Raw genomic sequence first — 115,343 nt, forward strand, 5'->3', positions numbered from 1 at the left:
CCCATCCTGACACGCCGTGGGCCCGGCGCTTCGGCCGTATCCGGGTCAACTCGGTTGAGGAGAAGCTCCTTTGCTCATCACGTCCGTGCCGCCTCCCGGATGCCGCTACTCGAACCGTGAGGTGTCGCCCGCGCCGCGCCGTACGATCTCCGCCTCCCCGCCCGAGAAGTTGATCACCGTTGTCGGCTCGGTGCCGCAATCTCCTGAGTCGAGCACCGCGTCCACCACATGGTCGAGCCGGTCCTTGATCTCCCAGCCCTGGGTCATCGGCTCGTCCTCGCCGGGCAACAGCAGGGTGCTGGACAGCAGGGGCTCACCGAGCTCCGCGAGCAGCGCCTGGGTGACGACGTGTTCGGGGATGCGCACGCCGACGGTCTTCTTCTTCGGATGCTGCAGCATGCGCGGCACCTCCTTCGTCGCGGGCAGGATGAACGTGTAGCTGCCCGGCGTGGAGGCCTTGACCGCGCGGAACACGTCGTTGTCGATCCGTACGAATTGGCCGAGCTGCGCGAAATCCCGGCACACCAGAGTGAAGTGGTGGCGGTCGTCCAGCTTGCGGATGGTACGGATCCGGTCGATGCCCTCCCGGCTGCCCAGTCGGCAGCCGAGCGCGTAGCAGGAGTCCGTGGGGTACGCGACCAGGGCGTCGGCGCGGATGCTGCCGGCGACCTGGGCGATGGTACGCGGCTGGGGGTTGTCGGGGTGCACGTCGAAGTACTTCGCCATTCACCGAGCTTATGCCGCCCGGACGGCAGCGCTGCACACCCCCGCCCGGTGCCCGTCCGGGTACCGGGCACCCCGGATGCCGCGCCCAGCCCGTAGTGAGCTCGGCGATCGGTGGGGTAACGTCCGGGGCCGGCGGAAGGCGCCCGGCGGAACGAGGGGAAGACCGAGGTGGCAGCCCGTAAGGACGGAGGCCGACGGCCGGAGCCGGCGGCAGGGGAGCGACCGGAGCAACCCGGGTGGGCACAGGAACTGCTGGGGCACCTGCGGCCGGCGGGCCGTGACGTCCGCAGGATCGTCGACTGGCTCGCCGGCACCGTGCACGCGTCGGTGGCTCTCCGGGACGCCGTCGGCATCCTCGTCGCCGGGACCCGGCTGCCGCTGGACGAGGACCTCGTCGCCGATGTCACCTCGGGCCGGATCGCCTCCGCCGCCTGGGAGGACGGCGAACACCACCTGCGCCTGGTGAAGGTCGGACATCCCTCCGAGGTCTGGGCACTGGCCGTCTCCCGCGACGCCCCGTTCGACCGGCGCAGTGCCGACATCGTCACGCACACCGCCCAGGTCGTCGAGCTGCTGCTGACCGCCCGCGAGACCGCCGCGGCCGGGCAGCAGCTGCGGCGGGCCAGCGCCGATCTGCGGCTGGCGATCCTGCAACTCCTCATGGTCGAGGACACCGTCGCCGCCCGCCGGGTGGCCGCGGGACTCTGGCCGGGCCTGCTCGACGCCGACACGGCATGCGTCTACATCGTCGAGTCCGAGCCCGCCCACCGCGACCGCCTCGCGGAGGAGTGCCTGGACACCACGGAGGAGAAGGCCCTGGTCGTGCGGTGCCCGGCCATGGACGGGCACGTGATCGTCGTCAGCCCCCGCGAGGCCACCGCCGCCGCACTGAAGTCCCTGGTCGCACGGCACCCGGACACCTTCCTCGGGGGCAGCGTCCGGCAGAACCTCGCCCGGACCGCCACCGCGTACGGGCAGGCCGTCAGTGCCCTCGCCGTGGCACGCTTCCGTCCGGACAAGACGGCGGTGTACGCCGAGCGCACCCATCCCGAGCGGCTGATGAACCCGGCGGCGCTGCGCGACTGGACGGCCCGGCTGCTGCGCCCACTGGACGCCGTGCCGCACCACACCCGCGCCGAACTCCTCGCCACCACCCGCCTCGGCCTGGAGTTCACCGCCGTCAACACGGCCAAGATCCTCGGCGTGAGCCGCAACACGGTGCGCGCCCGCATGGAACGCGTCGAGACCATGCTGGGCACCGGCTTCGACGATGTCACCGCCCGTGCCGTCGTGCACCTGGCGCTGCACACCCAGATCAACCTCCAGGACGGACAGGCGCGCGGTGCCTGCGCGACACCCGCCCCGGGGCTCGCACATCTGGTGTCCGGGTCCGCCGTACGCTCCTGGGCCGGAGAGCTGCTCGAACGGCTGGACCAGGACGCCCGCCCCCTGCGGCGCACGCTGCGTACCTGGATCGCCGCAGGCGTCAACGCCGAGCGGGCCGCGCAGGTCCTGGGCGTCCACCCGCAGACCGTGCGCGAGCACGTACGCAGCGCCGAGCCGGTCCTGGAACGCCAGCTGCTGGCCGCCGGGACCGACCTGTACGAGGTCGTGCTGGCCCATCTGGCGCTGGGAGACCTGGAGCACCCGGTGTTCGCGGGGGCCGTACCGGCACCCTCATCCGGGTGAACGACGGACCAAGCCGAATTTTCGACGGTTCCGTGACCGGCTGCGTACGGGGTGAAACGGATTTTACCGGACTCACCTGTGCACGGCTGAGTCCTGCGGCCGTCGCAGCGGGCATCAGTGCGATACACACCCGCGTCGCCGTTCACATAGGTTCGTCCTTGCCGCGGGAGCACGACCGGAACGGGGGACCGGTCGCGCTCCCGTGGGTCTTCCTCACCAGGACCCCCCGCCTGCCCGCAACCGTGGCAGCCGTGGGAGCCGCGGGCGGTCCCGCCGTTCTCGCACCGACCTGCACGCCGTAAGAGTGCGCGCCGCCGCTCCGAGTCGCCGCTCTCCGTGAGGCACGGCAGCATGGCCCTCGTACGCACGCCACCGGCGGGACGCGCGCGATGCGCGCGGCCAGGCCGTCCGGCGGCGGACGTTCCGCGAGCGGGGCCAACGACGCGTGAGCGACCACGCGGCCCCGGAGCCGGGGGAGCCCACGAGCCCGGGACACCGGAGGAACGGAGCACCCGGACCGGCCCGCGACGACCGGCCCACGGCCACACGCCACCGTGTCCCGGCCCGCCACCAGTCATGAGTAGCCGAAGGAGTCCACGAACATGACGGACGTTTCGAGCCGGGGCCCTGCTCCGGGCGACGACCGCAAGGTACTCACCAACCGGCAGGGCCATCCGGTCCACGACAACCAGAACCAGCGCACGGTCGGCGCCCGCGGGCCCGCCACGCTGGAGAACTACCAGTTCCTGGAGAAGATCAGCCACTTCGACCGGGAACGCATCCCCGAGCGCGTCGTACACGCCCGGGGGGTGACCGCGTTCGGTCACTTCGAGGCCTACGGCACCTGGGGCGACGAGCCGATCAGCCGTTACACCCGGGCCCTGCTGTTACAGGAGCGCGGCAAGCGCACGGACGTGGCCGTCCGGTTCTCCACCGTCATCGGCGGACGCGACTCCTCCGAGGCCGCCCGGGACCCGCGCGGCTTCGCCGTGAAGTTCTACACGGAGGACGGCAACTGGGACCTCGTCGGCAACAACCTCGGCGTCTTCTTCATCCGGGACGCGATCAAGTTCCCGGACGTCATCCATGCCCTCAAGCCCGACCCCGTCACCTTCGAGCAGCAGCCGCGGCGCATCTTCGACTTCATGTCGCAGACGCCCGAGTGCATGCACATGCTGGTCAACCTGTTCAGTCCGCGCGGCATCCCCGCCAACTACCGTCACATGCAGGGCTTCGGCGTGAACACCTACAAATGGGTGAACGCCGAGGGCGAGACCAAGCTCGTCAAGTACCACTGGATGCCCAAAGCGGGCGTCCGCTCCATGACCGAGGACGACGCCGCGAACGTCCAGGCGGGCTCCCTCGGCCACGCCACCAAGGACCTCTACGAGGCGGTGGGGCGCGGCGAGTACCCGGAGTGGGAACTGCTCGTCCAGATGATGGACGACCACGACCACCCGGAACTGGACTTCGACCCGCTCGACGACACCAAGACCTGGCCCGAGCAGGACTTCCCTCCGAAGCCGGTCGGCCGGATGGTGCTCGACCGGATGCCGGAGAACTACTTCGCCGAGAACGAGCAGATCTCCTTCGGCACCGGTGTCCTCGTCGACGGCCTGGACTTCTCCGACGACAAGATGCTCGTCGGCCGGACCTTCTCCTACAGCGACACCCAGCGCCACCGTGTCGGCCCGAACTACCTCCAGCTCCCCGTCAACCAGGCCAAGGCCGCCGAGGTGAACACCAACCAACGCGACGGCCAGATGACCTACCTCGTGGACCAGGCGGGGGAGAACCCCCAGGTCAACTACGAGCCGTCGATCATCGGCGGTCTGCGCGAGGCCAAGGAGCCGTCGCATGACGAGCAGGGCCCGGAGATCCGGGGCTACCTCACCCGCAAGCGCATCCCCCGCGCCAACGACTACCTCCAGGCGGGCCAGCGCTACCTGCTCATGGAGGACTGGGAGCGCGACGACCTGGTGAAGAACTTCGTCGCCCTGCTCTCCCAGTGCGACCGGCCGGTGCAGGAGCGCATGGTGTGGCACTTCCTGCTGGTCGAGAACGACCTCGGCCGCAGGGTCGGCGACGGACTCGGCATCGCTCCGGGGGACGTCGCCGGTCTGGAACCCCTGGCGGGCCAGGACCTCACCGACAAGGACCGCAAGCGGCTCGCCAACCTGGGCGACAACCCGCCGCGCGACGTGCGGGGACTGACGATGACCCACTGCGTCCCCGATGAACGGCACGTGGTGACCCGCTGAACAGGTCCCCGGCCCCGGGCCGACCCCGCCACGGGGTCGGCCCGGGGCTGTTTCCGTCGTGTACCGCGGCACGGCGGGCGGGAACGCACGGCACCCGAGCCCGGGCTCCGGTGCGCCCCTCCACGTCCGACAACCGCCCCCGACTCGTCACGCGGGACGGTGAAAACGCGCTGCCCACCGATCGAACGGGCCGGTTCCGGGGGACCAATCGGGTCATGACAAGCGCATCGTTCCAACGCACCCTCACCCTGCCCGCCTCCGTGTGCGACCAGGCCGCCCAGCACCTGGAGCAGGCCGCGAAACGGACCGTCGACGGGGCCGGGATCCCGTTGAAGGCGTTCCGCACCGCCGCCGACAGCGACTACACCCTCCCGGTCTCCGTGGTGGAACAGGCCGCGGCCTGCCTGCTCGTCCTGGCCACCGAGACCGCCCAGACGGTACGGCCGTCGGCGCTGCGCGCCACCATCAGCGTCGCCCTGAGCCTGCGCGACGCCGCCCAGGCGGTCCACCAGCCCGCGCTCACGAACCGGTTCTGGTGAGACGGCATCCGCCCTCCCCGGAGCAGGTGTCGCCGAATGGTCCGTTCCCGCGGGGGAACCCGACGACCCGCACCACGGACCCCCACCGGCACCCCCGAGACCCACCAGGAGAAGGCCATGAGTCTGTTGCGCGCCGTCGGCCGCCCGATGCTGGCATCGATGTTCGTCGCGGGCGGTCTGGAAACAGTTCGCAACCCCAGGAACGTCGTCCCGGTCGCCGAGCCCGTCGTCCGGCCCGTCACCGAACGCGTCGCCGTGCTCCCGGACCGCACCGAGCAGGCCGTACGGCTCAACGGCGCCGTACAGGTCGTGGCCGGGCTGCTGCTGGCCGCCGGACGCGTCCCACGCCCGGCCGCGCTCGCGCTCGCGGCCACGCTCGTGCCCACGACGCTCGCCGGGCACCGTTTCTGGGAGGAGGACGACGCCTCCCAGCGTGTCCAGCAGCGCATCCACTTCCTCAAGAACCTGGCCATGCTCGGCGGTCTGCTGATCACCGTCGACGACACCGGAGCCGCCCCCTCGCTGCTGTGGCGCGGCCGTCACACGGCCCACGAACTGCGTCGCGATGCCCACCTGGTACGGCACGCCGCCCGGGCGGGAGCCCGCCCCGCCGCGGCGGTCGCTCGCGTCCGGGCCAAGCTGCCCGGTTGACCAGGGACCCGTGACAGCGCCGACGGGGGTCCCGAATCGCGTTAGCCCCTCGGAGCCCGGGGGACTCGAGGGTGAGTGGACCCGGCCGGGTGCCACCACGATCCGGAGGTGAAGGACATGGGACACGGAGGCAACGTCATCGACGAGCTGGTGACCGATCACCGGGAAGTCGAGGACATCTTCGGCAAGATCGACGCTTTGCCGCTCGGCCACAAGGACCGCAAGGTGTACGCAGACCAGGCGACGATCGAGCTCGTCCGGCACTCGGTGGCGGAGGAGGCTTATCTCTACCCGGCGGTGCGCGAGCACGTGGAGAACGGGAACACCCTGGCCGACAAGGAACTCGCGGACCACGCCAAGGCCGAGCAGCTCATGAAGGATCTGGAGAGCCGCGACGCGGGCGACGCCGAGTTCGACCGGCTCGTCGGCATGCTGATGAGCGAGATCCGCGAGCATATCGCCGACGAGGAGCAGAACCTGTTCCCCATGCTGCGCGCGTCCTGTTCCCGGAACAGCTCGACCAGCTCGGTGACAAGGTCCGGCAGGCCAAGAAGACGGCCCCGACCCGGCCGCACCCCGCCGCGCCGGACAAGCCCCCGGCCAACAAACTGTTGGCACCGGGCGCCGGCCTGGTCGACCGGCTCCGCGACGCGCTGAGCGGTCGCGGCAAGCTCGACTGACGCCGTCCGACGGTCCGACGCCGTCCGAGGGTCCGACGCGGTCGGGACATGCGGAGAGCACGGACACACAGGGACCCGCGGGAGGGGCCCGTCGACGCGAGACGCGACGGGCCCCTCCCGCGTCACGCCGCGCCCGCTACGTCACCGCGTCACCCCGCTACGGAAGCCACTGGTCGGCGGCGTGCCCCGTGGCCACCGCCGGACTGCGGCCGGAACCACCCGTGAGGGCGGCCGCACCGGCCGTCCGGCGGCAGCGCACCGTCGGCCGCGTCGTCGACGTACCACGGCGCGCACGGGCGGCTCCCGTCACCGGCCACGGTGACCGGCTCGCCCGCCCGAGTCGTCTTCATGCTCCGGCACCGGGTGCGCTCCGTCTCTTGACGGCGGTGACCGGGGTCCTTCGCGTGTGTCACCGCGGTCACCCCCGTCATCGTGCCGTCATCGCGCGCCCGGCCATTGTGATCAACCCCACTCGCTCCCCCAAGTTCCGGACGGTTCAGCGTGTTTGGTGCGTGCACGACCGCTCCGGGAGGCGCGCCGGAACCGACTCGGCCGTCCCTTCTGCCACGATGGTCCGCGCCTTGTCCCGGTGACGGGAGCCGCCGCGCAGCGCAGCCGGCGTTCCGCTTCCGTGCCCCTCCTGCTGAGTCCTCCGACTCGTCTTCGAGTAGCGCACTGTGTCTTCCTCGCCCAGCCCCGCCCTGCCCACCCCCGTGCCGGTCCCCGCCTCCGCGCCCGCCAAGCCCGAGTCGCACTCGCCGTGGCGGGCCCTGAGACACCGCAGCATGCGCTGGTGGTCCGTCGCGAACTTCGTGTCGAACGCCGGTACGTGGATGCAGCTCACGGTGCAGAACCTGCTCGTCCTCCAGATCACCGGGTCCGCCGCCGCGACCGGCCTGTCCATGTCCGTGCAGGCCGTTCCGGCCCTGCTGATGAGTCTTCTCGGCGGCGCGGCGGTCGACCGCTGGCCGCGCAAGTTCACGGCCGCCGTCAGCCAGGCCCTGCTCGGCGTGATCGCGTTCACCACGGCCGTCCTTGTGGCACTGGACCGGCTCGACATGACCTCGCTGATGGTGCTGGCCGCCGTGACCGGCGTCGTCGCCACCGTCGACAACCCGGCCTGCGCCCTGCTGGGCAACGATCTCGTCCCCGCCGAGGACGTGCCCTCGGCCATCGGGGTGGGCGCGCTGGTGCACAACTCCGGCCGGCTCGCGGGTGCCGCCCTGGCCGGAGTGACCGTCGGGTACCTCGGTACCTCCGCCGCGTACTTCGCCAACGGGCTCTCCTTCCTCTTCGTGACCGCGGTCATCCCGTTCCTGCGTCCGGCACCGGAAACCGCCCAGCGCGTGGCCGAGGAGCGCAGGCGCCCGGACCAGGAGATGACCGTGCGCGAGGGGCTGACCTTCTTCGCCGGCCGGCCGCGTCTGCTCGCGCTCGCCGGAGTCACCGGGATCAGCGCCGTCTTCGGCCGCAACTACGGGCTCACCCTGGCCGTCCTGGTCACCGGGCCGCTCGCGGGCGGCGCCGGGGCGTTCGGCACGGTCTCCACCGTCCTCGCCGTCGGCGGCATCCTCGGGGCGATCCTCGGTGCCCGGCTGCGCAGGCCGTCCGTACGGATCGTGGGCGCCCTCGCGGCGACGGGCGCCCTGCTGCAGGTGGTGGCGGGGCTGTCACCCTCGCTGGCCGTTCTCCTGGTGCTCGTGCTGCCCATGGCCGTCGTGGAGTCAGTCTCCGACACCGCCGGAACGGCCGTCCTGCAGACCGACCCGCCCGCCCATCTGCGCGGACGCGTGCTCGGGGTCTGGGGCAGCATCGGCACGGTGTGGAGCCTGGGCGGTCCGCCCGCACTCGGCCTCCTCATGGAGCTGGCCGGTCCGCGCGGCGCCCTGATCACCGGTGGGCTGATCATCGCCGGGGCGATCGGAGCGGGGCATCTGCTGCGGGGGCGCCGGACGGCCACACCGGTGGTGCTGCGGGCCGAGGAGGGCGATGTGACCGGCCGGGCCGCACTGGAGACGGCCGCCTGACCCGTCGACCTGTCCGGGCCGCGAGGGGCCCGGACAGCAGGGCGCGTACGGGGTTTGGCGTCAGGCGAGGAGCGTGTGGCCTGGGCGGAGACGGTCGAGCAGGTGGGAGCGGTGCAGTTCGGCCACGGGTGCCAGCAGGTCGGGGTGGCGCAGCAGCGCCGCTGCCCTCCGGTCGGTCTCGTCGGGTGCGAGCAGCCGCCGGAACTCGGCCGGCGTACCGGGGGTGTGAACTCCCCTGGCGAGCGCGGTCACCGCGCGGGAGGCTGTGCCCGGGTCGGCGAGCAGGCATGCCGCCCAGCTGGTCACGACCTCGTCCACCCAGGTGCGCCAGGCGTCCGTGTCGTCCGTGCCTGTGCTGTCCGCGCCGGTGACCCGGTCGAGCCGAGCCGAACCACCCGGGCCTGCCAGGCCGACCAGAGCGGCGTCCATCGTCGTCGGGTATCGGAGCCACGCGGCGGCCGTCACCGCCTGCCGCGCCTGCACCTCGCACAGGGCGGAGGCGAGCGCTCCGCCGGAGGCGGGGAAGGAACGGGTCAGCCACTGCGTGGTCGCCGCGATGACCGGGGAGAGATCTGCTTTCACTGCCGGGCCGTCCGAGCTGGTGGGGTCAGGGACATCTGCCCGGAAACGGTAACTTCCGGCACACCCGGTCGAACATGGCCCCGGTCTCCTTCGGGACGTGGCCTCGGCCACACCGGCCGGGGCCGCCCGCCCGGCCCGCGGTGTCCGAAGACCCCGGCAGGGCACCCGGCGGCCGTGGACGTACTCAGCCGCCCCTATCGGCCGCACGCTGCCGCTGCCGGCGCCCGACTGCGTCGCCGGACTGGTCGAACAGGAGGTCGACGCGACCCGGGACGGCGCCGTATCCGCGTGGGCCCGGCGTGCCCCGTCGCCCTATCGACGAGGTGAGCACGGTACTCACCCGCGGGGCCCACCGGTGGCCGCGGAGCACCGCGCACGCCCACGACCCGTTCGCGGCCACGAGGCAGCCACCGGCGCCGGACGGGCCGTACGGATCCCCCCACGGTCACACGCGCTGCCACAGGGCCGGGGTGCCGGCCGGTGCCCACGCGCCCTGGGCCTGGTGGGGCTGCAGACACTGGTAGCGCACGCCGTCGCGGGTCACCACGGCCCCGGCCTCGTACACCCGGCCCTCGGTCCACTCCTGGGCAGCCCCGTCCGGCGGGGCCGGTGTCGTGGCCTGGGTGGCGGTGGTGAGGACGAGGCCGAAGTCGCTGAGGATCGGGTTGACCGGCTGGTAGAACGTCGTGCCACCGCCGGTGCAGTTCCCGGAGCCGCCGGAGGTGACGCCCTGCGCCTGGACGCCCGCGACAAACGGCCCGCCGGAGTCGCCCGGCTCGGCACACACCGTGGTCCGGGTCAGCCCGTCGACCGTGCCCTCGGGGTAGCTGACGCTCGTGTCGTGTTGCTGGATCGTCCCGCAGTGCCATCCGGTGGTCGAACCGGACCGGCACACCGCGGCCCCGACGAGGGCCTGCGTCGAGCCGGTGACCTGCACCTCCTGACCGTCCTGCGCCTTGACGCCGGGCGTGGCCGTCCACTGGTCGTTGGTGTCCACCCACGCCATGTCCTTGCCGGGGAACGTCGAGGCCTGGAAGGTGCCCTGGGCGGTGCGGTCGTCACCGGTCGTCACCGCGCCGGGGTTGCCGCAATGGCCCGCGGTGACGAAGCCCTGCTGCCCACCCCGGGTGACGGAGAATCCGACGGAGCAGCGGGCGGTGTCGTTGATGTAGAAGGCGTCGCCGCCGGTGATGTCCGGCATCAGGCGCGGCCGGTCCGTCGTCGTGCGGATGCCGACGTGCGAGCTCCGGAGCCCCGCCGCCTCGACGAAGGCGGCGCCGGCCGCCTGGTTTCTCGCCTGCACCATGACGCGGTTCTTCGGCACGTCGACGTACCACACGGGCGTGTCCAGGGTCTTGACGCGGGTGGCCGCCGAGTCCAGTTTCTCCTTGGCCGCCACGAGCTCGGACAGCGTCCGCTGGACGACCGCGGCCGTCGCACCCTGGGCCTCGATGACGGAGACGTCCTTGGCGTCGACGGTCGCGACCGTGAGCTTCTCGGAGGCCGCGCCGTGCACCCAGGCGCCGGCGAACCGGTCGCCCAGGGCGATGCGCAGACGGCCCGCGCGGGTGCCCGCCTCCCCCTCGTTGGCCAGCCGTTCGGACGCCTGGGCCGGAGTCAGCTTCAGATCGCGCTGCAGGGCGCTGAGCAGCTGCGCCGACGGCCGGTCGGCGCCGGGCACGGGTCCTCCCACGGGCATGGGCCCGGCCGCCGCGACGGAGGGGATGCCGGTGAGGACGAGACCGCCGAGCGCGGCCAGGGCCACTCGGCGCGCGGTCCGGGCATGTCTGAGGACCATTCGGTACGTCTCCTTCGTTCCGGAGGTCGGCTGTCGCGGGCCCCGGGGCCCGTCCGGCGGTTCCCGCCGGGCCCGCGGGGTCCGCTGCCGCACCCCGCCGCGTTGCCGGGCACACCCGCGTACGGTCCCGTACGAGGACGACCCTCCGCCCTGCGATGCACGGCACCGGACCCCGCGGACCGATCCGACGTGGAACGCCGGACAGGACCTAGGTCTTGCCCGCGGCGCCCGACGCGATGTCAGGAGCGCGCCGGGTTCGCGCTTTGGTGAGGCGAACGCGCCATGTGCAGTACCAGGGCGCGACGGCAGTCACCGGGCGTGGTCAGGCGGGCCGCGGGCCGGACGAGCCCACCGCCGGCCACGGAGGTGCAGGTGAGCTCCGTGGCCGGCGGTGGCGGAGTCGGGGTCCCTTCTGAGCTGCGAGAAACACACTCGTTGCGGCAGCACGTTCCACAGGGCGGTCGAGGCCCCCGTCGATCAGCCGGCGCTCCTGGGCTTCCCCGGTCAGGCTGCGCGCCGGTCGTCCGGCTCGGGTCCGACCCGGGCGGCGCCCCGCGCGGACGGCCGCGGATCCGGGCCGGTGAGCGTGGTCCGCGCCCCGGGCAGGCGCAACGGGAAGCGCCGCCGGCGTGTGCCGACGGCGCTGGGACGAGCGGGGTGTGCGGCTGTGGTCAGCCGGACGCTTCGGTACCGGCTGACGTGCTCACGCGTTCTGGGACCGGCAGATGATAGACGTGGAAGGCGCGGCCGATGACCGGCTGGGCGACATTGCGCACCTTGACGCCTCCGCTGGTCATGCCGTGCTCCGTGCCGGCGTGCGCGTGCCCGTGCACGGCGAGGTCGGCGCCGGCCGTGTCGATCGCCTCGGCCAGCAGATAGCTGCCCAGGAACGGATAGAGCTCCAGCGGTTCCCCGGCCAGGGTCTCCGGCACGGGGGAGAAGTGGGTGAGCGCGATCCGGAGGTCGCAGCCCTCCGCGTCCAGCCGCTCCAAGGACGCCCGCAGACCGTCGGCGCACCGGCGCGAGTGCCGGACGAACTCCTTCATCACCGGCTCGCCGAACTCCCCGGCGCTGCGCCCGACGAACCCGCCCCCGAACCCCTTGGTGCCGGCCACCCCGACGCGCGTGCCACCACTGCGCACGACCGTCCCCTCGCCTTCCAGGACCCGGGCGCCGGCGTCCCGCAGGATGGCCGTGACCTCGTCCGGGCGGTCGTCGTGGTGGTCGTGGTTGCCGAGCACGGCGACCACCGGGACGGCGAGGCCCCGGATCTCGTCGGCCACCACGCGAGCCTCCCGGGGTGCCGTGCCGGGTGAGATCGCCCGCCAGCAGCAGCAGGTCGGCGCAGTCGGGCAGGGTGTCGAACGCGGGACGGAGCAGCCCCTGGCTGTCGGGCCCCATGTGGATGTCCCCGACAGCGGCGATCCGGATCATGCCAGCTCCTCCGCCCGGTCGGGCGACGACGTCTCGCTGACCACGACATCGCAGTGCACCGGAAGCCCGGCGAGCTCCTCGCGCACGAGGCGCAGGACCTCCTCGCGAGCGGGGGCCGAGGGAACGGTCCCCGTGACCAGCACGGCCTCGCCGCGGACCTCGAACCGCACGCCGAGTTCACCGAGCTCCCCGGCGGCGAGACGGTCCTGGAGATGGGCGACGCGGTACTCCCGGCTCTGCGCCGGGGGCACGCCCCCCGCCGGTTCGACGCCTTGGGTGCTCATGGGGATGCTCCTTCCGAGGGCTCACGGATGACGGTTTCCCCGGACGACGGGGTGTCCGGGAGGCGGGGCGCCCGGATGACGCCCAGGCGTTCCAGCAGGAAGAAGAAGGCGGCCGGCATGGGCGCGTCCCCGCAGTCGCGCCGCACCCGGTCCCAGTCGACCTTCTCGCGCAGGGCCCGGGCGATGGGCAGGACCGCGCCGAAGTCGACGTGGTGCTCGGAGAAGGCGGCGATCAGACTCCACAGCAGGTCGGTCGGCGCCAGGACGGGCATGCGCACCGACTCCACCGGGAGTTCCTCCGCCCGGTCGAGCATCTCCGTGGAGACGGGCCGGTGCGCCAGCTCGAAGATGATGTCGACGTCCTGGCCGAAACACGTCGCCTTGATCAGCCAGTCCTCCGGCGGCGTGTACACCGTCAGCCCGGCCGAGTCGAGTGTGGCGGCCACGGATTCGGCGTCCTCGGGGCGGACGCAGAAGTCGACGTCGTGCTGGAGGTTCCCGCTGCCGCCATGGGCGTGGACGGCGACGCTGCCGGCCAGTGCGAAACGGTGCCCGTTCCGTTTGAGTACCGCCCCGACCTGTTTGGCCGCCTCCAGGATGGCCTGGTTGCGGTCGCGCGGGAGCTCGGTGTTCTCCTCCCCGGCACGTGCCGTGCCGACCTTGGTCCGGCCGGGCGCGTCCGTGGCCGGACCAAGGCCGGTTGCCTCCGGTCGCCGGACGAGCGGGGCGCCGTCGCCGTTCTCCGTCATGACCTCTCCCCTCGCCCGACCGGACGATCCGCACGGCCGCAGCCCCACGCCCCTGCCCCGGGGACGGATCGGCCGCTGTGTGAGCACTGAGTACCCGGGGCACCCGGTCCGACACTGACGGAGGCACGAGGCGTAGGGACCGCTGTCCGGGCGGCGGGACGGCGACGGGAGCACCTCGGGCGAACAAGAAAAGCGCTCCGGCCACTCACGGCTGAATATGGGGCGCAAGGCAGGGAAACCGATGGGTGCCCCTGGGTGATGCGCTTGTGGAGGTCGTCATGAACCAGGACACGTCTCGTTCGTCGGATCTTCCGCAGCCCTTGCGGGCCATGGCGTCGGGCCTGCGGCATGTGCCGGGCGCGGAACAGGTGGGGAAGGCGGCCGACGGTGCGCTGGACGCGATCGGGGCGGTGTCCCCGCGCGGTCGCCGCATGGCCGTCTACGCCGGAGCCGGCGTGCTCGGTGTCGCCGGCGTCGTCGAGTGGCCGGTGGCGCTGACCGGTGCGGCCGTCGCCTGGCTCACCCAGCCGCGTCCGGCCCGGCGGCCGGACGCGGAGTCACCGAACGACGCAGCACCGTCCGACGAACACGGGGCGCACCGCTCGGTAACCGGAACGGAACCGGAGCCCGCGCCCGAACCGTCCGCCGACCAGGGTCCCGGCGACCGGCTGGCGCCCTTCCGCCACCAGCACGAACCGGCGGAACCCCACGTGCGCGAACAGCCCGCCAAGGTGGGTGACACCGCGACGGCGTCCGCGCTCAAGCAGGTCGCCGAAGCCACCGCGCACCACGAACCGCACACCGCCCACCATCCGGGCCGCAACGGCGCGCACGACCCGCAGACCGGCTGATCCAGGATTACGGGACACCCTCAGATGCTCACACGCTTCGACATCGCCCCCCTCGCCGGGGCCGTGGCGGGGGCCGCCGCAGGCGCCGCCCGCAACACCGCCCAGGGCATGACGTCCGTCCACGACACGACGCTCCGCCTCCGCAACGTCGCCCGCAACGCCCTGGGCGGCGGCCGGCACTGGCGGGCCGGACACCGCGTCCACCTGGCGCTGCGGCACCCCGACGGCGACGCCGCCCCGCTCGCCCGCGAAGTGGCCGGCGAACTCCTCGACCACCCCGACGTGCTGACGGCGTACTGGGACGAGGGACTGACCCGCCTCGTCGTGACGGCGGCAGAGGACGCGGCCGGCGACCGGGTGACCGAGCGGGCCGTCGCGCTCGCCGCACGCCTCGGACTGAGCGAGGACGCCGATCCGGAGGAGGACGAGACCCCCCACCCCGGCGACCCCCGCCAGGTACGGATCAGCGCCGCCGCGCTGCTGCTGGACGCCGCCGGCGCGGCCGGGGCCCTCGCCGGGCGCTCGCTGCGCCTGCCGCAGACCCCGAAAACGGTCACCGCCGCCGTCACGCTGATGCGTGAGAACCCCCGCTTCCGCGCCCTGCTGCGGCAGCGGTTCGGCGGTGGCGGCATGGAACTCGTCCTCGCCGCAGCCAACGCCGCCGCCCACGGAGCCGGCCAGTCCCCGATGTCCCTGGCCCTCGACGGGCTACTGCGGACCGGCCAGCTGACCGAGGCCGCGGCCCGGGCCGCGGCCTTCGAGGTGCTGCACGACGACATCTGCGTCGAGGAACGCACCAGCCTCCCCTGTCCCACGGACAGCCGTCCCCCGCTGCGGGTCACCCCCGCCCAGGCCTACGCGGCCAACGCCGGCACCGGCAGCGTCGCCGGCGCCGCCGCCGCCCTCCTCGTCACGCACGACACCCGGGAGGCCGCCGAAGCCGTCCTCGCCGGATCCCCCAAGGCGGCACGCTACGGCCCGGCCGCCTTCCAAGCGGTCCTCGGCACCTTCCTCGCCAGGTCCGGGATGCTCGTACGCAGTGGGGAGCGGCTGCGCCAGCTGGAGATCGCCGACTCCCTCGTCCTGCACGCCGACGCCCTGCGCAGTCGCCCGCCGGGCACCCCGGACGCCGACGGCGGGACCGCCGCGTTCGACGACCCGGTCGACCCGTTCGCCGAAGCCGTCCTCGACGCGGCCCGCCGGGCCGGGCTGTACGTCGTGATCACGGGTGGCTCCGACCTGAAGGACATCACCCGGCTCGCGGACGAGGCGGCCCCGGCGGACCTGCCGCTCGGCGATGTCGTACGGGCCCTGCAGAACGACGGGCACATCGTGGTGAGCGTCGCCCGTGTGGCCGAACGCGGTGACGGAGAGGTGGCGGACGGGCTGTCCGCCGGTGACGTGGCCGTCGCCCTCACCGACGCGCGGTCGGCGATCCCCTGGGGAGCCGACGTGCTCGCCCCGGGCGGAACGGCCGACGTGTGGCGACTGCTGACGGCCATTCCGGCGGCCCGCCGGGTCGGCCGCCGCTCGCAGACCCTGGCCCGCGCGGGCGCCGCCCTGTCGGGGCTCATGGTGGCCCGCGGCGGCACACCCGGCGGCCGCGCCTGGCGACGGCTCACCCGGCACGCCCCGGTGAACATCGCCGCGGCGGGCGCCCTGCTCTCCGGCTGGGCCGAGGCCGTCGGCGTGGCCCGCGCCACGCCGCCCGAGCCCCGGCTGCACGTGCCCTGGCACGCGCTCGAGCCGCACGAGGCGCGCGACCGGCTGAGCAGCTCCGCAACCGACGCCGAACCCCGGGGTCTCGCCCTGCTCGCCGAGCGGTCCCGCCGGCGGGCGGCCCGGCTCGCCCGTACCCCCGTGGCGGCCCCCGCCCGCTGGACCTGGCAGGCGGCCGGCGCCGTCCGCCGTGAACTCGACGACCCCCTTACGCCCGTCCTGGCCACCGGGGCGGTCGCCTCCGCCCTGCTCGGCTCGCTCGTCGACGCGCTGCTCGTCGTCGGCGCCATGGACCTCAACGCCGTGGCGGGCGGACTCCAGCGGCTGCGCGCGGAACAGGCGCTCGCCCGGCTGGCGGCCCGGCAGCAGCCCAAGGCGCGCCGGCAGGACACCCGCAGGCGCACGGTCACCGTCGACGCGGTCCGGCTACGGCCCGGCGACCGGATCAGCCTCGCCGCCGGCGATGTCGTACCGGCCGACGCACGACTGCTGGAGGCGGACGGGCTGGAGGTCGACGAGTCGGCGCTCACCGGTGAGTCCCTCCCCGTGACCAAGGGCGTCGACGCCACTCCCGGCGCGCCGGTGAGCGGACGGACCTGCATGGTCTTCGAGGGCACCACCGTCGTGGCCGGCCGGTCCGTCGCGCTGGTGGTGGACACCGGCGACCGTACCGAGGCGGGCCGCGCCGTCGCTCTCGCCGCCCGCACCCCACCGCCCGCCGGCGTCCAGGCGAGGCTGCAGGAACTGACCCGCAAGGCGCTGCCGGTGACCCTCAGCGGCGGCGCACTGGTGGCGGGGCTGTCGCTGCTGCGCGGCAGCCCGGTACGGCGGGCCGTCAGCGGCGGGGTCGCGGTGGCCGTCGCCGCCGTCCCCGAAGGACTGCCGCTCGTCGCGACCGTCGCCCAGATGGCGGCGGCCCGCCGTCTGTCCCGGCGCGGCGTCCTGGTACGCACGCCCCGCACCCTGGAGGCGCTCGGCCGGGTCGACACCGTCTGCTTCGACAAGACCGGCACCCTCACCGAGAACCGGCTGCGCCTGGTCCGGGTCGCCACCGCCGACGGCACCGTCCTCGCCCCGGACGCCGAGCCCGCCGTGCCGGTGGTACGGCTGGCCGCCCGCGCCTGCCCGCAGGTGGAGACGGGCCAGGGACGCCGGGTCGCGCACGCCACCGACGAGGCGGTTCTCGACGTCGCACCGCCCGACGAGGCCTGGGCGCCCAGTGGGGAGCTCGCCTTCGAGGCCAGCCGGGGCTATGCCGCGGCCGTCGGCCGGGACGACGGCGGCACCCTCCCGGACGCCGGTGATCTCCTCGTGGTCAAGGGCGCCCCCGAGACGATCCTCCCCGCCTGCCGCGACCTGCCCGACGACACGACCGGGACGGCCCACACCCTCGCGGGGCAGGGGCTGCGCGTCCTCGCCGTCGCCCGGCGGCCGTGCCGGGGCCCGGACGCCACCGCCGCACTCGAAGCCGACCTCGCGGATCTGGAGTTCGTCGGGCTGATCGCCCTGGCGGACGTCCCGCGCGACACCTCGCAGGCCCTCCTCACGGAGCTGCGCCGCTCCGGCATCCTGCCCGTCATGCTCACCGGCGACCACCCGGAGACCGCCCGCGCGATCGCCCTGCAACTGGGCTGGCCGGAGACGACCGAGGTGGTCACCGGTGACGAACTGGTCGCCATGGGCCGCCGCGACCGGGTCCGCGCCCTGCACGGCGCCGGAGTCGTCGCCAGGGTCGCGCCCGAGCAGAAACTCCATGTGGTGGAGGCGCTGCAACAGGCGGGCCGAGTGGTGGCCATGGCTGGCGACGGCGCCAACGACGCCGCGGCGATCCGCGCCGCCGACGTGGGCGTCGGCATCGAGGCCCGCGGCTCGGCCGCCGCCCGCAACGCCGCCGACCTCGTCCTCACCACCGGCGACCTGTCGGTCCTGGTCGACGCGGTCCGCGAGGGCCGCGCGCTGTGGCGCAGCGTCGCCGACGCGGTGAGCATCCTCATCGGCGGCAACGCGGGCGAGGTCGGCTTCAGCGTGCTGGGCACCCTGCTCGCCGGTTCCTCACCGCTGTCGACCCGTCAGCTGCTGCTGGTCAACCTGCTCACGGACATGTTCCCGGCGATGGCGGTGGCGGTGACCCCGAGCGACGATCCTTCGACGGCGGCCCATGCCGAAACCGGCCCGATGGGCCTCGACGTCCTCGGCGCCCCCCTGCTGCGCGCCATCCGGCGCCGGGGCGTGACCACCTGCCTCGGCGCGGTCACCGCGTACCTGATCGGCCGCCTCACCCCCGGCGGCAACCGCCGCTCCACCACCATGGCCCTGTGCGGCGTGGTCGGCGCCCAACTCGTGCAGACCCTCTCCGGCCGCCGGCACAGCCTGCTGGTGTGGACGACGGCCCTGGGCTCCGCCGCGGTGCTCGCCGCCCTCGTCCAGACCCCCGGCGTCAGCCACTTCTTCGGCTGCACCCCGCTGGGTCCCGTGGCGTTGGCGGGCGTGGCGCTGGCCATAGCCCTCTCGGCCCTCGCACCGCGCCTGGAACGCCTGGATACGGTCCGACGCCTGTACGAGCTGCTCTCCCGTCTCGCCCTGCGCCTGGGCGCCGAAGCCCAGCAGGCCCGGCACCTGCTGCACAGCGGCATCGCGCGGCCGGTGGCGGCGTAGGGGCTCCCGTTCGGACCCGCGGCGGGCCGCTCGAGCCGGAGCGGGCGCTCGTCCTGGACGGGACGCCCGCCGACCGGGACCACAGCGGCCCGAGCGGAACTTCTCGGGTGCGCTCAGACTGGAAGAGCACGGCGGCCCGCCAGGCTCCACCTCGAGGACCTGGGGAGCAAGGACGTCACCCTCACCACGGGGCTGGTCGACACCCGCTCCACCTCGACCCTGCTGCGGATGGCGGTGGCGGGCCGGCTGCTCGGCGGACGGCCGGTCGCTCACACCGTCCCGCTCGAACGCATGCAGGACGGGTACGACGTCTTCGGCGACGCCGCCGAGACCGGTGCGCTCAAGGTCCTCCTCGATGGACCGCAGCGCGAGGCCGTCCCGGCGCACACGGTCTGACGGGGCGGGCCGGCGGAGCGGCCGGCGGCCCGCCCGGGGCCGCCGGCCGCTCCCCGGCCGATCCGAACCCGGGACGGGGCCGTTCGGCCCATGCACCGAACGGCCCCGGTGGCGGACCCTGGAGAGGAGGCGCCGTGGCCCCGACGGACCGGCCGGTCCGGCACACCGGTGTGGCACGTCGTGGCCTCCGGCACCCGCGCGAGGAGGTGACGTCTCATGGCGCGGACGCATGGTGCGCGGCCCCGCAGGGTGTGGCTGTGGCGCTGGCGCAAGAACCCGCTGCGGCGCCGCAGCGATCTGATCGAAGCCTGGCTGCTGCTCGCCACCCTCGTCCTCGCCCTCCTGGCCGGGGCGTTCACGGGCCTGGAGGCGGCGGGGGCGGTGGACGGATCTCTCGCGGAGCGCCGCGCCCAGGCCCGCACCGTCCAGGCCGCACTGGTTGAGGACGCGGCACGGGCGCTGCCCGCGCCGGTGGCCGAGGAGGGGGACGGCAGCGGCCACGTGTGGGCCAAGGTCCGGTGGATCGCTCCCGACGGCACCCTCCGCACGGGCCGGGCGGAGGCAGAACCCGGGAGCAAGGCCGGCAGCGTGGTCACCGTGTGGACGGACGGCGCGGGGCGCATCGTCTCCGAACCGCCCAGTGGAGCGGACGCGCAGTTCCAGATCGTCATGGCGGGTCTCACGGTCGCCGCCGCGAGCGGGGGACTGGTCCTGCTCGGCGGACGGCTCGTCCGGGGGCGGCTCCAGCGGCGGCGCGCGGCGGCGTGGGAAGCCGAGTGGCAGCTGGTCGAGCCGACGTGGCGGAAGCGCATGACGGGTTGACGGACGCGCAGTCGGAGCGGAACACACACGAGATATGTGCGACATCCGTGACCTGCTCAATTGCAAAAATTAGCAATTGCCTACATCATTGACTGGTATGCCCGTCGTCGTGGCCCCCGGGGCACGCCGCACGACGGAGCGCCGTAGCCACCGGGAAGTCGAGGGGTTGTGTCGGTACCGTTGCTGCTCGCCGGGGTCTGGGCCCGGATCACGTCACTGCTGCCCGCCCGCGGCGACCTCGACCAGATGCGGCGCGATCCGCGCCGGGACCTGCTCGCCGGACTGACCGTCGCCGTCGTCGCACTGCCCCTCGCCCTCGGATTCGGCGTCTCCTCCGGGCTCGGCGCGGAGGCGGGGCTGGCCACCGCCGTGGTCGCCGGCGCGCTGGCCGCCGTGTTCGGCGGCTCCAACCTCCAGGTCTCCGGCCCGACCGGGGCGATGACCGTGGTACTCGTCCCCATCGTCGCCGACCACGGTGCGTCGGGCGTGCTCACGGTCGGGCTGATGGCGGGTGTGATCCTGGTCGCGCTGGCGCTGCTGCGGGCCGGAGGCAGCATGCGGTACGTGCCCGCGCCCGTGGTGGAGGGCTTCACGCTCGGCATCGCGTGCGTGATCGGACTGCAGCAGGTCCCGAACGCCCTCGGTGTTCCCATGCCCGAGGGCGACCGGGTGCTGGTGGTGGCCTGGCGGGCGTTCGAGGAGTTCGCGCGCACACCCAACTGGACCGCCGTCGCCCTGGCGCTCTCGGTGGCCGCCGTGATGCTGATCGGGGCGCGCCTGCGGCCGACCGTCCCGTTCTCCATCCTGGCCGTGATCGCGGCCACGCTCGTGGTTCAGGTCGCCGGGCTGGACTGGGTACGTCCCATCGGCGACCTGCCCTCCGGCCTGCCCGCCCCCTCGCTCGCCTTCGTCGATACCGGCGCACTGCCCGAACTGGTCGCACCCGCCCTGGCCGTGGCGGCGCTGGCCGCGCTGGAGTCGCTGCTGTCCGCCTCCGTGGCCGACGGCATGACCGTCGGCCAACGGCACGACCCGGACCGCGAACTGTTCGGCCAGGGCCTGGCGAACATCGCGTCGCCGCTCTTCGGCGGCGTCCCCGCGACCGGCGCGATCGCCCGCACCGCGGTCAACGTCCGCACCGGAGCCACCTCACGACTGGCCTCCCTCGCGCACGCGGCGGTCCTCGCCGGGATCGTCTTCGCGGCCGCCCCGCTGGTGTCGAAGATCCCGCTCGCCGCGCTGGCGGGCGTCCTCCTGGCCACCGCCGTCCGCATGGTCGAGGTCGGTTCGCTGCGCGCGATGGCCCGTGCCACCCGCTCCGACGGGCTGATCCTCGTCCTCACGGCCGTCGCCACCCTCGCCCTCGACCTCGTCCTCGCCGTGATCATCGGGCTGGCCGTCGCGGGCCTCCTCGCGCTGGGCGCCGTCGCCCGGCAGGCACACCTCGCCCCGCTCCCGCTCGACCAGGGCGACCACACGGAGGAGGAGCGCGAGCTGCTGGCCGAGCACATCGTCGCCTACCGCGTCGACGGCCCGCTGTTCTTCGCCGCCGCCCACCGCTTCCTGCTGGAACTGACCGAACTCGCCGACGTGCGCGTGGTCATCCTGCGCCTCTCCCACGTGAGCGTCATCGACGCCACCGGCGCCCTCGTACTCAAGGACGCGGTGGCGAAACTGCGGCGCCGCGGCATCCTCGTCATGGCCTCCGGCATCCGGCCCGACCACCGCCACGTCCTCGACTCCGTCGGCGCGCTGGAGTTGCTGCGGCACGAGGGCCGGGAATACGCCACGACGCCGGAAGCGATCTGCGCGGCCCGCGCCCACCTGGAGCTCACCGGCGTCCTGCCTGCGCCCCGGACCCCGCAGCCGGCCGCCGCGCCCACCCGGGAGGCGCCGTGAACCGCAGGCGTCCCGCGCCGTCCGCGCCGTGCGTCAGGCCCGGCCGCCCGTACCGTACGGAGTGCCGATGACCCCCAGACCGGGTGTGCTGCCCCACCGGCACGTGCTCACCCTTCCCACCGAGCCCGCCGCCGTTCGCCTCGCCCGCCAGACCGCCGAACAGGCCCTGACCGACTGGGGGATCGGCCGGCACCACCCCGCGGTCGGTCCGGCGCTGCTCATCCTGAGCGAACTGGTCACCAACAGCGTGCGCCACGCCGCCGCGGTCTCCCCGCAGACGACCGTGGTCTACGCGGCGAGTCCCGACTGCCTGGTGTTCGCCGTGCACGACCGGCACCCGCACCGGCCGCCGCTGTCCGGACCGGACGCGGGCAGCGGGACAGGGGGCCTGGCCACCGTCGTGGAACTCACCCACGAACTGGGCGGCACGGCGGTGGTGAGGGGCGATGCCGACGGCCGGGGAAAGAGCGTCTGGATCACCCTGCCCCTGTGATCCCGGAAGGACCGCGAGCGGGACGCCGATTAGGTAGGGCCGGGACAGGTAGGGCCGACCCGGCCACCGGAACACAGGGATGTATGAAGTTGCTAATGTCGGAAAACGTCGAGGTCGGGTGCCGACGAGGCACAGGCGGGGCGAGGGACCTTGGACCGGACGACGGGACCGGGGCGGCGCGCCGGAAAGGGGACGGCACGATGACCATGCCGCTGTACCAGCTGAAGGCCGAGTTCTTCAAGACCCTGGGCCATCCCGCCCGCATCCGGGTCCTGGAACTCCTCAGCGAGCGCGAGCACGCCGTCGCGGAGATGCTGCCCCAGGTGGGCATCGAACCGGCTCACCTCTCCCAGCAACTGGCGGTGCTGCGCCGGGCGAACCTCGTGGTCAGCCGCAAGGAGGGCTCGACCGTGTACTACTCGCTGACCAGCCCGCACGTGGCGGAACTGCTCCGGGTGGCCCGCACCATCCTGTCCGGAGTGCTGGCCGGCCAGGCCGAGCTGCTCGCCAACCTCAGGGGCGAGAGGAAGCCGCTCCCGTAGCGCGGCCAAGGTCCCGCGGTGCGGGCCGCCCTCGGCGGCACCACCCTGTTCCGCGGGCCGGCGTCAGCGCGCCGGGGCCGCCTCCTCGCCCTCGTGACGGCCGTGCAGGAAGAGCTGGGGCTCCGGCGTGGCGTCGGGGTGGGCCGGGACGAACATCACGCTCTCCTCCGACAGCACGCTCAGCCCCGCCTCGCGTACCAGCGCGGTCACGTTCTGGGCGGCGAAGCTGGTGACCCGCACGTCCTGCCCCATGAAGACACCGTCGAAACCCTCGACGTCCAGGGGTACGGTGGCCAGCGCGAACAGGCCGCCGGGGCGCAGAGCCAGGGTCAGCCGCCGCACCAGGTCCGCCTGCTCCGCCCGGGACATCTGGAGCAGGGCGAAGTACACGCAGACGGCATCGAACGAGCCGTCCTCGAGCGGCAGATCGCGGACATCAACGCAGCGGAACTCGGCCTCGGGCACCTGCCGGGACGCGATCTCCACCATCACCGGCGACACATCGACGCCCAGCACCCGGTGACCGGCCGCGGCGAGCGTGGCGGCCGTGGGCCGGCCCGTCCCGCTGCCCACGTCCAGCACCCGGCTGCCGGGCGGGAGCCGTTCGACCAGCCACGCCAGCGAGGCCCGGTGCGTTTCGGAGGCGGCGAACGCCTTCTCGTAGTCGCTGCCCAGCGCGTCGAACACCGCGGCTGCGGGCGAACTGCGATTTCCGTCGACCAAGACGCACCCCGTCTCCGCGTATCGATGCCGGGCATCGTGCCATCCCCGAGCCGCCCTCACAACCGTCCCCGCTCCTGCCGCTCCTCCCTCCGGCGCTCCTCGCCGCACGTCGAACCGGCTTGCGGAGGTCCCGGCAGGCACGGCAGGCTCGGGGTGTGCCGACTCTGCTGATCGTCCATCACACGCCCTCGCCCAACTGCCAGGCGATGCTCGAAGCGGTCCTCTCCGGGGCCGGCGCCCGGAGATCGAGGGCGTCCGGGTCGTCCGGCGGGCGGCGCTCTCCGCCACGGCCGGCGACGTCCTGGACGCCGACGGCTATCTGCTCGGCACCCCGGCGAACCTCGGTTACATGTCAGGGGCGCTCAAGCACTTCTTCGACCAGGTCTACTACCCGTGCCTCGACACCACTCGGGCCGGCCGTTCGGTTACTACGTGCACGGCGGCAGCGACGTCACCGGGGCGGTGCGGGGCATCGAGTCCCTCACGAAGGGCCTCGGCTGGCAGCGCTCCGCGGACGCGGTGATCGTCACCGGCGAACCCGACAAGGCCGCCGTCGAGCGGTGCTGGGAACTGGGCGCCACGCTCGCCGCCGGGCTGATGGACTGATCGGTCCGGACCACGGCGGCAAGATCAGGTCCCTCCGTCCATCCGGCGCCGGTCCTGCTCGTCCCAGGCGCGGGTGTCCCGGGGCTGGGTGTACGGCTCCGCCTCCGGCGGATGACCACCGGCGATGGCCCGCTGCCGGGCGATCTCCGCGTCGAACTCCAGGCCCAGCAGAATCGCCAGGTTGGTGATCCACAGCCAGACCAGGAAGACGATGACACCGGCCATCGTGCCGTACGTCTTGTTGTACGAGGCGAAGTTGGCGACGTAGAAAGCGAATCCGCCGGAGGCGGCCAGCCAGATCAGCAGGGCCAGGAAGCTGCCGGGGGTGATCCACCTGAACCCCCTGATCCTGGCGTTCGGCGCGCCCCAGTACAGCAGCGCGATCATGATCGTCACCAGGACGACCAGCACCGGCCACTTGGCGATCGACCACACCGTCAGCGCGGCGTCCCCGACACCGAGGGTGCCGCCCACCTGACGGGCCAGACCCCCGGTGAAGACGACGATGAGCGCACTGACCACGGCCAGCACCATCAGCACGACCGTCATCCCGAGCCGTACCGGCAGCACCTTCCACATCGGGCGCCCCTCGGGCATGTCGTAGACCGCGTTGGCCGAGCGGATGAAGGCCGCCACGTAGCCCGACGCCGACCACAGGGCCAGCACGAGACCGCCGATCGCCATGACCGAGCCGATACCCGCGTTGCCCTGCAGTTGCTCGACGGCCCGGGTGATGATGTCGCGGGCCGCCCCGGGGGCGAGGTTCTGGACGTTCTCCATCACCTTGTCCGTGGTCGAGCGGCCCGTGATGCCCAGCAGTGACACCAGCACCAGCAGTGCCGGGAACAGCGCCAGCACGCCGTAGTACGTGAGTGCGGCGGCCCGGTCGGTCAGCTCGTCCTCCTTGAACTCGCGCGACGCGGCCTTCAGCGCGGTACCCCAGGCCCCCTTCGGGAGTCCGGTCGGCGCGTCCGGTGCCGCCCGCTCCACCTCGTCACTCGGCCCTGGTTCCACCGCCTCCCGGCCTGAGTGCTCCGGGTCCGGGGTGCCACCGTCGGACCGCCTGTTGCGTCCCGGGACATTCAGTTTCATGGCTTTCGGGTAACCACGGAACGGGGAGTCACTCCGCGCACGAGCGGAACAAGGTTGTGAGAGCGCTCCCATGAGTGGAGGGTGCGGACGTGATCTCGTCTCCCGTGATTCGTCCGTACCGCCGTGAGGACCGGCCGGCCCTCGACGGCATCCGCATCCGCACCGCGCACAACGGTCAGGACAGCCGCCCCCACTACCGCGACCCCGGCATCCTTGGGTGCCCGGCAGGCGACGGACGTGGACAGCGACTTCATCGTTCAGTTGCACGACCAGGTCAGCCACGGCGCGGACCACTTCCTCGGCTACGTCACCCGGCAGGGCTTCGACCCCACCACCCAGGCCTTGACGTGGGACGGCCTCCCACTGGTCACCACCACTGGCAGTTACGGCACGGATCAGAACTGCTCGATATCGGTGAGTACCTCCGGCTTCAGCGGCCGTCATCTGATCCCTCCGTGGATACGTGGATACTCCGTCCTTCAGGGCGGAGTGGAATATGGACTCCTGTGGAGCAGGGCAGAGGGCTGCGATGCGCCGTCAGGGTGGCGGGCCGTAGCGCTCTGACCCGCAGGTTTGGTCTTCACGTGTGGCCGCACTAGTTTGCGAGGATGACCGGGAAGCGTGTGAAGCGGGCGTTCAAGTACCGCTTCTATCCGAGCGAGGCGCAGGCGGCTGAGCTTTCGCGCACGTTCGGGTGTGTGCGGAAGGTCTACAACCTCGCCCTCGAAGCCCGTACCGCGGCGTGGTATCAGCAGCAGGAGCGGGTCAACTACAACCAGACCTCGGCCATGCTCACCGCGTGGAAGAAGACCAAGGAACTCGCCTACCTGTCCGAGGTGTCGTCGGTGCCGTTGCAACAGTGCCTGCGGCACCTGCAGGGGGCGTTCGCCGCCTTCTTCGAGGGGCGGGCGAGGTACCCGCGATTCAAGTCGCGGAAGAAGAGCCGCCGTTCGGCGGAGTACACCAGCTCGGCATTCCGCTATCGGGACGGTCGCCTCACACTGGCCAAGATGCGTGAGCCTCTCGCCATCGTGTGGTCGCGCCCGCTCCCCGAGGGTGCGCAGCCGTCCACCGTGACCGTGTCCCAGGATGCGGCCGGCCGCTGGTTCGTGTCGATACTCTGCGAAGACGCCGTCCCCCTGACCCCGGCCACCACGGCGGTGGTCGGTATCGACGCGGGCATCACGTCCCTGGTGACCCTTTCCACCGGGGAGAAGATCACCAACCCGAAGCACGAGCGCCGCGACCGGGCACGCCTGGCCGAGGCTCAGCGGGAACTGTCCCGCAAGGCGAAGGGCTCAGCGAACCGGGACAAGGCCCGACTGAAGGTCGCCCGCGTGCACGCCCGGATCGCCGACCGCAGGCGGGATTTCCTGCACCAGCTGACCACTCGGCTCGTTCGTGAGAACCAAACGATCGTGATCGAGGATCTGACCGACCGCAACGTGATGAAGAACCACACTCTGGCCCGCGCCATCTCGGATGCGAGTTGGATCGAGATGCGGTCCATGCTGGAGTACAAAGCCCCAGTGGTACGGGCGTGAGGTGATCGCGGTGGACCGGTGGTTCCCCTCGTCCAGGTTGTGCTCCGCCTGCGGGACGATCCGGGCGAAGCTTCCGCTGAACGTCCGTGAGTGGACGTGCGACTGCGGCGCGGTCCACGATCGCGACGTGAACGCGGCGCAGAACATGAGGGCTGCCGGGCTGGCGGTCTCGGCCTGTGGAGCCGGTGTAAGGCCTCAACGGAGTTCTCCGGGCGGGCAGCCGACGATGAAGCAGGAAACCCCACGGCGCGAGCCGTAGGACTTCCCCTCGTGAACGAGGGGGAGGATGTCAAGTCGTCTACACGATCTCCTGGGGCAGGCAGGCCTCGCACATGGACCAGACGTACTTCCTCTGCAGTGACGTGAACTTCCGCTGACAGGTGGTTGCTTCATCTGCCCGGCCCCCAAAGTTCCCTCCGCGCACGCCGAGTCGGGCGGGAACCCCGGGGGCTCGGGTACCTCCCGGGCAAGGGAGTTCTGAGAATCCTCGAAGAAACCGTGAAGCACTTGAACGCACTGCGACGCACCTACGTATGGGGCGTGGGAATTCCATGCCCACCCCCCGCGACAAAAGCGTAGGAGCACTGCCTTGGCACGCAACACACGCAGACGCCCACGAGGTCCACAGCGCGCGACCTTCGCCGCGGTCGCGCTGATCCTGGGCGGAGGGGGGTTGATGGCGGCCAATGTCTACGCTTCCGCTACGGAGGACGACGCCGCGGGCGGAGCCGGTCAGGCACGCGTCCTCGGCGGCGCCACCATCGACTGCCCCGACGTGGCGACCAACCTGACCACGGTGCCCGAGAAGGCGCGACCGGACGTCGACAAGGAACTGGCGGCGCTGGACGAGCAGATCGCCCAGGCCTACCAGCGCCTGGGGGAGTCCGCGCAGGCCATTCAGCAGGACCCCGGCGTCGCCGACGACAAGGTCGTCGACCCGCTCGAGGAGGAGCGCTCCGCGACCCTCGAACGCATCGCGGGCGCCATGGAGAAGGAGGGTGACCGCCCCGAGGACCTCGACGAACTCGCCGGCTGCTCCGTCCGCGACTCCGGAAACGCGTCCGCCCAGCCGGGAGACGGCCAGGACGGGAGCGACCAGGAGGGCGACCAGGGCGAAGGGGGCGACAACGGCGGTGACGGCCAGGGCCAGGGCGGCGGAAACGGCGGACAGGCGGGCAACGGGCCCGTCGCCGCGGACTTCGTGGACATCAAGAGTGTCCAGCCCAACGTGGTCAAGCCCGACCCGACGGCGGACGCTTCGAAGGGAACCTTCATCAGCAGTTGCGGAGTCAACGAGAACGGCCTGTTCAACTCGGACAACGTGATCGCCGCCCCCGGTGTCGCCAACGGCGCGCACCACTTCCACGACTACATCGGCAACCAGGCCACCAACGCCTTCTCCAGCGACGACCAGTTGACGGCGGCCGACACCAGCTGTGAGGACCAGGGCGACAAGTCGTCGTACTACTGGCCCGTGCTGCGGCTGCAGAACGGCACCGAGGAACGGGACGCCAACTCCCCCGGCGGCGGAATCGAGGGCAACGTCGGTGAGATCATGACCCCCAAGGAGGTCACGCTGACGTTCGTGGGCAACCCGCAGGGCGAGGTCACGGCCATGCCGCGGCTACTGCGCATCATCACCGGTGACGCCAAGTCGTTCGTCAATGGCCCCGCCAACGCCAACGCGTCCTGGAGCTGCACCGGCTTCGAGAACCGGCAGCTCGAGGACAAGTACCCGCTGTGTCCACAGGGAAGCGACGTGGTCCGCACCTTCGACTTCCAAAGCTGCTGGGACGGCCGCAACACCGACAGTGCCAACCACCGTACGCACATGGCGTTCGTGGACGCCGAGGGCAACTGCCCGTCCGGCTTCACGCCCGTGCCGCAGCTGGTCCAGCGCATCGTCTACGACGTCGACGCGCCGAGCCTGGACGACGGCGGCGCGACCACCCCGCTGTTCGCCGTGGACTCCTTCCCGGAGCAGTTGCACAAGCCGGGCACCGACCACGGCGACTTCATCAACGTCTTCGACGAGGACCTGATGCGGGAGATGGTCGACTGCATCAACAGCGGCCGCACCTGCGGTGCCGACGCCGGCGACGGTGGTGAACAGCCGGGTGAGGACCCGAAGGAGGAGCCCACCGAGGCTCCCGGCAAGGGCGGCAACGGCGTCGAGCAGCCCGACAACGGCGCCGACCAGCCGGGCGACAAGGGCGACAAACCTGGCGACGGTGACGGCCGGCAGGAGAACCCCTCGGAGCCCCCGGCCGACGGCCAGGCCACCGAGGAGCCCGCGGGCGACGACGCCATCACCCCGCCCGGAGAAAAGCAGCCCGAGGTCCGGGCCTCGGTCCCGTCCAAGGGCGACGGAGTGGCGGGCGCGGACAACCAGCAGGGCGACGACGCCGGTCAGGAGACGCCGGGCGTCGGCACGGCGACCAACGACGCCGGCCGGCAGACCGCGGCGGCCGACGCCACCGAGCCGCAGGCCGTGAGCGGCGGTCTGGCCGAGACGGGTGCCCAGCTCTGGCCGGCGGCCGCGGGCGCGGTCCTGGTCGTCACCGGCTTCGTGCTGCTGCGCCGCGTGCGCCGTACCTGAGCCGACACCTCCCGCGCGGTGAGGCGTGGGTACGTACGACGGCGGCAGGCCCCGTGGGGCCTGCCGCCGTCGCGTCGCACGTCCCGCTATCCGGGCGTGGGCGACCGGGGCTTTGGCGTCGCCGGTGCGCAGCCAGGCCTCGTGGACGCGGGAGAGCAGAAAGATCTCGTAGTCCGTGCTGAGGCCGATGAGGGCGAGCATCGTCATCGGCACGTAGCTCTCGATCGGCACCGTGCCGGACACACCGAGCGCGGACCCGCCCCAGCCCCACTGGAAGACGGCGGCGACGAGCTGTAGGAGGCGGTTGAGGGACAGGGCGTTGCGGACGGCCGCCTTGAGGGCGACGAGCAGCCCTCGGAACATCGCCAGGATGATGCGGTCGATGCGCCGGCCGATCAGCCCAACAGGGCTGGGACAGGGTCGGCGCGCCGATGACGGCGGAGACGACCGTGACGGCGGCGGCGAGCCCCGGCTCGCGCCGAAGGAGACACCGGGTGCGGACAGACCGGCGAGGGCGATGATCACCGTGCGGCCGGAGACGGCGACCGCCCGCATGCCCGGTTCGGAAGCCTTCCGGAACCGGTCCGGGCCGAGGAAAGGGGCGAGGAGCGTCCGGCCGTCGTGCCGGCCCCGCCCGTAACGCGTCCAACCCGGACGAGTGGCCGGTGCGCTACTGTCCGTGAGGCCGCCGCTCTGCGCGCCGTATGCAGCGGCACGACGGGCCCTCGGTCCGTGCCCCTGCCCATGCCGTGCCGACTTCCGGCACCCTTCCGAAATCCTCCTGCGCGAGGGTGGCCACAGCCGGTGGAGGCCCGGTGCCCCGGCGTGACACCCCCGCCGCCCCCGAGCGGACGGGCTGCGACGACATGCTCGCGGAGCGGGTCGGGCGTACCGTCCGAGGTATGAGCCGTGTACGTCCCGGAGGGAACAGCGGGCACGTACGCACCCTCTCTGACGGGCGGGCAGCCTTCCTGCCACCGGACGGAGGCCGTGATGTCCAGGATGAACGAGCCGCTCCTGGGCGCCGCGTCGCTGGACGACGCCCTGGGCGCGGGCCTGGCCGCCACGGTGCGGAGCACCGGAGCCTCGGTCGGCGCCCTCTACCTGTTGGACGCGGCGGACGGACTGCTGCGACTGGGCTGGCTGAGCGGGATCCCGGAGGATTTCTGCACGCCGTGGCAGCGGCTGTCCCTCACCACACCGACGCCCGTCACCGACGCCGTCTGCGAGGACCGGCTGGTCTGGGTTGGCGGCCAGGACGAGATGGCGCGCAGATACCCCCAAACCGCCGCCGTCCTGCCGTACCCGTTCGCGGTGGCCGCGATGCCCCTGACCGGTGTCCGCCGCTGCAGGGGCGCCATCGGCCTGATGTGGCCCGCCGACCACCCGCAGCACGTGACGGCCCGCGAACGGCACAACATCACGACCAGCGCACGTCACCTCGCACGTCTCCTGGACGACAGCTCTCAGCCGCCCTCCCTCCTCGACCACCCGCGGATCGTCACCCCGGACGTCGTGGTCCGCCCGGCGCAGACCGGGCTGGCCGCCTCCGACTATCTCGAGCGGCTGCCCGAGGGCGCGCTGTCCCTCGATCTGGAGGGCCGGATCACCTTCCTCACCACCGCCGCAGCCCGCCTGCTCGGCCGCCGTACGGAACAACTCCTCGGCACCAGGCCCTGGCAGGCCCTGCCCTGGCTGGACGACCCGGTCTACGAGGACCACTACCGCACGGCGGTGGTCAGCCGGGTACCCGTGACCTACGTCGCCTGCCGCCCGCCGGGCCAGTGGCTGACCTTCGAGCTCCACCCCGGCAGCAGCGGCATCAGCGTCCGCGTCACCCCCCGGAAGGAGCACACTGCCGCCCTGTCCAGGCCCGTGGACTCGCCGCGCCCCGCGCCGGCCCCCACGGGACGTCTGCACCAGCTGGTCCATCTGGCCGCCGCGCTCACCGAGACGGTGACCGTGCGGGACATCGTGGACCTGATCACCCACCAGATACTGCCCGCCTTCGAAGCCCAGGGACTGATGCTCGCTTCGGCCGAGGCCTGGCCTGCAGATCGTCGGCCATCACGGCTACCCCGGCGACATCGTGGAACGGCTCGACGCCCTGGCCTTGGACACGGAACTCACCCCTGCGGGTGATGTCCTGGCCAGTGGCACGGCCGCCTTCTTCAACAGCCGGGACGAGATCGCCGCCGGATACCCCAGGGCCGTCCACCTCAGCGACAAGACGGCCTGGGCCTTCCTCCCGCTGGCCATCTCGGGACGGCCGGTGGGCTGCTGCGTCCTGTCCTACGACCGGCCGCACGTCTTCACCGCCGACGAGCGCGCCGTCCTGACCTCCCTGGCCGGCCTGATCGCCCAGGCCCTCGACCGCGCCCGCCTCTACGACGTCAAGCACCACCTCGTCACCGCCCTGCAGCGAACCCTGCTGCCCCGTGCCCTGCCCACCGTGCCCGGCCTCGACCTCGCCGTCCGCTACCTGCCCGCCGGACACGGCCTCGACGTCGGCGGTGACTTCTACGACATACTGCGCCTCGACGACACCACCGTGGCCGCCGTCATCGGGGACGTGGAGGGCCACGGCGTCACCGCGGCGGCGCTCATGGGCCAGGTCCGTCTCGCCGTCCACGCGCACGCCACGGCCGGCGCGGCGCCGGACAAGGTCCTCACCCGAACCAATCGGCTCCTCGCGGACCTGGACTCCGAACTGCTCGTCTCCTGCCTCTACGCCCATGTCGACCTGGCCCGCCACGAAGTGACCCTCTCCAACGCCGGACACGTCCCGCCGCTGCTGTGCCGTGCCCCCGGACGGGCAGACGTGGTGGACCTTGACCCCGGACCGCTGCTCGGCATCGGCACCGGCGGCCACTATCCGGTCACCACCGTCGGCCTTCCCCCGGGCGCCGTCCTCGCCCTCTACACCGACGGACTGGTGGAGGCCCCCGGCACCGACGCCACCCGCGCCACTGAGCGGCTCGCCGAAGGGCTGGCGGCGGGCGCCGACCTGGACCTGCGCCGGCTCATCGCCCGCCTCCTGTACCCCGTGGACCACGCCGGCCAGTCCGCCGACGACGTCACCGTCCTCCTCCTGCGGGCCGCGGAACAGGGGCAGGGCCGGGGGGATGGCGAGGGGCAGGGTGATGCCCCGGCTGAGGCCCCGGGCGCCGACGGCACGGAGGTCAGGACCCTGCCACCCGACGGAACGCCGTGAGCAGCGGTGCCACGTGGTCCTGCCGGTCCTCGACCCTGCGGGCCGCCCTCACCAGTCGGTCGGCGAGCTCCTCCACCGAGTCGGCGCCGCTGTGTGCCAGCGTGTGGCGGACCGCGTCGATCCCGGTCTCGATGTCCCTGCCGGGCTGCTCGACCAGCCCGTCGGTGTACAGCGCGAGGACGCTGCCGGGCGCCAGGGTGAGCGCGGTGACGGGGTGGAGGGAGTCCGCCTCGACCCCCGGCATCACGCCGCCGCCGGGATCCGGGCTCTCGGTGCGGCCGTCGGAGTGGCGCAGCAGCGGCGGGGAACGGCCGGCCCGCACGGCGAAGGCACGGCCGATACCCGGATCGAGCTCGACGGAGCAGCAAGTGGCGAAGGCATCCGCCTCCAGGGCGGCCAGACGCGCGCAGCGGCGGGAACGCCCAGGAGCACATCCGGTCCAGGCGATCCCCGGACAGGCATGGCTCAGCGCGTCGTGCAGCGCGCCGCCTACCGGCATCCGCCACCACGGCTTCAGCAGCGACCGCGGGACCCCGGTCACCACGCACAGCACCAGCGAACGCCGGTCCCGCGACCGCAGATACACCAGGCCGCCCGTACCCTCCGAGGCTTTCGACCGCCGCCACCACGGGCTGTACGAGCGCGTCCTCGACCCGACTCGTTTCCCCGGCGGCTGCCTCTTCCCTCCCGTGTCCTCCCGGTGCGGACGCACAGGACGTCCCTCGTTCCCTCCTCACCAGGATGTGCCACGCCCGGTGCCCCGGCGCGGCGGGGAACGACCGAAGGAGCCTCTCGGCGCAACCATTGGCCCAACTCGGTCGTCTCACCCGATATCAGCAGGAGGCGACCCTTGGGGCGGAAATGATTAAAACAAGAATAATTTTCGTGACTCTGGCGCTCGTGGGCGGCACGCTGGGAACGGCGGCGGTCCCCGCCGCCGCCACACCCGCCGTCTCCACCCAGGCCGCGACGTCCCGGTCCACGGCGTGCCCCACCGGCTGGAGCAGCCTGGTCAAGGCCGACCCCACCACCACGGCCACGACGGCACCGGTCCGGGACGTCAGGACCGGACACCACACCTGCTACGACCGGATGGTCGTCCACCTGCCGGGAGCGGGCGGCAGCGGCATCGGGTACACGGTCCAGTACGTCGACCGGCTGTACCAGGACGGCTCCGGCAGGCACCTCCCCGTCGCCGGCGGCGCCGTCCTCGAAGTGCGTGTGGCCGCTCCGCCGTACGACCCCGAGACCGGCCGGCCCACCTATCCCGCGCGCGCCGGACAACCCCTGCCGGGAGTGGACCTGACCGGGTACCGCACCTTCAGGGACGCGCGGTTCGCAGCCGGCTTCGAGGGCGACACCCAGATCGGGCTCGGGGTGCGCGCCCGGTTGCCGTTCAGGGTGCTGCAGCTCCCGGACCGTCTTGTGATCGACGTCGCCCACAGCTGGACGGGCGCGCGCTGAACGCGATTGTCAGTGGTGGATGCCACCCTGCCGGTATGGACGAGCTGGAGTTCATGCGCGGCAGGGTCTACGGAGCGGACCACGACGATCCGGGGCCGCGCGACGGGCGGTTGTACGTGGAGCTGGTCGGAGGACCGCTGGACGGTCTCCTGCTGGACATCACGGACCGTTCCGAGACGGAACTGCGAGGCGGCGTCGGGCTGCCCACCGAGATGGGCCGCTACGGCGCGGGCGGCCGTGCCCTGTACGCGCCCCGCGACAGGGGCGGGCGTGTGTTCGACTGGAAGGGTGATGTCCCCTGAACACGTGGCCCGCGTCGACCGGCCGGCGCGGGCGCGAGGAGGTGGGAGTGAGCCATGGGACTCCTTTCGGACAGCGGCTGGGTGGTGCGCGACCGGATCGGTGACGCGATCTTCTCCCGGGTGGCGGGACCGGAAGGCCGCGACAACCGTGCCCGTATCCACGGCACGCCCGGCCCGCGCTGGTTCGGTCCCGAGCGGCCGGTCAGACGGGTGCACGCGGACGCCTCGATGTTCATCGGCGGACTGTCGGCGCTGTTGCTCCAGTCGCTCCACCCACTGGCCATGGCCGCCATCGCCGGGCATTCGGGCTTCCGCGGCGACCCCTGGGGGCGCCTCCAGCGGACCAGCACCTTCCTCGCCGTGACCACCTACGGCCCGGCCGACAGCGCCCAGCAGGCGGTCGACCGGGTACGCGCGGTGCACGAGAGGGTGCGCGGCACGACCCCCGCCGGCCAGGAGTACCGGGCCGCGGACCCCCACCTGCTGTGCTGGGTGCACATCGCGGAGGTCGACTCCTTCCTGCGCGCCCACCAGCGCTACGGCGCCCGGCCACTGGACGCCGCCGACTGCGACGCGTACGTCGAGGACATGGCGCGCATCGCCATCGCGCTCGGCGTGCCCGACCCGCCGACGAACCGCGCGGAGCTCACCGACCGCCTGGCCGCCTACCGGGGGGAACTGCGTTCGACGCCCGAGGCGCGCAGCGCGGCGCGTTTCCTGCTGCTCAACCCGCCCGTACCGGTCCTCGCCCGGCTGCCGTACGGCGCCCTCGCCGCCGGCGCGGTGTCCCTGCTGCCGGTCTGGGCCTCTCGGGCGCTGTGGCTGCCCCGGGCACCGACTGTCGAGGGCGTGTTCGTCCGGCCGTTCGGCACCGCGGTGACCGCCGGCCTCCGCTGGGCCCTGGCCCGGCCCGGCGGGCCCGCACGGCGCGGGCGGCCCGACCGTCTTACCGGCCCGGGGCAGGGCACCGCCGGTTGACGCGTCCGACAGTGGGCACTCAGTGCTGGCTGGTGTGCTGGTGCACTCGTGGAGTTCCGGACACGGGAGGACGTCATGGCGGTTCGTCATCGTCTGATCAGAACGAGTCCGCAGACCGTCTGGGAGGTACTTGCGGACGGCAGCCGCTATGCGGACTGGGTGGTGGGGTCCTCGCTGTCGGAGCCGGTGCGGGGGCAGTGGCCCCGGCTCGGCGCGGCGATCCGCTACGAGGTACGGCTCGGGCCCCTGCGACTGTCCAACGAGACGGTCGTCCGACGCTGTCAGCGGGGCGAGGCCCTGGAACTCGAGGCATGGGCGGGTCCGCTCGGCACGGCGCGGATCGCCTTCGAACTGCGGCCCTGGGGGGACGAATGCCTGGTGATCGTGGACGAGCATCCCCTGCGGGGTGTCGGCGGCCGGCTGCACAACCTGGCCGTGGAGGTGCTGATCCAGGTCCGCCACCGCGCGATGCTCGCAAGGCTGGCGGACCTCTGCGAGAAGGAGGCCGCCGAGTGGGAACGCCGCCGCTCCCTCGGCCAGGTCGTCGCGTCGGAGCCCTGACGCGACGACGCCCGTCAGGGGGACGGAGTCGCCTCGTGGACGGCGCGGTGGACGGCACGCGCCAACCGTGCTCCCCACCGGGAGCGGGGCCCGGCGAAGGCGTGTGACGCCTTGCCGGGAGAGGGAGTACGGGCGGCGACGCACACCGCGTCGGTGGGGGTGCCGGAACAGTCGTGACCGGCATCCAGCAGTGCCTGCACCTTCGCCTCCGTGGCCGTGGCCACCGCGTTGACCAGCGCGGCGTCGGTGAGCGGCACCGGCAGGGCGACGACGATGTTGATCGTGCCCGGCGTGTGCGCGCCGTCGGTGCCCCCGGTGCCCTCCGCGCCCGCCTCCTCGGTGTCGAAGGCCGCGGCCCAACCGCGTACGTCGATACCCGAGGTGACGACCGCCTCCGCGCCCTCGTCGTGGGCGTGGCCGTACGCCGAGACGTCGGCGGCCGTCATCAGCCCCACGCCCCGCCCGCGTGCGCCCGCCCCGGCGGCGATGTCGGTGAGATGGCGGTCGGGGTCGGTGCGCCGGTACCCGTGGGGGACCTGGGCGTTGAGGACCCAGGCCCGCTCGCCGATGCCTCCGCCCAGTACCGCGCTGCTGATCATCCGCAGGTCCGGCCCCGGAATCCACAGCAAGGCGTGCAGTCGTTCACCGTCCTCGACACGGGTCAGGCGGCGTGGGCGCAGCAGCCCGACGGGAGTGCGGGGCGGTGGGAGGACGGCGGTCACCGGGCAGAACTCCTTGCGGGATCGGGGTCGGCCGATCGTATGCCGGAGCGGCCGACCCGGCCCGCACGGGGCCCGCTCAGCCCGCTGCTGCCGCCACTGCTCCCGCCGCCGGCGTCGCGGTGGGCGTGCCGACGGGCGGGGGACGCGGTCAATGGCGACGGCCGCGGAGCTTGCTCAGCAGGCGCTGCGCCTGTGCGCGGCGCCGGGGGTCGGCTGCGGCACGTCGTACCTGCTCGGTCGCGCGCTGCCCCTGGGGGCTCTTGGCGAACCGCTTGATGCGTTCCACGATGCCGGGCATGAGGGCTCCTTTCCACGGGCCTGCGCCCTTGCCGTCCTCGGCGTTCCTGTTCTCGTCCTCCTTCGTCTACCCCCGTGAAGGCGGACTCAGCCCTGCGGACGCCCGTACGGGCTCACGTCTGCTTCAGCGGCTCGTACACCCCGGGGTGCACACCGAACGTCCAGGCCACCCCCTCGCGGGCGGTCCGCGTCGTCGGCGGTACCCGGAGCCAGTACGTGCGACGGGTACCGTCGGGCTCCGGAGTGGAGTTGACGACCTCCACCATCACGACCGCCTCATCGTCGACGAGTTCGACACGCCAGAGCGTGCCCGTCTCGTCCTGGTGCACGGGCTCGGCCCCGGAGTCGTTCAGGTAGCGGTCGTAGCCGTAGTACTCGAGCATCACCCGGCGCAGTTCGGCGTTCTCCTCGGCCCGGATCCGCTCCGGAGTGAGGGTACGCAGCTCCTCCAGGAAGGCACGCGGCACCGGCATGCCGCGCCAGGCGCACAGGGCGAAGCCGTCGGGGAACTCCAGCGCCGGGCCGTCCCCGTGGTCCAGCCGGCCCGCCTCGTCACGGTGCAGGGCGACCGGGCGTTCGCACACCACCGCCACCTTCTCGAACGGCCACCACCAGCCGGCGCTGCGGCACACCTGGACCAGTCCGTCGAGCGGGGACCCGGCGCTGTCCAGGGCGGCCAGCCACGGCGCGTCGTGCTGCCCGAGCAGCGCGTCCAGGAGGACCAGCCGTATCGCGGTACGGGCGTCGGCGTCGTCGGCCGCGAGATCGTCGAGCACCCCGGTGCGGATCCGGTCGACCAGCGCCTGTGTGGAGTCCCAGAGCGCACCACCGGTCGCCGACCAGCGCCGTGACCAGCCTGCCGCGCCCAACTCCTCGTGCAGGCGCCCGCGCTCGGCCGCCCAGGGTGCCGTGCGCACCGCCTCACGCACACTCACCCCGAAGTCCGTCCCCTGCCGCACCAGTGCCACGCCCTCGCGCGGCGAACCGGCCCAGACCACCCGCTCCGGCTCCGGCAGCCCGACACGCCGGTACGCCAGCCGGATGCCTTCCTCGGCCGCCGCCCGGTCGGCGGGCACAGCGCTCGCGGCCCACGCACGCCAGTGCCCCAGCCCGTCCGCGTGTCCGCCGCCCGCCTCGCCCGTCCCCTGTGCAAAGCCCTCGGCCCCGGCCGCCGCCCCGCTCGCCCACTGCGTCATCGTCATCGTCCCCTGTCCGCGCCGCTCGTACGGCCCGTACCGTCCGTACCGTTCGTGTGGTCCGTGCTGCTTGTGCCGCTCGTGCCGCTCAGTCGGCGACGAGCCGTACCGCACCGGGGACGTACTCGCGCTGCCGGATCACGCGGTACCACCCCTCGGGCAGCGGGATGGCCGCGTGCTCCTCGTGCACCACCCGGCCGCCCTCGGGCAGATGCAGCAGCAACGGGCCGAAGGGCCCGGGCTCACTGACCAGTTCGCCCTTGCCGACGACCGCGTGCGCATGCCCGGTGACCTCCCCCAGAGCCAGTACGAGCCGCCCGCGGGCGTCGCGGGGCTCCTTGGGCGCGTCCGGGACGTGCGAGGGCACCGCCTCGTCCGCGACGGGCACGATCAGCACGTCTCCCTGCCGGTACATGGATCTCCCCTCCACTCCGGCGCACGGTGCTCCGGAGTCCATGCGAGGACCGTACGGACCACCACTGACACCGCCCCCTCGCCAGGGCCGCCGCCGGGCGTTGTCAGTCGCTGTTGGTAGAACTGCTGCACGCACCGTCGGACGGCCCGCAGCCCGGGTTCCCCCGACGGCGCCGGATCACTTACCACCCACTCGTCCGGCTCACGTCAGGAGCAGCGCATGGCCATCGGTGGCAACCTCGAGAAGTTGTACGGACTTCCCGCCTTCTCCTTCCCCGGGCCGTCCGAGACGACGACGGAGCTGCCCGAGCCCGACGCCGTGGCCTGGCGGGTCGCCACCGACTCGTACGACGCCGAGGAGGCGTGGACGGCGGCCTTCGCCCGGTTCTGCGACCGGGTCGACACGACGGGGGTGCGCGCCCTGATCGTCGGCGCCTGGGAGGACGCGTACGACTCGGACCCGTCCGAGGTCATCGAGGCGCTGCTGGCCGCACGCGACCGCCTGCCCGCCCTGCGGGCGCTGTTCCTCGGGGACATCACGTTCGAGGAGTGCGAGATCTCCTGGATCAACCAGACCGACGTCACCCCCCTGCTGGCCGGCTTTCCGGCCCTGGAGGAGTTCGCGGTGCGGGGCGGCCAGGGGCTCCGCTTCCCCGCCCTGCGCCATGACGCACTGCGCACGCTGACCATGGAGACCGGCGGTCTCCCGGTGGACGTCGTCCGGGGCGTCGGGGCCAGCGAACTGCCCTCGCTGGAACACCTCGACCTGTGGCTCGGCACCTCGTGGTACGGCGCCGACAGCGAGGCCGCGGACCTGGAACCGATCCTGTCCGGCGCCCGGCTGCCGCGCCTGCGCCACCTCGCCCTGCGCAACAGCGAGATCCAGGACGAGGTCGCCGTCGCCGTGGCGGCCGCCCCGGTGGTCGCCCGTCTCGAGGTGCTCGACCTGTCCATGGGCACCCTCAGTGACGAGGGCGCCGTCGCTCTCCTCGGCGGCCAGCCGCTGACGCATCTCAAGAAGCTCGACCTGCACCACAACTACCTGAGCGAGCCCCTGCGGCAGCGCCTGCGCGAAACCCTCGCACCCGCGGGTGTCGAGGTGGATCTCGACCAGGACGACGCCGACTGGGACGAGGACGACGACGGCACCGTCCACCGCTACGTGTCCGTGGGGGAGTGAGCACCGCGTGTCCTATTACCCCTCCCACCTGACGCGCTTCCACGACCTGCCCGTGCACGTCTTCGCCGACGACGACGCCGAGCAGGGCGCGGGCCCGAGCCTCCCCGCTCCCGCTTCGGTCGCCTGGCGACTGACGGCCGAATGGGACGAACGAGAGGTCCCGTTCGAGGAGCGGTGGAACCGGTTCCTGGACCGGGTCCGTACCGACGAGGTCGTGGCCCTGGTCATCGGCGCCTGGTGGCAGGAGTGGGACGAAGACGGGATCGGCCCCGTCCTCGACCTGCTCACGGCCGAGGCACACCGGTTCCCCGGACTGCGGGCGGTGTTCCTCGCGGACGTCGAGTCCGAGGAGACGGAGATCTCCTGGATCAAACAGGGCGACGTCAGCCGGGTGCTGCGCGCCTGGCCCGGCCTGTGCGAGCTGGGCCTGCGCGGCTCCGAGGACCTGGTGATCGAGCCGCTGCGACACGCGGCGCTGCGCAGGCTGCGCGTCGAGTCCGGCGGCCTGGCCCCCGAGCCGGTGCGCGCCCTGGCGGCCTGCGAGCTGCCCGCCCTGCACCACCTGGAGCTGTGGCTGGGCACCAGCTGGTACGGCGGTGACTGCACCGCCGCCGACGTCCGGGCACTGCTGACCGGGCTGAGCCGCAGTCCCGGGCTGCGCCACCTGGGCCTGTGCAACAGCGACATCCAGGACGAGATCGCCGCGGCGGTGGCCGCCGCGCCCGTCGTCGCGGGTCTGGACTCCCTGGACCTGAGCATGGGCACCCTCGGCGACGAGGGAGCAACCGCGCTGCTCTCCGGCCAGCCGCTGACCCATCTGCGGGCGCTCGACCTCGGACACCACTTCATGAGCGACGAGATGGCCCACCGCGTGCGCGAGGCCATGGCACCGCACGTCCCGGACCTCGGCCTCACTCCCGCCCGGCGCAACCAGTACAGTCCGGAGAACCGTTATGTCGCCGTCGGGGAATGATCCGGGGCGGGCCGGTCCCGCGCCGCGCTTCGCGGTCGTCGGCAACCCGGAGAACCGCAGGATCACCCTCTTCGCCGACGCCGTCCGCGCGGCCGGACTGCCCGCACCGCGCGTCGTGCCCTGGGTAGCGGTCCTGCGCTCGGACGGAGCGGACTTCCCGGCCGACGAGATCGTCCGGCTCGACTCGCCCGGTGAGAACCCGGAAGTCGACCGGCTGCTGCGGGACGCCCAGGACCCCACGAGGGTCGAGGGCTCGGCGCGCTGGTACGCGCGATTCACCCGGGCCACGCGCGGACTGCGCGGCGGTGTCCGCCTCGACGACCCCGACGAACTGGCCGTCCTCTTCGACAAGCGGCGCTGCCACGCCACCCTCGCCGCGGCGGACGTGCCCGTACCCTGGTCGCCCACTTCGGGAGCCGCCGCGGAACCCGTCCGGGGCTGGGACGACGTACGCGCGCTCATGCGCCGGCACCGGATGCCGAGGCTCTTCGTCAAACTCGCGCACGGTTCCTCGGCCTCCGGCGTGCTCGCCGTCGAGTCGTCGGCGGACGGCCGTATCCGTGCCACCACTTCCGTCGAACTCGCCCCGGAGGGAGCGCTGTTCAACTCCCTGAAGGTGCGCCGCTACGAACGGGAACGGGACATCGCCGCCATCGTGGACGCGCTTGCCCCGGACGGTCTGCACCTCGAACGCTGGCTGCCCAAGGCCTCGTTGCGGGGCCGCGTCACCGACCTGCGGATCGTGGTGGTGGCCGGCCGCGCGACCCACGCCGTGGTGCGCACCAGCAGCTCACCGCTGACCAACCTCCACCTCGGCGGCAGCCGCGGCGATCTCGACGCGGTCCGGGACGCCGTACGGGCGGCGGGCGGGCGGTGGACCGACGTCCTCGCCCTGTGCGAACGGGCGGCGGCCTGCTTCCCGCACACCCTGTGCGTGGGCGTCGACCTGCTCCCGGCAATCGGCTGGCGCCGGTTCGCGGTCGGCGAGGTCAACGCCTTCGGCGACCTGCTGCCCCGCCTCACGGGCCTGCCGGGCAGCGGAGCGGAAGGCCTCGGCACCTACGCGGCCCAGATCGCCGCGGTCCTGCGCCGCACCGGCCTCGGAGGCGGCCTCGGACCCCCGAATCCTTCGTATCGTCCGCATGACGCGCATGACGTGTATGACGCGCACCACCAGCACCAGCAGCAGCACAGAACGGGAACCACCCATGCCAGCGCCTGACATGAACGTGCCGGACATGAACGTGCCAGACATGAACGCGATCGTCGGCAGCCACGACATCCTGCTCGTCACGCTCGACACCCTCCGCCACGATGTCGCCGCCGCACTCGCCGCCACCGGTCGCACCCCGAACCTGGCCCGTCTGCTGCCCGGTGGGCGGTGGGAGGAGCGGCACGCCCCGGGGAGCTTCACCTATGCCTCGCACCAGGCGATCTTCGCTGGCTTCCTGCCGACGCCCGCCACCCCCGGCCCGCACCCCCGCCTGTTCGCGGCGCGCTTCGCCGGCAGCGAGACCACCGCCGACGGCACCTTCGTGTACGACACCCCGGACCTGGTGTCGGGCCTGGCGAAGGAGGGCTACCGTACGGTGTGCATCGGCGGAGTCGGCTTCTTCAACCAGCGGGGGCCCCTCGGCTCGGTACTGCCCGGCATGTTCCAGGAGTCCCACTGGGAACCGGAGTTCGGTGTCACCTCACCCACGTCCTTCGAGGCCCAGGTGACCCGCGCGGAAGAAGTCGTACGGGAACTGCCCGACGAACAGCGCCTGTTCCTCTTCGTCAACGTGGCCGCCCTGCACCAGCCCAACTGGTTCCACCTGCCCGGCGCGACCCGGGAGGACGGTGACACCCGCGCGACGCACGCCGCCGCCCTCGAGTACGTCGACCGGCACATCGGCCGGCTCTTCGCCGCCGCGAGCAGCAGACGCCCCTGCTTCGTCGTCGTCTGTTCCGACCACGGCACCGCGTACGGCGACGACGGGTACACCGGCCACCGCATCGGCCACCCCTCCGTGTGGACCGTTCCCTACGCCCACTTCCTCCTGGACCACACCCCGGCCGAGGCCGCCCGATGACCACCGCCACCAGTCCCCATCCCCGCACCGACGGCACGCACCCGGCGAGCCCCTACCAGAGCTACGTCTACGCCTACCCGCACAAGACCGCCTACCGGAAGCTCCCCGACCGCCCGCCGCTGCGCACCCTGTGGGCCACCGAACCCAAGGACGCGCTCTCCCTCTACCTGCACATCCCGTTCTGCGAGGTCCGCTGCGGCTTCTGCAACCTGTTCACCCGCATCGGCGCCCCGGACGGCTTGACCGGCGCCTATCTGGACGCCCTGGACCGGCAGGCGACCGCCGTGCGGGAGGCCCTCGGAGAGCGGGACGGCGTGCGGTTCGCCACGGCGGCCTTCGGCGGCGGCACTCCCACCTTCCTCACCGCCGCCGAACTCGAGCGGCTCTGCGACATCGCCGAACACCGGATGGGCGCCGACCTGCGCGCCGCCCCCCTGTCGGTGGAGGCCTCACCCGCCACGGCCACCGCCGACCGGCTGGAGGTCCTGGCCGCGCGCGGCACCACCCGTCTGAGCCTCGGCGTCCAGAGCTTCGACGACACCGAGGCCCGCGCCGCGGTACGGCCACAGCGCCGCGCCGACGTCGAAGCGGCCCTCAGCCGCATCCGCGACGCCCGGATCCCCGTACTCAACATCGACCTGATCTACGGCATCGAAGGCCAGACCGGGCGGACCTGGCTGCGCTCCCTGGACGCGGCCCTGGCCTGGCACCCCGAGGAGCTCTACCTCTACCCGCTCTACATACGCCCCCTGACCGGCCTGGGCCGCCGCACTCAGGGAGCCGAGCCGGCCTGGGACGAGCAGCGGCTGCGCCTCTACCGCCTGGGCCGCGACCATCTCCTCGCCCGCGGCTACACCCAGCAGTCCATGCGCATGTTCCGCCGCGCCGACGCCCCACCGCAGGGCGCCGACGACTACGCCTGCCAGACCGACGGCATGATCGGTCTCGGCTGCGGCGCCCGCTCGTACACCGCCGGCCTGCACTACTCCTTCGACTACGCCGTCGGCATGCACGAGATCCGCGGCATCATCGACGACTACGTCTCCCGCCCGGCCGCCGACCTGGCCCGCGCCGAGTACGGCAGGCCCATCGACGCCGACGAGGCCCGCCGGCGCCACCTCATCCAGTCACTGCTCCAGGTGGACGGCCTCCACCCCGCCGACTACCGGGCCCGGTTCGGCACCACGCCCCATGACGACTTCGGCACCGAACTGTCCCGGCTCGCCGACCGCGGCTGGCTGACGGACGACGACCCGCGCACCCCGGTGCTGCGCCTGACCCCGGAAGGGCTGGCCCACTCCGACGCCATCGGCCCGGAGCTGTTCTCCCCGGCCGTACGGGCCGCCATGGCCGCCTACGAGCGGAAGTGAGAACCGGCTCATGGACCTGACCGCGCTCTACCGGGGCCCGCTCGCCTCGTGCGACTACGACTGCCCGTACTGTCCCTTCGCCAAGCGCCGTGACAGCCGGGAGCAACTGCGCGCCGACCGCGCCGCCCTGGAACGGTTCACCCACTGGGCCACCGCGCAGGCCGGCGACCGCCTCTCCCTCCTCTTCACCCCCTGGGGTGAGGGCCTGGTCCGCTCCTGGTACCGGCGCGCCCTGACGGAACTCTCCCACCGGCCCCACATCCGCCGGGTCGCCATCCAAACGAACCTCAGCTGCCGTACCGACTGGCTCGCCGACGCCGACCTCGCCACCCTCGCCCTGTGGTGCACGTACCACCCGGGGCAGACGCCGTACGACCGCTTCCTGGCCAAGTGCCACCAACTGACCCGCCTCGGCGTCCGGTTCAGCGTCGGCATCGTCGGCCTGCCCGAGCACCTGGAATCCGCCCGGCGGCTGCGCGCCGAACTGCCGGACCAGGTGTACCTGTGGGTCAACGCCGCCGAGGGCCACACGTACGACGACGCCGAGGCGGAGGTGTGGACGGCACTGGATCCGCTGTTCGGCTACAGCCGCCACCCCCACGCCAGTGCGGGCCGGCTCTGCCGCACCGGGGAGTCGGTGATCTCCGTCGACGGCGAGGGCACGGTCCGCCGCTGCCACTTCGTCCGCACCGAGCTGGGCAACCTCTACGACGGCACCTACCGACAGGCACTGGGTCCCCGCGCCTGCCCCCTCACCAGCTGCGACTGCCACATCGGCTACGTCCACCTGGAGACACTGCCGCTGTACGACGTGTTCGCGGGCGGTGTCCTGGAACGCATTCCGGCGTCGCCCGTGCAGCCCGGCCCGAACGACCGGGCGGGTTTGCCGCGGGAATCAGCGGCAAGTCGGTGTCCATGAGTGAACAGAACAAGAGCCCGAATCAGAAGACCACCTCCACCCGGACCGCCGCGTCCAAGGCCCGGAACGCCACGGAGAAGGCGACCGCCCCCGTCGAGCGGGTGGCCTCAGGCGCCGCCGGCAAGGCGGGTGACGCGGCGTCAGCGGCCAAGTCGGGCGCCGAGCGCGCGGCCGGAGCGGCGAACGGCGCCGTGCAGAGCGCGGCCAGGGGAGTCGAGGCGGGCCGCAGGGCGGTCGTCGCCACCTCGGGTCAGGTCGCCGCCACCGCGGTGACCGCCTGGACGGTCCTCTCGAACCGCAAGCTCGTCGCCGCCGGTGTCGGTGCCGGCCTGACCGTACTGAGCACCGCGTCCTACGTGGTGGGCCGCCGTGCGGAACGCCACACCCGGGGTCCTCTCACACGGATGACCGGCGGACGCATCTGACCCGGGGGCGGGCGGGTCCACTCGCGCGGTGCGGCCTCGAAGAGGAAGGATGGGTTCGCAAGCGCAGAATCAATCCCTGCCAAGGAGTGGGCACATGCAGCACGAGCGAGCGGGTGGCCCGGCCGGCCCGAGGATCTCGTCGACGTCGCTCGGCTGGTCACGGCGTACTTCGCGGTGCACCCGGACCCGGAGGAGGCCGGGCAGCACGTCGCGTTCGGGACGTCCGGGCACCGCGGCTCGTCCCTGACGGGCGCGTTCAACGAGGACCACATCGCCGCGACCAGCCAGGCCATCTGCGAGTACCGCGCGGGTCAGGGCACCGACGGCCCCCTCTTCCTGGGCGCCGACACCCACGCGCTCTCCGAGCCGGCCAGGGTCACCGCCCTGGAGGTGTTCGCGGCCAACGGGGTCACCGTGCTCATCGACAGCGCCGACGGATACACGCCGACCCCCGCGGTCTCGCACGCGATCCTCACCCACAACCGGGGCCGCACCACGGGCCTCGCCGACGGCGTCGTCGTCACCCCGTCCCACAACCCACCCGCCGACGGCGGTTTCAAGTACAACCCGCCCAGCGGCGGCCCCGCCGGCTCCGAGGCGACCACCTGGATCCAGGACCGGGCGAACACCCTGATCCGCGGCGGTCTGAAGGACGTCCGGCGCATCCCCTACGCCCGTGCCCTCGCCGCCCCCGGCACCGGCCGCCACGACTTCCTGGGGACGTACGTCGCCGATCTGCCCAGTGCGCTGGACCTGGACGCGATCCGGGCGGCCGGCGTCCGGATCGGCGCCGACCCGCTGGGCGGGGCGTCCGTCGCCTACTGGGGCCGCATCGCCGAACAGCACGGCCTCGACCTCACCGTGGTCAACCCGCTCACCGACCCCACATGGCGGTTCATGACCCTGGACTGGGACGGCAGAATCCGCATGGACTGCTCCTCGCCGCACGCTATGGCCTCTCTCATCGCGCAGCGGGACCGCTTCGACATCGCCACCGGCAACGACGCGGACGCCGACCGGCACGGCATCGTCACCCCGGACACGGGCCTGATGAATCCCAACCACTACCTCGCCACCGCCATCAACTACCTCTACGCACACCGCGAGCAGTGGCCGTCCGGGGCCGGCGTGGGCAAGACGCTGGTGTCGTCCGCGATGATCGACCGCGTCGCCGCAGACCTGAAGCGCGAACTGGTCGAGGTGCCCGTCGGCTTCAAGTGGTTCGTGGACGGACTGGCGGACGGCACCCTCGGCTTCGGCGGGGAGGAGTCCGCCGGCGCCTCCTTCCTGCGCCGCGACGGTTCGGTGTGGACCACCGACAAGGACGGCATCCTCCTCGCGCTGCTCGCCTCCGAGATCACGGCGGTCACCGGAAAGACCCCCTCAGAGCACTACGCCGCTCTCACCGCGCGCTTCGGTGAGCCCGCCTACGAGCGGATCGACGCCCCGGCGACCAGGCAGGAGAAGGCCCGCCTGGCGAAGCTCTCCCCGGCACAGGTCACCGCCGCCACCCTCGCGGGGGAGAAGGTCACCGCGGTGCTCACCGAGGCCCCCGGCAACGGCGCGTCCATCGGAGGCATCAAGGTGAGCACGGCCAACGCCTGGTTCGCGGCACGCCCTTCGGGAACCGAGGACGTGTACAAGATCTACGCCGAGTCCTTCCAGGGTCCCGACCACCTCCGCCGGGTGCAGGAGGAGGCCAGGACGGTGGTCCTGTCGGCGCTGGGCGGCTGAGCGGTGCCGCGCCGCCCGCCGCCCGGCACGAGGGCCGGCGGCGGCGCGTCAGCCCGAGCGGACCGCCGACGTGGTCGGGGAGGGGGAGGCGAGTCCGGTCGGCAGCGACGTCGCCGTGGGCAGCTCCGCGGGGATGTCCTCCGACTGCTGCAGCACGGTGTCGCCGGGCCCCTGGCGCGGTGCGCCCGTGCCGGTGGACAGCAGGGACCAGGCGCCCAGGGCCACCGCGATCGCGGCGGCCGTGCCGATCACCCGGCAGACCCGGCGCACTCTGGCCCTGCCGTCCAGATCACGCCACGACGGCCCCTCCCACGGGTCCTCGGGGTGCCACAGGTCACCGACGAAGGCCGTCGTGTCGTCCCCCTGTCCCTCCGTGTCGCCACGGGCGTCGGCGCGCGCCGGCTGCGGCTGCCACCCCGCCGCCCGCTGCAGCGCGGAGGGTTCGACGGGGGCGGAGGAGCGAATGGCACGCTCGTTGTCCGTGAGGAACCGTTGCCAGACCTCGTCCGGCGGGGACGGCACTCCGTCCCCGCCCTCCGGCGTCTCGCCGTTCTCCGGTCGCTGCGCGGTCACGTCCGTTCGTTCCTCTCCGGTGCGGGAGCCCGCCGACGACACCACAGCCGACTCGCACCAGGACCCCGACAGGATCATCGCACAGCGCAAAATCCGAAGACCAGTGGCCCGACGGCCGACGTTTTCGCACTTTCCTTCCTCCCTTCGCCCCACCGGACGCACATGCCGCACCGGTGGCGCGAGCAGCACTCCGGCAGGCTCCGGACGAGGTGGGCTCGGTTGGGCGAAGGTCCGATGCGGGGGCCGGGACGGGTCGGTGACCGTTGCATGGTCTGAAGGCGGGGGCGTCCGCGGACATGGTGGCCGGACCGGGTGTGGGCATGCTGCTCCTCGTGTCGCGGGGCCCCGCCTTCGCCGGACTCGTCGGCGGCCGGCGCCGTACCGCGGTGATTGGCGTTACGGCCCTGCTGCTGCGCGAGGACCTGGCCCAGCACGTTGGCCTGCCGCCCGACGACGACGTGACGATGCTCCTGCTGCGCCACCACCGTCACGGGCGTGGCGTCCCACCCCCCGTGAGGTGCGCGAGCGGCCGGGGGCGGCCTCGCGACTGCTCGTGGCGGTCTCCGCGGACCGGCTCGCCGCCCTGCCCTCCTGAGATGGCAAATACGCATGCTAGATTCCTATTTGAGGGCCCCCGGGCACAGGACGGTGACACCCGATGACGGCAGACGGCGACGACGCCACCACCACTGAGCACGACGGCGGCCCCCCGCTGCCGCGGACGCTGTGCGACACGGCAGCGCTGGCGGCGCTCGAGGATGCGCCAGGCGCCCTGTGGCGGCTCGCGGAGTCGGGACGGCAGCTCGACGCCAACGTCGTACGCATCCCGCCCGGCCGGCGGGTCGACACCCACCGCGAGCCCGACCTCGACGTCCTCCTGCTCGTTCTGGCGGGCGAGGGCTCGCTGACCGCGCCCGACGGCACGCAGCCCCTGCGCGCGGGCACCCTGTTCTGGCTGCCGCACGGCTCCACGCGGAGTCTCGCCGCCGGCGACGAGGGACTGACCTATCTGACCGTGCACCGGCGCCGCCCCGGCCTGCGGATCAAGTCATCGGGCGCCCCGAGTCCTTCGGCCGGCCCTCCCCCGCAGTGACAAGGTGAAACCGACACCAAAAAAGTGACCAGAACAGACAACTTCTGAACACTTCAGGCGGTCTAGTCCGCCATGAAGATCTCTTTCCTGATCCACAACGCCTACGGGATCGGAGGCACGATCACCACCACGTTCAACCTCGCGGCGGCGCTGGCCGAGCGCCACGACGTGGAGATCGTCTCCGTGTTACGGCACCGGGAGCACCCCCACCTCACCCCACACCCCGGAGTGAGGCTGCGGGCCCTGGTGGACCTCAGACGGGAACAGGACGACCCCCGGTACCGCGGACCGGCAAAGGTGTTCCCCTCGGCCGAGTACCGCTACCAGCAGTACAGCGAGTTGACCGACCAGCGGATCGCCGAGTGCCTGGAGGGCATCGACGCCGACGTGGTCATCGGGACCCGGCCGGGACTCAACGTGCACCTCGCGCTCCAGGCCCCACGGCACGTCGTACGCGTCGGCCAGGAACACCTCACCCTCGACAACCATCCGCCGAAGCTGCGCACCGTCCTGCGCCGCGTCTACCCGCGGCTCGACGTGCTCACCACCGTCACGGAGGCGGACGCCGGCGCCTACCGGCGCAAGATGCGGCTGCCCGGGGTACGGGTGGAGGCCCTCCCGAACAGCGTCCCCGACCCCGAGCTGCCCGCCGCGGACGGCACCGCCAAGCTGGTGATCGCGGCCGGCCGACTGGTCCCCGTGAAGCGGTACGACCTGATCATCGAGGCGTTCGCCCGGGTCGCGGCCGAGTACCCGGACTGGCAGCTGCGCATCTACGGCAAGGGCGAGGAACAGGCCGGGCTGCGGCGCCTGATCGAGTCGCTCGGCCTGTGGAACAACGTTTTCCTCATGGGCGCGGCGACCCCCATGGAGGCGGAGTGGGTCAAGGGCTCGATCGGCGTGGCCGCGTCCAACTTCGAGTCGTTCGGCATGACGATCGTCGAGGCGATGCGGTGCGGACTGCCCGTCGTCAGCACCGACTGCCCCTACGGGCCCGGTGAGATCATCAAGGACGGAGTCGACGGCAGACTGGTGCCGGTCGGGGACGCCACCGCCCTCGGCGCGGCCCTGCTGGACCTCGTCCGCGACGACGAACTGCGCCGCCGTATGGGCAGGGCGGCCCTCGACAACGCCCGTCGTTACGCCCCCGGCCCCGTCGTGGCGCAGGCGGAACGCCTGGTCCGGGAAGCCGTGGCGGCCCGAAGCGCCGGGCAGCGCCTCACACCGGAGGACGGCCGCAAACACCGCACCCTGGCCGGCCAGGGCCACGCCGCCGCCGACCTCGCCCGCGCCGCCGCGTCCGACGCGCTGCGCACCCTCCGGAAGGGACGCCGATGAGTACCCAGCGGGACACGGACGACCTGCGCGCCCACTGCACCGCTGACGCCGACGGCCGGATCACCTTCCGCCTCCGGCTCCGATCGCCCGGCCGCCCTCGACTGGCACTGGTCCCACAGCCGAAGAAGAACCGGCCGGAGCGGCCACCACACCTTCTCGGCCTCGAACCCCACGGCGACGACGGAGACGTCCGGGCGGTGCTCGCACCGCGACCGGAACTCGCGGAGGGCCGCTGGGACGCGTATCTGCTGAGGGAGCCGGACGCCGGACGGGAACGGTTGCGTCCCGGCCCGCGGGACCTGCGCGCGCTCGTCGACGGAACACTTCGGGTCAGACCGTCCCCGGTGGCGGTCCGAGTGCCCTATGCCACGAAGGACGGCTTCCTCGCGGTCCGGGCCTGGCTGCGTACCGCCCACGCCGAGGCCTGCCGGCTCGACATCACCGACGGTGCGATGACGGTCCGCGCGCGCCTGCACGGCGCCGAACTCACCGACGGGGCAGAGGTGCTGCTCCGGCTTCGGGGAGACAGGGCCACCATGCGCGGTTACCGGCCGCGGGCGGAGGGCAACGCGTTCGACTTCTCCGTGCCCTTCGCGGAGTTGGCGGCCGCGGCGGCCGCCAACCAGGTCTGGGACGCCTTCCTCCGGCCTGCCGCCGACGCCCCGCTGGTCCGGATCGGCCGGCTCCTCGACGACGTGGCCGACCGCAAGAAGGTGTGCGTGTACCCGGCGTCCGCGGTCGGCGGGGCCACCCTGCGCCCCTACTACACCGTCGACAACGACCTCGCCGTCGAGGTGACCGCGGCGGGCTGATCGCGGCACCCCGACTGACGTTCGACCGCTTTGCCTTCTCCCGACCGGTCTCTTGACCGTCCGCCGGTCGGACGGTGACGATTCCCGTGTTCCGCACAGCCACCGCCGGTGGTCGAAGGAGTCCTGACCCCGCCATGACCGAGCACACGCCCGGCCCCGCTTTCCGAACCCGTGCGGCGCTGGCGATGTCCCCGGACGTCGCCGCGGCCGTCCTCGACGCCGACTCGCAGGCGGCCCTCGCCGCGCTGTGCGATCCGGCGCCCCTTCCGGTGCTGGACGACTTCACCACGCCTCACGCGCGCGGCGTGCTCGCCGATGTCGACCTGCTGGTCACGGGGTGGGGCTGCCCTCCCCTGGACGCCGAGGTCCTGCGTGCGGCGCCCCGCCTGCGGGCCGTCGTGCACACCGCGGGCAGTGTGCGCGGCCATGTCACCGACGCCTGCTGGGAGCGCGGCATCGAGGTCTCCTCCGCCGCCGCGGCCAACGCCGTGCCGGTCGCGGAGTACACCCTCGCCATGATTCTGCTCACCGGCAAACGGGTCCTGGAGAGCGCGCGCGACTACCGCACCACCCGGACCCGGCCCGACTGGCTGCGCCCCGACCGCGCCACCGGTAACCACCGCCGCACCGTGGGCATCCTGTCCGCCTCCCTCATCGGCCGTCGCGTCATCGAACTGCTGCGCCCGCACGACCTCGACGTCCTGCTGTACGACCCGTACGTCGACGACCGGGAAGCGGCCGAACTCGGAGTACGCCGCGTGGAGTTGGCGCAGCTGTTCCGGTGTTCCGACACGGTCAGCGTGCACACCCCGCTGCTGCCCGCGACGCGTGGGCTGGTCGGCCGCGAACTGGTCGACTCCATGCGGCCCGGCGCCGTACTCATCAACACGGCCCGCGGCGCCGTCGTCGACCATGACGCGCTCACCGACGCCGCGCTGGCCGGCCGCATCCGTGCCGTGCTCGACGTCACCGACCCCGAAGTCCTGCCGCCCCACCACCCTTTGTGGCAGTGCGAGCACGTCCTGCTCACCCCCCACCTCGCCGGATCCCAGGGCAACGAGCTGCGCCGCCTGGCCGATCTCGCGCTCGCCGAGATCGCGCGCTGGGCCGCCGGAGACGGCTTCCTCCACCCCGTACGACGCGAAAGGCTGGCCTTCCTCGCATGAGCGTCCCGTTCGAGTTGCCCGCCGAGAACCGCGACCTGAGCCCGCACACCGGCTGCACCCGCGCCCACGGGGAGGCCGCGGCGGACGGGCTCCTCACGGCGACCTGGCGCTGGAGCACCCCGGCCACGCCCTGCTGGACCTGCCGGGGCTCCCCTCCCGCTCGGGCGTGCGCTCCGACGGTCTCGAGGGATACGCGAGGACGTTCCTCGCCGCCGCGTTCCGGGTGGCCGCACGGACGGGGACGACCCCCACGGCCGGCTGGAGCGCTACGCGAGTGGACTCGCCGCTGGCACCCGTACCCCGGGCCGTGACGACACCGAGTCCTGGCCGCTGATCCTCGACTTCACGACGCAGGGCCAGCCCATGGTCGAGTCGGCGTCGATCGCCCTCGGCCTGCGCCTGGCCACCTTCTGGCTGTGGAAGAACCTCGACCCCGACGTGCGGGACCGCGCCGAGGAATGGCTGCGGGGCGCGCTGACCGACGACGGACTGCTGAGCCTCGGCCGGCACGGCCCGCACGACGCCGTGCTGCAGCCCTACTCGGACCCGGCGTCACCACTATCGGGCGTCGAAGGCCTTCGTCGCGCTGCCCGCCCCCGCCGGCCACGCCCTCCGTACGGACCGTGAGGAGCCCGCGCCGGTGGAGGAGGGCGACCGCGTGCTCGCCCTGCCCGCGCCCGGACTGCTCGTCCAGGCAACCCGGGCCGACGGAGTCGTCCGACTGCACAATCACGGCAGCCACCATGTGAGTCCTTACCAGGCGGAGTCGGCCCAGGCGGAGTCGGCGGCCGAGGCGCCCCGTACTACGGGCGCCAGGCTTACTCGACCCGCACCGGCCCGACCGCGCCCGGGAACATCGCCGCCCACCACCTGTCCGTGGTGGTCGGCGGCCGGCCCAGTGTCCGCCGCCGCTTCCACCCGCTGGGCGCCGGACACGGCGAGGGATGGGGCTGGGCGGCCTCCTGGCACCGGCCGATGTTCGTCGACGGCCCGACGATGGTGCCGGGCCTGCGGGTGGAGAGCGTCACGGTGGCCACGGCCGCCACGAGCTGCGGGTGCACCGGGTGGTGGGGGCACCGGCGGACTCCCGTGTCACCCACACCGGCTGGGCCATCGGCCCCGACGAGCCGCTGCTCTCGTCCCTGCACGGCCCGTACGGCTGGGACGATCCCGCCCCGGGCCTCGTCCGCGCACCCCAGGGCACGGCCTTCACCCGCTGGGCGCGGGTACCACGGCTGACCGGCCGGTCCGACGGCACGTCCGTCCACGTCAGCCTGGCGAGCCTGACCGCCGCACCGGACCCCGAGCCCTTGGGGGAGGCGGTCCGGGAGACCCGGGTGGACGAGGCAACGATCGAGGTCGGGTGGGCCGGCGACGGAGCCCGCACCTGGATCGCGTTCGACCCGGTGCAGGTCGACCACACACAGCAGTGACGCCGCGGGGACCCCCGTCGCGGGCAGCGGCCTGTGCCGCACCGGCGGAGCATCCCGGAACGCGGACCCCCTTTGCGGTACGGGTCCGTGCGCTGAACGGCCCCCGCCACCTGGCGGGTCGTCCCGGAGTCCTGAAGGGTCGTCTCGACCGGTGCGTGGGCCGCCGACCGACCGGCACACACCGCGACGCGCCGAGTACGGGTCTTACCACTACGGCCGCGGGTGCGGAATCCTGCCGGAGGGATCCTGAGCCCATGAGCAAGGAGCGGAACAGTGGCGGTGCACAATGCGTCGGACTTGGTCGAGTCGGCCACCTACGTGGACGAACTGCCGGTCCGGCGCAAGCACCCCGGAAAAGTCGTCATCGCATGGCTGACTACAACCGATCATAAGACCATTGGCACGCTGTATCTCACGACGTCATTCGGATTCTTCGTTCTCGGCGGTATCCTGGCGCTGGTGATGCGCGCCGAACTCGCCCGGCCCGGTCTGCAGATCATGTCGAACGAGCAGTTCAACCAGGCGTTCACGATGCACGGCACGATCATGCTGCTGATGTTCGCGACGCCGCTGTTCGTCGGATTCGCGAACTGGATCATGCCGCTCCAGATCGGCGCGCCCGACGTCGCCTTCCCGCGGCTGAACATGTTCGCCTACTGGCTCTACCTGTTCGGCTCGCTGATCGCGCTCGGCGGCTTCCTCACCCCGGACGGGGCCGCCAGCTTCGGCTGGACCGGCTACGCCCCGCTGTCCGACGCGGTCCGCTCGGTGGGCGCCGGCTCCGACATGTGGATCATGGGTCTGACCCTCCAGGGCTTCGGCACCATCCTCGGCTCGGTCAACTTCATCACCACCATCATCTGCATGCGCGCCCCCGGCATGACGATGTTCCGCCTGCCGATCTTCACCTGGAACGTGCTGCTCACCGGCGTGCTGGTGCTGCTGGCCTTCCCGGTGCTGGCCGCCGCGCTGTTCGCGCTCGAGTACGACCGGAAGTTCGGCGCGCACATCTTCGACGCGACCAACGGCGGGGCGCTGCTGTGGCAGCACCTGTTCTGGTTCTTCGGCCACCCCGAGGTGTACATCATCGCGCTGCCGTTCTTCGGCATCGTCTCCGAGATCGTCCCGGTCTTCTCCCGCAAGCCGATCTTCGGCTACATGGGGCTGGTCGGCGCCACCATCGCGATCGCGGGTCTGTCGGTGACGGTGTGGGCGCACCACATGTACGCCACCGGCGGCGTGCTGCTGCCGTTCTTCTCCTTCATGACCTTCCTGATCGCCATCCCCACCGGGGTGAAGTTCTTCAACTGGATCGGCACCATGTGGAAGGGGTCGCTGAGCTTCGAGACGCCGATGCTGTGGTCCATCGGCTTTTTGGTGACCTTCCTGTTCGGCGGGCTGACCGGCGTCATCCTGGCCTCGCCGCCGCTGGACTTCCACGTGACCGACTCGTACTTCGTCGTGGCGCACTTCCACTACGTGGTGTTCGGCACGGTCGTCTTCGCGATGTTCGCCGGCTTCCACTTCTGGTGGCCGAAGTTCACCGGCAAGATGCTCGACGAGCGGCTCGGCAAGGTCACCTTCTGGACGCTGTTCATCGGCTTCCACGGCACCTTCCTGGTCCAGCACTGGCTGGGCGCCGAGGGCATGCCGCGCCGCTACTCGGACTACCTCGCGGCCGACGGCTTCACCGCGCTGAACACGGTCTCCACGATCGCCTCGTTCCTGCTCGGCATGTCGCTGCTGCCGTTCTTCTACAACATCTGGAAGACCGCCAAGTACGGCAAGAAGATCGAGGTCGACGACCCGTGGGGCTACGGCCGCTCCCTGGAGTGGGCCACCGCGTGCCCGCCACCGCGGCACAACTTCCTCACCCTGCCGCGGATCCGCTCCGAATCCCCGGCGTTCGACCTGCACCACCCGGAGATCGCGGCGTACGACAGGGAGGTCAACCGTCCGGAAACCTCCGCGATCCAGGCCCCCCGGGGAGCAGCAGAAGTGATCTCACCGCCCAGCGCGTGGAGGAGCAAGTGAACCCCATCCAGGACAGCGCCCGAGGCCTCAACCAGCTCGAGGGATACCTGCTGTGGGCGGCCGAGCTCGAGGACGCCCGGCAGCGGGCCGGCCGATTCACCGAGCAACTGCCGTGGCTGACGACCGCACAGCGCGAGGACGTGGAGCACCTCTACACCGCCGACCGGATCGCGTCCTCCCGCGCCTCACTCGTCCGGATCTGCGACCGTGCGGCCGAGCTCCGCGGCGAGTACGAACACCGCTACCAGCAGCTCCGGATGCGGTGCGTCGCCGCGGCGGTCGTGGGCGTGGTCAGTGGTGTGGGCGCGGCGATCGCCGCGATCCTCACCGGGTCATGAGAGACCGCCACGGCGCAGATGGGGGACGTTGCCCGGACTCGCGCGGGGTGCGAGGCGTTTTGGCGAAGTCGAAGTCAGGCTGAACCCCATGGCTTCATCGATCCCCATGGCTTCATCGATCGAAGGTCCGCATCGCGGGCGCCCCCGAGTTCCGTCCCGGGGCGGCCGACGGGCCGCCGGCCTCGTCCGGGTACGCGGACGGCTGCAGATGTCGGCCGTCGCCTTCCTGGTGACGGCGGTCCTCACCGGCTGCGGAGCGATCACCGGCAGCACGGCGCGGGAGTCCCCGACGGTCGCCGCACCCACGGCCGCCACCTCCCCAGCCGTCACGCCCGAGGCCGCGCCACCGGCGGCCGAACCGCCTGCGGCCGGACCACCCGCGGTCGGATCCCCGGAGACCGGAGCCCCCGGCGTCGAGAGCACCGCACAGGGCAGGCCCGACGCCGGCGCGCACCCGGAGACACCCGCCCCGCTCGGCGGCCTCGGCCCCCGGACACTGGCGCTGATCCCCGAGAACGCCCGCCAGGCCGTCGTCGTCACCGGCACGGGCAGAAATGCGAACCGCTCCGAGGCCGTGCTGTACCGGCGTACCGCCTCGGGGTGGCGGGCGGGCACCCCATGGCCCGCCCGCAACGCCCTCAACGGCTGGACCGACGACCACCGGGTGGGAGACCTCCGTTCGCCGATCGGCGTGTTCACCCTCAGCGACGCGGGAGGGCTGCTGCCCGACCCGGGCACCCTGCTGCCGTACGACGAGTCATCGGGATTCGCCATCGGCGGCACGGGCTTCGTGGGGGAGCCGCTCGCCGGGTCCTTCGACTACGTCATCGCGATCGACTACAACCGCGTCCCGGGCACCTCACCGCTCGATCGGACACGGCCGCTCGGCGCCGACCGGGGCGGCGGCATCTGGCTGCACGTGGACCACCAAGGGCCCACCCAGGGCTGTGTGAGCCTGGAGGAACCGCACATGAGACAGCTTCTGCTGGCGCTCGACCCCGCGCAGCACCCGGTGATCGTCATGGGGGACGCCGGGTCACTGCGCAGGTGAACGCGGTCCTGGGGAGCCGGTGCCGTACACACGGCCGCAGGACGCGCAGGCCGCGGCGGGCCGCGCGCTCATCAGGACACGCCCGTTCGGGTGGTGATGGCGGGCGCGCACCGGTCGGCAGGCCGGTGCGCGCCCGCCATCACCGATGTGAGGCCCACACCCCTCCCTCCGACCCGCTGCCGAAGGTGTTCGTCCCGGTGACCGCCCGGCGATCGGTCCGGACACCGCCACCGGGCGGTCACCGGGGGCGCGGCAGTCACTCGGGCGAAGGCGGTAACGCTCGATGTCTCCCTTGGGGATTCAATTGGGGAGTCAATGCTCATATTCGGCTGCAACAGACGATAATCGGAACTCGAATGCGTGGGCAGGTTCCGCGGGGTGGGCACGGACGGGTGGACGCGAGCACCGGAGCGCGCTGGGAAAGACCCTAGGCTGTGCCCATGGAGCAGCGCGAGATCATGCAGCGGGGCGTCGGCATCCTCACCGAGGCCCTCGAGATGCGGCGGCAACTCCGAGAGAACCCGGACGCCGAGGTGGTGAGGAGCGGAGCCGTCTCCAAGCTTCTCGAAGAGATGCTGCCGCACATCCAGTTGCCGGCCGACGCGAACGCCCGCGAGGTGGCGGAGATCGTCACCGAGAAGCTGGGGCCCGCCATCGTTCACATCACCTCCGCACTCACCTTCGCCTTCGTGCAACTCGCCGAAGTGCACGACGCGGGCCGCACGGACGTGTCCTCCGCGGACGTCCTGCGGGCCATCTCGCTGCGCTACGAACCGGGGGCCGAGCGGTAACCGGCCGGGACTTCGCCCCGCATACACGGACGCATGTTCTCAGGCCGGGGCGCCGCCGCAGCCGATCTCGTTCCCGTCGGGTCGCGGTACACGGCCTTGCGGACACCGTTCCGGTAGGTCTCCTGCCGCGTGGGCCGCGCCCTCTCGCGGTGATAGCGCCATGCGCCCATCCCGGGTCCGCTCCACCGCCGTCCGTCCCGGACTCTTGACTCCCTACGCGCCAGTAGCCATGCTCGGCGCACGCCTTGTTCTGGTCATGACAATCGGGTGGACCCGGGTCACCGGCCCGGACCGCCCGGTGGGCCGAACGTGCCGTGCCGCTGACGGAGGGACGTGGGACGTGAGCACCGCTCGACGCCGGTACGGCGGCGGACGCCGCCGAGTCGCCCTCGTGACACTGCTTCTGCTCGTGCTCACCATGATGTACCTCGGCCCCACGTCCAGTTCCGCGGCCGACGGCGACTGGTGGGCGCCGACCGCACGGCCGGCGCCGGACTCCGGGATCGGTGTCACCGGCGAGCCGTTCACCGATACCAACGCGCGGGGCGAGGTCCGCGGGTTCGTCGACGCGCACAACCACATCATGTCCAACGAGGCCTTCGGTGGTCGGCTCATCTGCGGCAAGCCCTTCTCCGAGAAGGGGATCGCCGACGCGCTCAAGGACTGTCCCGAGCACTACCCCGACGGCTCGCTCGCGATCTTCGACTTCCTCACCAACGGCGGTGACGGCAGGCACGATCCCGTCGGCTGGCCCACCTTCAAGGACTGGCCGGCCCACGACTCGCTGACCCACCAGCAGAACTACTACGCCTGGATCGAGCGGGCCTGGCGCGGCGGGCAGCGGGTCCTGGTGAACGACCTCGTCACCAACGGCGTGATCTGCTCCGTGTACTTCTTCAAGGACCGCAGCTGCGACGAGATGACGTCGATCCGGTTGCAGGCGAAGCTGACCTACGACATGCAAGCGTACATCGACAGGATGTACGGCGGCACGGGCAAGGGCTGGTTCCGGATCGTCACCGACAGTGCCCAGGCCCGTCAGGTTGTCGAGCAGGGCAAGCTCGCGGTCGTCCTGGGTGTGGAGACCTCCGAGCCGTTCGGCTGCAAGCAGGTCCTGGACATCGCCCAGTGCGACAAGGACGACATCGACGCCGGGCTGGACGAGTTGTACGACCTCGGCGTACGCAGCATGTTCCTGTGCCACAAGTTCGACAACGCACTGTGCGGGGTGCGCTTCGACGAGGGCGCGCTCGGCACCGCGATCAACGTCGGACAGTTCCTGTCGACCGGCACCTTCTGGCGGACCGAGAAGTGCACGGGGCCCCAGCATGACAACCCCATCGGCCTGGCCGCCGCACCCGGAGCCGAGGAGGAACTGCCGGCCGGCGTCAAGGTCCCCGCCTACGACGAGGACGCCCAGTGCAATGTACGGGGTCTCACCGACCTCGGTGAGTACGCCGTGCGCGGAATGATGAAACGCAACATGATGCTCGAGGTCGACCACATGAGCGTCAAGGCCACCGGCAGAGTGCTCGACCTCTTCGAGGCCGAGTCGTACCCCGGCGCACTCTCCTCGCACAGCTGGATGGACCTGAACTGGACCGAGCGCGTCTACGGCCTCGGCGGCTTCGTCGCCCAGTACATGCACGGCTCCGAAGACTTCGTCGAGAAGGCGCGGCGCACGGAGGCGGTGCGCGACAGGCACGGCGCGGGCTACGGCTACGGCACCGACATGAACGGCGTCGGCGGCTGGTCCGCACCGCGCGGCGCCGATGCGCCCCACCCCGTCACGTATCCCTTCCGCAGTGTGGACGGCGGGTCCGTCATCGACCGGCAGACCACCGGTGAGCGCACCTGGGACCTGAACACCGACGGGGCCGCGCACCACGGACTCGTCCCCGACTGGATCGAGGACATCCGGCGCGTCGGCGGCCAGGACGTGGTGGACGACCTCTTCCGGGGCGCCGAGTCCTACCTCGACACCTGGGGCGCCTCCGAGCAGCACCGGGCGGGGGCAACCTCGCCGAGGGCGCCCCGGCGACCGGCAGTTCGGCCGAGTGGAACCCGTTCACCAGCTACGCGCCCGGCCGGGCGGTGGACGGCGACCGGGGCACCCGCTGGGCCAGCGACTGGAGCGACGACCAGTGGCTCCGGATCGACCTCGGTTCCACCCGGGAGGTCGGGCGCGTCACGCTCGACTGGGAGCGCGCGTACGGGACTTCCTACCGCATCGAGCTCTCCACCGACGGCTCGAACTGGCGGACCGCCTGGTCCACGGTCTCCGGGGACGGCGGCCTCGACACGGCCCGCTTCCCCGGAACCGGCCCGCCACGTCCGTGTCCGGTTCCTGGACCGGGGGACCGACTGGGGCTACTCCCTGCGCGAGGTCGGCGTCCACAGGAGCTGACGGCGGTCCCCGCCCGCCCGGGGAGGGCGCGTCTCAACTCCGTTGCGGCAGGGCGTCGTCCAGGAGTTCGCGTACGGCGGGGAGCGCCGCCGCGCGGTCGGCGGGGACGAGACCGATGCGGGTGCGGCGGTCGAGCAGGTCGCTCTCGTCGAGCGCTCCCTCGTGGCGCAGGGCCCACAGCAGTTCGGCCCCGGTGACCGGGTGTCCGGGCAGGACGGGCTCGCCCAGCCGGGTGTCCCGCGCGCCGAGGGCGTGGACGGCCGGTGCCTCCGTTCCGTAGCGCCGCACCAGGCGGCGGGGCGTGGGCAGGGTGGTGAGGACGTGCGGCGGTGCGGCGCCCACGAGCGGGAGGGACGCGGTGCGGGACAGGGCCGGCAGCCGGTGGACGCGGACGGCGGTGTCGACGGCGTCCTCGGCCATGCGCCGGTACGTGGTGAGCTTGCCGCCGACGACGGTGACGACACCCTCGGACGAGGTCAGGACCGCGTGCCGCCGTGAGACGTCGGCGGTCCTCGTCGCCGTGCCGGCGCCGGCCGCCGTGGTGTCCAGCAGGGGGCGCAGTCCGGCGAAGGCCCCGACCACGTCGTCTCGGTGCAGCGGGACGTCCAGGACGGAGCACAGGACGTCGAGGAGGAAGCCGATGTCCGTCTCGGGCGCCTCGGGGACCTCGGGGATGCCGCCGTCCACGGATTCGTCGGTGAGCCCGACGTAGACCCGGCCGTCGTCCTGGGGCAGCACGAGGACGAAGCGGTTGTTCTCCCCGGGGATCGGGATGTGCAGGCCGGCCGGAAGCGGGCCGAGGCTGTCCGGGCGCAGCACGAGGTGGGTTCCGCGTGAGGGACGGATCCGGATGCCGTCGACGAGGCCGTCGGCCCAGACTCCGGACGCGTTGATCACCGCGCGGGCGCGGATCTCGCCCTCCTCACCGGTGAGTTCGTCGCGGACCCGGGCGCCGGACGCGGTCAGGTCCAAGGCCCGGAGCCGCGTGAGGACGCGAGCCCCGTGCGCGGCGGCGGTGCGGGCGAGGGCGGTCACCAGGCGGGCGTCGTCGGTGAGCCGGCCGTCCCAGGACAGCAGGCCGCCCCGCAGCCCGTCGCCCCGTACGGCGGGGGCCAGATGGCGGGTCTCCGTCACCGAGATCCGGCGCGGCGCGGGCAGGGTCGCCCGCGCGGTACGGGCGGCCAGCCGCAGGGCGTCGCCGGCCCGGAAACCGGCGCGGGCCAGGGCGGCCTGACCCCGGGAGACCAGGGGGGTGAGGGGCAGGACGAACGGCTGGGCGTGCACCAGGTGGGGGGCGGTGCGCTGCATCAGCACCCCGCGTTCGACCGCACTCTCGTGGGCGACGTCCAACTGGGCGGAGGCGAGGTAGCGCAGCCCGCCGTGGATGAGTTTGCTGCTGAAGCGGGAGGTGCCGAAGGCCAGGTCGTGGGCGTCGACGGCCACCACGTTCAGACCGCGGGCCGCGGCGTCCAGGGCGGCCCCGGCACCGGTGGCACCGAGACCGACGACCAGGACGTCGACGACCGGGCCGCCCACGGTCTCGGTCAGGTCGCGGACGCGGCGCTCTGCGGACAGGGACGAGACGGAGGCCGGTCCGGTGAGGGCGTTCATGGTGTGAGGATCCTCTCCAGGATGTCGCGCAGTTCTGCGAGGAGGGCCTCGGAGGTGAGGTCGGGGTCGTCCTCGTCGGTCATGGTCCGCAGGGAAAGGGTGAAGGACTGGACGATCAGGAGTACAGAGCGCGCCTGCCGTTCGGGATGACCGGTGCGCACCGAGCCGTCGGCATGCCCCTCGCGCAGGCTGCCGGCCAGCAGCTCCAGCAGCGCCACCTGGCTCGCTCCACGGCGGTCCAGCACATAGGGGAGGAGCAGTTCGGGGTCCACGTCGACGATCTTCCGGAAGAGCGGGTGTTCGCCGAAGGCGCGTACCCCCGCCACCAGTCCGTCGACCATGCGGTCCCGGCTGGTGACGTCCGGACGGTGCCCGAGGACGGCGCCGGTGGCCACGTCGACCCATTCCCGGGTCATGAGGTCCCCGACCAGCGAGCGCACATCGGGCCATCGTCGGTACAGCGTCATCCGGGAGACCCCGGCGCGACGGGCCACGTCGGTCAGCGTGGTGCGGCGGACCCCGACGGCCAGAACGCAGTCGCGCACCGCGTCGAGCACGGCGTCGTTGTCCGAACGGTTGTGACGAATAGGCGTCATGTGTAACAGTGTAACGCCAGGTGAGGCCGTCGGCGACGGCCTCGCTCATATCGACGCTCGAACCGACCGGTGAGGACGACAGCCATGGACATGCTGTGGAGCGGCTGGGGCGACCCGGCCAGGGCGACGCCGCTGCCCGACACGGTGATCGGGCTGCTGCGCGATCTGCTCGGCGTCAAGCCGTGTGAGGCCGGACCGGTAGCCCTCGAGGAAGTGGCCGTGCCCGAGCCTCGGCTGGCGTCCGCCGCGCACCGCGCGCTGGTCGAGGCGCTGGGTGGTGAGGACCATGTGCGCACCGACCCGGAGACGCGGATCCGGCACACCCGCGGCAAGTCCACCCCCGATCTGCTGCGCATCCGGCACGGTGACGTCACCGACCTCCCGGCGGCCGTCCTGTTCCCCGCCGACCACGACGAGGTGCTCGCCGTCCTGCGTACATGCGCCGAACACCACCTGCCCGTGGTGCCGTTCGGCGGCGGCACCTCCGTGGTCGGCGGTCTCGCCCCCGGCCGCCAGGGCTCCTTCGTCGCCCTGGACCTGCGGCGCATGGACGGTCTGCTCGCCCTCGACCCGGTCTCCCGCACCGCCACCCTGCAACCCGGCCTGCGCGCCCCGCAGGTCGAGGCGCTGCTCGCCGAACACGGTTTCACCCTCGGCCACTTCCCCCAGTCCTACGAGTGGGCGACCATCGGCGGCTTCACCGCGACACGCTCCAGCGGCCAGGCGTCCGCCGGGTACGGCCGCTTCGACGAGATGGTGCTCTCCCTCACCCTCGCCACCCCCGAAGGCACCCTCGACACCGGCCGGGCCCCGCGCTCGGCGGCCGGGCCCGACCTGCGCCAGCTCGTCATGGGGTCCGAGGGGGCCTTCGGCGTCATCACGTCGGTGACCGTCCGGATCCGTCCTCTTCCGCAGACCCGCGTCTACGAGGGCTGGCGGTTCGACTCCTTCGACGAGGGCGCCGCCGCGCTGCGCCGCCTCGCCCAGGACGGGCCGCGCCCCACCGTGCTGCGGCTGTCCGACGAGACCGAGACGCTGATCGGCCTCGCCCAGCCGGACGCGGTTGGCTCCGGCACCCCGCAGTCCGCCGGATGCACGGCCGTCGCCGGCTACGAGGGCACGGAGGAGGACACCGCGTACCGCAGGGAAAAGGCCGCGGCCGTCCTGCGCGAGTGCGGTGGAACACCGCTGGGGGAGGAGCCCGGCCGGCGCTGGGCCCACGGCCGGTACTCGGCCCCGTACCTGCGCGACTCCCTGCTCGACGCCGGTGCCCTGGCCGAGACGCTGGAGACCGCGACCTTCTGGTCCCGGATTCCCGAGCTGTACACCTCGGTCCGCGACGCCCTCACCACCACGCTCACCGAGGCCGGTACCCCGCCCCTGGTGATGTGCCACATCTCCCACGTCTACGAGAACGGCGCCTCCCTGTACTTCACCGTGGTGTCGGCACAGGGCGACGGCGACCCCGTGGCGCACTGGACGCGCGCCAAGCACGCCGCGAACGAGGCGATCCTCGCCGTCGGCGGCACGATCAGCCACCACCACGGCGTCGGCACCGACCACCGGGACTGGTACGTCCGCGAGACCGGCCCACTGGGCACCGACGCCCTGCGCGCGGTGAAGCGGCGTCTGGACCCGGCCGGAGTCCTCAACCCCGGCGTCCTCCTGTCCGCCGACTGAACCGAGCCCCTCAGACCATCGTCCGCTCCATCCCGTCGGTCCGCCCGGAGGCAACCCGATGCGACAGTTCACCGCCGTCGTCAATCCCACCGCGGGCGGATCCACCGGAGCGGCCGCGCTGCTCGCCCTCGCGCGACAACTCCGGGAGGCCGGGGCCGAACTGCGCACGGAGTACAGCCGCAGTCTGGCCCACGCGCAGGAGCTGGCCCGTGACGCCGGACAGCGGGGGCGGGTGGTGCTGGCCGTCGGCGGGGACGGCATCGCCGGAGGCATCGGCGGTGCCCTCAGCGGGACCGGCGCCACGCTCGGCCTCGTGCCGGCCGGCCGCGGCAACGACTTCGCACGGGCACTGGAGCTGCCCACCGAACCGGCGGCCCTGGCCCGGATACTGCTGGAGAACGAACCGCGGCACGTCGACACCATCGAGGTCGAATCGGCAGTCCACGACCGCACCGTCGTCCTCGGCAGCGTGTACGCCGGAGTGGACGCGCTCGCCAACCGTCACGCCAACCGCAGCAAGCTGCTGCGGGGCGCCGCCTCCTATTACGCCGGCGGACTGCGGGCGGCCACCACCTGGCGGCCGGCCCGCTACCGGGTCACGGTCGACGGCGAGGAGCACGCACACACCGGCTACACCGTGGTGGCCGCCAACTCCGGCTACTACGGCTCCGGCCGCGTCATCGCGCCCGACGCCCGGGTGGACGACGGGCTGCTGGACATCGTGATGGTCGAGGACGCGCCGCGGCGCCTGTTCTTCACCCTGATGAACGAGCTGAGGACGGGCGCCCACGTCCACCGGCCCCAGGTGCGGGTGCTGCGGGGCCGGGAGATCCGTGTCGCCGCCGACCGCGAAGTCCCCTACGGTGCGGACGGCGAGGTCGACGCCCATCTCCCGGTGACGCTCAGAGTCCTGCCCGGAGCGCTGCGCGTGCTGTGCTGACCGCCCGGCCCGGGAGCCGCCGGGCGGCCCGTCCGGCCTGTGCCCGGTGGTCACGCCCGGGCGCCTTGGTGGCGCTGGGCGAGCCGGGCGAGTGCGACCGCGCCGAGAAGCAGGCCGAAGTCGCGCAGGGCGATGTCGTAGTAGTCGGGGATGGTGAGGAGGCTGACGATGATCCCGGCCAGCCAGCCGGCGACCAGCCAGCCCCCGAAGCGCGGGGCGACGGCCACCACGAGGCCGGCCACGATCTCGATGACGCCCACTGCGTACATGGCCGACTGACCGCTGCCCGGAACGAGGTCGTTGATCCACGGTGCGAGGTAGGCGGGCCAGTCGACGAGCAGGTTGGCGAACTTGTCCAGGCCGAACAGGATCGGTGCCACGGCGAAGCCGGTGCGCAGAATCACGAAGGCCTGGTAGCCGGGGTCGGCGAGCGCGGCCCGCCGAGTTGTGACCGAGGTGCTGCTGGTGCTGGTGGAGGCCATGGCCCCTCCTTCTATCGGCAACTTTCATTAACGATAGAAGCTCTTTATTTCTCTTTAGTCAATGGCCGTGGGTTTTACACTGGTGTTCGTGGACGACACGGACGAAGTACGGGAGCAGCCGGACGATGCGCGGGACCAGGACGTCTCCGCCATCGCCGCCCTCGACGAGCCCACCCGCCGGAGGCTCTACGACTACGTGGTGCGCGAGCCGGAACCGGTGGGCCGGGACGAGGCCGCCGCGGCTCTGGGCCTGGCCCGGCAGACCGCTGCCTTCCACCTGGACCGCCTGGCCGACCAGTCCCTGCTCGACGTGGTCTATGAGCGGCGCAGCGGACGCACCGGCCCGGGCGCGGGCAGACCGGCCAAGCTCTACCGCCGCTCGACGAAGCAGATCGCCGTCAGCCTCCCGGACCGGCGCTACGAACTCGCCGGACAGCTCCTCGCCCACGCCGTGGAGGAGTCCGGCGAGACCGGGGAGCCGGTGCGTGACGTCCTGCATCGCGCGGCACGGGAATGCGGGGTGCAGGTGGGTGCCGACGGCCACGAAGAGGTCCTCCCCCTGTTGGAGAGGTACGGCTTCGAGCCACGGCACGAGGGTGACGCCGTCGTCCTGGGCAACTGCCCCTTCCACACGCTCGCCCGCGCGCACACCCGGACGGTCTGCGGGATGAACCTCCATCTGCTGCGCGGTGTCCTCGACGGCCTCGGCGACACCGGCTTCGAAGCGCGCCTGGCGCCGGAACCCGGCCGCTGCTGCGTCCGCCTGGAGCGGGCGGCCTGAACGGCCGCTCTCACCTCACTTGGCGAGGAAGGACAGAAGCGCCCGGTTGACGTCCTCGGCGTGCGTCCACAGCAGGCCGTGCGGAGCGTCCTCGACCTCCACGTACTCCGCGCTCGGCAGCGCCTGGTGGAACGGGCGCCCCGTCGAGTCGATGGGCAGGATGTTGTCCGCCGTTCCGTGCAGGATCAGTGCGGGCACGTCGATGGCGGGGATGTCTCCTCGGAAGTCGGTGAACCACGTCATCGGCGCGGCCGCCGCGGCGAAGGATCCACCCGACGCCGCCGTGTGCCAGCTGTTGCGGACGGATTCCGGGCTGATCCGGCTGCCGAGGTTCTCGTCGAGGTTGTAGAAGTCCTTGAAGAACGACGTGTAGAACGCGTACCGGTCGGCCTTCACCGCCGCGGAGATGCCCTCGAAGAACTTGCGGGACGCCGCGCCGGCCGGGTTGTCGTCGGTCTTCAGCAGGCAGGGCTCCAGCGAGGCGAGGAAGGCCACCTTCGCGACGCGGTCCGTGCCGAACCTGCTGACGTAGCGGGCGACTTCACCGGTGCCCATGGAGAACCCGACGAGCACGGCGTCCGAGACGTCGAGGGTCTCCAGGACCGTGTTCAGATCGGAGGCGAAGGTGTCGTAGTCGTATCCCGTCGTGGGCTGACTCGACTGTCCGAATCCGCGCCGGTCGTAGGTGATCACGCGGTACCCCGCGTTGAACAGCGCGGGGGACTGCTTCTCCCAGGAGTGGCCGTCGAGGGGGTACCCATGGATGAGGATCACGGTCTGTCCGGCCCCGTGGTCCTCGTAGTAGAGCTCGATGTCGGTGGAGTTCTCGCGTCCCACGGTGATGTAAGGCATTGCGGTTCTGTCTCTTCTCGGCTCGATGGCGGGCAACCCGGGTCGCACGACCGTGCCGGGGCGGAACCGGGCGACGTCTCCAGGTTCCCGCGACACGCATGAACCCGCATCCGGTCAACGGCGCGTGCGAGATCGCCGAAGAGGACCCGCCGCAGCATCCTTCTCCGTGATCTTGGGCGTGCACGGGGCGTTCGACGGCCCCCCACAAGGAGTGATCCGCTCGATGAGCGCCACGACGAGACCGTCCGCACCCACTCCGACCGCTCCCGGCAACCTGCCGCTGATCGGTCACGCCCACCGGCTCGCCCGGGACCCCCTTCCGTTCCTCACCTCACTGCGTCGGTACGGCAGCGCCGTCCGGATACGCATAGGTCCGAGCCCTGCCTACGTCGTCACCGATCCCGCGCTGACCCGCCGAGTCCTGATGCCCGAGATCATGGAGGGAACGATCCGGCAGACGATTCTTCCCCCTGGATCACCTGACTGCCGCTGCCCGCCCATCGCGCTCACGCCGCCCGCGTCGCCCGCCTGCGGACCCTGATCGACCAGGCCATCGACCACCACTCACATCGGGCCACGCACCCGGGGGCGGACGACACCGGTGCGGTGCCGGCGCGTTGCCCGCATGCGTCGGCCCCGGCGACGTGGCAGGCGGGCCTGTTCGACGCCCTGCTCACGGCCGAGACCCCGCTCAGCCGCCAGCAGTTGCAGGACGAGGCCATCACCCTGCTGACCGGAGCGATAGAGACCACCGGTGCCACCCTCGTCCGGGCCCTGTACGAGATCTCGCGGAACCCCGGGATCGAGCGGCTCCTCCGTGACGAACTCGCCCTCGTGTGTGCCGACCGCCCTCTGCGGCACGAGGAGCTGGACCGGCTCGCCCACGCCCGGCGGGTTCTCCAGGAAGCGATCCGGAAGCACGGACCGGCCTGGAGGGTGACGCGCGCCGCGAGCCGCGACATCGAGCTCGGAGGGCACCGCATCCCCGAGGGTGCCGACGTCGTCTGGAACCCTTGTCTGCACCAGCACGACCCGGAGGTGTTCCCCGCCCCGGACGTCTTCGACCCGGACCGCTGGGCCCCTGACCGCTCGCAGGCCACACGCGGCTCCTTCCTGGCCTTCGGCGACGGCCGCCGAGTGCATCGGGGAGAACTTCGCCTGGACGGAGCTCCAGATCATCCTGACCACCGTCCTGCAGACCTGGCCCCGGTTCGGCGTCACATCCGGCGCACCGAGCGCCCAGGCAGTGGTCACCGTCAAGCCGGACAAGCCGATGATGACCCTCTCGCCCGAGGCCTCCGGCGGGGTCAGCCGGCGTACACCCGGCCTTCCCGTACGACGTAGTGCACCGGACCGGAGCAGCCGATGGACGGGGTGACCAGGAGGCTCACCGTGAGCGGCGCGGGCTCCGTGCTCGCCGTCGAGAACTGGCAGGCGGCGCCCGTGCCGGTGAGGGGATACCAGAACCAGCCGTCCCGTCGCCGACGGTGACGCGGTCCGACTCCGTCCAGGCCCCGCCGGTCCGCGTGAACACCTGCAGACGCATGGACGCGGCGTACTCGGCCCCGGCCGAACGGAGCGCTGTCAGCGTGATTCTGTAGTCGGTGCCGAGAACGGACGACGCGATCTGCCGTGTCCGCGGCGCGGCTGTGTCCGCGGTCGGCGCCCCGGCGCCGGCGGCACCGAGGGCCGCCGCCATCAGGACGGTGAGGGCTGCGGTCGTGCCGCGACGGGTGCGAGCACGAATCGGGCTCATGTGTTCCCCCGTCGGAACGAGTGCGAGTCGAATAGGCGGAAAGGCCGAAGGGACCGGTATCACCCGTTTGGCGAAGAAAACACCTCGAACGGCTCCGGGGTTGTACGGCAGGTGCGGCGTGGAGGGTCGAAGAACGGCCACGAACGGCGAGGAACAGCCAAGTGCGGCGAGAAATTAGCACCCTTCAGTCACCGGCTACGGGTTAATGTCAGTGCCAGGGAGCAGAATGATCAATGAAAGAGATCAACACCGGCGCCGCGCTGGGTAGACGGTCTCGAGTCCCGGCTCCGGAAAGGCCCCAGCGATGCTCTTCACCGTCAACCAGATGCAGGACCGTCCGCGCGCCGGACGGGTGACCACCGGCCTCCGGGCGGCCCCCGAGAGGTCGCTCGCCCCGGCCGGCACCAGCGGCGCCGACGTGCTGCGCATCATCTCCGACCCGCGCACCCCCACCTTCGTCACGGTGTACGCGAACGGCCGCCGCAGATACAGCTACTGGCGTCCGCTCGATTCCACCACGGGCCAGGGCGGCTGCTACGCGGCCCTGCCCACCTCGGACTGCGACGAACTGCACGCGGCCGGGAAGATCGAACTCGGGGACCCCGTCGAGGACCCGAACCGGACGACGTACCGAGTCAGCGCGTCCCCCCGGGTCGCTCCCTCGCCGATACGCTCGGCGCGGGAACGCCCCCGCGTGGTGCGAACCGCCCGCGTGGCCTGAACCGTCTGGCCCGAACCCGCCCGCGGGGAGGGGTCACTTCCGTGCGGGGAGGGAAGTGGGAGGCGCGGTACGGGGAAGGGGCACCGTCGAAAGCCGGACACGGAGTGCATGGATGCGCGGAGACGTCATGGGCATGCGGGCGGCGGCACGCCGGACAGGAACGACGCGTACGCGACGGGCAGTCGCGTGTTCGGCGCTCGCCGTACTGTCTGCCGTCGCACTGGTGGGCTGCGGCGGCTCGGACGAGGCGAGCGCGGGGTCCTCGGACGGCGATCGGCCGTCGGAGTCCCGCTCCGCACCGGACCCATCGACGTCCCCGTCCGCCGACCGCACCGCCTCGGCGCAGCCGTCGGTGTCGGCTGCGGACGGGCACGACGCGGCCGCCTGCTCGGACGGAAACTGTGAGATCGCGGTCTCCGAACCGGTGACCATCCGCTTCGACGGGCCGGCCGGCAGCACGATCCTGTCCGTGACCGAGGTCGGCCCGGACAGGATCGAGTACGCGCTGAAGTCCGGCAACGGCCAGTCCGAGGGCGGGGCCGAAGGCCACGGGCAGGGCTGCCTCACCGTGCTGCGCTCCAACGGCTCCGGCACCTCGTGCGGCGGCATGGGCGACGGCCGGCCGCCCAGTGCCCAGTCCGACGCCGTCGTCATCCAGGCGGCCACGGGGGAGGACGGCACGGCGCTGCTCCACATCGTGTCGGGCTGACGGCCCGTCAGTGCCGTTCGGGGCGACGACCGAACCTGACGCCCGCTCACGCATCGAGTGGGAGGCGTCAGGCGATGGAGGCCGAAATGACGGCGGCCACCGCGAGGTTGCAGGACGCCGTCACCCAGACCGCGGGGTGCGGTTCCGGCTCGACCAGCGTGGCGCCCAGACGCCCCGGCGTGATGAGGTCCACCACCAGGAACGCCACGGCCATCATCACCAGTCCCAGCAGACCGAACACCGCGGTCGACACCAACCCCTTGCCGAAGTCCTCGTACGTCGTCCAGATGGACGTGAACACGATGCCGCCGATGCCGAGCAGCGCGGAGCTGAGCACCAGGGCGGCGTTGCGGTTGCGCTCCTCCCATATCTGCCGGCCGAGCTTTCCCGGCGTCAGCAGGTCGACCAGGACGATCCCGAGGACCAGCAGGACGAGACCGAGTGCGCCGTAGGCGGTGGACCGGCCGAGTCCGTTGACGATGTCGCTCATGGGGTTGCCGGCTCCGTAGCGTGAGGGATCGTGAGTGATCGCGGTCAAGGGCGAGCAAAATGTAGCGCATCCGTTCGCCGCTCCGGTGCGTGCGGTGGGCAACGTGTGCGCAACGGTGGCGGGGCACCGTCAGGCCTCCTCGCCGATGTCGTCCGCGTGGGCGACGAATCGGGGGGCTCCGTCGGTGATTCGGTGGAGGAACGTGCCACGCAGCAGTCCGGCGCGCAGGGCGGAACGACCGTCGGCACCGGCAGCGGCCAGACCGTGTGCGGCGAACCGGACGGCGTCGTACGCCTCGGCCGCTTAGGGGCGGGCGAGTGGCCGTGCCGGCCCTCCAGCCCTTCGCCTCGGTGAGGAACAGGCCGCCGAGGACGTGCTCGCCGGCGGTCCGCACGCCGCGATGGCGGGCGGACCGCAGCGCGCGGGCCGACGAGGCGGCGCGCTCGTGCCGCAGCCCGGCGACCCGGACGGCTCCACCGTCTTCCCGCAACAACTCGTCGTGGACCACGTGTCGGTGACCACTGGGAACACGGCCGGCGGCGTCGCCATCAAGGACCTGGCCGGCAAGTGTGTCGACGTCGCCGGGGCGAACCCCGCCAACGGCACTCCCGTACAGCTCTACGACTGCAACGGCAGCTCCGCCCAGCGGTGGACCGCGGGCTCCGACGGCACTCTCCGGGCCCTCGGCAAGTGCCTGGACGCCACCGGAAACGGCACCGCCGACGGCACGCCCGTCCAGCTGTGGGACTGCACGGGCGGGCCCCACCGGAAGTGGACGGTCACCGATGCCCGCGACATCGTCAACCCCCAGGCCGACAAGTGCCTGGACGTGACCGACAACAACGCGGCCAACGCCACCCGGCTGCAGATCTGGACCTGCACGGGTGCTGCGAACCAGAAGTGGACGGTGGGCTGAGGCCGACAGCCTCCGGCGGGACCCCCGCACCGGTCCCGCCGGCCGTTACGATCGCCGCGTGCGCTCTCCCCGCTCAGCCTCGGGCTGGACCATGGCCGTCTTCGGAGCACTCGCCGCCGTTCTGGGGACGGTGGGCCTGATCGCGCCGGCCGCGCAGTTGTCGCTGCTGGGTCTCGCGGCGCCGGGCGTGCGGGGGAGTGGCGACCTCACGCCGGCCTTCGTGACGGCGTCCTCGATGGCGGCGCTCAACATGGGCGTGTACTACGTACTGGCGGCGCTCGCCGACTGGCGGGCCTTCTTCCGGTGGACGGTGCCGTTCCGGCTGCTGACGTGCACGGTGTTCACGGTCGCCGTGATCACCGGGCGGGCACCCGAGGCGTTCATCGGCGTCGGTGTGTGGGAGGGCCTCGGCGCGGTCGCGACCGGTGCGGCGCTCCGGTACGAACGGCGGACCGTCGCAGCGGGCAACGCCGGTGAAGGTGCGGTGACCCCAAGACCGCGGACCGTGCCGAAGCCTGAGCCCGGCGCTTTGGGCCGCCATAAGTAGTTTTACCTTTCTTTTGCCCTCGGGGAACACGGTCGCCGCCGCGTCCGTTGATCGGTCGGACCGAAAGATCCGGGACTGACGACCGGTACCGGAAAGACAGCGACAGAAGCCGAGGTGGCACCAGTGGCGATGTGGGACCGGGTCAAGGATCAGGCCAGGGCGCTTCAGCAGTCCCAGGACGCGCGGGCGGGAGGCGGGCAGTACGGGAACCCCGGGCCGCCGCCAGGCGGCCCTGCGCGCGGCTCGTCCTCCGGCGGCTCCAAGGCCCAGCTGATGGGCTTGCTGAAGTCCCAGCTCGCCTCGGCGAAGGCGGAGCTCAAGAGCGGCGCCTACCGGGACGCCAGCATGGCGATGTGCGCGCTGGTCGCGGCCGCTGACGGGCGGGTGGAGCCGGCGGAGCGGCAGCGCGTGGAGGAGTTGATCGCCTCCAACGACGTCCTGCAGAACTTCCCGCCGGACCAGCTCAGCAAGCGGTTCAACGACCACGTGGACCAGCTCGTGGCCAACTTCGAGGCGGGCAAGGCGCGGGCGTTGCAGGACATCGCCAAGGCGGCGAAGAAGCCCGTCGAGGCACGCGCGGTCGTCCAGACCGGCATGGTCATCGCCGGTGCCGACGGCACCTTCGAGGCGTCCGAGCAGTACGCCATCCGCGAGGCCTGCGCGACCCTGAACATCTCACCGGCGGAATTCGGAGTCTGAGGACCGCTCAGGCCGCTCCGGTCGTGCCCGTCGTCGGCCCTGCTCCGGGGCGGCCGACGACGGGCACGGCTTCGGTCAGTCCCTCGTCGGCACCCCGCCCCTCGGAGCCGGGCCGACGGTGTGGCCGAGCAGGTGCAGCGGTGCGGCCGACACCCCGGCCCGTTCCACGGCGCCCCAGTAGGCCAGAGCCACCTCCGCGTCCACCAGGCCGTGCACCAACGGCAGTTCGTGGCCGGCCGCGTGCAGCAGGGACTCGGCGCGGCAGGACGCCAGGGTGCCCTCGATCCAGGGCTGGGCGAGATAGCCGGCCGCCGCCGCGGCAGGCAGATCCTCGGCGACCTCCCGGTCGGTGCGGCCGACATGCAGCAGCCCGCCGCCCAGCACCAGCACGTCGTCGCGTTCTCGCATGCGTGCGAGGGCCCGCTCGGCGTCGAAGCAGTGCGGGAAGGAGTCGTCGACCACGATGGCCCCCGGCCGCAGCCGGTCGACGTCCAGCACCGCGGTGGCGCCGCTCACCGCCGTCACCAGCAGGTCCGCACCGTGGACCGCGTCCGGTAGCACCCGCTCCGACTCCGCGACCTCGAAGCCGCCCGCACCGACCAGTCCGCGTTCCCGCAAGCGTCGTCCCAGCGCGGTCAGCCGTGGTCCGCTGCCCCGCACGTTGCACAGCAGGAGACACCGGGGAGGTCGGACGGCCAGGGACAGCAGCAGCTCCAGGGAGGAGGCACCGATCGAACCCAGTCCGGCGAACGCCACGTCGAGATCCGAGAGATCCCGGCCCGTGGCCCCGAGCGCGGCGTGCACCGTCCTGACCACCGCCACCACCGTCGCCGCGTGCCCCGTCGTCACGGCCGCCGGATGACTTCCGGACCGCAGCACGTCGAAGCCGTATCCGGTCAGCGACGGAATCATTCCCGCCAGGGACACACAGCGCGCACCCTGTGCGGCGGCGAGCGACACGGCACGCGCGGTATGCCCCACCAGCCCGCTGCCCGCCGCGAGTTCGTCAGCGAAGAGCGGAACGCAGACGAAACCGGACCGGCCCAGCGGCGTACGGACCGTCTCCAGCAGACGCGGGACGCCGTCGGGGAACAGCAGGTCGCGCAGCTCGGCCCGCGACAGCGCCGACTCGGGCAGACCCGCCAGGCGCGCCAGATGGTCGGGGGCGGGCAAGTAGCCGACCAGGGCCGCGTCCATCGTGTCCCGCGCCCCAGGTTCAGGGTGACCACCCGAACCGGACGGGCGCGGCGCGGGCCGGTGTGTTTCGGGCTGGTCCGGCACGCCACCGCCCTCTGACGCGGCCAGGATGAGACGCCGGCGCACCGAGTCGGCGAAACCGTCGAGCGTGCCCGGTGCGAACGCCGCGGCCGCGCCCCGGACCGTGACCCGCAGCCCGTCCGCGTCGGGTCGTACCGCCATGAACACGTCCGTCGCGACGGAAGGCGGCAGAAACGTACTGTCGCCCGACTCCCACGACAACCGCAGCGTCCCGCCATCCGCGAGGGCCAGCGCCGAGAAGTCGAGGAAGGTGAAGAAGAACTGAGAGGTCAGGGGAAGCCCGTCGGCGCTCCGGGGGATCACGTCCTCGTGGGTGCGTGCCTCTTCCGCCTCCGCCGCGACACGGCGGAGCGCGCCGTCGAAGTCCCCTTCGGAGAGGGGCCCGTCGAAGGCGGAGGCCGGCCGTACGGGTACGGCCGTGGCGAACGGGCCGAAGACCCGGTGCGCGTCGGGCAGCGTTCCGTCCCGGCCGCTCACCGCCAGCCCGACGATCAGGTCCGGCCGGCCGGTCAGCGCCGTGAGTTGCTGGTAGTAGGCGGTCAGCAACGGCGCATAGAGGGTGGTCCGCGCGCGTGAGGCGAGCGCGCGCAATGCCGCGGTCGAGGAGGCGCCGAGGGCGAACTCCGCGGAGCGGAACCGGATGTCGCTGTGGGCTCCGGTTCGCTCCTCCGCGCCGCTGCCGCTGACGGTGGTCCGCAGCACCGGCGGTCGGTACGGGGCGCACACCCGGGCTTGACGTCGCGCCCGGCCCTGCCCGGCGGCACCGGTCCCGTGCCCGGTCTCCGTCGAGGACCGGACGTGGGCACGGAAGTCGCTGCGCGGCAAAGGGAGTAGGGGTGCGGCACTGCCACCGGTCAGCCGGTCGTACACCTCGGTCAGTTCCTGCATCAGCAGCGCCGCGCTGTATCCGTCACCGATGACGTGATGCGCGTGCACCAGCAGGATGTGCTCCTCCGGGGCCAGGCTCAGCACCTGAAGCCGCAGCAGCGGCCAGGCCCAGGGTTCGAGGCGCCGTGCCGCTTCGGCCGCGGCCCGTTCGTCCACTTCGGCAGGTGTCGCGACCGTCGCGAAGGCGACCGGAAGACGCAGCGACGGCGGCAGTTCCTGCTGGACGGGCGGACGGGCCCCGGCCGGGAAGACGGTGCGCAGCATGCCGTGACGTTCCACCAGCAGGTCGACCGCGGCCTGGAAGACCTCGGGATCCAGCGGTCCGGACAGCCGAAGCCGCGCCAGCCAGGTACCGCCCCCCGGCGAGAGAGCCTCCGCGAGGAGGAAACCGCGCTGGCCGGGTGTGAGGGGGAACGGAGCCGTGCGGTCGTCTGCGCTCGGGTAAGGAAAAGCGGGGTGCGACTTCGCCGAGACGGCGTCGACGGCCGCGGAGAGCGCCGCGAGGGTTCGATGACGGTAGATCACGGTCGGCCGGGGCAGCGGCGCTTCATGCTCCGCGAGCCGGGAGAACACCCTCAGGACGAGCAGCGAGTCACCGCCCAGGTCGAAGAAGTCGTCCTCCCGGCGTACCGAGGCCACCTGGAGCACGTCGGACCAGATCGCCGCCACACGTCGTTCGGTCGCCGTGGCCGGGGGAGTCCCGTCACCGTCCGGAAACGCCGAACCGGCGGGGACATCGTCCTGGACCGCTGTCGCGCCGGAGCCGGGGGACGGGCCGGTCAGTGCGAGGCGGTCGACCTTGCCGGTGCCCGTGAGGGGCAGCGCGTCGAGACAGGTGATCCGGGCCGGGATCATGTACGACGGCAGGAGACCGGCCAGATACCGGCGCACCTCCCGGGTGTCCGGCGGACCGGCCGCGGGCCGGAGGGTGACGAAGGCGAGCAACCGCCCCTCGTGTGCGATCACCACCGCCCGTGCGACGCCGGGACACCCTTGGAGCGCCACCTCGACCTCTCCCGGCTCCACCCGGTTCCCACGGATCTTCACCTGGTCGTCGACCCGGCCCAGGAACTCCACGGTGCCGTCGGCCGACCGGCGGACCCGGTCTCCGCTGCGGTACCAGCGCCGCCCCGCCCGCATGGTGAACGCCCGCCTGGTCAGCTCCGGTTCGCCCAGGTAACCGGGGGTCAGGCCGACACCCGCGATGAGCAGTTCCCCCGGCTCGTCCGGCTCGCACGAGGTGCCGTCGGGTCGGACCACCTCCAGATCGGTGCCGGCCACGGGGTGTCCGATCGGCAGCTGCCGCACCGCGTCGCCCGGGCGTGAGCCGATGACGTGGCAGGTGGCGTTGATGGTCGACTCGGTGGGCCCGTAGAGATTGGCGAGGCGCGCGCCGTTCCCGAACAGGTCGAACCAGCGGCGCACGTGATCCACGGGCAGTGCTTCCCCGCCGACATGGACCCATCGCAGCGCGGTCAGGTCCGGCAGACCCGCCCCGTGCCGCGCCCTCTCCTCGGCGGCGGACAGCAACTGCTCCCACAGCGTCGGCACGGAACTCCACACGGTGACACGCGCCCGCTCCACGTGCGTGAGCAGCAGCTCGGGATCCCTCAGCAGGGCCCGCGGCACCGTCACCACGGTGCCGCCGACCAGGAGAGGGGCGAGCAACTGGCGCACCGAGGCGTCGAAGCAGGGCGACGCGGTCTGCGCGAGGCGGTCGCCGGCACCGTACCCGAAGGTGGCGACGGCCCAGTCGAGGTAGTTCTCCATCGCCCGGTGAGTGATCGGTACCGCCTTGGGCCGTCCCGTGGACCCGGAGGTGAAGATGACATACGCGATCGCCTCGGCACCGGGCGGCGCGGCAGGAGCGTCCGGGGGTTCCGGTGCGGTCACAGGAGCGCCGCCGTCCACCGTCGCGTCGTCGAAGACGGGAACCGCTCGTACGGCCGTGAGAGCGTCGGCGGTCTGCCGGGTGGGGGCGTGGCACACCACGGTGGTGGTGTCCGTGCGGACCAGTTGATCGGTCAGGCGTGCGAGGGGGTGCTCCGGGTCGAGCGGGACCCAGCCGGCCCGGCGCGCAGGATGCCCACCACACCGACGACGGTGTCGGCACCCGGCTCGGTGAGCAGGCCCACCAGATCGCCCGGACGTACGCCGAGGGCGCGCAGGCGTGCGGCGAGCAGAGCAGAGGCACGATCGAGCGCCCCGTAGCTGAGCGGCGCACCTGCGGCGGCCCCGGCAGTGGTGTCCACCGCGAGCGCGTCGGGCCGGGCCCGGAACCGGTCGAGCAGCCGCGCGACCAGCGAAGACGGCACTGGGGACGGCACCGAGTGAACAGCGCCGGCATCCGGCGACGGTGCCGCCGAGCCGGGCGACGGCGGCGTGCACAGCACCGCGGCCAGTTCGGCGCGGAACTCCCGGTCCAGTCGTGCCACGGTGGCCCGCCGGAACAGCGGCTCCGGGAAGTTCCACGACCATCGCAGAAGCGGACCGTCCGCCCAGCACAGCAGACTCAGCCGGGTCGCGGCCGACCCGGTGCCGGCCGCGGTCGCCCGTACCTCCACTGGACAGTCCGCGGCCGCGCTCACCGGGAAACGGGCGAAGCTGAAGCCCGCCGGGCTCACCGTTCGGGGGCCGAATCCGGCACCGGGCGCGGCACCGGGAAGCAGCGCGGCCAAGTCCAGGCTGCTCAGTCCCGCGTGCCGTTCGCTCTGCAGCCATATCCGGCGCAACCGCTCCGCCAAGGGCAGAATCCCCTCGTCGTCAGCCGTCCGGCACAGCAGGGGAAGGGTGTCGGCGAGCGGGCCGACCAGCCGGTCCACACCGTCGCATCGGTCCTCCCGGCGGGCCCTGGCCACGTTCACGGCGACATCCCGGCCCTTTGACCACCGCGCCAGGCAGCGCACATACGTGGCGAGCAGCAGGTGGAACAGGGAGACGCCGTGCGCGGCGGCCAGCTGTTCCAGGCCGGCGGTGAGCCCCGCATCGAGCTCGCCGTAGTGCTGCACGATCGGGCCGGACGGGTCGGATCGGCCGGACGGAGCGGACGCGGGCACGTCGGGATCACTGTCGTACGGCAGCCGCAGCGCCTCGCCGCGCGCGGCGAGGCGCTCGGACCAGTAGCGTCGGTCGGCACGCCGCTCAGCGGAGTCGGACGGCGGCAGACTCGACGCGTACTGCGCGAAATCCGGGGCTTCAAGGGCCTGTTGCGGGCGGTCTCCGTGGCACAGAGTGGTGTACGTGTTCCACAGTTCCTCTGCGAGGAGGTTCAGGCTGTAGCCGTCCACTGCCGCGTGATGCACCACCAACAGCAGATGGGCGAGCGCCGGCCCCGGCGGAGCAGTACGGCCCGGACCGGTGGCAGCGCCGCCAGGTCGAACGGCTGGTTGCACACGGCCGTTTCGGCAGCGTCCACCTCGCCGGCGGCGCAGTCGCGCACCTCGTACCAGTCCGACAGCGACACCGGCGGCGCCACGCGCTGCGTCGGCATGCCGCCCGCGTCGTCCACCCGCAGCCGCAGCATGCCGTGCCGTTCGGCCAGCGCCGCCAGCGCCCGGCCGAGCAGACCGGTGTCGAGCGGGCCGCGGACCGTCAGTCGCAGATGACCCCGCGCCGGGACGTCCGGGTGCAGCCTGCTGCTGGTGTACAGCGCGAGTTGCACGGGCGTCAGGGCGAAGGGCAGCCCGTTCCCGACACAGGAACCGTCACCCGACCCGTGCCCGGGCCCGCTCGTGGTCGGTACGGGGGTTTCGCCGGTGTGATCCTCCAGGTGGGCGGCGAGTTCACGCACCGTCCGGTGTTCGAAGAAGAGCGTGGTGGGCAGTTGCCTCCCCCACCTCCGCTCCAGCCGTTTGACGAGGTCGACGGCGCCCAGCGAGTCCAGGCCGAGCCGCAGGAACGGCGTGTCGTCGTCGACGGCGGACGCCGGGACCCCGAGCGACTGCGCCAGCAGTTCCCGCAGCACGACAGCGGTGCCCGACGGCACCGCGGGCCGCCGTCCGCCGGCGTCGTCCGTGTCGTCGGCCCGCTCGACGGCCGTGGACCGCATGGGATACCGCGGCACGGCGGCAGACCGTGTCGCCGGCGCCAGGTCGGCGAGGACCAGCTGCCCGGCGTCGGTGCCGCACGCCGTTCGCAATGCGGCCAGCGCGGGCCCGGTCGCCAGGGGCCGGCCTCCGCCGGCCGTGAGGCCCCCGGCACCGTCGAGTGCTCCGAGGCCCTCGGCGACCACGAGGCCCGTCTCGGCGAACGGACCGAGGTTCACCGACAGCCAGGGCAGGCCCGCCAGGCGCTCGGCTCCGGCGAAGGAGTCGAGGAAGGCGTTGGCCGCCGCGTAACCGCCCAGCGCGCCGGCCAGGCCGGGCAGTACCGACGAGACCGACGAGAACGCGACACACACCCCGGGACGCTGCCCGTGCCGCTCCAACGCACCGGCCAGCAGGACCGTGCCCAGGGTCTTCGCCCCCAGCGCGTCCACCGTCTCCGGCACGTCCGTTCCGCGCAGGCTGCCGGGTCGTACCACGCCCGCCGCGTGGAACACGGCATCCAGCGGCGGCAGCGCGCGAACGAGCCGCTCCACGTCGTCGGGTGCCGTGAGGTCGGCCACGACGTAGCGTGCGTCGGCACCGAGGCCGGCGAGCTCCTTCAGCAGATCCGAGGGCGGGTTCGGGGATCGTCCGGCCAGCACCAGGACCGGCCGGCCCCGGCCCGCCAGGTCCCGGGCCAGTGCGGACCCGATGCCTCCGGCGCCGCCCGTGACGAGGTACGTACCGTCGACCGGCAGCCGGTTCCCGCAGTCCGGCTTCCCCGCCGCTCCCGGCTCTCCGGCCGCTCCCGGCGCGACGGATCGTACGAGGCGCTGTCCTCCCCTCCAGGCCACGGCTCCCGCCGCCTGCGGCGCCGTCAACTCGGCGGCCAGGGCCCGCAGCCGCCCCTCGTCGTGGGGAGAGCCCGGGGAGTCGTCGGGGCTCTGGTGTCCGGGGGAGTGGGGTGAGTCGTGGGACGAGAGGTCGACCCAGTTCGCGACCACCCCGGCCGACTCCTCCGGTACGGCGAGTGCCAGACCGCCCAGGATTGCCTGCCCTGGCACCGCGTGCTCCACACCGTGCCCGGTGACGTGCGCGTCCTCGGTCACGATCAGCAGGCGGCGGGCTCCGGACCGGTCGAGCAGGGTGAGGGCGTCCTGGAACGCCGCGACGGCCTGTCGCAGGTCCCCTTCGAGACCCTCCGCCGGGTTCGGCCGGACCGGCCCGCCGAGGAGAACCACCGTCTGTGGACGGACCTCACCGTCGTCGGCCGTGACGGCCCGCACGCCGACGGCGGCGAACCCGGCCGCCAGGCGGCGCACCGCCACCGAGTCCGTTCCGGTCACCAGCACGGGGCCGGGAAGACCGTCGCCAGGCAGTGGCGCGGGCTGCCAGGTGATGCGGTGCAGCAGTCCGCGCGCATCGGGTTCGGGCCAGTACCTGCGCCGCTGGTACGGGTACGGCGGCAGCGCCACCCTGCGGTGTCCCGCGTCGAGCGCCGTACGGTCCAGCGGCACCCCGCGCACCCACAGCCGCGCCACCGTCTCCATCAACTCCCGTGCCCCGCCCGGCGCGGCTCCGGTACCGGACGGCTGCACGGGGGCGGACACCACAAGGGCGCCGTCATGGACGCCGTCGAGGTGCCCCCGGCGGCGGGCGGCCACCGCACGGAGGGGACCCGCGAGGTTCTCACCCGGGCCGAGCTCCACGAACGTGTCGTAGCCCTCGTCCAGCAGACGCTCCACGGCCCGGCCGAACAGGACCGGCCGCAGCGCGTGTTCGCGCAGATGGTCCGGATCCAGGCGTGGCTGCCACTCGGCGGTGAGCGTACTCATCACCGCGAGCGCGGGCACCGAGGGACTCAGCAGCCTGCGCGCCGCCTCGCTCAACTCGCGTGCGACCGGCGCCATCAGCGGCGAGTGGAAGGCGCGCGGCACCCGCAGCGCGCGGACCGTCGCGCCCCGCGCGGTGAGCAGCTCCGACGCCTGCCGCACCGCGTCGGGGGTGCCGGAGATCACCAGCCGGCCGGGACCGTTGTACGCCGCCACCGCGAGGTCACCGGGGGAGGCTGCCACCAGCTCCGCCACCTCTCGTTCGTCGGCGCCCCGTACCGCAGCCATGGCACCCGGCGCGGTCGATTCACCCATCAGCCGCCCTCGTTCCGCGGCGAACAGCACCGCCTCGGACAGTGACAGCATGCCGCCGACGCAGGCAGCCGCCAGTTCACCGACGCTGTGCCCGACCACCGCGTCGGGCCGCACCCCCCAAGCCGTCAACTGACGGGCGAGCGCGACACCGTGCGCCACCAGCAGCGGCTGCGCCACCTCGGTCGCGGACAGCGAGGCGGCGTCGACTTCGCCGTCGACGCACCAGGCCGTCAGCTCCCGCCCGTGCACGACTCCCACCAGCGCCGAAGCCTCGTCGAGCGTTGTGCGGTACACGGGTGCCGTGTCGTACAACTCCCGGCCCTGTCCCGGTCGCAGGCCGCCCTGACCGGGCAGGACGAAGACGGTCCGCGGCCGGTGCGTCACCGTCCCGGCGACCGCGCCCGACACGGGCGTCCCGTCGGCGGCGCGCACCGAGGCGAGCCGTTCACGCAGGTCGCCGGCGGCCACGACGGCGAGCCGATGCGGCCGTTCGTCGCGTGCGGCGCCCGCCGTCAGACAGACGTCACCCTCCGCGAACTCCGGGTGGTCGCGCAACTGCTCCGAGATCCGCGCCGTCCACGCGCCGAGCCCGGCGGCGCTGCCCGCCGACAGGGTGAGCAGGTTCGGGCCGCGGACGTCCCCGCGCGGTGCACGGGCACGGGAGGGGGGTGCCTGCTCCAGTACGGCGTGCGCGTTGGTGCCGCCGAAGCCGAAGGCATTGATCCCCGCCCTGCGCGGCCCGGACGACTCCCAGGCCGTCACCTCGGTGACCAGGGAGAACCCGGACCGCTCGACTGCGGGGGAGACCGGGGCGTGATGCAGGGAGGCCGGCAGCCGCCCGTGCCCGAGGGCCAGGACCACCTTCACCAGGGAGGGCAGCGCCGCCGCGTTCAGCAGGTGCCCGACGTTGGTCTTCACCGAGCCGAGCAGCCGGGGCCTGCCGTCCGGGCGGGCCGGGAAGACATGGGCGAGGGACCGCAGTTCGATCGGATCTCCCACGGCGGTACCCGTCCCGTGGGCCTCGACGTACGAGACCGACGCCGGGTCGACGCCGCAGTACGCGTAGGCCCGGCCGATCACCTCGCGTTGACGCAGCGGATTGGGCGCCATCAGACTCAGCGACGTACCGTCGTTGTTCACCGCGGTACCGCGTACCACGGCCAGGACCACGTCGTCGTCCCGCTGGGCCTCCTCGAGTCGCCGCAGGACGAGGACCGCGCCGCCCTCGCCCGGCACGAACCCGTCGGCCGCGGCGCTGAAGGCACGGCTGCGCCCGGTCGGTGACAGGGCCTTGGCCGCCTCCAGAGCCTGGTGTGCGGACGGTGTGAGGTGCAGGTTGACCCCGCCGACGACCGCGACGTCGCACTCGCCGTCCGCGAGGCTGCGCCGGGCCAGATGCAGCGCCACCAGACCCGAGGAACACGCGGTGTCCACGGCCAGCGCCGGACCGTCCAGGTCGAGGCAGTGTGCCACGCGCGCGGCGACCAGGTTGGGAAGATTGCCGGTCAGGGCCGTCGCGTCCGCCGAGGCGCCCGCGGGACCCGCCTCGGCGAGGAGCTGTCGGTAGCCGCTGTCGCCGACGGCGGCGAAGACCCCGGTCCGCAGGCCCCGCCGCCGGGGCCCGGCGTACCCGGCGCGTTCCAGTGCCTCGTGGGCGAGTTCGAGGAAGACGCGCGCCTGCGGGTCCAGCGTGCGCGCCTCCTCGTCGCCGATGCCGAAGTGGCCGGCGTCGAAGGCGGCGGGGTCGTCGAGGAAAGCTCCCCAACGTCCCGGTTCCTCCGGTCCCGTGCGGCCGTCCGTGTGCCAGCGGTCCGGAGGCACCGCGGACACGGCGTCGCGCCCGTCGGTGAGCAGGTCCCAGAACTCCTCCGGCGTGCCGGCCCCGGGGAACCGGCAGGCCAGCCCCACCACGGCGGTCGCGGACGCACCGTCCGCACGGCCCGCGGCGGACGCACCCTCCTGCCCGTACGCCACCGAGGCGGCCGCCTCCCGCTGAGCGGACGTGCCCTCCACGGCATCCGTCCCGACGACGTCCACGAGGTGGTCGGTGAGCGTGGCGACCGTGTCGTTGCGCATCACCGCCGGTCCCAGGGCGACACCGAGGGACCGTTCCAGCTCGGCGAGCGCCTCCATGGCCCTGAGCGAGGTACCGCCCAGTTCGGCGAACCGATCCCGGTCCCCGAACGACGCCTGCGGCAGCCCCAGAACTCCGGCCCACGCCTCACGCACCGCGCGCCGGACGTCCCCGCGTGCACGGGGCGCCGTCCCCCGCCCCGCGGACGACGGCCGCGGCCGTTCCACCGGATCGCCCGGCACCGCACCGGAACGCGCCGACGGTCGGTACGCCCCCGCCTCGAACCGGGAACGCATGCGCTGCCGCCGTACCTTTCCGCTCGTCGTCCGGGGGAAGGCGGACGGCGGCAGCGCGAGCACCCGTACGTCGTCGTGGCCCAGCGCCGCGCGGACCCGCCGTGCGACCCGGTCCAGTACCTCGGACGCGGTCCGCGGCGGTCGCGCCCAGGCGACGAACACCACCACCCGCTCCCCGCCGCTCACCGGATCGGTCGACCCGACCACCGCCGTCGTACCGGCCGGTACCCCCGGCGTACCGGCCGCCACTTCCTCCAGGTCCGGGGCGTGGAACGTACGGCCGTTGACGAACAGGACGTCCTTGTGCCGGCCGCTGACACACAGCCGACCGTCCCGGAGGAAGCCCAGGTCGCCGGTGCGCAGCCAGCCGTCCGCGAAGGACCTTGCCGTCGCGTCCGGCAGACCGTGGTAGCCGCGTGCGAGCTGCGGACCACTCACCTCGATGTGCCCCACCCGCCGGTCGCCCAGCGGCCGGCCCTCGTCGTCGGTGATACGCACCGAGCAACCCGGCACCGGTACGCCGACATCCATCAACTCCACGGCGTCACCACCGGGTTCCCGTTCCACCGCGCGGCCCCGGCTGAGCGCGGCGCGCTCCACGGCCACCGGCACGGCCACCTCGCCCAGCGGCGGGAACGCGACGGCCAGCGTCGCCTCGGCCAAGCCGTACACCGGCGTCGCCGCCCGCGGATCCAGCCCCGCCGCCCGGGTCCTGGCAGTGAAGTCCCGCCACACCGCCGCCGATATCGGCTCGGCCCCCACCAGGATCAGCCGCACCGTGCTCAGGTCCAGGCCGGCGAACACCTCGCCGGGAACCCGACGGAGGGTCAGGGCCAGCGCGAAGTTGGCCGCCGACAGGATCGTGGCGCGATGCGCGGCGGCCACGTCGAACCACAGCCGGGGATTCTTCGCGAACGACAGGGGACCGATCTTCACCTGCTTGGCCCGCGCGGCCAGCGGTGCCAGATGGGTGCCGATCAGGCCCATGTCGTGGAAGTACGGCATCCAGCTGACCACCACGTCGTGTTCCGTGAGGGCGGAGGCCTCGGTCAGTTGCCGCAGATTCGCCAGGACGGCCGCGTGGGTCAGCTCCACACCCTTGGGCGCACCGGTGCTGCCCGACGAGAACTGCAGGAAGGCCAGGCCGTCCGGGGCCGCTTCGGCGGGAGCGGTCAGGGGCGGGCTCGTCCGCAGCGCGTCCAGCCGCAGGATCTCGGCACCGTCGGGGAGTTCGGCGGCCACCGGCGCGCAGGCCGCGTCCACGACGACCGGGGGACGCCCGAGGTGCTCCCACACCGGCCGGACCCGCCGCGCGTCGGGCGCCAGCGGCACCGGCACCAAACCGGCCGCGAGCGCGCCCCAGAACAAGGGCTGGAAGTCCGCGCTGTGCTCCGCGAGCACCGGAACGCAGGTGCCCGGCGCGACACCCGCCGCACGCAGACCGCCCGCGACGCGCAGCGTTCCGTCCAAGAGCTCCTGGAAGGTGACGGCCACCTCGCTGCCGTCCCCCCGGACGTGAACGATCACTTGGCCGGGGGACCGGCGGGCGGCATCGAGCAGGACGTCCAGCAGTGTCGCGGCGTTCATGTGTCCGTTCGTTCGTCGGTGAGGCAAGCGTTGTGGTGAGGCATGCGTTGTGTGGGACGGTCCGGAGCCGGAACAGGTTGCTTCCGCGTATTGATCACCGGCAGGTCCATTGTCAGTGGTCCCGCCCACGGTTCGATCAGTGGGATTCGCCGGAGCGGCCGGGGACCCACTTCGGGGGCTGCCGTTACTGCTTCGACCGGAACGGCACCCGTCCGTGGAATCTCGGCACGGGCGCCGGGTCGGCCCTGTCGATGCAGTACCGGGACGAACGGCTGTACCTGGTCACCACGGACGGTTCGCTGGTGCGCGTGGACGCGAGCGAGGCGGCCGCCGCCCAGCAGGGCACGGTGCCGGTCGCACGGGACGCCAAACCCGCCGCGGCACTGCCGACACACACGCCGGCCACGACGGCGAGCGCGGTGACGCCGGTCGCGCAGGCACCCACCGGGTCGATCGTCGTGGAATGCGCCCAGGACGGCGGCCGTCCACGCGTGCACGTGGTGCCCGCCGGGTGCGACCCGTCGTGAAACGTCCGGTTCCCGCGTGCGGGACGAGAGCCGGGAGTCCGCTATGCGGCGGACGCGCTGCACGCGTCCGCCGGCGGCTTCCACCGGGTCCGCGGTGACATCCGCCGGCTGCTCTGACCGCCGGGCGGCCTCTCGCGGGTCGTACACCCGACGCACACGGTGCATGCGTGAACCATGCGTGAGCCCTGTACGCGCCCCCGTGGCCGTCCGGAGAATGCAGTGTCCGTGATCATGCGCGGAGTGCCTGGTTCCTTCCGCCGAAGCAGAGGAAAGCAGGTCGACCGCCGTGCTGTTGCGTCTGCCCACGTCCCTGTCCGAAGCACAGAACTGCATGGCTGAGGGAGCGGTGCCCATCGGCGGAGCCACCCTCGTGTGGGCGCTCTGGCAGCGGGACGGCTTCCCCGAGCAGGCGATGTCCCTGCGCAGCCTCCCGGAGGCCAATGTGCTCGAGCGCGAGGCGCTGGGGGCGGCCGTTCTGCTGCACCGGATCGACGACCGGGTGCCGGAGGTCCTGCGCGGCGCGGCCGCCACCGTGGGCACCGGCGCCGTGCGCCGGACGGCCACGGTCGGCGGCAACATCGTGGGCAGCACCCTGCGCTGCCTGCTGCCGGCGGCGCTGGTCCTGGACGCGCGCGCCACTGTGCTGGACCGGGACGGAACCTACGAGACCGACCTGGCCGAGGTGGTGGCCAAGCGCCACCTGTTGCTCAGCCTGCGCTGGCGCGACCCCGTGACGAGCGGATACCACAAGGCGCCCGGCGAGGTGGGGGACCGCCGCCGCTCGTCGTCTCCACCGCCGTGCACGCCGAGGACGGCGGCCAACGCCGTGTCCGCGTCGCCGTCCGTGACGGCTACGAGGTGATCGGGGGAGCACGGAGTGCGCGGCCGGCACGGACGAGGTGCTGGGGGCCCTGGACCGCACGGATCTCGGTTCGCTCTCCCCGGCGGCCCGGGACGTGATGTGCCGGGAGGTGTCCGGGGTCCTCGACCGGGCCACCGACGACTGACGGCACCGACGGCCCACCGCTTCAGTCGGCCGCGTGGGCGTGCCAGGCCCGCGTCAGTCGACGGGCCAGGTGTGCACCGGGGCGTTGAGATGCATGTAGTCGATGTACATCTGCGTCATCCGCCGCAGGGCCTCATGGCGGCCGCAGTGGGTCGAGGCGTCGATGTGGTGGAACATTTCCTTCTGCCACACCGCCCCGTTGCGCCCGGTGACGCATCGCTGGTCGATGATGCCGAGCAGCGGCTCCCGCCAGGCCTCGTCCATTCCGGAGAGCTCCAGCCCGCGGTGTGCCAGCGGCAGCAGCCGCCGCAGCACGAGCTCGGGCACCGGCACCTCGCCCATCCCGGGCCAGTACAGCCGTGCCTCGATGCCGTGCCGTGCCGCCGTGTGCAGGTTCTCCTCTGCGGCCGAGAACGACATCCTCAACCACACGGGCCGTTCCTCCTCCACCAGGGCACGGGTGAGCCCGTAGTAGAAGGCGCCGTTGGCCAGGGTGTCGGCCACGGTGGGGCCTGCCGGCAGCACCCGGTTCTCCACCCGGACATGCGGCTTGTCGTGCGCGATGGCGTAGACCGGGCGGTTCCAGCGGTAGATGGTGCCGTTGTGCAGGGTCAGCTCGCCCAGTTCGGGGATGTCGCCGCGGTCCAGCGTCTCGGCGGGATCCTGCTCGTCGCACAGGGGGAGCAGCGCCGGGAAGTACCGCAGGTTCTCCTCGAAGAGGTCGAAGACGCTGTTGATCCATCGCTCCCCGAACCAGACCCGGGGGCGTACTCCCTGCGCCTTGATCTCCTGCGGGCGGGTGTCGGTGGCCTGCTCGAACAGCGGGATGCGGGTCTCGTGCCACAGCTCCTTGCCGAAGAGGAAGGGCGAGTTGGCCGCCAGGGCTGTCTGGACCCCCGCGATCGCCTGGGCCGCGTTCCAGTAGTCGGCGAACTGTTCCGGGAACACCTGGAGGTGGAACTGGGTGCTGGTGCATGCGGCCTCGGGAGTGATCGTGTCCGCGTAGGTCCGCAGCCGGTCGACGCCGTCCACCTCGATGTGCAGGTCCTCGCCCCGGGCTGCGAAGATCTGGTCGTTGAGCAGCCGGTAGCGCGGGTTCTCCGACAGCGCCGACTCACCCACGTCCTCCTGCCGCAGCGTCGGCAGAATACCGGTCATGATCAGGTGGGTGCCGACCGACTTCGCGCGTCGCTCCGCGTGATTCAGCGCGGCGCGGATCTCGGATTCCCAGGAGTCGGGGCCGCCCGCCGTCAGCCGTCGGGGCGGGACGTTGATCTCGAGGTTGAACCGGCCCAGCTCCGTGGACCAGGCGGGGTCCGCGATCGCTTCGAGCGCGTCGCTGTTGCGCATCACCGGCTCCGCCCGGTCGTCGACCAGGTTCAGCTCGATCTCCAGCCCCACCTGGGGCCGCTCGGACTCGAACCGTGCCTCACGCAGCATCTGTGCGAACGTGTCGAGGCACTCCTGCATCTTGATCCGGTACCGGCGGCGGTCCTCACGGGTGAACACCAACGCCGGGACGTCGCGTCCCATCGCTTTGCCTCCCGGCCTCGCGGCTTCCCGTCCTCGGACACCTCTCCACCCCAGCGTCGCACCACCGGGCGACTCCGACCAGGCGGGACGGGACTCACCACGACGCCCGGGGGGCGGGATACCCGTACGGGGTACCTGGGCGGGCGGGGAGGCGCTCCTTGTCGCGCAGGCGGAGTCCGGCGGTCTCGCCGAGGCAGTCGGGGATGCCCCGGCGTGCGGCGGAGCGCTGCGAGGCCGGACCGTGGACGTGGGCGAGGAGCCCCTGCACACCGCGCAGCGACAGAGCCGGCGCCACCATCCGCTGGCGGCCTCCGACGCCACCACGGCGCCCCTTCGGCGTACCTCGGTTGCGCACCGCCGTGCGGACCGGGCTAGCGTGCATGGCGAGGACGCCGTGGCAGCGCGTCCGGCGAAATGCATGCGTTGGTGGTCCAAGGCAAGACGCCCCAACCCCGTGGGGAGATGCAGGTGCAAGGCCTGCCCAACGCTCCACCCGAATGCCGGTCAGCAGCGTTTCCTTGCCGGAGGACGAGCCGGGGAACGTGGTTTCCCGGGCTGCAGTTCCCCGGCGCCGCGCTCACCCGCACGGTCCATCTGACGCCATTCCGGCCTCAGGCCGGCCAGGTTCGTGGTGAGGAAGTACACGGCCCCTCCACCGAGCAGCACTGGCACGAGCCCGACCGAAGCCACTGCCGCCCCGGCGATCAACCCACCCAGTGGCATGCCGGCCCAGGCCAGTGACGTGGTGAGCGCCTTGACCCTGCCCAGCATCCGGTGGGGGATCCGTTCGAAGAGGACGGCTCCCAGCACCGGGTTGAGGAAGCCGGCACCGAAACCGCTGAGAGCGAACACGGCCAGTACCGCCCCCATCGGCGCGTCGGAGGCGAGGATCAGGAATCTCGGCGCCCCGGCGAGCAGGAACCCGGTGAAGAACACCATCCGGCGCCGCAGCCGGTGCGCGTACGCCGCGGCGATCAGGCTGCCGCCGACCGCCGCGATTCCCTGCACGCTCCCCAACAGACCGATCGCACCGGGCCCGTTGCCGGACTCGTCGGCCCAGACCGGCACGAGCACCGAGTTGAACGCCGTGTCCAGCAGGTTGGTGACGGCGACCATGAAAGCGATCGTCAGCAGCAACAGGTCACCGCGGAGGAACGTGAAGCCCGCCGCGAACCGTCGCCAGTAGCTCGCTTCCGGCGAACCGGCCTGCGATGCGGCAGCGGCGCGCCCCATGCCGCGGGGCAGCGACAACGCGATGATCACCGAACCGAGAGCGAATCCGCCCGCGTTGACGGCCAGCGCTGTCAGGGGACCTAGCAGCGCCACCAGGGCGCCGCCGGACGCCAGGCCGATGGTGGATGCCAGGCGTTCGGTCACCCCCGACAGGCCGGTGGCCCGTTCCAGTGGTACCCGACCGCGCTCGGCCGCCTCCGGCACCATGACCTCCTTGGCCAGGTCGCCGGGGCCCCGGGCCGCGCCGATCAGCGCCACCAGGGCCAGCAGGAGGGGGAAAGAAAGCAGGTCCAGGGCGTGGAGGAGGGGAACCGCGGCGGCCGCGGCCGCGCTCGCCAGGTCGGCGGCCCAGGAAACGGTCCGCGGGCCGATCCGGTCCACCAATGGTCCGGTGAGCGCCTTGACCACCACGTAGGGGGTCATCTCGCAGAAAGCGACCAGCCCGGTCCGGGTGGCGCTGCCCGTCGTGACGAGAACGAACCAGGGCAGTGCCACGACAGAGATCCGTGTGCCGGTCTGCGAGACGGCGATGGCCGTCAGGACCCCTCCCAGGGGCCGTAAGGACCGTGGGAGGGGTAGGCCGTCGGTGCCCGGGACGGCGTCGGTCATGACGTCTCCGTGCCTGTTGTCCCCGTGCCCGCGGTGTCTCCGGACGCGTCGAGTTCGGGCAGCAGGTACGTGATCACGGCGACCCGTTCGGCTCCCTCGGGGGCGCTTGCCGCCGACTCCGGTCCGTCCCGCCGGTAGCGGGTGATGACAGCCTTCAGCTCTTGGTGCAGGGCGCCGGTTTCCTCGGGCGTGAGCCGCAGGGCCCAGTCGCTCATGTCCAGGGTGTCGCGCCACGCGCGGGGCATCGTCTGAAGGCCGTTCAGCGTCTGCTGCGCGCGCAGGGAGTAGAGGGCGGCGACGGACTGCAGGTAGGCCAGCGTGGCCTCGGGCTCCCGCTCGGCCAGGTCCGTGGTGTTGAACCAGGTCGTCCGGTGCACCGAACGCCACCAGCGCTCGCGCGCGTTGCCGCGTTCGGTGTCCTCCTCGACGAAGCCGGCCGCGTCGAGCCGGCGCAGGTGGTAGCTCGCCGTACCGGAGTTCACGCCCAGCCGCTCCGCGAGGCGGGTGGCCGTCGACGGGCCGTACTTCCGCAGCAGCCCGACCACCTGCACGCGCACCGGATGGGCGAGAGCGCGGAGCCCCTTGGCATCCAGAACCACCGCGTCCGCTGCGACTTGCGAGCCCCCGGGGCTCGCGCTCCTGTCAGTCATGCCGCTCAGCCTAGACCGCGAACAGTTCTTCGCGAAGACATCTTTGCGAAGAACTGTTCGCGGTTTCCCGATACCGATCGGCGGTTCCGGGTACTCACTGTGCGGTTCAGGGCACTCACTGTGGAGAGTGGTCTGGCTCACATGGCGTAGTGGGGCCGACGCCGACACCATTGTCTTCGTCACCCGGCAGGCTGAAGGGATCAAGAATGTTCCGCAAGGTGCTGGTAGCCAACCGTGGTGAGATCGCGATTCGGGCGTTCCGCGCAGGCTACGAGCTGGGCGCCCGAACCGTCGCGGTCTTCCCGCACGAGGACCGCAACTCGCTGCACCGGCTCAAGGCGGACGAGGCGTACGAGATCGGGCAGCCGGGGCATCCGGTGCGCGCCTACCTCTCCGTCGAGGAGATCGTCGGCGCGGCGCGCCGGGCGGGAGCCGACGCCGTCTACCCGGGGTACGGGTTCCTGTCCGAGAATCCCGAGCTGGCCCTCGCCTGCGAGGACGCGGGCATCACGTTCGTCGGACCGCCCGCCCAGATCCTGGAACTGACCGGGAACAAGGCTCGCGCGGTGGCCGCGGCCCGTGAGGCAGGCGTGCCGGTGCTCGGGTCCTCGGCGCCCTCCACCGACGTGGAGGAACTCGTTCGTGCCGCCGACGACATCGGCTTCCCCGTGTTCGTCAAGGCGGTCGCCGGTGGCGGCGGGCGCGGAATGCGCCGTGTGGAGGACCCCGCCCAGCTGCGGGAGGCCATCGAGGCCGCCTCCCGGGAGGCCGCGTCCGCGTTCGGCGACCCCACGGTCTTCCTGGAGAAGGCCGTCGTCGAACCCCGCCACATCGAGGTACAGATCCTCGCCGACGGCCATGGCAACGTCATTCACCTCTTCGAGCGCGACTGCTCGGTGCAGCGCCGCCACCAGAAGGTGATCGAACTCGCGCCCGCGCCGAACCTCGACCCGGAGCTGCGGGACCGGATCTGCGCCGACGCCGTGCGCTTCGCCCGCCGGATCGGCTATCGCAACGCCGGGACCGTGGAGTTCCTCGTCGACCGCGACGGGAACCACGTCTTCATCGAGATGAATCCGCGCATCCAGGTCGAACACACCGTGACCGAAGAAGTCACCGACGTCGACCTCGTGCAGGCGCAACTGCGCATCGCCGCCGGTGAGACGCTGACCGACCTCGGTCTCGCCCAGGAGGACATCACCCTGCGGGGCGCCGCGCTGCAGTGCCGCATCACCACCGAGGACCCGGCCAACGGCTTCCGCCCCGACACCGGGCGGATCAGCGCCTACCGCTCGCCCGGCGGCTCCGGCATCCGCCTGGACGGCGGCACCACCCACGCCGGTACGGAGATCAGCGCCCACTTCGACTCGATGCTGGTGAAACTGACCTGCCGGGGCCGGGACTTCACCACCGCGGTCAATCGGGCTCGGCGCGCCGTGGCCGAGTTCCGCATCCGCGGCGTCGCCACGAACATCCCCTTCCTGCAGGCCGTGCTGGACGATCCGGAGTTCCAGGCCGGACAGGTCACCACGTCGTTCATCGAGCAGCGTCCGTACCTGCTCACCGCGCGCCACTCCGCCGACCGCGGCACGAAGCTGCTGACCTACCTCGCCGACGTCACGGTGAACAAGCCGCACGGCGAACGGCCCGAACTGATCGACCCGATGACCAAGCTGCCCCGGCTGCCCGCCGGTGAGCCGACGGCCGGGTCCCGGCAGCGGCTCACCGAACTCGGCCCCGAGGGCTTCGCCCGCTGGCTGCGCGCGTCACCGACCGTCGGCGTCACCGACACCACCTTCCGCGACGCCCACCAGTCGCTGCTCGCCACCCGGGTCCGCACCAAGGACCTGCTCGCCGTCGCCCCGGTGGTGGCGCGCACCCTGCCCGAACTGCTCTCCCTGGAATGCTGGGGCGGTGCCACCTACGACGTCGCCCTGCGCTTCCTCGCCGAGGACCCGTGGGAACGCCTGGCCGCCCTGCGGGAAGCCGTACCGAACATCTGCCTGCAGATGCTGCTGCGCGGCCGCAACACCGTGGGCTACACGCCGTACCCGACCGAGGTGACCGACGCCTTCGTCCAGGAGGCGGCGGCCACCGGCATCGACGTCTTCCGCATCTTCGACGCGCTGAACGACGTCGCCCAGATGCGGCCCGCCATCGACGCCGTACGCGAGACCGGAACGGCCGTCGCGGAGGTCGCCCTGTGCTACACCGCCGACCTGTCCGACCCGTCCGAGCGGCTCTACACCCTGGACTACTACCTGCGCCTGGCCGAGCAGATCGTCGACGCGGGCGCGCACGTCCTGGCCGTCAAGGACATGGCCGGCCTGCTCCGGGCGCCCGCCGCGGCGACGCTGGTGTCGGCCCTGCGCCGGGAGTTCGACCTGCCGGTCCACCTGCACACCCACGACACCTCCGGCGGCCAGCTCGCCACCTACCTCGCCGCGATCCAGGCCGGAGCGGACGCGGTCGACGGGGCGGTGGCGTCCATGGCGGGCACCACCTCGCAGCCGTCCCTGTCGGCGATCGTCGCGGCGACCGACCACTCGGAGCGGCCCACCGGCCTCGACCTCCAGGCCGTCGGCGACCTGGAGCCGTACTGGGAGAGTGTCCGCAAGGTCTACGCCCCCTTCGAAGCGGGCCTGGCCTCACCCACCGGCCGTGTCTACCACCACGAGATTCCCGGCGGGCAGCTCTCCAACCTGCGCACCCAGGCCATCGCCCTGGGGCTGGGCGACCGCTTCGAGGACATCGAGGCGATGTACGCCGCCGCCGACCGGATGCTCGGCCGCCTGGTGAAGGTCACCCCCTCGTCGAAGGTGGTCGGTGACCTGGCACTGCACCTGGTGGGCGCCGGGGTGTCCCCGCAGGACTTCGAGCAGGATCCGGATCGGTTCGACATCCCCGACTCCGTCATCGGCTTCCTGCGCGGCGAACTGGGCACCCCGCCCGGCGGCTGGCCTGAGCCCTTCCGGACCAAGGCACTGCGGGGCCGCGCCGAAGCCAAGCCCGTCCAGGAGCTGACCGCCGACGACCGTGCCGGGCTGGCGAAGGACCGTCGGGCCACGCTCAACCGGTTGCTGTTCTCCGGTCCGACCCGCGAGTTCGAGACCCACCGCCAGACCTTCGGCGACACCAGCGTCCTGGACAGCAAGGACTTCTTCTACGGGCTGCGCCCCGGCAAGGAGTACACCGTCGACCTCGACCCCGGGGTGCGGCTGCTCATCGAACTCCAGGCCGTGGGCGACGCCGACGAGCGCGGCATGCGCACGGTGATGTCCACCCTGAACGGTCAGCTGCGGCCGATCCAGGTCCGCGACCGGGCGGCGGCCTCCGACGCCCCGGTCACCGAGAAGGCCGACCGGACCGACCCCGGCCATGTCGCGGCGCCGTTCGCCGGCGTGGTGACCCTCGCGGTCGCCGAGGGCGACGAGGTGGAGGCGGGGGCCACGGTGGCCACCATCGAGGCGATGAAGATGGAAGCCGCGATCACCGCCCCGAAGTCCGGCACGGTGAGCCGGCTGGCCATCAATCGCATCCAACAGGTCGAGGGCGGCGACCTCCTCGTGGAACTCGCCTGACCCGACCGCAGGCCGTGGACGTCCCCGCTCGGTCGAGGAGCTCGCTCAGCGGCGGCAGGAGCAGGGACGTCCGCCGCATCAGGGTCGTGTGCGTGGGGGAGGGCAGCACGGCCGGCCGCGACCGCGGAATCAGGCGTTGCATCTCGGCGGCGCGCTCGACGCGTACGAAGTCGCTGTCGCCGATGACCCGCAGTGTGGGAGCCGTCAAGCCCGCACAGGCCGTCGGCGGTCCAGAACAGTGTCGGCGGTCCAGGACAGTGGGGCGTGCGCCGTGGCGGAGCACTTGGCGAGGAACCCCCGCGCAGCCGCTGCGGGACGGCGTAGCCGCGTCCCATGGCGTACCTAGGCCGGCGGTTCGCTCAGGTCGACGGCGCGCAGGGCCGCCGCCAGAGCCGGTTCGTCGCCGACGTCGAGGGCCGTGTCGGTCAGCTTGATGACGTGTTCGTCGCCGTGCGCCAGCGCCCGTTCGAAGACCTCGTCGGGGGTGAGGGCGCCCGGCGGGGAGTACGCGACGGGGGAACGCGGCGCGTACATCGCGGTCACCGCCGCGGACGCCGTCCAGGCGGCCCGCAGACTCGGTACCCACAGGGCACGCGGCAGCGCGGGCATACTGCGCAGTACGGCGTTGGGGGCCGTGGCCGCGTGGACCAGCATGGTCTCCTCGCCGTGGCCGTGTGTGGCGTAGCGGTGGGTGGCGGCCCGCACCAGTTCGCCGAGGCGGCGGCGGGCCTCGTCCGGGGCCGAGACCGTGGCCGCCCACATCGGCAGGCCCGTGACCCGGGGGAGTCGGTCGGTGAAGCCGCCGTCCTGTGCGGCAAGGGGCGTCACCGCGTCCAGGGCGGCGGCGGCGCTGCCGGAGCCGGGCAACGGTGCCGGATCAGCGAGGGGGCGGTAGCGGGCGGCCCAGTAGCCGAGGCCGTGCCCGAGTTCGGCCAGGCGTGGCCCGGTGGCCTCACCGGCCAGGAGCGTACGCACGGCGTGTCCCACCCGGATGACCGGATGGGTGGAACCGCCGTACAGGCCGGGCAGGAGACGGGGCCACCACTCGGTGAGCACGTCACGCCAGGGATGTTCGGCCATCTCGCGGCCGAAGTAGCCGATCCAGTCGGCGGCGCGGCGGGAATCACCGAGTGCCGAGGGCCAGTTGACGGACGTGACCGGCTCGCTCCGGGCCGGGAAGTCCTCGAGCTTGCGCGCGTACAGGTCGAGCCACCGGTGCACCGAACCGGCCCGCCCGTGCGCGGTCAGGGCTTCCACGGTCATCGGCGCGTGATTGGTGAGCCGGCCGAGCCGCTCCGGTCCGAAGCGGTGCAGTCGCTGGAGTGCCTCGTCGAGCGTGCCTGTCGTGTCCATGGACAGGACGGTAGGCGCGATGCCACTGCGGCGTAACGGGCCGCAGACCTAGGACCGGCCCCGGACGACTACGTCTCCCGAACCAGCCCCCAACCCCACGAAGGCGGGGCCGACGGCGCCGGCGGGTTCACGGAGGCGTTCAGCCGGTCTGTGGCGCGGTGCGGCTGCGCACCGGATGCTTGCTCAGGACGGAGACCCGGTTGAAGGCGTTCATGGTGATCGCCACCCAGATCACGGCGGAGATCTCATCCTCCGACAGCACGGAGCGTGCGAGCGCGTACGCGGTGCTCTGCGCGTCGGCGTCCGTGGGCAGGGTGGTGACCTCGGCGAGTGCCAGCGCGGCGCGCTCGCGAGGATGGAACAGTTCGGTGTCGCGCCAGGCGGACAGCACGCCCAAGCGCTGTACGGTCTCACCGGCGCGCAGCGCCCGCGTGGTGTGCAGGCTGAGGCAGAACGCGCAGGCGTTGAGCTGGGAGACCCGGATGTTGATCAGCTCGACGAGAACGCGGTCCAGACCGGCGTCGGCCGCGACCTTGCGCACCGCCTCGGCCGTGGCCGCCAGCGCGCGATAGGCGTCCGGGCTCTGCTTGTCGACGAACACCCGCTGGTCCGTGGTCTCCACTGCCGCCTGGGTCACGTGCACTCCTTCATCGCGCGGTGTCTGAACCTTTGTTCCTATCATCCACGCTTAGTTGTTGAAGAATGTAGTTTCATCCGCCGACCGAGCGCGTCCCCTCGCCCATCGCCGTGAGCTGCAGCCGCAGCGCCAGCCGCACCCGGGGCGAGGACAGGTCCACCGAGGCCACTTCGTCCAGCTTGCGCAGCCGGTAGCGCAGCGTGTTGGGATGGATCCGCAACAGCCGCGCGGCGCTCTGCGGGTCACCGAAGTGGTCCAGCCAGGCCGCGAGGGTTACGCAATACGGCGTGCCGTGCTCCTCGTCGTGCGCGCGCAGCGCGGCGAGCGGCCCGCCGAGCAGGCCCGTGTCGATCCCGACGGCCGCCGTGGCACGCTCCACGACGACGGTGTCCCAGGCGTCCTCCATCAGGACGATCCCCGTCCGGTCGGGGAGCGAACAGGCCGGCGCCGATCAGCCGGTGGAGCTCGCCGGCCTCCGAGGTGGCACGGGGCAACTGGTCGGGGGAGTGGGCGGGGCAGCCCGCCGCGGCATACAGACCCGGGTCACGGGTGTGGACCTCACGCAGCACATGCCGAAGCCAGTCCAGGGTGCCCGCACCGGCATCGGCCATACCCCCGGCGGTGACGGGACGTCTGCCCCGCGGCCGCTCGGTGACCAGGCCGAACAGCAACCCGTCGAGGTCGGTCAGCAGGGGCTGGTGCCAGCCGAAGCGGAGTGCGACCGATTCCCACAGATCCAGTTGCCTGCGTACGTCGGTCCCGTCGGGCGATCCGAAGGCCACCACCCGCCAGGGACCCGCCGGAAGCGCGGGCGCCGCGCCCGGTCCGGAAACACCCGGGCCGGGCGCGGCGCCCGGCCCGGTGACGGAGGCGGCGCCCTCGCGCAGGGTCACCCGCAGCTGACCCGTCGAGACCCGCCGTGCGATACCGGCCTCGGCACGCAGCCGCAGCAGGTGCAGGGCGAGGACCGAGGCCACGTCGCTGAGCTCCCGGATGCGTTCCGGGGGGACCGGAGAGCGGACCACCGCCCAGATCGAGCCGAGCCACTCGCCGCCGGCCCGTACCGGGATGATCAGCCGGGGCAGGGTGCCGTCGGGGCCGGCCGGGGTCCAGATGGGGTCGCTGGAGCGGGCGAGCCTGCGGAAGACACCGCCGGCCCGGAAATGGGTGAGGGTTTCCGGGGGCACACGCCGTCCCACAATGGTGGAGACGCGCGCCGGATCGGTCGTGTCCTGCCGCGCGGAGTAGGCGAGGACCCGGGACTGCGCGTCCTCCACCGTCACCGGCGCGTCGATGATCTCGGCCGCCGCGTCGGCCAGCGCGAACAGGTCGACGTGCGGTCCCGGAGTGCCGAGGCGACTGGTGTCGGGCGCGGAGGCCCGGTCGATGACGCCCCGCAGCAGCCAGACGACATGCGCCCACGAAGTGTGCGGCTGCAGCTCGACCAGCGCGGGGCCCGCCAGCTCGCGGGCGGCGCGGGCCACCTGCGGATCACCGGCGAAGGGGCCCTTGAGCACGACGCCCCCGGCCGCCGCCCGGGTGGCCCGTTCCAGCAGGGCGACGGCCCCGGCCCGGTCGGTCACGCCAACCCCCAGGACGAGTTCTCCCGGCTGCCCCACGGCATCCCCGGGCTCGGCCAGGGCGACGTCGTGCACTTCGGCGTCCCTGGCCGCCACGACAGTGCGGAGAAACCCGGCGCCCAGGGAATCCACCAGATCGGTGACCGTGATCATCATCGGCCTCCCGCGGCGCGACGGCGGCAGCTCATGAGCAGGGTCATGCCCCCATTGTGACCCGGGGCATAGTTCCCCGCGCATCACGTGTATGACTCCCATTGGCCGTACAGCACAAAGACAACGGCACGGTCCGGGCCCACCATCGGATACACCACCGCCTTGGAGAAGAGGTTTCGCATGACCCGCCCCGCCTCGCCCGCGCACTCCGGCCCCCGCTCCGTCGCCGTCGTCGGTGCCGGCATGGTCGGACTGTCCACTGCCTGGTTCCTGCAGGAGCGAGGCGTCGACGTCACCGTGTACGACCGTGACGGGGTGGCCGCCGGCTCCTCCTGGGGCAACGCCGGATGGCTGACCCCCGGCCTGGCGACGCCGCTGCCCGAGCCCGCGGTCCTCAGCTACGGCGTACGGGCGGTCCTCAGCCCGTCCTCCCCGGTCTACGTCCCGCCCAGCGCGAACCCCAGCCTGCTCAGGTTCCTCGCGGGGTTCGCCCGGAACAGCACCGCGACACGGTGGCTGCGGGCGATGCGCGCGCTCGTCCCCATCAACAGCCTGTCGCTGTCCAGCTTCGACGCGCTGGCCGAAGGCGGCGTCGAGGCGCGGACGCTCGACGCCAAGTCCTTCCTCGCGGCCTACCGCACGGCCGGGGAACGCCGGGTTCTGCTGGATGAACTCGAACAGATCCACGCCGCCGGACAGAGCATGGAGTTCGACGTCCTCGACGGCGACGAGGCCCGGGGGATCGAGCCGTCCCTCTCGGACGAGATCGGCGCGGCGATCCGTCTGCACGGCCAGCGCTACATCGACCCCGGACACTTCGTGCATGCCCTGGGCGACGCCGTCCGCGCCCGGGGCGGCGAGATCCGGGAGCGGACGGAGGTCACCGAGGTGCGGGACGCGGCCACCGGTGTCACCGTCCTGACCGGTGACGGCCAGAACCGGCACTTCGACGCGGTGGTCCTGGCCACCGGAGCCTGGCTCGGCCGCCACGCCAGGAAGTTCGGGGTCCGCTCCCTCGTCCAGGCCGGCCGGGGTACAGCTTCAGCGTCCCGGTCGAGCACGTGCCGTCCGGCCCCGTGTACTTCCCCGGCCAGCGCGTCGCCTGCACGCCGCTCGGCGACCGGCTGCGCGTCGCCGGAATGATGGAGTTCCGCAAGCCGGAAGCGCCCCTGGACGCGCGCCGGATCAGCGCCATCGCCGAAGCGGCCCGCCCGCTGCTGCGCGGCGCCGACCTGGACGCCCGCGAGGACGAGTGGGTCGGCTCGCGCCCCTGCACGACCGACGGACTGCCCCTGATCGGGGCCACCCGCTCCCCCCGGGTCTTCGCCGCAGGCGGACACGGCATGTGGGGCATCACCCTCGGCCCGGCCACCGGACAGCTGCTCGCCGAGACGATGGTCACCGGCGAACGCCCCGCGCAGCTCGCGCCGTTCGACCCGCTGCGCTGACCGGCCGCTGCAGGCGGGGCGGGATGTCTGCCCCGCCTGCAGTCCGCTAACGGGGCGGGGTCGGTGTGTCGTGGGTCCGGTACATGGCCTGTACGTCGAGCGCCAGCTGGACCGTCGGCCCGACGACGGCGATGCCGCGGGCGAGCATCGAACGCCAGTTGAGAGTGAAGTCCTCGCGATGCAGTTCGGCCTTCGCGAGGGCGGCGCAGCGCAGCTCCTGCTCGTAGCCGCCGTTCACGGTGCCGAGATACTCGGTGTCGAGGCCCACCGAGCGACTGGTGCCGTGCATCGTGAGGGTGCCGTGCACCGTCCACTTGGAGCCGCCGCGGTAGGCGAACCGAGTGCTGGCGAAGTCGATGTACGGGTAGTTCTCGACATCGAGGAAGTCGGCGGACCGCAGGTGGTTGTCGCGGGTCTGGTTGCCGGTGGTGAGGCTGGAGGCGTCGATGCGCACCGAGACCTGGGAGTCGCCCATGTTCTCCGCGACCCGGATGCCGCCCTCGAACCGGGTGAACCGGCCGTGGACATGAGCCATGCCCACGTGCTTGGCGATGAACCGGATCGCGGTGTGCGGAGGGTCGAACAACCAGGTACCGGCGGGCGGCAGCTCCAGCAGGCGCCCGGGCTCCAGCACGATCCGCACGGGGGCGAGAGCCACCCCGGCGGCTATGTCGACGGTCTCGCGGACGGGTGACAGGCCCTCGGCCGCCAGCATCACGCTGTACGTGCCCGGGGGCAGGGTCGCCATGAAGTAGCCGTACGGGTCGGTGGTGCCGCGGGCCACGACGCGGTGGCTGTCCAGCGCGGTCACCGTGACCTCGGCTGCGCCCAGCGGCTGCCCCAGGGCGTCGACGGCCTCGCAGCCGAACGCCCCCGCGCCGGCCGGCAGGGGGACCGAGAGGCCCGACGCGGCGCCGGAGGCGCCGTGCGGGCGCAGGCGTCGCAGCAGTCCGAGGACCATGGTGTTCACCTTTCTTCACGCATGTTTCCGCCTGGCCCGTACGACACACCGCGTTCGCGGCTGCCAAGATCCCGGGGAACAGGACATCGGTACGAAGGGGGCGGCCTGTCATTGATCCTAAAGCCGTCGGGAAAGGACAGTTACTGCTCCCGGCGTCGGCGCGGGCGCCGGGCGGCGCCGAGTGAGCCCTCAGGGACGCGAGGTTATGGAGAGCGATGTACTAATTTGTGGGGGCATTACTTTGCGGTGCCGCTCCAGCAAACGACAGGGAACGTATCGCAGTGTTCATGCGTCACTCGCGGTTTCGGTGCACATCGCACACGATCCGCGCACACGTCGCCGCAGGAGCCCGGACCGATGAGTTCTCGCGCGTTCCGTCGTCCAAGGAAGAGAAGAGGGGAAGGGCGTCTTCCCCGCCCAGGAGAGGAGTGCGGGCGATGAGGCTGGCGCTGACGCAGTTCCTGACAGTGGACGGCGTTTACCAGGGCCCGGGGTCCCCGGACGAGGACACCAGTGACGGATTCACCCGGGGCGGCTGGTTCGTACCGTATCTGGACGAGGCCTTCGAACAGTTGGCCGCCACCTGGCTCGGCCAGGCGGACGCGTTGCTGCTGGGCCGCCGCACCTATGGGAGTTTCGCGCGGTACTGGCCGGAAATGACCGAGCCCCCCTTCGGGCCGCTCATGAACGGCCTGCCGAAGTACGTGGCATCCCACAGCCTGACCAAGGCCGGGTGGAAGCCGACCACGATCCTCTCCGGCGACATCCCCGCCCAGGTCGCCGACCTGAAACGACAGCCCGGCCGCGAGCTGCAACTCCACGGCAGCGCCCGGCTGGCCCAGTCACTGCTGGCCGCCGGACTGATCGACGAACTGCGCCTGGTGGTCGCCCCCGTGGTGCTGGGCACCGGCCGCCGCCTCTTCCCGGACGGCGGTGCCCCGGCCGGCCTGCGCCTCGTCCGCCACGAGACGACACCGCGCGGACTGGCGGTCCACGTCTACGAACCGACCGGACAACCCGAGTACGGGACGTACGGAGCCGACGCACAGGGGCCCTCGGACGCATGGCACGGCGAAGGTCCTCGCCCCGGGCCTGGCCTGTGAGGGGGTGTGACCGGGCGGGGCGAGGACGGCTTTGTGCCGCTGGACGTACCGGGCAGGTGGGGAGCGCCGGTTCAGTCCCGCAAGCGGTACTCGATGACCGCGCCCGGATTCTCCAGGGGGCCGGTCGCCGGAGCGCCCTCGGCGTCACGGACGGGGCCCGCTGAGTCCGTCACGACGAAGAGGGACCTGCCGTCGGCGCTGAGCGCCGTGTCGCGGAAGCGGTTCTGTTCCGTGAAGAGCTTGGTGACCTTGCTGACGTCCTTGCCGTCCTCGGTGAGGTCGACGCGGTAGACGGTGCCGTCCTTGAGGGTGGTCATCACCAGGGAGTTGTGCCAGCCGGGGAGTCCCTTGCCGGAGGACTTGGCGGACGGGGAGGACTTCCGGGACGTCTCGTAGTGCTCGAAGCTGGAGGGGGCGATGGTGGGCCAGCACACCGACCACATCTCGCCCTGGGCGCACGTGGGGTCCTGGAAGTCGAAGTCCGAGCCCACGGTGCCGAAGGTGTGGACCGGCTGCACGAAGGACTCGGTGAAGTCGGACTCCTCCTGCACCGGGACCGTTTCGGGGATCTCGAAGTTGCTGAAGGTCAGCTCGTCGCACGGCGTCGGCCACGAGGCGGACCAGTTGGCGTAGACGTAGGCCTTGTCGTCGCGGTAGCCCGAGACGTTCGGCCAGCCGTAGTTGCCGCCCTTGCGCAGGATGTTGATCTCGTCGTCGGTCTTCGGGCCCATCTCGTTCGAGTAGAGCGTGCCGTCGGGGCCGAAGGCCAGGCCCTGCGCGTTGCGGTGCCCGTAGGTGTAGACGTGGCTGCGCACGCCGCCGAGGACCGGGTTGTCCGAGGGGATGGAGCCGTCGGTGTTCAGCCGCAGGGTCTTGCCCTGGTAGGCGATCCAGTCCCGGCCCTGGACTTCGTGGGCGGTGGGCAGCCGCATGGCGTAGTTGGGCTTGCAGTAGTTGCCGAGCTGGTTCGCGCCCTGATCGCCGATGGTGTAGTACAGCTTGCCGTCCGGGCCCAGGCGCAGCCGCGCCGACTGGTGGTCGTTGCCGGACGGCATGCCGGCGATGACGGCCTTCGGCCTGTGCAGCCGCTTCCGGTCGGGGTCGTAGGTGTAGCGCTCGAGCTTGGTGCGGGCCTGTACGACCGAGGTGGGATCGATGTCGTAGCTGTACGAGATGTACGCGTACAGCTTTCCGGACTTGTGCTCCTCGAGGGCGAGACCGAGCACGCCGTCCTGCCCGCCCTCGCTGTGGACGGCCCCCGGCAGGCTGAGCAGGGTGGTCTTCTCGCCGGATTCCGGGTCGACCCGGGTGACCTTCTTGCCGGTCTTCTCGGTGGCCCACAGGGATCCGTCGGGAGCCCGCACGACCTCGTAGGGGTTGTTCAGCCCGGTGGCCACGACACGCTTGGAGAACGTGCCCGAGGCGGGCGGTGTGCTCGTGTCGGCGGGAGGGGAGACGGCGTCGGAGTCGGGGTTCCCGGAGGGGTCTCCACCGGTGACAGCGGCGCCGGTGAGGGAGGCGCCGAGGGCCAGGACGAGTGCGGTCGTCACCGGCCCGCGCAGTATGCGGTGCATGCGATTCCTTCCGGAGATGTGCCCCCCGTCAGAGCATTGCGCTCGGTGAGTGATCCAGCGCTCTGAGTGCTGTGGCGCTGTGCCGTTCAGGTGACGGAGGGCCGTCACCGGGAGGCGGGACATGCGCGAACATCCGCCCGGACGGCATCCGGGCAGGCCTGAAGTGCCGTGCTGATCTCACGAGTCGAGGGCCGGAGCGTTGGTGCTGCGGGTGGCGGCCATGTGACCGGCGACATGACCACGGGCTCGCAGCCGCGTGGCCACGCCGTACCTCGCACGGTGTGCCCGGTCACCCGGCGGTGCCGGGGGCCGCTGTGCGCGGTGGCCGGCCCGGCGGTGGACCCACGGCTATGGGGGCGCCCCCTTCTCGGAGCGTTCGACCAGCGAGCGGACCAGGCCGTGGTCGGGGAGGACCGGCATGCCCTGTCGATGCGGGTGGCGCGTCGCCGATGAGGGCGTACGCCTGGCAGCGGCAGCCGCCGGAGTCCTGGCGGCGGGCTAACGGGTTGCCAGGGAGTGGGCGGTGGCCTCGAGAGCGGTCTCGACGATCACGTACTCGGGTGCCTGCCGCCCGGTCACCTCCACGAAATGCGGCGGGGCCTGCTCGATTCGGCCGGTGCGGCCGGCCATGAGGCGTACCTCGCCTTTCGCTGCGGCGGCCGGGGCGGCCGTTCCAAGAAGGTCTTCCTTTCCGGAAGGGAGGCTCCGGACGTCGGAGGGAGTTCCCCGACCTCCCCTTGGAGTCTCGGCGGCGCGTCCGGGGCGCGCCACCGGCGTTCACCCGATCGGAGTAGGGGGAGCGCCCCCGGCGCGGCTCGCCCGGATGGCTAGACTGCACCGGCAGTGCCGTACCGCCGCGCCGACCGCCCAGGAGTGTCCCGTGACCCACCGCTTCTTCTTGTGAGCCAGGTACTCCGCATGGCAACGAACCGTACGGCGAAGAGCATCGCCACCCGTCAGCGATTCGTCGACGAGGCCCTGCGCCTGTTCAAGGAACAGGGCTACGAACGCACGTCCATGGCCCAGATCGCGGCCGCGGCCGGCAGCAGCCGGGCCAACCTGTACCTGTACTTCAACAGCAAGTCCCAGATCATCAGGGCCCGCATGGCCGAGATCGAGGCCGAGGTGGCCGAGCTCTACGCCGTACTGGACGGGATGCCGAGGCACACGCCCGAGGCCATGCGGGAGTGGATGGGCACCGCCCGCGAGATGTGGCTGCGCTACGCCACCGAGTTCGAGGCCGTCAACCAGGCCATGGCCATCGACCCGGACGTACTCGAGGAATGGCTGGGCCTGATCCGGCGCGTCTCGTCGTCCCACGCGTCGCTCCACCTGGACGGTGCGACGGAGGACGAGCGGGTGGCACGCGAAGTGCACATGGCCACGCTCATGATGAGCCTGGAACGCAACTTCTACTTCCTTTACCTCCGCGGTCACAAGGAGCGGGAGGAGCTGATCCTCACCTCACTGGCCCGGCAGTGGGCCCAGTTGTTCGACGACTGACGCGGGGGCACGGGAACCACCGGAGGGCGCCGCGGACTTCCCCACTCCGTACGCAGAACTCCGTCGGGAAACCCGGCCAACGGGTTTCCCGACGGAGTGGGGGAGCACGGAACGGCCCGGCGTCAGCCGCCCAGCACCAGTCGCGGGCACCCTGCCGCGGCCCGGGACACGCAGATCAGCATGGTCCTGTCGGCCTCCTGCTCCGACGGGGTGAGGATCGAGTCCCGGTGGTCGGCCCGGCCGGCGACGATGGGCGTCTCGCAGGTGCCGCACGTACCGGTCTTGCACGAGGAGACCACCGGGAGCCCGGCCTTCTCCGCGGCCTCCAGGATCGTCTCGTCCGCGCCGACCTCGACGACCGTCCCGGACTCGGCGAACTCCACCTGGAACGGTGTGTCGGGAACGGTCCGTGCCACGGGCTTCGGGGCGAACCGCTCCAAGCGCAGGGAGTTCTTCGGCCAGTGGGCGGTGTTCTCCTCCACTGCCCGCAGCAGCGGCTCGGGGCCGCACGCGTAGACGAGCGTGCCCTCGCGCACCTCACCGAGCAAACCGGGCAGGTCGATCAGTCCCAGCTCGTCCTGCGGGACCACCGTGACCCGGTCGCCGTGGACGGCCAGCTCGTCGCGGAAGGCCATCGACGCCTGAGTGCGCCCACCGTAGACGAGGTTCCATTCGGCGCCGGCCCGCTCGGCCTCCCGGATCATGGGCAGGATCGGGGTGACACCGATGCCGCCCGCGATGAACAGGTAGCGGGGCGAGGGCAGGAGCCGGAAGTTGTTGCGCGGCCAGGACACGGTGACTCGGGAACCGACCGCCAGCGCGTCGTGCACCGCCGCCGACCCGCCCCGGCCGGCCTGCTCCCGCAGCACGCCGATGCGGTAGGACGTACGGTCCTCGGGGTCGGAGGACAGCGAGTACTGGCGCACCCACGGCTCCCCGTCCTCGTTGGGCACATGGACGTCGACATGGGCCCCGGCCTTCCACGGCGGCAGGTCCCCACCGTCCGGGTGGCTCAGGGTCAGGGCGACGACACCGTCCGATGCCTCGATGCGCTCGGTCACCTCCAGGTTCAGGGTGCGCACGGTCCGCGTCCGGGAGCGCTCGACGTCCGCGACGTCCCAGTGCACCTGCAGCGAGCGGCGCACCGGGAGCAGGGCCATGCGCAGGAAGTCGAGTTCGTCGGTGTCGTCCGGGCGCAGCGACGGCAGCCGCTCGAAGAGCACGCGCAGCCCCGTGGCGCCCTGGACACGGGCCAGGGGGTTGCCGAGGCAGGTGTGCCGTCCGGCGGTGAAGGCCAGGTGATCGGTGGGATCGGGGCGGTGGATGTCGAACTCGAAGGGCCGCTCGACGTGCTCGGGATCGGTGTTGGCCGAGGCCAGCGCGACCCACACCATGTCACCGGCGGAGATGCGCACGCCGGACAGTTCCACGTCCCGCGTCACCCGGCGGGAGGTGAACGTCGAGGACGGGCGCCGCCGCACCGTCTCCTCGAAGACCCGGGGCCAGAGCTCCGGTTCGGCGAGGGCGTCCTCGAGCGCCTGCGGGTTCTGGGACAGGAAGAGGACCGCGTTGGTCATGGCCTGGGCCGTGGTGTCCGTGCCGGCCGCGGCGAACTCGGAGACGTGCAGGGCGATCTGGGGCGTGGGCAGCGCGTACGAGCCGTCCTTCGCCCGGGCCGACGCCATCACGGAGATGATGTCGTCGGCATCGGAGTCGCGCCGCGCGTCCACGATGTCACGCAGCTTCAGGTTGGCCTCGACGAAGCGGTCCCACACCTGGGACCGCGCCGGCTCGGGCAGCGGCTCGTGCGCGGACGACAGCACGGAGAACAGGTCGTCGCGCAACTGCCGCAGCATCGCCTCGTGTTCGTAGCCGAGACCCAGCAGCGCCATGATGGTCTGGGTGGTCAGCTCCAGCGAGTACTCCTCGAGCAGGTTCGCGGAACCGTTGTTCTCGAACCTGTCGATGATGCGGTGCGCCCTGGCCTCGATCTCGGGCTGCAGCCGGTCCATGCGCTCCTTGACGAAGCCCCGCTGCGCCACGGACCGCGTCTCGGTGTGCCCGGGCGGGTCCTGCCCCACGATCATCTTCGACACGAGATCCGGCGGGTAGATCTCCCGGTGCTTCGCCGGCACGTCCGCGGCCGAGTTGGCGGCCGAGGAGTAGGTCTGCCAGTCCGACAGGACGGTGAGGCAGTCCTCCCGCCGCGTGACGATCCACGCGTTCAGGTGCGGATACCAGAACACCGGCGAGGTGTCCCGGACCGTGGCCAGATGACCGGCCGGGTCCCGGTAGTAGTCGTCACCCATCGCGTCGAAACCGTGGGCGACGGGGCAGCGGCCCACGGGACGGGCCTCTTCCTGAAGTGACGTCATGGCCTGGTCCTTTCGCGGGTCAGACGCTGGTTGCCGCGGAGGCGGCGATCGAGGAAAGCTTCTGGAAGCGGGCGACGTTGTCTCCCTCGTCCATCACACCGGAGGAGAGGAAACAGAAGGACATGCCCGAGACGGGGTCCACCCACAGCAGGGACGAACCGGCGCCGTAGGAGCCGAAGGTGCGCGGCGAGACGAACGGGCCGAAGAAACGGGCGTGCGTCCCCGTGCCGGCGAGGGCCATGCCCAGGCCCATGTTGCCCGGCGGGAGGTCCCACTTGCGGGCGGCGGCGACCATGCCGTAGAGGTCGTTGATCTGGTCGCCGGTCTGGTTGCTCGTGGCGAAGTCCAGCACCGACTCACCGATGAGCTGCTCCCCGGAGCCGGTGCGCCCCTTGTTCCGCAGCATCTCGGTGAACGCGAAGACGTCGTCGATGGTGGACACCGCGCCGACCCAGGGCATCTCGGCGTCCTCGCGGTCGATGACGTCGTTGAGGCACTCGATGTCCTCGGGCTTGAGCCAGGAGTCGTTGGCGACGATGACCTTCAGCGGAACGCCCAGGTCACGCCATTCGGCGGGCATCCCGAACCGGGTGTGCGTCATGCCGACGGGGCCGAAGACCTTCTCCTGCATGAGCTCCCGGAACGAGCCGGCACCGTAGGCGCGACGGGCCATCTCGCCCATCAGCGCGTGGTTGATGGCCGCCGAGTAGTTCAGGTTCGTGCCCGGTTCGTGCACGACGTCGACGCCGGCCAGCGCCTCGATGACATCGGCGAGTACGGCGAAACCCTCCGGGCCCAGCCCCGGGTTGGGCGTCGCGGGCATGCCGGCGCGATGGGTGAGCAGGTGGGCGAGGTTGATCCGGTCCTTGCGCGCCGCGCGGAACGGCTCGGTGCCGAAGAACTCGGGAATGAGGTCGACGACACGGGTCGACAGCATCAGCCTGCCCTCGCTGAGGGCCCGGAAGACCAGGGCGTTGGTGAAGCCCTTGGACATGGACAGGATGCGGTAGACGTCGTCGCGTCGGGTCGGGCGGCCGGTCTCGACGTCGGCCAGTCCGTAGCTGCCGCGCAGGGCGATCTCGCCGTGGCGGGCCACGATGACGTTCGCCCCGTGGTACGCGCCGCTCTCGATGTCCGCGCGGATGGTGTCGTCCAGGACCTCGAGGAAGCGGCGCTCGACGCCGGGTGTCTCGGTGAGGGCGACCGTGGGCTCCGGGGCCTCGGTGTGCTGCACTGGATCTTCTCCGTCCGGTTGTCGATGGGGGTCAGAGCATGAGGGCGCCGCCGGAGGGCGCCAGCGTCTGACCGGTGTAGTGGCCCGCCGCGTCGGAGGCGAGGAAGAGGACCGTCCGGCCGATCTCGTCGGGCTCGGCCAGGCGCTTCAGCGGCTGGAGGGAGAGCAGCGCCTGGACGTGGTCGTCGCCGGACGCCGTGAGCATGGCCGTCCTGATGCCGGCCGGGGCCAGCGCGTTGACCCGGATGTCGAAGGGGGCGAGCTCCGCCGCCACCGCCTTGGTGAGGCCCACGACCGCGGCCTTGGACGCCGGGTAGTAGGCGGGCATCGGCAGGCCGATGAGCCCCGCGACGGAGGCGAAGTTGATGATCGAGCCGCTGCCGCTCTCCTTCAGCAGCGGCACGGCGGCACGGATCGTGTAGAAGGTGCCGTTGAGATTGATCGCGACGACGCGGTCGAAGTCCTCGTCGGAGATGCCGTCCAGGAACTCGGGGTGGTAGGGCTCGCCGCTCTTGAAGGACTCGGTCATCTTCTGGTTGATGCCGTCCACCCACGCCTGCTTGGCCTTGTTCGGCGTGGCGACACCGGCGGCGTTCACGAGGATGTGCAGGCGGCCGTGGTCCTCCCGGACCCGGTCGAAGACGCGGTTCACGGCGGCGGAGTCGGAGACGTCCGTGGCATGGCCCAGGACCCGCTCCAGACCGGCGAACTCGCGGTCGAGGTCCTCCTGCCGCAGATCCATGCCGTAGACCGTGGCACCGGCTCCCGCCAGGGCCTTCACTGCGGCCAGGCCCATGCCCGAAGCCGCACCGGTGACGACCGCGATCCTGCCGTCGAGTTCCATAGTCGATCTCCTCGTCGTTGAGGTGTGACCTGCCGTTTCAGGACAAGTCGCGCCTCCCAGCGGTGAAGTCCGGCCAACCTAACCAAGAATTTGACACCTGTCTAGGTTTGGTTCTCCGGGAGGTCCGGGCGCCGGAATCCGAAGCTCCGGGTCGGGTGGACGGTCTGGTCCGCTTCCACTGGATGGAAGAGAGCCCTGGCCGGGTGGCTCGGACGGACGCAGAATGTCGCCCATGTCCTCCTCGCGCATCCACAGCCGCACGCAGATCGGCATCGTCGGGGCCGGCCCCGCCGGCCTCATGCTCTCCCACCTGCTCGCCCGGGCCGGGATCGATTCCGTAGCGATCGACCTGCGCAGCCGTCGGGAGATCGAGGAGACCCATCGCGCGGGGATCCTCGAGCAGGACTCGGTCGACCTGCTGGTCGGCACCGGCGTCTCCGACCGGGTGCACCGCGACGGTTACCGCCACGACGGTATCGAGCTGGCGTTCGGCGGGGGCGGGCACCGCATCGACTTCCAGGGGCTGGTCGGTGCCTCGACCCAGCTCTACCCCCAGACCGATGTCTTCATCGATCTCGCCGACGCCCGCGAGCGTGACGGCGGCGACGTCCGGTTCGGCGTCACCGACGTCGCGGTCGACGACCTCACCTCCGACTCCCCGGTCATGCGGTTCACCGACGCCGGCGGCACCCCCCACGAGGTGCGCGCCGACTTCCTCGTGGGCGCCGACGGATCACGCAGCCTGTGCCGCCGCGAGGTGCCGGAGGCACGGCGCACGCAGTACTTCCGCGAATATCCCTTCGCCTGGTTCGGCATCCTGACCGAGGCGCCGCCGAGCGCGCCGGAGCTGATCTACAACCACTCGCCGCGCGGTTTCGCGCTGATCAGCCAGCGCACCGAGACACTCCAGCGGATGTACTTCCAGTGCGATCCCGCGGAGGACGCCGCCACCTGGTCCGACGACCGGATCTGGGAGGAGCTCCAGTCACGCGTCGGGGCCAACGGCCACACGCTCAAGGAGGGGCCGATCACCTCCAGGACCGTGCTGCCGTTCCGCAGCTTCGTCCAGGAGCCGATGCACCACGGTCGGCTGGTGCTCGCCGGCGACGCCGCGCACACGGTGCCGCCGACCGGCGCCAAGGGCCTCAACCTGGCCCTGGCCGACGTACGGGTACTGGCCGAGGAGCTCGAGCGGGCGGTCGCGAGCGGTGACACCGCCCCGCTGGAGGCCTACAGCGCGCGGGCCCTCGGCCGGGTCTGGAAGGCCCAGCACTTCTCCTACTGGATGACCACGATGCTGCACACGCTGCCGGGGGCCAGCCCGTTCGACGTCCGGCGCCAGGAGGGCGAACTGTCCGCGGTGACCGGCTCGACCGCGGGCTCGACCTACCTGGCCGAGGCCTACACCGGCTGGCCGGAAGGACGATGACCATGGCACTGCCCCGTCAGAGCCCGACCGCCAACCAGATCGGCGCGGATGTCACCGGCCACCTGCCCGACCGCGCGGACGTGCCCGGCACCGCGGGCTTCCGGCCCGAGGACGACGCCGTATGGCGCCTGGCCGTCGACCACCTCCACGTGCGGAGCAACGACGGCCACACCGCCTACTCCTACGGCCTCGCCGCGGCCCTGTGCGACCTGCATCCCGAGGCCGACCGCGAGGTCGTGCTGCCCGCGATCATCCTCCACGACACCGGCTGGTCGAGGGTGCCCGAGGACGAGGTGCTCGAGGCCATCCGCCCCGGCGGGGGTCGCCGCGACCTCGTCCTGCGCCACGAGAAGGAGGGCGCCGCGATCGCCGCGGACATCCTCGCCCGGCTCGGCCACGATCCCGCGCGGGCGGCCGAGATCGTCGAGATCATCGACGGCCACGACACCCGGCTCACCGCGCTCTCCCTCAACGACTCGCTGGTCAAGGACGCCGACAAGCTCTGGCGGCTCACCCCGCACGGCGTGGACACCGTCATGGACTGGTTCGGGCTGACCCGCGAGCAGGCGCACACACTGATCGGCAGCCGGGTCCACGACCACCTGTTCACCGACGCCGCCCGCACCATGGCCCGCGCCCTCGCCGCGGTCGCGGCGATCGACAGCACACCCCAGCGGATCGCGCTCGGCTGAGACGAGCCCGCGTGCCCCCGCCCGCGCCGAGCCACGCTCCTCCGGCCGACGGGCCGAGCCCCCCGCGGGCGGCACGGACGGTACGCCACACGCGCTCGACGGGCCGCCCGCCGTGCGCGACGATGGCACTCCGACGATCTCTGGAGGCCCCATGCGCGGTGACGGCCGCACGGTGACCTCGAAGGCGTTCGCGCTGCTCAGCGCCTTCGAGAGCGGTCCCAACGCGCTCTCCCTGAGCGATCTCGCCGAGCACGCCGACCTGCCCCTGCCCACCGCGCACCGCCTGGTGAAGGAGCTCGTCGAATGGGGCGCGCTGGAACGCGACGAACAGGGCCGCTACACCGTGGGCCTGCGTCTGTGGGAGGTCGCCCAGAACGCCGGCCGCCACCTGCGCGACACCGCGAGGCCCTACCTGCAGGACCTGTTCTCCCTCACCCACGAGACCGCGCACATCGCGATCAGGGACGGCGACGAGGCCCTCTACATCGACCGGATCTACGGCTCCACCCGGGTCCCTCGCGCCTCCCGCGTCGGCGGGCGCCTGCCGCTGCACGCCACCGCGGTCGGCAAGGTGCTGCTGGCCTGCGAGGAGGAGTGGGTGCGCGACGCGTACCTCGCCCACCGGCTCGAGGCGGCCACCCGGCACACCCATGTCAACCCGGGACGGCTGGCCGCGGAGCTGCGCAGGGTCCGCGACGAGGGCTACGCGACCACCCAGGAGGAGGTTCGCGCGGGGTCGTGCTCGATCGCCGTCCCGGTCCGCCTCGAACCCCACCCGGCCGCCATCGGCCTGGTCATGCTGTCGAGCGACGGGGCCACGATGACCCGCCACCTGCCGACCCTGCGAGGCATCGCGCGCCGCATCGAGGCGGCCGCCGCCCGCCCCCAGCCCAGCCTCGCCCGCATCCCGCGGCGGGCCGGCCGCGGACGCTCCTGACCCTGCGCGAGCTGCTTCCCGGAGCGCGAACCACTTCCGTCCAACGGAAGTCACGCGTGGACCTCCTGATGTGTCGGGGGCCACGATGAGGTGGTCGTCGCACGGCGACGTGATGAACAGGAGGCGGGATGACGTCGACCCAGACCCCGGCCGGCACGGCTCCGGGCTGTCCGATCCATCACGGCTACGAGCCGTTCTCCCAGGACGACCCGTTCCCGTCGTACGCCGCCCTCCGCGCGGAGGAGCCGGTGATGTACGACGAGCGGATCGGCTGCTGGGTGGTGAGCCGGTACGACGACATCAAGGCCGTTTTCGAGGACTGGGAGACCTTCTCCTCCGAGAACGCCCAGGCGCCGGTGCGCGAGCGCGGACCGCAGGCGAAGCAGATCATGGAGGAAGGCGGCTTCACCGCCTACTCCGGCCTTTCCGCCCGGGTCCCCCCGGAGCACACCCGGATCCGCAAGGTCGCCGCCAAGGCGTTCACCCCGCGCCGGTTCAAGGTGCTCGAACCCGACATCCGTGCCAACGTCGTACGACTGCTCGAGACGATGCTGGCCCGCCCCGAGCGCCACGGCGAACTGGTCCGGGACCTGGCCTACGACGTACCGACGATCACGATCCTCACCCTGATCGGCGCCGACGTCTCGCGGATCGACACCTTCAAGCGTTGGTCGGACTCCCGCTCGGCCATGACGTGGGGCGACCTCTCCGACGAGGAGCAGGTACCGCACGCCCGCAACCTCGTCGAGTACTGGGCGGAATGCCGCCGACTGGTCGCCGAGGCCCACGAGACCGAGCGGGACAGCCTGGTCGGCGACATGGTCCGGATGCAGGCCGAGGGCGACCCGATCAGCGACCACGAGATAGCCTCGGTCTGCTACTCGCTGCTCTTCGCCGGACACGAGACCACCACCACACTGATCTCCAACGCCCTGCGGGTGCTGCTCTCCCACCCCGACCAGTGGCGGCAGGTCGTCGAGGATCCCCGCCGCATCCCCGGCGCGGTCGACGAGGTGCTGCGCTACAGCCCCTCCATCGTCGGCTGGCGCCGAAAGGCGCTGCGCGACGCCGAGATCGGCGGTGTGGCGGTCCCGAAGGGCGCCGACATCCTGCTGCTGATGGGTTCGGCCAATCGCGACGCGTCCCGCTTCGAGGACGGCGAGTCCTTCGACATCGGCCGGGCCAACGCCCGGGAGCACCTCTCCTTCGGATTCGGCATCCACTACTGCCTCGGCAACATGCTGGCCAAGCTCCAGGCGAGGATCACGCTCGAGGAGACCGCCCGCCTCGCGCCCGGCCTCCGCCTCGCCGACGACTCCGACATCCACTTCGGCGACAACCTCTCCTTCCGCGCGCCCGCCGCGGTCAGGGTGACTTGGGAGGACTGACCCGTGAACGACTCCATCGTCTTCTTCGACAGCGGCCACGCGCCCACACTCGAACTGCTCGGCGGCAAGTGTGCCTCGCTGGTCTCCATGACCACCGCCGGCATGCCCGTACCGCCCGGATTCGCCGTGACCACGACCGCCTTCGACCGCTTCGTCGACGGCAGCGGCCTGCGCGAGGAGATCCAGGCCGCCCTCGCCGAGATCGACCCCGACGACGTCGCGTGCGTCGACCGGGTGTCGGCGAAAATCCGGGCCACGATCGAGTCCCGGGACGTCCCCGACGACATGCACGGCATGCTGCGGGACGCCTACGACACCCTGATGTCGCGGTTCCCCGATGAGGTGCCGGTCGCGGTCCGCTCGTCCGCGACCGCCGAGGACCTCCCCGACGCCAGCTTCGCCGGCCAGCAGGACACCTACCTCTGGCTCACCGGCTACCCCGCCGTACGGGAACACGTACGACGGTGCTGGGCCTCGCTCTACACCAGCAGGGCGATCACCTACCGGCTGCGCAACAACATCCCCGAGCAGGACCTGTCGATGGCCGTCGCGGTGCAGAAGATGGTCAACGCCCGCTCCTCGGGCGTCGCGATGACCCTCGACCCCGCCAACGGCGACCGCTCCAAGATCGTGATCGACGCCTCGTGGGGAGTCGGCGAGATGGTGGTCTCCGGACAGGTCACTCCCGACAACATCCTGCTCGACAAGGTCATGCTCGCCGTGGTCGGCGAGCACCTCGGCGACAAGCACGCCGAACTCGTCCCCGACCCGCGGACCGGCTCGCTCGTCGAACGCGAGGTCGAGCCGGACCGCCGCGCGGTGCGCTGCCTGACCGACGCCGAACTGCTCGCCGTCGCGACCCTGGCCAAGCGGGCCGAGAAGCACTACGGCTGCCCGCAGGACGTCGAGTGGGCACTCGACGCCGACCTGCCCGACGGCGAGAACCTCCTGCTTCTGCAGTCCCGCCCGGAGACGGTGCACTCCGCCGCTCCGGCCGCCCCGGCCACCCCCAGGGCCTCGGGCCCGACCGGCTTCTCCATGACTGGTCTCACCTCCTCCCTCATTGGCCGCTGAGCCCGAACCGCAGAGGAACCCGCATGACCATCGAACAGACCATGAAGTCCTTCCCGAAGCCCTCGGAGATCGAGGTGCCCGCCGGTGCCGAGGGGTGGGAGAAGCTCTACCCCTACCACCTCGTCTTCGACAACGCCCCCGACGGCGACGAGAAGTTCTGGTTCTGCGACAGCCAGCACTGGCCCACGGTGTTCAAGCCGTTCGAGACCATCGGCGGCGAGTTCGCGGTCAAGTGCCTCGGCCAGTACAACACCCGCCACCTGCTGATCCCGCCGGCGAACGGCATCGAGTTCAAGATCCATCTCGGCTATCTGTACATGAGCCCGGTGCCGGTGCCGGAGGACGAGATCGCCGCCCGCGTACCGGAGTTCGAACGCCGCGCCGGCCACTACTTCCAGAACTGGGACAGCCTGCTGGAGGCCTGGCACTCCAAGGTCCGCGCCACGATCGACGAGATGGAGGAACTCGAGTTCACCGCGCTGCCCGACGCCGTGCCGTTCGACGACATCGTCTCCGGCAAGGCCATGGACGGTTCCCAGGTGCTGATGGAGAACTACGACCGCCTGATCGCCCTGCTCTACCGCAACTGGCAGTACCACTTCGAGTTCCTCAACCTCGGATAC

General features: G+C 72.2%; 83 protein-coding genes and 16 pseudogenes (1 of these 99 cut by a window edge). 63 read left to right on the top strand and 36 right to left on the bottom strand.

What is annotated here, in order from left to right:
- Positions 1-105: 105 nt before the first annotated feature.
- Positions 106-726 (bottom strand): L-threonylcarbamoyladenylate synthase, encoded by a 621-nt coding sequence (locus WJ438_RS36260; RefSeq protein ID WP_406728940.1) that lies wholly within the window; start codon positions 724-726, stop codon positions 106-108.
- Between the two features lie 168 nt (positions 727-894).
- Between WJ438_RS36260 and WJ438_RS36265 the strand changes: the two genes are divergently transcribed.
- The 6 genes and pseudogenes from WJ438_RS36265 (at position 895) to WJ438_RS36290 (ending at position 8,573) form a co-directional block, all read left to right on the top strand.
- Positions 895-2,415: a helix-turn-helix domain-containing protein gene (locus WJ438_RS36265; protein ID WP_406728941.1), complete on the top strand. Its 1,521-nt coding sequence runs from the start codon at positions 895-897 to the stop codon at positions 2,413-2,415.
- 602 nt (positions 2,416-3,017) lie between these two features.
- Positions 3,018-4,676 carry a catalase gene (locus WJ438_RS36270; protein ID WP_406728942.1) on the top strand — a complete coding sequence of 553 codons (1,659 nt, stop codon included), beginning with the start codon at positions 3,018-3,020 and terminating at the stop codon, positions 4,674-4,676.
- 215 nt (positions 4,677-4,891) lie between these two features.
- A complete protein-coding gene (locus WJ438_RS36275; RefSeq protein ID WP_406728943.1) occupies positions 4,892-5,215 on the top strand; it encodes a hypothetical protein in 324 nt (107 codons plus the stop codon).
- Positions 5,216-5,332: 117 nt separating this feature from the next.
- Positions 5,333-5,866, top strand: a complete 534-nt coding sequence (locus tag WJ438_RS36280; RefSeq protein ID WP_406728944.1) for a DoxX family protein — start codon at positions 5,333-5,335, stop codon at positions 5,864-5,866.
- A 117-nt stretch (positions 5,867-5,983) separates the two neighbouring features.
- Positions 5,984-6,546 (top strand): annotated as a pseudogene (locus WJ438_RS36285) (hemerythrin domain-containing protein).
- A 785-nt stretch (positions 6,547-7,331) separates the two neighbouring features.
- Positions 7,332-8,573 carry an MFS transporter gene (locus WJ438_RS36290; protein WP_406729916.1) on the top strand — a complete coding sequence of 414 codons (1,242 nt, stop codon included), beginning with the start codon at positions 7,332-7,334 and terminating at the stop codon, positions 8,571-8,573.
- A gap of 60 nt (positions 8,574-8,633) precedes the next feature.
- On the opposite strand, the gene WJ438_RS36295 is transcribed toward WJ438_RS36290, so the two are convergent.
- From WJ438_RS36295 to WJ438_RS36315, 5 genes and pseudogenes are all read right to left on the bottom strand, one after another.
- On the bottom strand, positions 8,634-9,155 hold the full coding sequence (locus tag WJ438_RS36295; protein WP_406728945.1) for a hypothetical protein: 522 nt from the start codon (positions 9,153-9,155) through the stop codon (positions 8,634-8,636).
- Positions 9,156-9,600: 445 nt separating this feature from the next.
- Positions 9,601-10,953 (bottom strand): trypsin-like serine protease, encoded by a 1,353-nt coding sequence (locus tag WJ438_RS36300; protein ID WP_406728946.1) that lies wholly within the window; start codon positions 10,951-10,953, stop codon positions 9,601-9,603.
- A 671-nt stretch (positions 10,954-11,624) separates the two neighbouring features.
- A pseudogene (locus WJ438_RS36305) lies at positions 11,625-12,387 on the bottom strand (metallophosphoesterase).
- Positions 12,384-12,671: a hypothetical protein gene (locus tag WJ438_RS36310; protein WP_406728947.1), complete on the bottom strand. Its 288-nt coding sequence runs from the start codon at positions 12,669-12,671 to the stop codon at positions 12,384-12,386. The pseudogene WJ438_RS36305 and the gene WJ438_RS36310 overlap by 4 nt, the downstream one beginning before the upstream one ends.
- Entirely contained in the window at positions 12,668-13,420 is a 753-nt protein-coding gene (locus WJ438_RS36315) for a nucleotidyltransferase family protein (RefSeq protein ID WP_406728948.1), read from the bottom strand. Before WJ438_RS36315 ends, WJ438_RS36310 begins: the two co-directional genes overlap by 4 nt.
- Positions 13,421-13,698: 278 nt before the next feature.
- On the opposite strand from WJ438_RS36315, the gene WJ438_RS36320 reads away from it, so the two are divergent.
- The 7 genes and pseudogenes from WJ438_RS36320 (at position 13,699) to WJ438_RS36350 (ending at position 22,797) form a co-directional block, all read left to right on the top strand.
- The gene (locus WJ438_RS36320) at positions 13,699-14,271 is read left to right on the top strand and encodes a hypothetical protein (protein WP_406728949.1); all 573 of its coding nucleotides are present in this window, start codon (positions 13,699-13,701) and stop codon (positions 14,269-14,271) included.
- 24 nt (positions 14,272-14,295) lie between these two features.
- Positions 14,296-18,645 carry a cation-translocating P-type ATPase gene (locus tag WJ438_RS36325; protein ID WP_406728950.1) on the top strand — a complete coding sequence of 1,450 codons (4,350 nt, stop codon included), beginning with the start codon at positions 14,296-14,298 and terminating at the stop codon, positions 18,643-18,645.
- Between the two features lie 135 nt (positions 18,646-18,780).
- Positions 18,781-19,041 (top strand): annotated as a pseudogene (locus tag WJ438_RS36330) (alcohol dehydrogenase); the annotation flags it as partial.
- Between the two features lie 216 nt (positions 19,042-19,257).
- Entirely contained in the window at positions 19,258-19,863 is a 606-nt protein-coding gene (locus WJ438_RS36335) for a hypothetical protein (protein WP_406728951.1), read from the top strand.
- A 168-nt stretch (positions 19,864-20,031) separates the two neighbouring features.
- Complete coding sequence (locus tag WJ438_RS36340) at positions 20,032-21,762, top strand: SulP family inorganic anion transporter (RefSeq protein ID WP_406728952.1); 1,731 nt, start codon at positions 20,032-20,034, stop codon at positions 21,760-21,762.
- Positions 21,763-21,829: 67 nt separating this feature from the next.
- Positions 21,830-22,255: an ATP-binding protein gene (locus tag WJ438_RS36345; protein WP_406728953.1), complete on the top strand. Its 426-nt coding sequence runs from the start codon at positions 21,830-21,832 to the stop codon at positions 22,253-22,255.
- 200 nt (positions 22,256-22,455) lie between these two features.
- Positions 22,456-22,797, top strand: coding sequence for an ArsR/SmtB family transcription factor (locus WJ438_RS36350; protein WP_406728954.1), 342 nt, complete (start codon positions 22,456-22,458; stop codon positions 22,795-22,797).
- A gap of 63 nt (positions 22,798-22,860) precedes the next feature.
- Here the strand turns inward: WJ438_RS36350 and WJ438_RS36355 are convergent, their stop codons facing one another.
- The gene (locus tag WJ438_RS36355; protein ID WP_406728955.1) at positions 22,861-23,520 is read right to left on the bottom strand and encodes a class I SAM-dependent methyltransferase; all 660 of its coding nucleotides are present in this window, start codon (positions 23,518-23,520) and stop codon (positions 22,861-22,863) included.
- A gap of 155 nt (positions 23,521-23,675) precedes the next feature.
- On the opposite strand from WJ438_RS36355, the pseudogene WJ438_RS36360 reads away from it, so the two are divergent.
- A pseudogene (locus WJ438_RS36360) lies at positions 23,676-24,126 on the top strand (flavodoxin family protein).
- A gap of 24 nt (positions 24,127-24,150) precedes the next feature.
- Here WJ438_RS36360 and WJ438_RS36365 read toward each other — a convergent pair.
- Positions 24,151-25,218: a YihY/virulence factor BrkB family protein gene (locus WJ438_RS36365; RefSeq protein ID WP_406728956.1), complete on the bottom strand. Its 1,068-nt coding sequence runs from the start codon at positions 25,216-25,218 to the stop codon at positions 24,151-24,153.
- A gap of 222 nt (positions 25,219-25,440) precedes the next feature.
- Here WJ438_RS36365 and WJ438_RS36370 point away from each other — a divergent pair.
- The 3 genes and pseudogenes from WJ438_RS36370 to WJ438_RS36380 form a co-directional block, all read left to right on the top strand.
- Positions 25,441-25,782: pseudogene (locus tag WJ438_RS36370) on the top strand (lytic polysaccharide monooxygenase); the annotation flags it as partial.
- A 44-nt stretch (positions 25,783-25,826) separates the two neighbouring features.
- Positions 25,827-27,021 (top strand): annotated as a pseudogene (locus WJ438_RS36375) (RNA-guided endonuclease InsQ/TnpB family protein).
- A 417-nt stretch (positions 27,022-27,438) separates the two neighbouring features.
- Entirely contained in the window at positions 27,439-29,361 is a 1,923-nt protein-coding gene (locus WJ438_RS36380; RefSeq protein WP_406729917.1) for a DUF1996 domain-containing protein, read from the top strand.
- A 93-nt stretch (positions 29,362-29,454) separates the two neighbouring features.
- Here WJ438_RS36380 and WJ438_RS36385 read toward each other — a convergent pair.
- Positions 29,455-29,736: pseudogene (locus tag WJ438_RS36385) on the bottom strand (MMPL family transporter); the annotation flags it as partial.
- Between the two features lie 618 nt (positions 29,737-30,354).
- Between WJ438_RS36385 and WJ438_RS36390 the strand changes: the two are divergent.
- Positions 30,355-32,575: pseudogene (locus tag WJ438_RS36390) on the top strand (SpoIIE family protein phosphatase).
- Here WJ438_RS36390 and WJ438_RS36395 read toward each other — a convergent pair.
- Positions 32,544-33,161, bottom strand: coding sequence for a PP2C family protein-serine/threonine phosphatase (locus tag WJ438_RS36395; RefSeq protein ID WP_406728957.1), 618 nt, complete (start codon positions 33,159-33,161; stop codon positions 32,544-32,546). The pseudogene WJ438_RS36390 and the gene WJ438_RS36395 overlap by 32 nt on opposite strands.
- A 275-nt stretch (positions 33,162-33,436) precedes the next feature.
- Between WJ438_RS36395 and WJ438_RS36400 the strand changes: the two genes are divergently transcribed.
- From WJ438_RS36400 to WJ438_RS36415, 4 genes are all read left to right on the top strand, one after another.
- Positions 33,437-34,039, top strand: a complete 603-nt coding sequence (locus WJ438_RS36400; protein ID WP_406728958.1) for a hypothetical protein — start codon at positions 33,437-33,439, stop codon at positions 34,037-34,039.
- Positions 34,040-34,074: 35 nt separating this feature from the next.
- Positions 34,075-34,341 carry a hypothetical protein gene (locus tag WJ438_RS36405; RefSeq protein ID WP_406728959.1) on the top strand — a complete coding sequence of 89 codons (267 nt, stop codon included), beginning with the start codon at positions 34,075-34,077 and terminating at the stop codon, positions 34,339-34,341.
- Positions 34,342-34,395: 54 nt separating this feature from the next.
- Complete coding sequence (locus tag WJ438_RS36410) at positions 34,396-35,319, top strand: oxygenase MpaB family protein (RefSeq protein ID WP_406728960.1); 924 nt, start codon at positions 34,396-34,398, stop codon at positions 35,317-35,319.
- 75 nt (positions 35,320-35,394) lie between these two features.
- A complete protein-coding gene (locus WJ438_RS36415; RefSeq protein ID WP_406728961.1) occupies positions 35,395-35,880 on the top strand; it encodes an SRPBCC family protein in 486 nt (161 codons plus the stop codon).
- Positions 35,881-35,894: 14 nt separating this feature from the next.
- Here WJ438_RS36415 and WJ438_RS36420 read toward each other — a convergent pair whose 3' ends face one another.
- From WJ438_RS36420 to WJ438_RS36435, 4 genes are all read right to left on the bottom strand, one after another.
- Positions 35,895-36,602, bottom strand: a complete 708-nt coding sequence (locus tag WJ438_RS36420; protein WP_406728962.1) for an adenosylcobinamide amidohydrolase — start codon at positions 36,600-36,602, stop codon at positions 35,895-35,897.
- 148 nt (positions 36,603-36,750) lie between these two features.
- Positions 36,751-36,900 carry a hypothetical protein gene (locus tag WJ438_RS36425; protein WP_406728963.1) on the bottom strand — a complete coding sequence of 50 codons (150 nt, stop codon included), beginning with the start codon at positions 36,898-36,900 and terminating at the stop codon, positions 36,751-36,753.
- A gap of 112 nt (positions 36,901-37,012) precedes the next feature.
- A complete protein-coding gene (locus WJ438_RS36430; protein ID WP_406728964.1) occupies positions 37,013-38,101 on the bottom strand; it encodes a DUF6745 domain-containing protein in 1,089 nt (362 codons plus the stop codon).
- A gap of 82 nt (positions 38,102-38,183) precedes the next feature.
- On the bottom strand, positions 38,184-38,510 hold the full coding sequence (locus WJ438_RS36435) for a hypothetical protein (RefSeq protein ID WP_406728965.1): 327 nt from the start codon (positions 38,508-38,510) through the stop codon (positions 38,184-38,186).
- 219 nt (positions 38,511-38,729) lie between these two features.
- On the opposite strand from WJ438_RS36435, the gene WJ438_RS36440 reads away from it, so the two are divergent.
- The 8 genes and pseudogenes from WJ438_RS36440 to pgm all read left to right on the top strand — a co-directional run bounded on the left by WJ438_RS36440 (position 38,730) and on the right by pgm (position 47,185).
- Positions 38,730-39,689 carry an STM4015 family protein gene (locus WJ438_RS36440; RefSeq protein ID WP_406728966.1) on the top strand — a complete coding sequence of 320 codons (960 nt, stop codon included), beginning with the start codon at positions 38,730-38,732 and terminating at the stop codon, positions 39,687-39,689.
- Between the two features lie 7 nt (positions 39,690-39,696).
- Positions 39,697-40,662, top strand: a complete 966-nt coding sequence (locus tag WJ438_RS36445; RefSeq protein WP_406728967.1) for an STM4015 family protein — start codon at positions 39,697-39,699, stop codon at positions 40,660-40,662.
- Positions 40,643-41,884, top strand: coding sequence for an STM4014 family protein (locus tag WJ438_RS36450; protein WP_406728968.1), 1,242 nt, complete (start codon positions 40,643-40,645; stop codon positions 41,882-41,884). Before WJ438_RS36445 ends, WJ438_RS36450 begins: the two co-directional genes overlap by 20 nt.
- Before the next feature lie 31 nt (positions 41,885-41,915).
- On the top strand, positions 41,916-42,737 hold the full coding sequence (locus tag WJ438_RS36455) for an STM4013/SEN3800 family hydrolase (RefSeq protein WP_406729918.1): 822 nt from the start codon (positions 41,916-41,918) through the stop codon (positions 42,735-42,737).
- Positions 42,734-44,107, top strand: a complete 1,374-nt coding sequence (locus tag WJ438_RS36460) for an STM4012 family radical SAM protein (protein ID WP_406728969.1) — start codon at positions 42,734-42,736, stop codon at positions 44,105-44,107. Before WJ438_RS36455 ends, WJ438_RS36460 begins: the two co-directional genes overlap by 4 nt.
- A gap of 10 nt (positions 44,108-44,117) precedes the next feature.
- Positions 44,118-45,026: an STM4011 family radical SAM protein gene (locus WJ438_RS36465; protein ID WP_406728970.1), complete on the top strand. Its 909-nt coding sequence runs from the start codon at positions 44,118-44,120 to the stop codon at positions 45,024-45,026.
- Positions 45,023-45,451: a hypothetical protein gene (locus tag WJ438_RS36470; RefSeq protein ID WP_406728971.1), complete on the top strand. Its 429-nt coding sequence runs from the start codon at positions 45,023-45,025 to the stop codon at positions 45,449-45,451. Before WJ438_RS36465 ends, WJ438_RS36470 begins: the two co-directional genes overlap by 4 nt.
- 94 nt (positions 45,452-45,545) lie before the next feature.
- Positions 45,546-47,185: pseudogene (gene pgm / locus WJ438_RS36475) on the top strand (phosphoglucomutase (alpha-D-glucose-1,6-bisphosphate-dependent)).
- A 48-nt stretch (positions 47,186-47,233) separates the two neighbouring features.
- On the opposite strand, the gene WJ438_RS36480 reads toward pgm, so the two are convergent.
- A complete protein-coding gene (locus tag WJ438_RS36480; RefSeq protein ID WP_406728972.1) occupies positions 47,234-47,758 on the bottom strand; it encodes a hypothetical protein in 525 nt (174 codons plus the stop codon).
- A gap of 658 nt (positions 47,759-48,416) precedes the next feature.
- On the opposite strand from WJ438_RS36480, the gene WJ438_RS36485 reads away from it, so the two are divergent.
- The 10 genes and pseudogenes from WJ438_RS36485 to WJ438_RS36530 all read left to right on the top strand — a co-directional run bounded on the left by WJ438_RS36485 (position 48,417) and on the right by WJ438_RS36530 (position 60,221).
- On the top strand, positions 48,417-48,851 hold the full coding sequence (locus tag WJ438_RS36485; protein WP_406728973.1) for a cupin domain-containing protein: 435 nt from the start codon (positions 48,417-48,419) through the stop codon (positions 48,849-48,851).
- Between the two features lie 72 nt (positions 48,852-48,923).
- Positions 48,924-50,189: a glycosyltransferase family 4 protein gene (locus WJ438_RS36490; RefSeq protein ID WP_406728974.1), complete on the top strand. Its 1,266-nt coding sequence runs from the start codon at positions 48,924-48,926 to the stop codon at positions 50,187-50,189.
- On the top strand, positions 50,186-51,001 hold the full coding sequence (locus tag WJ438_RS36495) for a transferase (protein WP_406728975.1): 816 nt from the start codon (positions 50,186-50,188) through the stop codon (positions 50,999-51,001). Before WJ438_RS36490 ends, WJ438_RS36495 begins: the two co-directional genes overlap by 4 nt.
- Positions 51,002-51,135: 134 nt before the next feature.
- Positions 51,136-52,167 (top strand): hydroxyacid dehydrogenase, encoded by a 1,032-nt coding sequence (locus tag WJ438_RS36500; protein WP_406728976.1) that lies wholly within the window; start codon positions 51,136-51,138, stop codon positions 52,165-52,167.
- A pseudogene (locus tag WJ438_RS36505) lies at positions 52,164-53,600 on the top strand (DUF2264 domain-containing protein). Before WJ438_RS36500 ends, WJ438_RS36505 begins: the two are co-directional and overlap by 4 nt.
- A gap of 273 nt (positions 53,601-53,873) precedes the next feature.
- Positions 53,874-55,634 (top strand): cytochrome c oxidase subunit I, encoded by a 1,761-nt coding sequence (gene ctaD, locus WJ438_RS36510; protein ID WP_406728977.1) that lies wholly within the window; start codon positions 53,874-53,876, stop codon positions 55,632-55,634.
- Positions 55,631-55,972 carry a hypothetical protein gene (locus WJ438_RS36515; protein ID WP_406728978.1) on the top strand — a complete coding sequence of 114 codons (342 nt, stop codon included), beginning with the start codon at positions 55,631-55,633 and terminating at the stop codon, positions 55,970-55,972. The genes ctaD and WJ438_RS36515 overlap by 4 nt, the downstream gene beginning before the upstream one ends.
- A 208-nt stretch (positions 55,973-56,180) precedes the next feature.
- On the top strand, positions 56,181-57,023 hold the full coding sequence (locus tag WJ438_RS36520; protein WP_406728979.1) for a hypothetical protein: 843 nt from the start codon (positions 56,181-56,183) through the stop codon (positions 57,021-57,023).
- A 440-nt stretch (positions 57,024-57,463) separates the two neighbouring features.
- Entirely contained in the window at positions 57,464-57,814 is a 351-nt protein-coding gene (locus tag WJ438_RS36525) for a hypothetical protein (protein ID WP_406728980.1), read from the top strand.
- 421 nt (positions 57,815-58,235) lie between these two features.
- A pseudogene (locus tag WJ438_RS36530) lies at positions 58,236-60,221 on the top strand (discoidin domain-containing protein).
- A 33-nt stretch (positions 60,222-60,254) separates the two neighbouring features.
- On the opposite strand, the gene WJ438_RS36535 reads toward WJ438_RS36530, so the two are convergent.
- Both WJ438_RS36535 and WJ438_RS36540 read right to left on the bottom strand, forming a co-directional pair.
- A complete protein-coding gene (locus WJ438_RS36535) occupies positions 60,255-61,832 on the bottom strand; it encodes a glycerol-3-phosphate dehydrogenase/oxidase (RefSeq protein WP_406728981.1) in 1,578 nt (525 codons plus the stop codon).
- On the bottom strand, positions 61,829-62,428 hold the full coding sequence (locus WJ438_RS36540; protein ID WP_406728982.1) for a TetR/AcrR family transcriptional regulator: 600 nt from the start codon (positions 62,426-62,428) through the stop codon (positions 61,829-61,831). The genes WJ438_RS36535 and WJ438_RS36540 overlap by 4 nt, the downstream gene beginning before the upstream one ends.
- Before the next feature lie 84 nt (positions 62,429-62,512).
- Between WJ438_RS36540 and WJ438_RS36545 the strand changes: the two genes are divergently transcribed.
- Both WJ438_RS36545 and WJ438_RS36550 read left to right on the top strand, forming a co-directional pair.
- Positions 62,513-64,108 (top strand): FAD-binding oxidoreductase, encoded by a 1,596-nt coding sequence (locus WJ438_RS36545; protein ID WP_406728983.1) that lies wholly within the window; start codon positions 62,513-62,515, stop codon positions 64,106-64,108.
- A gap of 58 nt (positions 64,109-64,166) precedes the next feature.
- Positions 64,167-65,048 carry a YegS/Rv2252/BmrU family lipid kinase gene (locus WJ438_RS36550; RefSeq protein ID WP_406728984.1) on the top strand — a complete coding sequence of 294 codons (882 nt, stop codon included), beginning with the start codon at positions 64,167-64,169 and terminating at the stop codon, positions 65,046-65,048.
- Positions 65,049-65,098: 50 nt separating this feature from the next.
- Here WJ438_RS36550 and WJ438_RS36555 read toward each other — a convergent pair whose 3' ends face one another.
- The gene (locus WJ438_RS36555) at positions 65,099-65,530 is read right to left on the bottom strand and encodes a hypothetical protein (protein ID WP_406728985.1); all 432 of its coding nucleotides are present in this window, start codon (positions 65,528-65,530) and stop codon (positions 65,099-65,101) included.
- 61 nt (positions 65,531-65,591) lie between these two features.
- Here WJ438_RS36555 and WJ438_RS36560 point away from each other — a divergent pair, with 61 nt between their 5' ends.
- Positions 65,592-66,311 carry a helix-turn-helix transcriptional regulator gene (locus WJ438_RS36560; protein ID WP_406728986.1) on the top strand — a complete coding sequence of 240 codons (720 nt, stop codon included), beginning with the start codon at positions 65,592-65,594 and terminating at the stop codon, positions 66,309-66,311.
- 15 nt (positions 66,312-66,326) lie between these two features.
- On the opposite strand, the gene WJ438_RS36565 is transcribed toward WJ438_RS36560, so the two are convergent.
- The gene (locus WJ438_RS36565) at positions 66,327-67,163 is read right to left on the bottom strand and encodes an alpha/beta fold hydrolase (RefSeq protein WP_406728987.1); all 837 of its coding nucleotides are present in this window, start codon (positions 67,161-67,163) and stop codon (positions 66,327-66,329) included.
- A 223-nt stretch (positions 67,164-67,386) separates the two neighbouring features.
- Between WJ438_RS36565 and WJ438_RS36570 the strand changes: the two genes are divergently transcribed.
- Together WJ438_RS36570 and WJ438_RS36575 are read left to right on the top strand one after the other, a co-directional pair.
- On the top strand, positions 67,387-67,704 hold the full coding sequence (locus tag WJ438_RS36570) for a hypothetical protein (protein WP_406728988.1): 318 nt from the start codon (positions 67,387-67,389) through the stop codon (positions 67,702-67,704).
- Between the two features lie 65 nt (positions 67,705-67,769).
- Positions 67,770-68,507, top strand: coding sequence for a cytochrome P450 (locus tag WJ438_RS36575; protein ID WP_406728989.1), 738 nt, complete (start codon positions 67,770-67,772; stop codon positions 68,505-68,507).
- Here WJ438_RS36575 and WJ438_RS36580 read toward each other — a convergent pair.
- A pseudogene (locus WJ438_RS36580) lies at positions 68,471-68,919 on the bottom strand (hypothetical protein). The gene WJ438_RS36575 and the pseudogene WJ438_RS36580 overlap by 37 nt on opposite strands.
- A gap of 304 nt (positions 68,920-69,223) precedes the next feature.
- Here WJ438_RS36580 and WJ438_RS36585 point away from each other — a divergent pair.
- Complete coding sequence (locus WJ438_RS36585; RefSeq protein WP_406728990.1) at positions 69,224-69,640, top strand: hypothetical protein; 417 nt, start codon at positions 69,224-69,226, stop codon at positions 69,638-69,640.
- A gap of 112 nt (positions 69,641-69,752) precedes the next feature.
- The gene (locus WJ438_RS36590) at positions 69,753-70,349 is read left to right on the top strand and encodes a hypothetical protein (protein ID WP_406728991.1); all 597 of its coding nucleotides are present in this window, start codon (positions 69,753-69,755) and stop codon (positions 70,347-70,349) included.
- A 67-nt stretch (positions 70,350-70,416) separates the two neighbouring features.
- On the opposite strand, the gene WJ438_RS36595 is transcribed toward WJ438_RS36590, so the two are convergent.
- The gene (locus tag WJ438_RS36595; RefSeq protein WP_406728992.1) at positions 70,417-70,839 is read right to left on the bottom strand and encodes a DUF350 domain-containing protein; all 423 of its coding nucleotides are present in this window, start codon (positions 70,837-70,839) and stop codon (positions 70,417-70,419) included.
- A gap of 454 nt (positions 70,840-71,293) precedes the next feature.
- On the opposite strand from WJ438_RS36595, the pseudogene WJ438_RS36600 reads away from it, so the two are divergent.
- From WJ438_RS36600 to WJ438_RS36610, 3 genes and pseudogenes are all read left to right on the top strand, one after another.
- A pseudogene (locus tag WJ438_RS36600) lies at positions 71,294-71,755 on the top strand (ricin-type beta-trefoil lectin domain protein); the annotation flags it as partial.
- A gap of 91 nt (positions 71,756-71,846) precedes the next feature.
- Positions 71,847-72,302 carry a hypothetical protein gene (locus WJ438_RS36605; RefSeq protein WP_406729919.1) on the top strand — a complete coding sequence of 152 codons (456 nt, stop codon included), beginning with the start codon at positions 71,847-71,849 and terminating at the stop codon, positions 72,300-72,302.
- 123 nt (positions 72,303-72,425) lie between these two features.
- Positions 72,426-73,001 (top strand): tellurite resistance TerB family protein, encoded by a 576-nt coding sequence (locus tag WJ438_RS36610; protein WP_406728993.1) that lies wholly within the window; start codon positions 72,426-72,428, stop codon positions 72,999-73,001.
- 75 nt (positions 73,002-73,076) lie between these two features.
- Here the strand turns inward: WJ438_RS36610 and WJ438_RS36615 are convergent.
- Positions 73,077-85,296 (bottom strand): annotated as a pseudogene (locus WJ438_RS36615) (amino acid adenylation domain-containing protein).
- A 185-nt stretch (positions 85,297-85,481) separates the two neighbouring features.
- On the opposite strand from WJ438_RS36615, the pseudogene WJ438_RS36620 reads away from it, so the two are divergent.
- Positions 85,482-85,940: pseudogene (locus tag WJ438_RS36620) on the top strand (molybdenum metabolism regulator); the annotation flags it as partial.
- 169 nt (positions 85,941-86,109) lie between these two features.
- Positions 86,110-86,830: pseudogene (locus WJ438_RS36625) on the top strand (FAD binding domain-containing protein).
- 53 nt (positions 86,831-86,883) lie between these two features.
- On the opposite strand, the gene WJ438_RS36630 reads toward WJ438_RS36625, so the two are convergent.
- From WJ438_RS36630 to WJ438_RS36645, 4 genes are all read right to left on the bottom strand, one after another.
- Positions 86,884-88,362: a glutamate--cysteine ligase gene (locus WJ438_RS36630; RefSeq protein WP_406728994.1), complete on the bottom strand. Its 1,479-nt coding sequence runs from the start codon at positions 88,360-88,362 to the stop codon at positions 86,884-86,886.
- 94 nt (positions 88,363-88,456) lie between these two features.
- Complete coding sequence (locus tag WJ438_RS36635; protein WP_406728995.1) at positions 88,457-88,660, bottom strand: hypothetical protein; 204 nt, start codon at positions 88,658-88,660, stop codon at positions 88,457-88,459.
- Between the two features lie 206 nt (positions 88,661-88,866).
- Positions 88,867-90,204, bottom strand: a complete 1,338-nt coding sequence (locus tag WJ438_RS36640) for an MFS transporter (protein WP_406728996.1) — start codon at positions 90,202-90,204, stop codon at positions 88,867-88,869.
- Entirely contained in the window at positions 90,201-90,854 is a 654-nt protein-coding gene (locus WJ438_RS36645) for an ArsR/SmtB family transcription factor (protein ID WP_406728997.1), read from the bottom strand. The genes WJ438_RS36640 and WJ438_RS36645 overlap by 4 nt, the downstream gene beginning before the upstream one ends.
- 206 nt (positions 90,855-91,060) lie before the next feature.
- On the opposite strand from WJ438_RS36645, the gene WJ438_RS36650 reads away from it, so the two are divergent.
- Positions 91,061-94,435 carry a pyruvate carboxylase gene (locus WJ438_RS36650; RefSeq protein WP_406728998.1) on the top strand — a complete coding sequence of 1,125 codons (3,375 nt, stop codon included), beginning with the start codon at positions 91,061-91,063 and terminating at the stop codon, positions 94,433-94,435.
- Positions 94,436-94,777: 342 nt separating this feature from the next.
- Here WJ438_RS36650 and WJ438_RS36655 read toward each other — a convergent pair whose 3' ends face one another.
- From WJ438_RS36655 to WJ438_RS36670, 4 genes are all read right to left on the bottom strand, one after another.
- Positions 94,778-95,788: a questin oxidase family protein gene (locus WJ438_RS36655; RefSeq protein WP_406728999.1), complete on the bottom strand. Its 1,011-nt coding sequence runs from the start codon at positions 95,786-95,788 to the stop codon at positions 94,778-94,780.
- Between the two features lie 139 nt (positions 95,789-95,927).
- Positions 95,928-96,425 (bottom strand): carboxymuconolactone decarboxylase family protein, encoded by a 498-nt coding sequence (locus tag WJ438_RS36660; protein WP_406729000.1) that lies wholly within the window; start codon positions 96,423-96,425, stop codon positions 95,928-95,930.
- A gap of 73 nt (positions 96,426-96,498) precedes the next feature.
- The gene (locus WJ438_RS36665; protein WP_406729920.1) at positions 96,499-96,777 is read right to left on the bottom strand and encodes a helix-turn-helix domain-containing protein; all 279 of its coding nucleotides are present in this window, start codon (positions 96,775-96,777) and stop codon (positions 96,499-96,501) included.
- Entirely contained in the window at positions 96,668-98,161 is a 1,494-nt protein-coding gene (locus WJ438_RS36670; RefSeq protein ID WP_406729001.1) for a PucR family transcriptional regulator, read from the bottom strand. The genes WJ438_RS36665 and WJ438_RS36670 overlap by 110 nt, the downstream gene beginning before the upstream one ends.
- Positions 98,162-98,338: 177 nt before the next feature.
- Here WJ438_RS36670 and WJ438_RS36675 point away from each other — a divergent pair, with 177 nt between their 5' ends.
- Together WJ438_RS36675 and WJ438_RS36680 are read left to right on the top strand one after the other, a co-directional pair.
- On the top strand, positions 98,339-99,301 hold the full coding sequence (locus WJ438_RS36675; protein ID WP_406729002.1) for an NAD(P)/FAD-dependent oxidoreductase: 963 nt from the start codon (positions 98,339-98,341) through the stop codon (positions 99,299-99,301).
- Positions 99,220-99,606: an NAD(P)/FAD-dependent oxidoreductase gene (locus tag WJ438_RS36680; RefSeq protein ID WP_406729003.1), complete on the top strand. Its 387-nt coding sequence runs from the start codon at positions 99,220-99,222 to the stop codon at positions 99,604-99,606. Before WJ438_RS36675 ends, WJ438_RS36680 begins: the two co-directional genes overlap by 82 nt.
- A 46-nt stretch (positions 99,607-99,652) precedes the next feature.
- Here the strand turns inward: WJ438_RS36680 and WJ438_RS36685 are convergent, their stop codons facing one another.
- Positions 99,653-100,567 (bottom strand): YceI family protein, encoded by a 915-nt coding sequence (locus WJ438_RS36685; RefSeq protein WP_406729004.1) that lies wholly within the window; start codon positions 100,565-100,567, stop codon positions 99,653-99,655.
- A gap of 437 nt (positions 100,568-101,004) precedes the next feature.
- On the opposite strand from WJ438_RS36685, the gene WJ438_RS36690 reads away from it, so the two are divergent.
- Positions 101,005-101,670 carry a dihydrofolate reductase family protein gene (locus WJ438_RS36690; protein ID WP_406729005.1) on the top strand — a complete coding sequence of 222 codons (666 nt, stop codon included), beginning with the start codon at positions 101,005-101,007 and terminating at the stop codon, positions 101,668-101,670.
- Positions 101,671-101,741: 71 nt separating this feature from the next.
- On the opposite strand, the gene WJ438_RS36695 is transcribed toward WJ438_RS36690, so the two are convergent.
- Both WJ438_RS36695 and WJ438_RS36700 read right to left on the bottom strand, forming a co-directional pair.
- Positions 101,742-103,244, bottom strand: a complete 1,503-nt coding sequence (locus WJ438_RS36695) for a glucose/sorbosone family PQQ-dependent dehydrogenase (RefSeq protein WP_406729006.1) — start codon at positions 103,242-103,244, stop codon at positions 101,742-101,744.
- Positions 103,245-103,742: 498 nt separating this feature from the next.
- Positions 103,743-103,874: a hypothetical protein gene (locus WJ438_RS36700; RefSeq protein ID WP_406729007.1), complete on the bottom strand. Its 132-nt coding sequence runs from the start codon at positions 103,872-103,874 to the stop codon at positions 103,743-103,745.
- Positions 103,875-104,162: 288 nt separating this feature from the next.
- Between WJ438_RS36700 and WJ438_RS36705 the strand changes: the two genes are divergently transcribed.
- Complete coding sequence (locus tag WJ438_RS36705) at positions 104,163-104,747, top strand: TetR/AcrR family transcriptional regulator (RefSeq protein WP_406729008.1); 585 nt, start codon at positions 104,163-104,165, stop codon at positions 104,745-104,747.
- A 122-nt stretch (positions 104,748-104,869) separates the two neighbouring features.
- On the opposite strand, the gene WJ438_RS36710 is transcribed toward WJ438_RS36705, so the two are convergent.
- Genes WJ438_RS36710 through WJ438_RS36720 form a run of 3 tightly spaced genes read right to left on the bottom strand, consistent with a single transcriptional unit; the run spans position 104,870 to position 109,200 of the window.
- On the bottom strand, positions 104,870-107,122 hold the full coding sequence (locus tag WJ438_RS36710; protein WP_406729009.1) for a cytochrome P450: 2,253 nt from the start codon (positions 107,120-107,122) through the stop codon (positions 104,870-104,872).
- A gap of 19 nt (positions 107,123-107,141) precedes the next feature.
- On the bottom strand, positions 107,142-108,356 hold the full coding sequence (locus tag WJ438_RS36715; RefSeq protein WP_406729010.1) for a serine hydrolase domain-containing protein: 1,215 nt from the start codon (positions 108,354-108,356) through the stop codon (positions 107,142-107,144).
- Between the two features lie 31 nt (positions 108,357-108,387).
- On the bottom strand, positions 108,388-109,200 hold the full coding sequence (locus WJ438_RS36720) for an SDR family NAD(P)-dependent oxidoreductase (RefSeq protein WP_406729011.1): 813 nt from the start codon (positions 109,198-109,200) through the stop codon (positions 108,388-108,390).
- Positions 109,201-109,432: 232 nt separating this feature from the next.
- Between WJ438_RS36720 and WJ438_RS36725 the strand changes: the two genes are divergently transcribed.
- The 6 genes from WJ438_RS36725 to WJ438_RS36750 all read left to right on the top strand — a co-directional run.
- Complete coding sequence (locus WJ438_RS36725; protein WP_406729012.1) at positions 109,433-110,629, top strand: 4-hydroxybenzoate 3-monooxygenase; 1,197 nt, start codon at positions 109,433-109,435, stop codon at positions 110,627-110,629.
- A 2-nt stretch (positions 110,630-110,631) separates the two neighbouring features.
- On the top strand, positions 110,632-111,321 hold the full coding sequence (locus WJ438_RS36730) for an HD domain-containing protein (protein ID WP_406729013.1): 690 nt from the start codon (positions 110,632-110,634) through the stop codon (positions 111,319-111,321).
- 151 nt (positions 111,322-111,472) lie between these two features.
- Entirely contained in the window at positions 111,473-112,258 is a 786-nt protein-coding gene (locus WJ438_RS36735; RefSeq protein ID WP_406729014.1) for an IclR family transcriptional regulator, read from the top strand.
- 128 nt (positions 112,259-112,386) lie between these two features.
- The gene (locus WJ438_RS36740) at positions 112,387-113,646 is read left to right on the top strand and encodes a cytochrome P450 (RefSeq protein WP_406729015.1); all 1,260 of its coding nucleotides are present in this window, start codon (positions 112,387-112,389) and stop codon (positions 113,644-113,646) included.
- A gap of 3 nt (positions 113,647-113,649) precedes the next feature.
- Positions 113,650-114,720 (top strand): PEP/pyruvate-binding domain-containing protein, encoded by a 1,071-nt coding sequence (locus WJ438_RS36745; RefSeq protein WP_406729016.1) that lies wholly within the window; start codon positions 113,650-113,652, stop codon positions 114,718-114,720.
- Positions 114,721-114,743: 23 nt separating this feature from the next.
- Positions 114,744-115,343, top strand: partial view of a PEP-utilizing enzyme gene (locus tag WJ438_RS36750; RefSeq protein WP_406729017.1) — the start only. Its footprint extends 1,233 nt past the window's final position; 600 of the gene's 1,833 nt are visible here — the first part of the coding sequence; it begins with the start codon at positions 114,744-114,746; its stop codon lies off the right edge, out of view.

The sequence above is a fragment of the Streptomyces sp. GD-15H genome (genome assembly GCF_045291515.1).
GTDB lineage: Bacteria > Actinomycetota > Actinomycetes > Streptomycetales > Streptomycetaceae > Streptomyces.

Excerpts from the sequence above, each read along its gene's own strand:
- WJ438_RS36260 (WP_406728940.1), bottom strand. The coding sequence starts at position 726 with ATGGCGAAGTACTTCGACGTGCACCCCGACAACCCCCAGCCGCGTACC.
- WJ438_RS36270 (WP_406728942.1), top strand. The coding sequence starts at position 3,018 with ATGACGGACGTTTCGAGCCGGGGCCCTGCTCCGGGCGACGACCGCAAG.
- WJ438_RS36275 (WP_406728943.1), top strand. The coding sequence starts at position 4,892 with ATGACAAGCGCATCGTTCCAACGCACCCTCACCCTGCCCGCCTCCGTG.
- WJ438_RS36280 (WP_406728944.1), top strand. The coding sequence starts at position 5,333 with ATGAGTCTGTTGCGCGCCGTCGGCCGCCCGATGCTGGCATCGATGTTC.
- WJ438_RS36290 (WP_406729916.1), top strand. The coding sequence starts at position 7,332 with ATGCGCTGGTGGTCCGTCGCGAACTTCGTGTCGAACGCCGGTACGTGG.
- WJ438_RS36300 (WP_406728946.1), bottom strand. The coding sequence starts at position 10,953 with ATGGTCCTCAGACATGCCCGGACCGCGCGCCGAGTGGCCCTGGCCGCG.
- WJ438_RS36310 (WP_406728947.1), bottom strand. The coding sequence starts at position 12,671 with ATGAGCACCCAAGGCGTCGAACCGGCGGGGGGCGTGCCCCCGGCGCAG.
- WJ438_RS36315 (WP_406728948.1), bottom strand. The coding sequence starts at position 13,420 with ATGACGGAGAACGGCGACGGCGCCCCGCTCGTCCGGCGACCGGAGGCA.
- WJ438_RS36320 (WP_406728949.1), top strand. The coding sequence starts at position 13,699 with ATGAACCAGGACACGTCTCGTTCGTCGGATCTTCCGCAGCCCTTGCGG.
- WJ438_RS36325 (WP_406728950.1), top strand. The coding sequence starts at position 14,296 with ATGCTCACACGCTTCGACATCGCCCCCCTCGCCGGGGCCGTGGCGGGG.
- WJ438_RS36335 (WP_406728951.1), top strand. The coding sequence starts at position 19,258 with ATGGCGCGGACGCATGGTGCGCGGCCCCGCAGGGTGTGGCTGTGGCGC.
- WJ438_RS36345 (WP_406728953.1), top strand. The coding sequence starts at position 21,830 with ATGACCCCCAGACCGGGTGTGCTGCCCCACCGGCACGTGCTCACCCTT.
- WJ438_RS36350 (WP_406728954.1), top strand. The coding sequence starts at position 22,456 with ATGACCATGCCGCTGTACCAGCTGAAGGCCGAGTTCTTCAAGACCCTG.
- WJ438_RS36365 (WP_406728956.1), bottom strand. The coding sequence starts at position 25,218 with ATGAAACTGAATGTCCCGGGACGCAACAGGCGGTCCGACGGTGGCACC.
- WJ438_RS36380 (WP_406729917.1), top strand. The coding sequence starts at position 27,439 with ATGGCGGCCAATGTCTACGCTTCCGCTACGGAGGACGACGCCGCGGGC.
- WJ438_RS36400 (WP_406728958.1), top strand. The coding sequence starts at position 33,437 with ATGATTAAAACAAGAATAATTTTCGTGACTCTGGCGCTCGTGGGCGGC.
- WJ438_RS36405 (WP_406728959.1), top strand. The coding sequence starts at position 34,075 with ATGGACGAGCTGGAGTTCATGCGCGGCAGGGTCTACGGAGCGGACCAC.
- WJ438_RS36410 (WP_406728960.1), top strand. The coding sequence starts at position 34,396 with ATGGGACTCCTTTCGGACAGCGGCTGGGTGGTGCGCGACCGGATCGGT.
- WJ438_RS36415 (WP_406728961.1), top strand. The coding sequence starts at position 35,395 with ATGGCGGTTCGTCATCGTCTGATCAGAACGAGTCCGCAGACCGTCTGG.
- WJ438_RS36425 (WP_406728963.1), bottom strand. The coding sequence starts at position 36,900 with ATGCCCGGCATCGTGGAACGCATCAAGCGGTTCGCCAAGAGCCCCCAG.
- WJ438_RS36430 (WP_406728964.1), bottom strand. The coding sequence starts at position 38,101 with ATGACGATGACGCAGTGGGCGAGCGGGGCGGCGGCCGGGGCCGAGGGC.
- WJ438_RS36435 (WP_406728965.1), bottom strand. The coding sequence starts at position 38,510 with ATGTACCGGCAGGGAGACGTGCTGATCGTGCCCGTCGCGGACGAGGCG.
- WJ438_RS36440 (WP_406728966.1), top strand. The coding sequence starts at position 38,730 with ATGGCCATCGGTGGCAACCTCGAGAAGTTGTACGGACTTCCCGCCTTC.
- WJ438_RS36450 (WP_406728968.1), top strand. The coding sequence starts at position 40,643 with ATGTCGCCGTCGGGGAATGATCCGGGGCGGGCCGGTCCCGCGCCGCGC.
- WJ438_RS36455 (WP_406729918.1), top strand. The coding sequence starts at position 41,916 with ATGAACGCGATCGTCGGCAGCCACGACATCCTGCTCGTCACGCTCGAC.
- WJ438_RS36460 (WP_406728969.1), top strand. The coding sequence starts at position 42,734 with ATGACCACCGCCACCAGTCCCCATCCCCGCACCGACGGCACGCACCCG.
- WJ438_RS36465 (WP_406728970.1), top strand. The coding sequence starts at position 44,118 with ATGGACCTGACCGCGCTCTACCGGGGCCCGCTCGCCTCGTGCGACTAC.
- WJ438_RS36470 (WP_406728971.1), top strand. The coding sequence starts at position 45,023 with ATGAGTGAACAGAACAAGAGCCCGAATCAGAAGACCACCTCCACCCGG.
- WJ438_RS36485 (WP_406728973.1), top strand. The coding sequence starts at position 48,417 with ATGACGGCAGACGGCGACGACGCCACCACCACTGAGCACGACGGCGGC.
- WJ438_RS36490 (WP_406728974.1), top strand. The coding sequence starts at position 48,924 with ATGAAGATCTCTTTCCTGATCCACAACGCCTACGGGATCGGAGGCACG.
- WJ438_RS36495 (WP_406728975.1), top strand. The coding sequence starts at position 50,186 with ATGAGTACCCAGCGGGACACGGACGACCTGCGCGCCCACTGCACCGCT.
- WJ438_RS36500 (WP_406728976.1), top strand. The coding sequence starts at position 51,136 with ATGACCGAGCACACGCCCGGCCCCGCTTTCCGAACCCGTGCGGCGCTG.
- WJ438_RS36520 (WP_406728979.1), top strand. The coding sequence starts at position 56,181 with ATGTCGGCCGTCGCCTTCCTGGTGACGGCGGTCCTCACCGGCTGCGGA.
- WJ438_RS36525 (WP_406728980.1), top strand. The coding sequence starts at position 57,464 with ATGGAGCAGCGCGAGATCATGCAGCGGGGCGTCGGCATCCTCACCGAG.
- WJ438_RS36535 (WP_406728981.1), bottom strand. The coding sequence starts at position 61,832 with ATGAACGCCCTCACCGGACCGGCCTCCGTCTCGTCCCTGTCCGCAGAG.
- WJ438_RS36540 (WP_406728982.1), bottom strand. The coding sequence starts at position 62,428 with ATGACGCCTATTCGTCACAACCGTTCGGACAACGACGCCGTGCTCGAC.
- WJ438_RS36545 (WP_406728983.1), top strand. The coding sequence starts at position 62,513 with ATGGACATGCTGTGGAGCGGCTGGGGCGACCCGGCCAGGGCGACGCCG.
- WJ438_RS36550 (WP_406728984.1), top strand. The coding sequence starts at position 64,167 with ATGCGACAGTTCACCGCCGTCGTCAATCCCACCGCGGGCGGATCCACC.
- WJ438_RS36555 (WP_406728985.1), bottom strand. The coding sequence starts at position 65,530 with ATGGCCTCCACCAGCACCAGCAGCACCTCGGTCACAACTCGGCGGGCC.
- WJ438_RS36560 (WP_406728986.1), top strand. The coding sequence starts at position 65,592 with ATGGCCGTGGGTTTTACACTGGTGTTCGTGGACGACACGGACGAAGTA.
- WJ438_RS36565 (WP_406728987.1), bottom strand. The coding sequence starts at position 67,163 with ATGCCTTACATCACCGTGGGACGCGAGAACTCCACCGACATCGAGCTC.
- WJ438_RS36570 (WP_406728988.1), top strand. The coding sequence starts at position 67,387 with ATGAGCGCCACGACGAGACCGTCCGCACCCACTCCGACCGCTCCCGGC.
- WJ438_RS36585 (WP_406728990.1), top strand. The coding sequence starts at position 69,224 with ATGCTCTTCACCGTCAACCAGATGCAGGACCGTCCGCGCGCCGGACGG.
- WJ438_RS36590 (WP_406728991.1), top strand. The coding sequence starts at position 69,753 with ATGCGCGGAGACGTCATGGGCATGCGGGCGGCGGCACGCCGGACAGGA.
- WJ438_RS36595 (WP_406728992.1), bottom strand. The coding sequence starts at position 70,839 with ATGAGCGACATCGTCAACGGACTCGGCCGGTCCACCGCCTACGGCGCA.
- WJ438_RS36605 (WP_406729919.1), top strand. The coding sequence starts at position 71,847 with ATGGCCGTCTTCGGAGCACTCGCCGCCGTTCTGGGGACGGTGGGCCTG.
- WJ438_RS36630 (WP_406728994.1), bottom strand. The coding sequence starts at position 88,362 with ATGGGACGCGACGTCCCGGCGTTGGTGTTCACCCGTGAGGACCGCCGC.
- WJ438_RS36635 (WP_406728995.1), bottom strand. The coding sequence starts at position 88,660 with ATGGTGGCGCCGGCTCTGTCGCTGCGCGGTGTGCAGGGGCTCCTCGCC.
- WJ438_RS36640 (WP_406728996.1), bottom strand. The coding sequence starts at position 90,204 with ATGACCGACGCCGTCCCGGGCACCGACGGCCTACCCCTCCCACGGTCC.
- WJ438_RS36645 (WP_406728997.1), bottom strand. The coding sequence starts at position 90,854 with ATGACTGACAGGAGCGCGAGCCCCGGGGGCTCGCAAGTCGCAGCGGAC.
- WJ438_RS36650 (WP_406728998.1), top strand. The coding sequence starts at position 91,061 with ATGTTCCGCAAGGTGCTGGTAGCCAACCGTGGTGAGATCGCGATTCGG.
- WJ438_RS36655 (WP_406728999.1), bottom strand. The coding sequence starts at position 95,788 with ATGGACACGACAGGCACGCTCGACGAGGCACTCCAGCGACTGCACCGC.
- WJ438_RS36670 (WP_406729001.1), bottom strand. The coding sequence starts at position 98,161 with ATGATGATCACGGTCACCGATCTGGTGGATTCCCTGGGCGCCGGGTTT.
- WJ438_RS36675 (WP_406729002.1), top strand. The coding sequence starts at position 98,339 with ATGACCCGCCCCGCCTCGCCCGCGCACTCCGGCCCCCGCTCCGTCGCC.
- WJ438_RS36685 (WP_406729004.1), bottom strand. The coding sequence starts at position 100,567 with ATGGTCCTCGGACTGCTGCGACGCCTGCGCCCGCACGGCGCCTCCGGC.
- WJ438_RS36690 (WP_406729005.1), top strand. The coding sequence starts at position 101,005 with ATGAGGCTGGCGCTGACGCAGTTCCTGACAGTGGACGGCGTTTACCAG.
- WJ438_RS36695 (WP_406729006.1), bottom strand. The coding sequence starts at position 103,244 with ATGCACCGCATACTGCGCGGGCCGGTGACGACCGCACTCGTCCTGGCC.
- WJ438_RS36700 (WP_406729007.1), bottom strand. The coding sequence starts at position 103,874 with ATGGCCGGCCGCACCGGCCGAATCGAGCAGGCCCCGCCGCATTTCGTG.
- WJ438_RS36705 (WP_406729008.1), top strand. The coding sequence starts at position 104,163 with ATGGCAACGAACCGTACGGCGAAGAGCATCGCCACCCGTCAGCGATTC.
- WJ438_RS36710 (WP_406729009.1), bottom strand. The coding sequence starts at position 107,122 with ATGACGTCACTTCAGGAAGAGGCCCGTCCCGTGGGCCGCTGCCCCGTC.
- WJ438_RS36720 (WP_406729011.1), bottom strand. The coding sequence starts at position 109,200 with ATGGAACTCGACGGCAGGATCGCGGTCGTCACCGGTGCGGCTTCGGGC.
- WJ438_RS36725 (WP_406729012.1), top strand. The coding sequence starts at position 109,433 with ATGTCCTCCTCGCGCATCCACAGCCGCACGCAGATCGGCATCGTCGGG.
- WJ438_RS36730 (WP_406729013.1), top strand. The coding sequence starts at position 110,632 with ATGGCACTGCCCCGTCAGAGCCCGACCGCCAACCAGATCGGCGCGGAT.
- WJ438_RS36735 (WP_406729014.1), top strand. The coding sequence starts at position 111,473 with ATGCGCGGTGACGGCCGCACGGTGACCTCGAAGGCGTTCGCGCTGCTC.
- WJ438_RS36740 (WP_406729015.1), top strand. The coding sequence starts at position 112,387 with ATGACGTCGACCCAGACCCCGGCCGGCACGGCTCCGGGCTGTCCGATC.